80 protein-coding genes, 4 tRNA genes, 2 other RNA genes, 2 pseudogenes and 2 riboswitches (2 of these 90 running past the window's edge) are annotated in these 115,343 nt (G+C 40.1%); of the genes and pseudogenes, 56 read left to right on the plus strand and 32 right to left on the minus strand.

Going from position 1 to position 115,343, the window contains the following annotated elements; translation table 11 throughout:
- Nucleotides 1–637 carry the 5' end (the start) of a DUF4037 domain-containing protein gene (locus ABVC65_RS03955; RefSeq protein WP_020761178.1) on the minus strand. It extends 1,424 nt beyond the left edge of the window, so 637 of the gene's 2,061 nt are visible here — the first part of the coding sequence; the start codon lies at nt 635–637; its stop codon lies beyond the left edge, outside the window.
- A 257-nt stretch (nt 638–894) separates the two neighbouring features.
- Between ABVC65_RS03955 and ABVC65_RS03960 the strand changes: the two genes are divergently transcribed.
- Entirely contained in the window at nt 895–3,363 is a 2,469-nt protein-coding gene (locus ABVC65_RS03960; RefSeq protein WP_020761728.1) for a BspA family leucine-rich repeat surface protein, read from the plus strand.
- A gap of 202 nt (nt 3,364–3,565) precedes the next feature.
- Here ABVC65_RS03960 and ABVC65_RS03965 read toward each other — a convergent pair.
- Nucleotides 3,566–3,639 (minus strand) — tRNA-Pro (locus ABVC65_RS03965).
- A gap of 448 nt (nt 3,640–4,087) precedes the next feature.
- On the opposite strand from ABVC65_RS03965, the gene lysS reads away from it, so the two are divergent.
- On the plus strand, nt 4,088–5,761 hold the full coding sequence (gene lysS, locus ABVC65_RS03970; protein WP_004112457.1) for a lysine--tRNA ligase: 1,674 nt from the start codon (nt 4,088–4,090) through the stop codon (nt 5,759–5,761).
- 128 nt (nt 5,762–5,889) lie between these two features.
- On the plus strand, nt 5,890–6,630 hold the full coding sequence (locus tag ABVC65_RS03975; protein ID WP_004112459.1) for a phosphoglyceromutase: 741 nt from the start codon (nt 5,890–5,892) through the stop codon (nt 6,628–6,630).
- Between the two features lie 109 nt (nt 6,631–6,739).
- Here the strand turns inward: ABVC65_RS03975 and phoU are convergent, their stop codons facing one another.
- Complete coding sequence (gene phoU, locus ABVC65_RS03980) at nt 6,740–7,420, minus strand: phosphate signaling complex protein PhoU (protein ID WP_004112469.1); 681 nt, start codon at nt 7,418–7,420, stop codon at nt 6,740–6,742.
- A 219-nt stretch (nt 7,421–7,639) separates the two neighbouring features.
- On the opposite strand from phoU, the gene ABVC65_RS03985 reads away from it, so the two are divergent.
- Nucleotides 7,640–9,079: a sensor histidine kinase gene (locus tag ABVC65_RS03985; RefSeq protein WP_020761679.1), complete on the plus strand. Its 1,440-nt coding sequence runs from the start codon at nt 7,640–7,642 to the stop codon at nt 9,077–9,079.
- 23 nt (nt 9,080–9,102) lie between these two features.
- On the opposite strand, the gene ABVC65_RS03990 is transcribed toward ABVC65_RS03985, so the two are convergent.
- Nucleotides 9,103–9,369 carry a hypothetical protein gene (locus ABVC65_RS03990; protein WP_016815457.1) on the minus strand — a complete coding sequence of 89 codons (267 nt, stop codon included), beginning with the start codon at nt 9,367–9,369 and terminating at the stop codon, nt 9,103–9,105.
- Nucleotides 9,370–9,558: 189 nt separating this feature from the next.
- Here ABVC65_RS03990 and ABVC65_RS03995 point away from each other — a divergent pair, with 189 nt between their 5' ends.
- From ABVC65_RS03995 to ABVC65_RS04005, 3 genes are all read left to right on the plus strand, one after another.
- On the plus strand, nt 9,559–10,563 hold the full coding sequence (locus ABVC65_RS03995) for a CHAP domain-containing protein (RefSeq protein ID WP_004112474.1): 1,005 nt from the start codon (nt 9,559–9,561) through the stop codon (nt 10,561–10,563).
- A gap of 168 nt (nt 10,564–10,731) precedes the next feature.
- A complete protein-coding gene (locus ABVC65_RS04000; protein ID WP_353582645.1) occupies nt 10,732–11,490 on the plus strand; it encodes a C40 family peptidase in 759 nt (252 codons plus the stop codon).
- A 213-nt stretch (nt 11,491–11,703) separates the two neighbouring features.
- A complete protein-coding gene (locus ABVC65_RS04005) occupies nt 11,704–12,747 on the plus strand; it encodes a universal stress protein (RefSeq protein ID WP_004112477.1) in 1,044 nt (347 codons plus the stop codon).
- Nucleotides 12,748–12,833: 86 nt separating this feature from the next.
- Here ABVC65_RS04005 and ABVC65_RS04010 read toward each other — a convergent pair whose 3' ends face one another.
- Together ABVC65_RS04010 and ABVC65_RS04015 are read right to left on the minus strand one after the other, a co-directional pair.
- Complete coding sequence (locus ABVC65_RS04010) at nt 12,834–14,072, minus strand: glycosyltransferase (RefSeq protein ID WP_353582646.1); 1,239 nt, start codon at nt 14,070–14,072, stop codon at nt 12,834–12,836.
- A gap of 91 nt (nt 14,073–14,163) precedes the next feature.
- Nucleotides 14,164–14,583: an OsmC family protein gene (locus ABVC65_RS04015; protein WP_004121933.1), complete on the minus strand. Its 420-nt coding sequence runs from the start codon at nt 14,581–14,583 to the stop codon at nt 14,164–14,166.
- A gap of 194 nt (nt 14,584–14,777) precedes the next feature.
- Between ABVC65_RS04015 and ABVC65_RS04020 the strand changes: the two genes are divergently transcribed.
- Genes ABVC65_RS04020 through ABVC65_RS04030 form a run of 3 tightly spaced genes read left to right on the plus strand, consistent with a single transcriptional unit; the run spans nt 14,778 to nt 16,886 of the window.
- The gene (locus ABVC65_RS04020; RefSeq protein ID WP_020761682.1) at nt 14,778–15,650 is read left to right on the plus strand and encodes a thymidylate synthase; all 873 of its coding nucleotides are present in this window, start codon (nt 14,778–14,780) and stop codon (nt 15,648–15,650) included.
- A gap of 48 nt (nt 15,651–15,698) precedes the next feature.
- Nucleotides 15,699–16,322: a dihydrofolate reductase gene (locus tag ABVC65_RS04025; RefSeq protein WP_020761683.1), complete on the plus strand. Its 624-nt coding sequence runs from the start codon at nt 15,699–15,701 to the stop codon at nt 16,320–16,322.
- Between the two features lie 18 nt (nt 16,323–16,340).
- On the plus strand, nt 16,341–16,886 hold the full coding sequence (locus ABVC65_RS04030; RefSeq protein ID WP_004124893.1) for a low molecular weight protein-tyrosine-phosphatase: 546 nt from the start codon (nt 16,341–16,343) through the stop codon (nt 16,884–16,886).
- A gap of 113 nt (nt 16,887–16,999) precedes the next feature.
- Here the strand turns inward: ABVC65_RS04030 and ABVC65_RS04035 are convergent, their stop codons facing one another.
- Together ABVC65_RS04035 and ABVC65_RS04040 are read right to left on the minus strand one after the other, a co-directional pair.
- Nucleotides 17,000–17,785 carry a DUF4191 domain-containing protein gene (locus ABVC65_RS04035; protein WP_020761684.1) on the minus strand — a complete coding sequence of 262 codons (786 nt, stop codon included), beginning with the start codon at nt 17,783–17,785 and terminating at the stop codon, nt 17,000–17,002.
- A 127-nt stretch (nt 17,786–17,912) separates the two neighbouring features.
- Nucleotides 17,913–18,569 (minus strand): DUF3043 domain-containing protein, encoded by a 657-nt coding sequence (locus ABVC65_RS04040; RefSeq protein ID WP_004124898.1) that lies wholly within the window; start codon nt 18,567–18,569, stop codon nt 17,913–17,915.
- A gap of 117 nt (nt 18,570–18,686) precedes the next feature.
- Between ABVC65_RS04040 and ABVC65_RS04045 the strand changes: the two genes are divergently transcribed.
- Complete coding sequence (locus ABVC65_RS04045) at nt 18,687–20,054, plus strand: dipeptidase (RefSeq protein ID WP_004124908.1); 1,368 nt, start codon at nt 18,687–18,689, stop codon at nt 20,052–20,054.
- A 462-nt stretch (nt 20,055–20,516) separates the two neighbouring features.
- Nucleotides 20,517–23,129 carry an ATP-binding cassette domain-containing protein gene (locus ABVC65_RS04050; RefSeq protein WP_020761686.1) on the plus strand — a complete coding sequence of 871 codons (2,613 nt, stop codon included), beginning with the start codon at nt 20,517–20,519 and terminating at the stop codon, nt 23,127–23,129.
- A 22-nt stretch (nt 23,130–23,151) separates the two neighbouring features.
- Here ABVC65_RS04050 and ABVC65_RS04055 read toward each other — a convergent pair.
- Nucleotides 23,152–23,224: transfer RNA gene (locus tag ABVC65_RS04055), tRNA-Arg, on the minus strand.
- Nucleotides 23,225–23,303: 79 nt separating this feature from the next.
- Nucleotides 23,304–24,833 carry a hydroxyethylthiazole kinase gene (thiM, locus tag ABVC65_RS04060; protein ID WP_353582647.1) on the minus strand — a complete coding sequence of 510 codons (1,530 nt, stop codon included), beginning with the start codon at nt 24,831–24,833 and terminating at the stop codon, nt 23,304–23,306.
- Nucleotides 24,821–24,913, minus strand: a riboswitch (TPP riboswitch). Its footprint overlaps the gene before it by 13 nt.
- A 580-nt stretch (nt 24,914–25,493) precedes the next feature.
- Between thiM and ABVC65_RS04065 the strand changes: the two genes are divergently transcribed.
- The 8 genes from ABVC65_RS04065 to ABVC65_RS04100 all read left to right on the plus strand — a co-directional run bounded on the left by ABVC65_RS04065 (nt 25,494) and on the right by ABVC65_RS04100 (nt 35,867).
- Nucleotides 25,494–26,120: a hypothetical protein gene (locus tag ABVC65_RS04065; RefSeq protein ID WP_004124918.1), complete on the plus strand. Its 627-nt coding sequence runs from the start codon at nt 25,494–25,496 to the stop codon at nt 26,118–26,120.
- Between the two features lie 121 nt (nt 26,121–26,241).
- Entirely contained in the window at nt 26,242–26,823 is a 582-nt protein-coding gene (locus ABVC65_RS04070; RefSeq protein ID WP_353582648.1) for a tryptophan transporter, read from the plus strand.
- A 122-nt stretch (nt 26,824–26,945) separates the two neighbouring features.
- On the plus strand, nt 26,946–28,763 hold the full coding sequence (locus ABVC65_RS04075; protein WP_353582649.1) for an ABC transporter ATP-binding protein: 1,818 nt from the start codon (nt 26,946–26,948) through the stop codon (nt 28,761–28,763).
- A gap of 18 nt (nt 28,764–28,781) precedes the next feature.
- Nucleotides 28,782–29,555, plus strand: coding sequence for an energy-coupling factor transporter transmembrane component T family protein (locus ABVC65_RS04080; protein WP_353582650.1), 774 nt, complete (start codon nt 28,782–28,784; stop codon nt 29,553–29,555).
- A gap of 57 nt (nt 29,556–29,612) precedes the next feature.
- A complete protein-coding gene (gene menA / locus ABVC65_RS04085; RefSeq protein ID WP_353582651.1) occupies nt 29,613–30,701 on the plus strand; it encodes a 1,4-dihydroxy-2-naphthoate octaprenyltransferase in 1,089 nt (362 codons plus the stop codon).
- 226 nt (nt 30,702–30,927) lie between these two features.
- The gene (locus ABVC65_RS04090; RefSeq protein WP_004121892.1) at nt 30,928–31,716 is read left to right on the plus strand and encodes an ANTAR domain-containing response regulator; all 789 of its coding nucleotides are present in this window, start codon (nt 30,928–30,930) and stop codon (nt 31,714–31,716) included.
- A gap of 122 nt (nt 31,717–31,838) precedes the next feature.
- Entirely contained in the window at nt 31,839–34,940 is a 3,102-nt protein-coding gene (gene polA / locus ABVC65_RS04095) for a DNA polymerase I (protein ID WP_353582652.1), read from the plus strand.
- 69 nt (nt 34,941–35,009) lie between these two features.
- Nucleotides 35,010–35,867 carry a Nif3-like dinuclear metal center hexameric protein gene (locus ABVC65_RS04100; protein WP_353582653.1) on the plus strand — a complete coding sequence of 286 codons (858 nt, stop codon included), beginning with the start codon at nt 35,010–35,012 and terminating at the stop codon, nt 35,865–35,867.
- Nucleotides 35,868–35,971: 104 nt separating this feature from the next.
- Here the strand turns inward: ABVC65_RS04100 and ABVC65_RS04105 are convergent.
- The 6 genes and pseudogenes from ABVC65_RS04105 to ABVC65_RS04125 all read right to left on the minus strand — a co-directional run bounded on the left by ABVC65_RS04105 (nt 35,972) and on the right by ABVC65_RS04125 (nt 41,803).
- Nucleotides 35,972–36,058: transfer RNA gene (locus tag ABVC65_RS04105), tRNA-Leu, on the minus strand.
- Nucleotides 36,059–36,124: 66 nt separating this feature from the next.
- Nucleotides 36,125–38,116 (minus strand): FAD-binding protein, encoded by a 1,992-nt coding sequence (locus ABVC65_RS04110; RefSeq protein WP_353582654.1) that lies wholly within the window; start codon nt 38,114–38,116, stop codon nt 36,125–36,127.
- Nucleotides 38,117–38,145: 29 nt separating this feature from the next.
- On the minus strand, nt 38,146–39,660 hold the full coding sequence (gene dprA / locus ABVC65_RS04115) for a DNA-processing protein DprA (RefSeq protein ID WP_353582655.1): 1,515 nt from the start codon (nt 39,658–39,660) through the stop codon (nt 38,146–38,148).
- Nucleotides 39,657–40,637: pseudogene (locus ABVC65_RS06560) on the minus strand (YifB family Mg chelatase-like AAA ATPase); the annotation flags it as partial. The pseudogene ABVC65_RS06560 and the gene dprA, both read right to left, overlap by 4 nt.
- 188 nt (nt 40,638–40,825) lie before the next feature.
- A pseudogene (locus ABVC65_RS06565) lies at nt 40,826–41,342 on the minus strand (magnesium chelatase domain-containing protein); the annotation flags it as partial.
- Entirely contained in the window at nt 41,342–41,803 is a 462-nt protein-coding gene (locus ABVC65_RS04125; protein ID WP_353582656.1) for a YraN family protein, read from the minus strand. The gene ABVC65_RS04125 and the pseudogene ABVC65_RS06565, both read right to left, overlap by 1 nt.
- A gap of 231 nt (nt 41,804–42,034) precedes the next feature.
- Here ABVC65_RS04125 and glgX point away from each other — a divergent pair, with 231 nt between their 5' ends.
- Nucleotides 42,035–44,173, plus strand: a complete 2,139-nt coding sequence (gene glgX / locus ABVC65_RS04130; protein WP_016815423.1) for a glycogen debranching protein GlgX — start codon at nt 42,035–42,037, stop codon at nt 44,171–44,173.
- A gap of 73 nt (nt 44,174–44,246) precedes the next feature.
- On the opposite strand, the gene ABVC65_RS04135 is transcribed toward glgX, so the two are convergent.
- The gene (locus ABVC65_RS04135; RefSeq protein ID WP_353582657.1) at nt 44,247–45,344 is read right to left on the minus strand and encodes a DUF998 domain-containing protein; all 1,098 of its coding nucleotides are present in this window, start codon (nt 45,342–45,344) and stop codon (nt 44,247–44,249) included.
- Nucleotides 45,345–45,478: 134 nt separating this feature from the next.
- Between ABVC65_RS04135 and ABVC65_RS04140 the strand changes: the two genes are divergently transcribed.
- The 5 genes from ABVC65_RS04140 (at nt 45,479) to aroA (ending at nt 50,618) form a co-directional block, all read left to right on the plus strand.
- Nucleotides 45,479–45,552: transfer RNA gene (locus tag ABVC65_RS04140), tRNA-Pro, on the plus strand.
- A 348-nt stretch (nt 45,553–45,900) separates the two neighbouring features.
- Nucleotides 45,901–46,503 carry an ECF transporter S component gene (locus ABVC65_RS04145; RefSeq protein ID WP_004112516.1) on the plus strand — a complete coding sequence of 201 codons (603 nt, stop codon included), beginning with the start codon at nt 45,901–45,903 and terminating at the stop codon, nt 46,501–46,503.
- Between the two features lie 199 nt (nt 46,504–46,702).
- The gene (locus tag ABVC65_RS04150) at nt 46,703–48,292 is read left to right on the plus strand and encodes an ABC transporter ATP-binding protein (RefSeq protein ID WP_353582658.1); all 1,590 of its coding nucleotides are present in this window, start codon (nt 46,703–46,705) and stop codon (nt 48,290–48,292) included.
- A gap of 2 nt (nt 48,293–48,294) precedes the next feature.
- Complete coding sequence (locus ABVC65_RS04155) at nt 48,295–49,188, plus strand: energy-coupling factor transporter transmembrane component T family protein (protein WP_353582659.1); 894 nt, start codon at nt 48,295–48,297, stop codon at nt 49,186–49,188.
- 50 nt (nt 49,189–49,238) lie between these two features.
- Nucleotides 49,239–50,618: a 3-phosphoshikimate 1-carboxyvinyltransferase gene (gene aroA / locus ABVC65_RS04160; protein WP_353582660.1), complete on the plus strand. Its 1,380-nt coding sequence runs from the start codon at nt 49,239–49,241 to the stop codon at nt 50,616–50,618.
- 106 nt (nt 50,619–50,724) lie between these two features.
- On the opposite strand, the gene ABVC65_RS04165 is transcribed toward aroA, so the two are convergent.
- From ABVC65_RS04165 to ABVC65_RS04175, 3 genes are all read right to left on the minus strand, one after another.
- Nucleotides 50,725–51,954 carry an acetate/propionate family kinase gene (locus ABVC65_RS04165; protein ID WP_004124973.1) on the minus strand — a complete coding sequence of 410 codons (1,230 nt, stop codon included), beginning with the start codon at nt 51,952–51,954 and terminating at the stop codon, nt 50,725–50,727.
- A 139-nt stretch (nt 51,955–52,093) separates the two neighbouring features.
- On the minus strand, nt 52,094–53,752 hold the full coding sequence (gene pta, locus ABVC65_RS04170; protein ID WP_353582661.1) for a phosphate acetyltransferase: 1,659 nt from the start codon (nt 53,750–53,752) through the stop codon (nt 52,094–52,096).
- Nucleotides 53,753–54,035: 283 nt separating this feature from the next.
- Nucleotides 54,036–56,513, minus strand: a complete 2,478-nt coding sequence (locus tag ABVC65_RS04175) for a phosphoketolase (RefSeq protein WP_004124987.1) — start codon at nt 56,511–56,513, stop codon at nt 54,036–54,038.
- A gap of 415 nt (nt 56,514–56,928) precedes the next feature.
- Here ABVC65_RS04175 and guaA point away from each other — a divergent pair, with 415 nt between their 5' ends.
- The 3 genes from guaA to ssrA all read left to right on the plus strand — a co-directional run bounded on the left by guaA (nt 56,929) and on the right by ssrA (nt 60,801).
- Nucleotides 56,929–58,491: a glutamine-hydrolyzing GMP synthase gene (gene guaA / locus ABVC65_RS04180; protein ID WP_353582662.1), complete on the plus strand. Its 1,563-nt coding sequence runs from the start codon at nt 56,929–56,931 to the stop codon at nt 58,489–58,491.
- A gap of 96 nt (nt 58,492–58,587) precedes the next feature.
- Nucleotides 58,588–60,270 carry an alpha-amylase gene (locus tag ABVC65_RS04185; RefSeq protein ID WP_353582922.1) on the plus strand — a complete coding sequence of 561 codons (1,683 nt, stop codon included), beginning with the start codon at nt 58,588–58,590 and terminating at the stop codon, nt 60,268–60,270.
- Nucleotides 60,271–60,404: 134 nt separating this feature from the next.
- Nucleotides 60,405–60,801, plus strand: a transfer-messenger RNA (tmRNA) gene (ssrA, locus tag ABVC65_RS04190).
- Between the two features lie 237 nt (nt 60,802–61,038).
- Here the strand turns inward: ssrA and ABVC65_RS04195 are convergent.
- The gene (locus tag ABVC65_RS04195) at nt 61,039–61,785 is read right to left on the minus strand and encodes a Panacea domain-containing protein (protein ID WP_004121835.1); all 747 of its coding nucleotides are present in this window, start codon (nt 61,783–61,785) and stop codon (nt 61,039–61,041) included.
- Between the two features lie 371 nt (nt 61,786–62,156).
- Here ABVC65_RS04195 and miaA point away from each other — a divergent pair, with 371 nt between their 5' ends.
- The 15 genes from miaA to ABVC65_RS04270 all read left to right on the plus strand — a co-directional run bounded on the left by miaA (nt 62,157) and on the right by ABVC65_RS04270 (nt 81,624).
- Nucleotides 62,157–63,146 carry a tRNA (adenosine(37)-N6)-dimethylallyltransferase MiaA gene (miaA, locus tag ABVC65_RS04200; protein ID WP_019261998.1) on the plus strand — a complete coding sequence of 330 codons (990 nt, stop codon included), beginning with the start codon at nt 62,157–62,159 and terminating at the stop codon, nt 63,144–63,146.
- Nucleotides 63,147–63,297: 151 nt separating this feature from the next.
- Entirely contained in the window at nt 63,298–64,299 is a 1,002-nt protein-coding gene (locus tag ABVC65_RS04205) for a cation diffusion facilitator family transporter (protein ID WP_353582663.1), read from the plus strand.
- A gap of 68 nt (nt 64,300–64,367) precedes the next feature.
- On the plus strand, nt 64,368–65,333 hold the full coding sequence (locus tag ABVC65_RS04210; protein ID WP_353582664.1) for a TrmH family RNA methyltransferase: 966 nt from the start codon (nt 64,368–64,370) through the stop codon (nt 65,331–65,333).
- 60 nt (nt 65,334–65,393) lie between these two features.
- Complete coding sequence (pheS, locus tag ABVC65_RS04215) at nt 65,394–66,461, plus strand: phenylalanine--tRNA ligase subunit alpha (RefSeq protein WP_004121821.1); 1,068 nt, start codon at nt 65,394–65,396, stop codon at nt 66,459–66,461.
- 5 nt (nt 66,462–66,466) lie between these two features.
- Entirely contained in the window at nt 66,467–69,091 is a 2,625-nt protein-coding gene (gene pheT, locus ABVC65_RS04220; RefSeq protein ID WP_353582665.1) for a phenylalanine--tRNA ligase subunit beta, read from the plus strand.
- A 194-nt stretch (nt 69,092–69,285) separates the two neighbouring features.
- Nucleotides 69,286–69,909, plus strand: a complete 624-nt coding sequence (locus ABVC65_RS04225) for an arginine repressor (RefSeq protein WP_004121816.1) — start codon at nt 69,286–69,288, stop codon at nt 69,907–69,909.
- Nucleotides 69,910–70,196: 287 nt separating this feature from the next.
- A complete protein-coding gene (locus tag ABVC65_RS04230; RefSeq protein ID WP_004115510.1) occupies nt 70,197–71,411 on the plus strand; it encodes an argininosuccinate synthase in 1,215 nt (404 codons plus the stop codon).
- 30 nt (nt 71,412–71,441) lie between these two features.
- A complete protein-coding gene (gene argH, locus ABVC65_RS04235; protein ID WP_353582666.1) occupies nt 71,442–72,947 on the plus strand; it encodes an argininosuccinate lyase in 1,506 nt (501 codons plus the stop codon).
- A 66-nt stretch (nt 72,948–73,013) separates the two neighbouring features.
- Nucleotides 73,014–74,333, plus strand: coding sequence for a tyrosine--tRNA ligase (tyrS, locus tag ABVC65_RS04240; protein WP_004121809.1), 1,320 nt, complete (start codon nt 73,014–73,016; stop codon nt 74,331–74,333).
- An 83-nt stretch (nt 74,334–74,416) separates the two neighbouring features.
- Nucleotides 74,417–75,976, plus strand: coding sequence for a hypothetical protein (locus tag ABVC65_RS04245; protein WP_353582923.1), 1,560 nt, complete (start codon nt 74,417–74,419; stop codon nt 75,974–75,976).
- A gap of 98 nt (nt 75,977–76,074) precedes the next feature.
- Nucleotides 76,075–77,172: an HAD-IIA family hydrolase gene (locus tag ABVC65_RS04250; protein ID WP_353582667.1), complete on the plus strand. Its 1,098-nt coding sequence runs from the start codon at nt 76,075–76,077 to the stop codon at nt 77,170–77,172.
- A gap of 38 nt (nt 77,173–77,210) precedes the next feature.
- Nucleotides 77,211–77,990 carry a TlyA family RNA methyltransferase gene (locus ABVC65_RS04255; protein ID WP_353582668.1) on the plus strand — a complete coding sequence of 260 codons (780 nt, stop codon included), beginning with the start codon at nt 77,211–77,213 and terminating at the stop codon, nt 77,988–77,990.
- Between the two features lie 108 nt (nt 77,991–78,098).
- On the plus strand, nt 78,099–79,127 hold the full coding sequence (locus tag ABVC65_RS04260; RefSeq protein WP_353582669.1) for an NAD kinase: 1,029 nt from the start codon (nt 78,099–78,101) through the stop codon (nt 79,125–79,127).
- 9 nt (nt 79,128–79,136) lie between these two features.
- Nucleotides 79,137–80,915: a DNA repair protein RecN gene (recN, locus tag ABVC65_RS04265; RefSeq protein WP_353582670.1), complete on the plus strand. Its 1,779-nt coding sequence runs from the start codon at nt 79,137–79,139 to the stop codon at nt 80,913–80,915.
- Nucleotides 80,916–80,979: 64 nt separating this feature from the next.
- Nucleotides 80,980–81,624 (plus strand): HAD family hydrolase, encoded by a 645-nt coding sequence (locus ABVC65_RS04270; RefSeq protein ID WP_353582671.1) that lies wholly within the window; start codon nt 80,980–80,982, stop codon nt 81,622–81,624.
- 3 nt (nt 81,625–81,627) lie between these two features.
- Here ABVC65_RS04270 and rnpB read toward each other — a convergent pair.
- Nucleotides 81,628–82,000, minus strand: an RNA gene (rnpB, locus tag ABVC65_RS04275) — RNase P RNA component class A.
- Between the two features lie 161 nt (nt 82,001–82,161).
- Between rnpB and hpf the strand changes: the two genes are divergently transcribed.
- A complete protein-coding gene (hpf, locus tag ABVC65_RS04280) occupies nt 82,162–82,836 on the plus strand; it encodes a ribosome hibernation-promoting factor, HPF/YfiA family (protein ID WP_004121791.1) in 675 nt (224 codons plus the stop codon).
- 212 nt (nt 82,837–83,048) lie between these two features.
- Nucleotides 83,049–85,847: a preprotein translocase subunit SecA gene (secA, locus tag ABVC65_RS04285; protein WP_353582672.1), complete on the plus strand. Its 2,799-nt coding sequence runs from the start codon at nt 83,049–83,051 to the stop codon at nt 85,845–85,847.
- A gap of 77 nt (nt 85,848–85,924) precedes the next feature.
- Here secA and ABVC65_RS04290 read toward each other — a convergent pair whose 3' ends face one another.
- Nucleotides 85,925–86,467 (minus strand): hypothetical protein, encoded by a 543-nt coding sequence (locus tag ABVC65_RS04290; RefSeq protein WP_353582673.1) that lies wholly within the window; start codon nt 86,465–86,467, stop codon nt 85,925–85,927.
- A gap of 76 nt (nt 86,468–86,543) precedes the next feature.
- Between ABVC65_RS04290 and ABVC65_RS04295 the strand changes: the two genes are divergently transcribed.
- On the plus strand, nt 86,544–87,233 hold the full coding sequence (locus ABVC65_RS04295) for a lysophospholipid acyltransferase family protein (RefSeq protein WP_004121784.1): 690 nt from the start codon (nt 86,544–86,546) through the stop codon (nt 87,231–87,233).
- Between the two features lie 137 nt (nt 87,234–87,370).
- Here the strand turns inward: ABVC65_RS04295 and ABVC65_RS04300 are convergent, their stop codons facing one another.
- Nucleotides 87,371–89,692, minus strand: coding sequence for a Stk1 family PASTA domain-containing Ser/Thr kinase (locus ABVC65_RS04300; RefSeq protein ID WP_353582674.1), 2,322 nt, complete (start codon nt 89,690–89,692; stop codon nt 87,371–87,373).
- 90 nt (nt 89,693–89,782) lie between these two features.
- Nucleotides 89,783–90,865, minus strand: coding sequence for a polyprenyl synthetase family protein (locus tag ABVC65_RS04305; RefSeq protein ID WP_353582924.1), 1,083 nt, complete (start codon nt 90,863–90,865; stop codon nt 89,783–89,785).
- Nucleotides 90,866–91,043: 178 nt separating this feature from the next.
- On the opposite strand from ABVC65_RS04305, the gene ABVC65_RS04310 reads away from it, so the two are divergent.
- The 4 genes from ABVC65_RS04310 to ABVC65_RS04325 all read left to right on the plus strand — a co-directional run bounded on the left by ABVC65_RS04310 (nt 91,044) and on the right by ABVC65_RS04325 (nt 98,320).
- A complete protein-coding gene (locus ABVC65_RS04310; RefSeq protein WP_353582675.1) occupies nt 91,044–91,982 on the plus strand; it encodes a hypothetical protein in 939 nt (312 codons plus the stop codon).
- 142 nt (nt 91,983–92,124) lie between these two features.
- Nucleotides 92,125–93,429 (plus strand): RNA polymerase sigma factor, encoded by a 1,305-nt coding sequence (locus ABVC65_RS04315; RefSeq protein ID WP_004125029.1) that lies wholly within the window; start codon nt 92,125–92,127, stop codon nt 93,427–93,429.
- A gap of 108 nt (nt 93,430–93,537) precedes the next feature.
- The gene (locus ABVC65_RS04320) at nt 93,538–95,907 is read left to right on the plus strand and encodes a DNA gyrase/topoisomerase IV subunit B (protein ID WP_353582676.1); all 2,370 of its coding nucleotides are present in this window, start codon (nt 93,538–93,540) and stop codon (nt 95,905–95,907) included.
- A gap of 220 nt (nt 95,908–96,127) precedes the next feature.
- Nucleotides 96,128–98,320: an InlB B-repeat-containing protein gene (locus tag ABVC65_RS04325; RefSeq protein ID WP_353582677.1), complete on the plus strand. Its 2,193-nt coding sequence runs from the start codon at nt 96,128–96,130 to the stop codon at nt 98,318–98,320.
- A gap of 265 nt (nt 98,321–98,585) precedes the next feature.
- Here the strand turns inward: ABVC65_RS04325 and ABVC65_RS04330 are convergent, their stop codons facing one another.
- Entirely contained in the window at nt 98,586–101,255 is a 2,670-nt protein-coding gene (locus ABVC65_RS04330) for a DNA gyrase/topoisomerase IV subunit A (RefSeq protein ID WP_353582678.1), read from the minus strand.
- A 156-nt stretch (nt 101,256–101,411) separates the two neighbouring features.
- Here ABVC65_RS04330 and ABVC65_RS04335 point away from each other — a divergent pair, with 156 nt between their 5' ends.
- On the plus strand, nt 101,412–102,605 hold the full coding sequence (locus ABVC65_RS04335) for an alkaline phosphatase family protein (protein WP_353582679.1): 1,194 nt from the start codon (nt 101,412–101,414) through the stop codon (nt 102,603–102,605).
- An 11-nt stretch (nt 102,606–102,616) separates the two neighbouring features.
- On the opposite strand, the gene sepH is transcribed toward ABVC65_RS04335, so the two are convergent.
- On the minus strand, nt 102,617–103,951 hold the full coding sequence (gene sepH / locus ABVC65_RS04340; protein WP_353582680.1) for a septation protein SepH: 1,335 nt from the start codon (nt 103,949–103,951) through the stop codon (nt 102,617–102,619).
- Between the two features lie 205 nt (nt 103,952–104,156).
- Between sepH and ABVC65_RS04345 the strand changes: the two genes are divergently transcribed.
- From ABVC65_RS04345 to ABVC65_RS04355, 3 genes are all read left to right on the plus strand, one after another.
- On the plus strand, nt 104,157–104,450 hold the full coding sequence (locus ABVC65_RS04345) for a DUF4193 domain-containing protein (protein WP_004112589.1): 294 nt from the start codon (nt 104,157–104,159) through the stop codon (nt 104,448–104,450).
- Nucleotides 104,450–104,947, plus strand: coding sequence for a dUTP diphosphatase (gene dut, locus ABVC65_RS04350; RefSeq protein WP_020761335.1), 498 nt, complete (start codon nt 104,450–104,452; stop codon nt 104,945–104,947). The genes ABVC65_RS04345 and dut overlap by 1 nt, the downstream gene beginning before the upstream one ends.
- 139 nt (nt 104,948–105,086) lie before the next feature.
- Complete coding sequence (locus tag ABVC65_RS04355; protein ID WP_116438015.1) at nt 105,087–107,426, plus strand: RelA/SpoT family protein; 2,340 nt, start codon at nt 105,087–105,089, stop codon at nt 107,424–107,426.
- Between the two features lie 104 nt (nt 107,427–107,530).
- Here the strand turns inward: ABVC65_RS04355 and ABVC65_RS04360 are convergent, their stop codons facing one another.
- The 5 genes from ABVC65_RS04360 to ABVC65_RS04380 form a co-directional block, all read right to left on the minus strand.
- Nucleotides 107,531–108,070, minus strand: a complete 540-nt coding sequence (locus ABVC65_RS04360) for a peptidylprolyl isomerase (protein WP_004112594.1) — start codon at nt 108,068–108,070, stop codon at nt 107,531–107,533.
- Nucleotides 108,071–108,217: 147 nt separating this feature from the next.
- Nucleotides 108,218–110,863: a phosphomethylpyrimidine synthase ThiC gene (gene thiC / locus ABVC65_RS04365; protein WP_004125096.1), complete on the minus strand. Its 2,646-nt coding sequence runs from the start codon at nt 110,861–110,863 to the stop codon at nt 108,218–108,220.
- A riboswitch (TPP riboswitch) is annotated at nt 110,860–110,967 on the minus strand. It overlaps the preceding gene by 4 nt.
- Nucleotides 110,968–111,127: 160 nt before the next feature.
- Nucleotides 111,128–111,811 (minus strand): methionine ABC transporter permease, encoded by a 684-nt coding sequence (locus ABVC65_RS04370; RefSeq protein ID WP_004121720.1) that lies wholly within the window; start codon nt 111,809–111,811, stop codon nt 111,128–111,130.
- A 2-nt stretch (nt 111,812–111,813) separates the two neighbouring features.
- Nucleotides 111,814–112,638: a methionine ABC transporter ATP-binding protein gene (locus tag ABVC65_RS04375; RefSeq protein WP_004125098.1), complete on the minus strand. Its 825-nt coding sequence runs from the start codon at nt 112,636–112,638 to the stop codon at nt 111,814–111,816.
- Between the two features lie 104 nt (nt 112,639–112,742).
- Complete coding sequence (locus ABVC65_RS04380; protein ID WP_004125099.1) at nt 112,743–113,591, minus strand: MetQ/NlpA family ABC transporter substrate-binding protein; 849 nt, start codon at nt 113,589–113,591, stop codon at nt 112,743–112,745.
- A 300-nt stretch (nt 113,592–113,891) separates the two neighbouring features.
- Here ABVC65_RS04380 and ABVC65_RS04385 point away from each other — a divergent pair, with 300 nt between their 5' ends.
- On the plus strand, nt 113,892–115,343 hold the 5' portion of the coding sequence (locus tag ABVC65_RS04385; protein ID WP_032812300.1) for an NAD+ synthase. 246 nt of this gene lie beyond the right edge of the window; the window shows 1,452 of its 1,698 coding nt (coding positions 1–1,452); it begins with the start codon at nt 113,892–113,894; its stop codon lies off the right edge, out of view.

Below are 115,343 nucleotides of genomic sequence, written 5' to 3' on the forward strand. Positions count from 1 at the left end.
GCGAGCACTCTTGCAAAATAGCAAGCGCAATATTGGTGTGAGTTGCTGCTATATCTATGTCTGTTGAAGGATTGACACTCGATTTTTGCAATATGTCCAATGCTTTTTCAAGCTGATCTATTGCTTCTTTAATTTTGCCTGTTTCGCTGTAAAGCATTGAAAGATTGTTGTGAAGGGCAGCGAGTTTTCTATCGTTTGGTTTTAGTGTTTTCGATGATTCTTTAAGAGCTTGAGAATATATTTCTGCTGCACGATCGTAATCGCCAGCCGCGCGAAGGCTAGTAGCAGCGTTTATAAGTGTTGTTGTGCCAGCTTCGGTGCCAGATAGTTGCATTTCGTTTGCAATATTTAGAGCGCGATTGATAATTGGTTGATTTTTCGCATGCTCTCCTCGAGAGCGATAAAATCCCATCAACTCGTTTAACACAGATAGCTGCAATGCTTGAGCGTTTGCTTCTTGTGATTTATCGTATGCGCAATTTGCTTTTTCTTTAGATTCTTTATTTTGTGTTTCTTTAAGTGCTTCTTCTTGCGATTGGTTTAGCGCATTTAGCAGGTATTTTTCAATTTCTTGCGCGTTTGCGTGGCTTGCAAACATATTGTCAAGCTCTTTATATAATTGATCTGCTTTTATCATTTAAGCCACCTTGCTTTTTGCGATTAAATTCCGTTTTGCTCACTACTCAATCATACAGAATTATGCGTTTATAAGAGTGTTGTAATGCATGCGAATCCTGTTTTATTTTTTAATGATTTGTGATAAAGAAGATATTTTCTAACTTATTTTCTGATTTTTCTTTCATTTTTTTTTTTAAGAGCTATACTTTCGTGCGTTGTATTGCGATTAGCCCGTATACGGGCTAACGATGGGATTGTGTAACTCGGAGGACTTCAATGAGGGGTAGTCTGCATAATAACGTTATTGGTTTGGTTGCTGTTTTTGCGACTATTGCAATGACAATGGAGTTTACTGGCAATGTAGCTAATGCTGAAACTGCTAGCGGTGTATCTAAAAGTATATCTAGAACTACTTCTAATACTAAGGTTAGTGAGAGTCCTGAAACAGATGTTACAAAAACTGCAGAAAGGTCTTCCGCTGAATCTGAACCATCAGCGAGTAACATCTATAATGAATGGGGAACAGCTTCCTCTGGCATTAATTTGAATATTAAACTAGAAAAAAATAATGATAAGAATGAAGAAGGAACTCTAACTCTTCATATTAAGCCTGTTGATGATAAGCAAATAGCTCGTATAACTACACAGTTGAAAAACAGTACAGTACATGTAAACAACTCAAAGTTCGAATTATCAACTGTTGCTAGCAAAATTACTAAAGTTGTATTTGATAAACAAATTACGATGAGTGTATCTGAGAACATGTTTAAGGACATGAACAATTTGGAGAGTGTTGAAAATATAAATAACATTAAGTTTAAAGAAGATAAAAGCAAAGATAAAAACCAAGCCGACATTGTTACAACGGCATATATGTTTGAGGATTGCACAAAACTTAAACATATTGGTGGTATTGAAAACTGGGATTTAACTAATGTTGTTAATGCTGATGGCATGTTCGACGGATGCTCTTCTATTGCAACTTTAGACCTAGAAAGCTGGAAAGTTCCTAATTTGGAATTAGCTCAAGGCATGTTTATGAATATGAAAGCTCTGACGACTTTGACGTTGTTTAAACAAAAAGAAGCCAGTTTAACTCGTATTAATAACATGTTTACGGGTGATCAAAAATTAAACGAACTCAATAATATTGCTGATTTAAAAACATCAAAGGTAGTTGAATTCTATCAAACATTTGCTAAGACTGGTTTAACTACTTTAGACTTATCTAAATGGGATACTTCCGCAGCAGGAACAGATAAAACCGAAACGTTAGGCGGAATGTATGCGATGTTTGCATTAATGCCAAATCTTAAATCGATAAAATTTGGTAAAAAATGGAATACAAGCAATGTAACAAATATGTCTTCAATGTTTTATAACGATTCCAACTTGAAGTCTATTGATGTGTCTAACTGGAATACTAAAAAAGTCACAGACATGCATTATATGTTTGAAGGATCTGGTATTCAATCTTTAAATATTAGCGGATGGACGGTTCCTCAAGGAACTGTAGATATTCCTGATGGTAATGGTAAGACCTATAAAGTAAGTACTTCTTCAAATATGTTATATACCAATAATTTGCGTGACGTAACATTTCCTCGCGTCAATATTTATTCCTCTATTCCAGTAGGCGTTTGGCGTGATTCCTCTGGAATATCAGGTGTAAATCCAGGTGAGAATATTGATCTTATTACTAATACAAAATCCTCTAAAAAGTCAAACGAGCCTGCTAAAAGGCCTGTTACTAGTACGAAAACAATTATTCGTAAAGTACGAGACTACATTAAAGTAACTTTCAAGACAAGCGGTAAGAATAGTAAAACTGTTAATTGCGTAGCGGATGTATTGCAAGGCAAAGATCCTGCAACCAAGAAAGCCAATACTTACTCAATTAATGGAATTCAAAACTTTATTAGTTGCAAGCAAGAAGATGCAAATAAAGCTAGTAGGTCTGCTAGTGGTTCGTTTACTATGACTCTTGCTCAAGTAAAAAGTGCGTTAGGAATTAAATCAGGCGATACTGTTAAGTGGGATATTGATGAAACTCCAGTAGCAAAAAGCATTAAAGAGATAGTTCGTGGGCAAGGTGTAAATGCTGTTCACACAGGCATCTTCCATCCTGCAAGAGATAAAGATGCTAAAGATGTAATTGCTAACAATAAAAAAGAGCAGTCCGATTCTGTTTTTGGTGCCTATATTCTTTTGCCTTGGAAAGATGTTACGTTCACTGCGCATGTGACGCACAATCCATCGAATCCAGGTGGTGGTTCTAATCCAAGTGGTTCTGATCCGATTAAGGATACGAATCCGATTAAGGATGTGAATCCTGGTTCTAGCCCAGACGGTTCTAATCCAAGTGGTTCTGATCCGATTAAGGATATGGATTTAGGTAAGGATGTGAATCCTGATTCTTATTCAGACGAAAGCCTATCTGACGCTAATCCTAATCATCAAAATATTTCTATTGACTCTACGATTTTGCATAATGGTGGTAATTCTGTAAAAACAAAAGGTATTCGCAATAACACGTATGAAAAGAATATTAAGAAATCTAATAATGATGGAGAGAAAAATATTGCTGGTCAGGGTCACGAATCTGTGCCTATGCTGGCTCGCACTGGTAGTGTAATTGCTGAATTAAGCATGTATGCGTATGCGGTGATGTGCGCTGGAATTGCTGTGTTCGCATGGAAGTGGAATCGTTTTGCTACTTCGCGTGGAAGCCACTTGCGTAAATAAGTTTGTTTTTGCAAAACCATTATTTGCAAGCATCAAAATCGAACGTCGTTATCGTTATGTCTCAGTGGAATATGTGGACATATTCGCTGAGGCATAACATTTGAAATGAACACGAAAGCGGACATATGTGCTGAGACATGTGATAGAAAATAAAAAAATCTCAGCGGAATATGAGGACATATACGCTGAGACATCATAAAAGTCGGGCTGGTGGGATTTGAACCCGCGGCCTCTTCGTCCCGAACGAAGCGCGCTACCAAACTGCGCTACAGCCCGATGTCGATTGTGCGAACTCAATAGAGATTACTCATCGTGAATTCATCTTACGAATACATGATGCAACTACATGTCGTAATCGCTCATGCAACACTCCGACAACGTGGTTATATTAGCGTGAACTTGCTACAAATTAACAGTGTGTGTCGTTGTCAAATAAATTCTTTTGAAATTTTATTAAAAATTCGCTTGTATTCTTTTTCGGCTGCATGGTCTCCGCAATATTTGCAAAATGATGTAACTTTTCGTAAATAATTTTGTATATCTTAATAAAATAATAAAAAGTTTTACTGTAAATGTATTTTTCTTTCGAAAACAGAAAAATATAAATATTTCTATAAAAATGTATATTTGTTGCAAAAATGATTAGCGTAATCAATCTATTAGCACAATAAAGTGCATTTGCGACTCGCTTATCTGTATTCCCTAGTAGCTACAATTGGCGTTTATGACTGACACGAATACTGCAATGTCTGCCGCACAAAACGCCGCAGAAAATGACGTAACAGATAACGCCAATGAAATTGACACCGTTGAGCATGCTGAGATGCTTCTCGCTCAAGATGAGGCTATTGCTAAGCGAGTAAATGATGGTGCTACTCTTGACGAAGCAATTGATCCAAGCAATAAAGAGTTTGGTCCGCTTGCGCATCCAGAGCAGGTGCAGATGCGCGTTGCTAAGCGCGCGATGATGCTTAAGGAGGGTGTGCAGCCATATCCAGTGCATCTTAACGTTACGGATACTATAGAAAAGGTTCGTGCTGATTTTGACGGCAAGCTTGAAGCTGGCGAAGAAACCGATACTGAGGTTGGTATTGCAGGTCGCGTGCTTTTCTTGCGTAATGCTGGTGGCTTGTGCTTCGTTAAGCTTTCTGCTGGTGACGGCACTACGATTCAGGCGATGGTTTCCAAGAAGGAAATTGGCGAAGAATCCATTAAAAGCTTCAAGCAGATGGTGGATTTGGGTGACCACTTGTATGTTCGCGGTCGCGTGATTTCTTCTAAGACTGGCGAGCTTTCCGTATTTGCAACTGAGTGGGCGATTGCAGCTAAGGCTTTGCAGCCACTTCCAGCTTTGCACAAGGAATTAAGCGACGATACTCGTACGCGCAAGCCGTATATTGGCATGATTGCAGACGAGAAGATTCGCGATATGGTTCGCAGGCGTTCGCATGCAGTGGCTTCTCTTCGTCGCACTTTCGACAGCCACGACTTCTTGGAAGTTGAAACACCAATGTTGCAAACGGTTCACGGCGGTGCTGCTGCTCGTCCGTTCACAACTCACATGAATGCTTTCGACATTGATCTTTATTTGCGTATTGCGCCAGAGCTTTTCTTGAAGCGCTGCTTGGTTGGTGGCATTGACCGCGTATTTGAAATCAACCGCGATTTTAGAAACGAAGGCGTGGACGCAACTCACGCTCCAGAGTTTACAATGCTCGAGGCATATCAAGCTTACGGTACTTACGATACGATTGGTGCTCTTACTAAAGAGCTGATCCAAAAGGCTGCTGTAGACGCATTCGGCTCCACTAAGGTGACTTTGCTTAATGGCGAAGAGTACGATTTTGGCGGCGAATGGAAGCAGATCACCATGTACGGTTCGCTTTCAGAAGCTTTGGGCGAGGAGATTACGCCAGAAACTTCTGTTGAGCATTTGGGCGCAATAGCAGACAAGCTTGGAGTTGAGCGCGACGAAGTTGAGAATCACGGCAAGTTGGTTGAGCACTTGTGGGAGCACTTCTACGAGGATAAGCTTTATGAGCCAACGTTTGTGCGTGACTTCCCAGTGGAGACCAGCCCGCTTGTTAAGGGTCATCGTACGAAGCCTGGAATGGTTGAAAAGTGGGATTTGTATGTGCGCGGATTTGAGCTTGCAACTGGCTACTCCGAGCTTAACGATCCTGTTGTGCAGCGTGAGCGCTTTGTGGCTCAAGCTAAGGATGCTTTGGCTGGAGACGTTGAGGCAATGGATATTGACGAGGACTTCATTGAGGCTCTCGGCGTTGGTATGCCTCCTGCTGGTGGTATGGGAATGGGTATTGATCGTTTGCTGATTGCTCTTACGGGCGCAACCATTCGCGAGACGATTACGTTCCCACTCGTTAAGCCTCTTCGCTAATTGATAGATTTTAGTAGATTGTAAAGCCGTTGGATGTTGTTTAAACATTCATCGGCTTTTCTATTAAATTTTTCGTGTTTGCTTACTTTTATGTAAGTAGTCTTACGAAACGAATAGACTGGGTAACTATGACATATAAATTAGTATTGCTCCGACATGGTCAGAGCGCATGGAATAAGACCAATCAGTTCACTGGTTGGGTTGATGTACCGCTGACTGAGCAGGGTGTCGAGGAAGCTAAGCATGGTGGCGAGCTTCTTAAAGAGAAGAATGTTCTTCCAGACATCGTGTTCACTTCTTTGCTTCGTCGCGCTATCAACACCGCGAATTACGCGCTTGATGCAGCCGACCGCTTGTGGATTCCAGTTCGTCGTAGCTGGCGTTTGAACGAGCGTCATTACGGTGCTTTGCAAGGTAAGAACAAGTCTGAGATTCGTCAGGAATATGGCGATGAGAAGTTCATGATTTGGCGTCGTTCTTACGCAACTCCACCTCCTGAGATTGATCCAAACGATGAGTATTCTCAGACGAATGATCCTCGTTACGCAGGCGATCCAGTTCCAGAAACTGAAGCTTTGGCGAACGTTGTGACTCGCGTAACTCCTTACTGGGAGTCGGATATTATTCCAGAGCTTAAGTCTGGCAAGACTGTGATGATTGCTGCTCACGGCAACAGCTTGCGCGCAATCGTTAAGATGCTCGATAACTTGAGCGAGGAAGAGATTTCCAAGGTGAATATTCCAACCGCTATTCCTCTGCTTTACGAGTTGGATGAGAACTTCAAGCCAATCAAGCCTCGTGGTGAGTATTTGGATCCAGAAGCTGCTGCTGCTGGTGCTGCCGCCGTGGCTGCTCAGGGTCAGAAGTGAGATTCTGATTAGTTTAAATTAAAAAAGTAGGTCTGCAATCAAATCTGCAGACCTACTTTTGTTTTACAAGCATACTTTTGTTTTGAATTTCTATTCAAAAACTGTATTTTTATGCCACAACTGTGTCTTTATCTGGTTCTGGTTTTTTAGTTGGGTCAAATCCTGAAACAATAAATACTACTTGTCTTGCTGCAGCAACTGAATGATCGCCTATGCGTTCCATGAATCTGCTTAGAAGCACTAAGTCAATCAACTGTTTTCTAGTGCCGTTCCAATTTTCGCCTTCTACAAGAGCAAAAATGTCTTCATGTAGCTTATCCATCTTATCGTCGCCGTGAATAATTGCATCGGCTACTTGAACATCTCGCTTTGAAAGCATGTCAGTTAGTTGCACAGAAAGAACACGAAGGAAGCTAACCATCGCCTCAACTGTTTCTTTTGCTTGGCTTGGTATTGCGGAATCAGGCCATGTGCGTCTTGTGATTTGTGCAACGTGACTTGTTAAATCGCCCATGCGTTCAAAAGTCGCAGCCAAACGCATGGTTGCCACTACTTCTCGCAAGTCTGTTGCTACAGGATTTTGTCTAGCTAGCAATGTTAAGCATTGATCTATAACGCTAGCTTCTAGTGAATCTAGTTGAGCATCATTGTCTATAACTGTTTGTGCAGATTCTAAATCAGCATTTAATAAAGCATTTCCAGCATCGTTCATTGCTTTTGCAACAAGCTCAGCCATGCGTTCGATGTTTGATGCAACTGCTTTCATTTCTTCGTTGAAAATCACTCGCATGGTGTGTCCTTTCTTTTTTGGTGCCTGTGTTGACTTATATTGCAGTCGTATATTGCCAACGTGTATTGACGTTTTTTGTTTTAAAATTATTTTGTTTTAAACTAAACCCTAATCAAGTATAGACTATTCAAAGCACGTATAAGCGTGTGCTTAGTTGTGTTTTTGTAGAATGTTAGTCGAATATTAAAATGTGAGAGCATTGTAGTATTCTTTAAGAGTATGTTTCAGGATTCTACATCTTCGCCATTGGTTGTATTTGTAGTGTTTGCTTTGATTGCTATTTGTGTTGCAATCGTAATTGTTATGTTTGTTGTTGATTCGCTTTTTCCAATATTTCGTAGTATTTTTAGACCGTTTTTTAGTTCTGTTGTAAGTCGTATAGCAGGTGGTTTGCGTAGGATTTTTCGTAGTAGGTTTAAGAGGATTTTAAAAATTTTAGGTAAACGTAGTTTTAGTGATGATGAAGATGATGAATATTCAGTTGATAATAATTCAGATGATATAAGTTCAGATGCGTGTGCGATTTTATCTATGCTGTCTGCTGCGACTATTGTTATCGATGCTGATAATGATGTTTTACGAGCTAGTTCTGATAGTTATACGCTTGGTGTTGTTGTTGATGATTCTATTGTTCAACCGAGAGTTTTGGATTCTGTAAATAGGGTGCGCGAGTCTGGCGGTTTTGAGAGTTTTGATTTAGTTACTTTTACTCCTGAGCGGTATATAACTATTGGTGAAGGCTCTGATTTTAATGGTAATTTTGCTGGTGACAGTGCTGTGTTATTAAAATCAGCTACGGTTGCTGGCGACTTTTCCTCGAATAAAACTGATAAATCGTCTGATGCTTCCACAGTTTCTAGACCTAATTGGCTTAATGTTACTGTTGGAAGTGTTGGAGCAGGCAAGGTTGTTGTTATTTTAAATGACACTAGTGCTACGCATCGTTTTGAGCAGACTAGAGATGATTTTATAAGTAATGTTTCTCAACAACTTATTAGCTCTACTCGAATGATTTCTAGTCTTACAGAACTTTTGCAGGATAATAATGTTACTCTTAATCGTGTTAAGGAAGTGTCTTTAAAAGCTCAGAGGTCTTCTAAACGCCTGGAACATATGCTGGAAGATCTTCTGCTTCTTATGAGTGCTCAGAAGCCTATAGATGTGTCTAAGGCGAGTGCTGTGAACGTCTTGAGCGTGTTAAAAGATGTTCACAATCAAGTTTCAGATCTTGCTTTGAGTCGAAATGTGCGTCTTTGTGTTAAGTCTGATTCTTCGCTTAGTGTTCTAGGAAGTTTTTCACAAATCAGCGCTGCTGTGCGTAAACTTGTTGAGAATGCCATTATCTATTCTTCAGCAAATAGCAGTGTGGCGATTTCAGCGTTAAAGTCTGATGACTCTCAGTTTGCAGTGATTCGTGTTGTTGATTGTGGCTCTGGTATTGCGTTGCGTGATCAGCCTCGTATTTTCGAGCGTTTTTATCGTTCGGATAACCAGAACGACGGCAGTCAGGATGGTGTTGGTTTGGGTCTTGCTATTGCTAAGCACGTGGCTCTTACTCATCACGGTAGCATTACATTGTGGAGTAGACCAGGGCAGGGTACTACGGTTAATTTTGCGATTCCGCTTGCAAAATCGGATGCAAAATCGGATGCAAAATAGTTCGCTTAATCGTGTTAAGCGTTTTACTTTCCTAGTCTTCTATAATCCCAACGGTCAAAGTGTTCCCAAATTAGGAGCAAAATACCTATTACAAATCCGCTAAGGCACACTACTGCAAAAAACCATAGTAGAAAGTGTAAGATTGCGAGCACAACAGTGATTATTGATGCTATAAGCCATAGAACTGTTCCAGCCATAAATGCTTTGCACAAGTCTACGCGCAATGGCTTTGGTGCCTCTTTGCGTGCATCTGGGTTAATAATCGGTGCGAGCTTCATATGATTAACCATACATCTAGTAATGTCTAATATCAATTTTTGGTTATATTTTTTTGATGATATACGTTTATGATATACGTTTAAATTTTGCTATTTTCTTTTTCGACACTATTTTTATCACATCCGTACCACGTTGTAATCTTGAGCTTTGTAGGTGCCGTTTTGACGTGACGCTTTAAACAATTTCGGGAGTGGTTTTTTATGAGACATGGTGCACATGGTGCTAAGAAAGCAAAGGGGCGTTTTGTTTCGCCTTTTATGCTTTTTTCGTCTTCTCATACTTCCAGTGTTACTTCTGAGCGTTCTGCCGAAGCGGTTTGTGCGAATAATGGTGCAGTTGTGGGTTTGAGTGAATCTGTGGCTCAGAGTTTGCAAATGTCTTCTGCTCCTCGTACTCGTCGTGAGATTCGTTTAGCTCGTGAATCTAGAGAACGTAAGAATTGTATTATTGTTTCTACGTCTTTAGTAGCTATAGTTGGTGCTGCATTGACGTCTATGGCTTTGAGCAAGACTAATGGTTTTGGTTCTTTTGCTTCAAAGCAATATGCTTCTGAGATTAATTTTTCCAATGATTCTAATGATCAAGCTGCTTCTCGTTCTAGTCAGCGTGAAAAGTTAGATCGTGCTGATAAATATTTGAAGTTCAGCAGTGCTGTTGCTGGTCTCGAAGCTGATTTAAACGCTTTCTCTACTAGATCGTCTCATGAGTCTAAGTGGGATTTAGGTTCTAATTCAGATTTTAAAGTTTCTGAAATGTCTAAGTCTTCTGCGAACAATCCGCAGGTTGCTATTTTAATGGATTCAGACGTTAATTCTTTACCTGCTGGATTTAATCCAAATCATAGTTCTGGCGATTCTGGGAATGCGTATGAGTTTAGCCAGTGCACTTGGTGGGTTTATGTTCGTAGGCATCAGCTTGGTCTTCCTGTTGGTTCTAATATGGGAGACGGCTGGATGTGGGCTTTGACTGCTCGAAAGCTTGGATATTGGGTAGATCGTACGCCTCGTCACGTTGGCGATATTATGGTGTTTGGTCGCGGTCAGGCTGGCGTTAATCGTACTTATGGTCATGTTGCTGTTGTTGAAAAAATTAATCCTGATGGTTCTATTGAAACATCTGAGTCTAGTGCGGAGCTTCATGGTAGGACTTTCTCTAGGGTTGTAAATCCGAATGAAACTTCAGCTTTTGAATTTATCCATTACTAGACTATTTGGTATTTTAATATTTTGACATTTTAATATCATCTTAATATCTGTTGCTACGTTTTGCGATTTTCTAGTTTATTTTGGCTTTTATGCGTGTATCTGTGCGTGCTTTTGCGCTGTAAATAGTGCGTGCGAATTTTGTTTGTGGTATTAGTTTGTAGTATTACCATGCTAACATCGCTAATGATGATTAAGCGAGATAAGATTTTTTCTTCTGTATTTGCAGGATTTGTATCTGCAGCGCTTGTTGCTGCTATGATTCCGCTTGCTTGTGCTTCCGCTTCTGCTGAAGAATCAGCAGTTACATCTACACGTTCTTTCCCTAAGATTACTGATGTTAAGCGTGATTTGTTTACAGAATCCACTTCTACCGATGTTGATGCTAATTCTCATTGGGGTGGTATTGAGTCTTTGGATGTTCCGCAGACTAAGAGTGCTTCTGAACTTGCGCTTGAACAGTCTCGCCTGCAACATCAACAGGCGCAGAATAATTCTGCTGATGGCTTCGACGCTGCTGCAAGCCGTTCTGGAGCACGTAATGGCGTTGGGCCTATGACGTACTTTGTTGCTCCTCCAGATAATCAGTCTGTTTCTGCGATGCTTAATTTTGCTGCTCAGTTTTTAGGTAAAGTGCCTTATCGTTCTGGTGGAACAACTCCTGCTGGTTGGGATTGCTCTGGTTTTGTGCAGTACGTTTTTGCCAATATGGGTATTTCTTTGCCGCGAACTTCTGGAGCTCAGGCTACTGTAGGTACGGCTGTTCCGAGTTTAGCTCAGGCTCAGCCTGGTGACATAATTGCCAATGGTACTCATGCATCTATTTATGTTGGCAATGGAATGGTTATTAATTCTCAGTATGCTGGAACTCAGTATGATCCTATTAGATATGTTTTTTCAGGATCTTATTCTATTCGTAGAATCTTCTGACAATTTGATTTTTGAGTGGTATTCATGATTTTATGGATACCACTTTTAGTTTTTGTTAGTAGTTTTGATGCGTTTTTAGGTTATTTTTAATTAATTTTGCCGTTAATCCTTAGGTTTGTTGTGTCGCGATAGACGCGACTACCTTAAACGCGCTATTCTAGTATTTAAAGTATTTAAGAAAATAAAAAATCGCGCGATGCTAGGAGGATCTAGATGGCACAAGATGTTATTACACAAGAAAAAGCTGTTCTTGTAGGTGTTGATGGTTCTCATGCGAGCTATAAGGCTGTATGGTGGGCATCTAATTATGCTAAGCATGCTGGATTACAGCTTCAAATAGTTTGTGCATATTCTTTACCTAGTTATGCAGCTGTATCTTTTGATGCGACTTATACTGCGATTGGTGATGATAATGTTGCTCATCAAGATGCACAGGAGATTCTTTCTAAAGCAAAAGCTGTAGCTTTAGAACAGGGCGTGGATGCAACAACGTTAATTGTTACTGGCGATCCTTCTTCTGTGTTTGTAGAGCTTTCTAGGAACTATCAGCTTATTGTTATTGGTAACCGAGGTAAAGGCGGATTGGCTGAGCGCTTGCTCGGCACAACAAGTTCTTCGCTTCCAGCCTACGCTTATTGCCCAATTGTTGTTGTTCCATATACGGATGATGATGGTCAGCGAATTCACTTGAACAATAAGATTTCTAAGATTGCTGTTGGTTCTGACGAGTCTAAGTGGGGATTAAAAGCTCTTGAGATTGCTGCAGATTTGGCTGATAGTTGGAATGCGCAATTAGATGTGATTTCTGCTGTTCCTAGCGTTCAGGGTGCGGAAGGTGACACTGCTGTTATGGGATCTTATATGGAAGATCTTGATGAGAGAGTAAAGCCTATTTTGCAGCGTTTGCCAAATCTAAAGATTCATCGTTCTGTAGTTCCAGGCTCTGCTGTAAACGCTTTGACTCAAGCGAGCTTAAACAATGATTTGGTTGTTGTTGGCTCTAGGGGCAGGGGTGGTTTTACAGGATTGCTTCTTGGTTCTATTAGTCAGGGTCTGTTACAGCATTCCTCTAGACCAGTGTATGTGGTTCCACGTAAGTATGTGGAGTTAAGCGCTGCTCAAGTAGCACAGCAGTCTAAGATAAGTAACGATACTAGTGCTATTGATTCTATAAGTGGCGTTCATACAGTTGATGTTCCAAAAGCTGGTGTTGAAGCTGCTAAAGAAATCGAGCAAACTATTGATCCGCTTCACTAGTAGCTTGTAGTAGAAAATAGCGTCCAGAGCACTAAAACAGTGTTTTGGACGCTATTTTGTTTCAAAGCTAGCAACTATTTTGATTTTTACTTGTTTTTAAGTAAAAAGCGCGCGCGTCTTGCTTCGCGAGCAGCACGTTTTTTAGCGAGTTCGTTATTGTTCATTTCAATAGCAAGTTTATAAATTTTAATTAACTCTTGAGCTTGCTTTTTGAAGTCATTGTTCTTTGAGTATTCAAGAACATTTGCTTTTAGTTGTGCTTGCTCTTCTTCGCTCATGTTAAGAACGCGACTAAACACTTGTTTAAAGTCTTCTCTAGAATCCCACTGATAACCATTTTTGCCACTAATAATCTGATTTTCATTAGGGATATCGTGCTTTACGAGAGCAAATAATCCAGATGCCATGGCTTCAAGCATAGAAAGTGAATGCATCTCCGATAGGGAAGCGGTAGTGTAGTAGTCCATAGCGTGCAAATACTTAGGAATTTGCGTGTGTTCAATAGGACCTAGTAGGTAGACTCTATCTTCAAATCCTTTGCTAGCTACTTTCTTACGCAAGTCTTCTAAATCAGGTCCTCCGCCAATAACAACGAGTCTAGCTAATTCGCGCGGAAAATCACAATACATAAAGTTATCAATCAGCTCAGAGATATTCTTTTCTGCTCCGATTCTTCCAACAAAAACGAAGAGTTTCGTAGAATCAGCAATACCGTATTTTTTACGGAATTCTTTCCTAAAAGCAATTCGCTCTGGTGTAGGCAAGAACTTTTTATATTCAACTGCATTGCTAAGAACAACAACTTTTTTATCGACTTTTTGACGATCAATATAAGCTTGAGCCTTAGCAGACATACTAGTAATAATTGTTGCGTTTTTAGAAAATCGCGTAAAATATTTTGCTGAAATATTCCTAGAAAACTCTGTAAAATGCTTTAGACCAATATAAAACAGGAACTTATCGTACTCTGTATGAAGAGTATAAATAACAGGAACATGCTCTTTTTTAGCAACTTCTAGACCTATTTCACCAATGCCAAACTCGTTTTGTATATGAATAACATCTGGTTTAAAGTTGATAGGGAATTTTTTGCGCATGTTTCCAATCGGAATTGCAACCCTATACTTGTATAACTTTTTAAGAAGTATTCCTGGAACGTATACAACTCCGTCTACAAGCTTAGTTTTTCGCTGTCTTTCGGATCCGACTGTAACAACAAGAACCTCGTGTCCAAGTTCCTCGTACATTTTTTTAAGCATGTAGGATTGCGTTGCTACGCCATTTATGTATGGTGGATATGTTTCTGTAAAAATCGCGATTTTCAAAGTTTCCTCCAGTTACATAAATAGCTCTAACAACCTTAAAAGTGTAGCATTGTGTAAGTTATTGCGCCACAAATTGTGATTTTTAGCGTTTTTAGTGTCTCACATTTACTGTTACACGCACTTGCGCGCCTCGTTCAAGAGTGTGCTTAACTGTGCAACCCTTGTTGATATGTCTTTCCATGCGTTCTTTTAGTTCTTTTGCATTCTCATCGTTTAAAGCAGGTTTTGCGTTTGTAGCATCAACTGTTACATCTTCTTGGAATCTTAAGTAAGTTCCTTCTTCTGGATCATAAGTTCCATTTACAAGAACTCGAGCACCTTTTCCTTCTCCGAGCGCATGCTCAACAGCGTACTGGCTGCTTAAAGCTGTACATCCAGCTAATGCTATTTGCATTAATTCTACCGGTGAAAATTGCCCTTCTCCTTTACCAAATTTGAGTGTTGCGCCATCATCACTTTGTGCTTGCCAAGATCCGTCTTCTAAACGTTCAACCCATATTCTTCTAGTCATTTTTGCTCCTTTGCATTTTTATACATTCACACATTGTGATTATGTTTGTGCTTATGTCTATTTGTTTTTAACTTTTATTTTTTAAGACAAACCTATTATAACTAGCATGCTTTGATTTCAGTTTGATTCTTGTTCTTATATTTCTTATATTTACTTTTGGTGGTGTTGAATTTAGCTAATGATAAAATAATCTCATGACTTTAACTCAAGAAGAACTTGCGGATATCCGCTCTCGCGTACCACAGAAACCTACTTCCGATATTCCTACACCTTATGAGGATTTGGTTAGAAAAATACTTATGGAAGGTACTTTAAAATCGGATCGCACTGGTACTGGAACAATATCTCTTTTTGGTCAACAAATTCGATTTGACTTAAGCAAGAGTTTTCCGCTTATAACCACAAAAACAGTGTTCTTTAAGGGACTGGCATACGAGCTTCTTTGGTTCCTTAAAGGTTCTAGTAATGTGCGTTGGTTGCAGGAAAATGGCGTGCATATTTGGGATGAGTGGGCAGATGAAAATGGCGATTTAGGTCCTGTTTATGGCGTTCAGTGGCGTAGTTGGCCAGCGCCTACGCAAGAAAATCCTAATCGCACAATCGACCAGATTGCTAATGTTCTTAATCTTATGAAAAATCATCCTGATTCTAGAAGGATGATTGTCAGTGCTTGGAATCCTGCAGAAGTTGAAAACATGGCTTTGCCTCCTTGTCACTCGCTTTTCCAGTTCTACGTTGCTGACGGCAAGCTTTCTTGCCAGCTTTACCAGCGTTCTTGCGACATGTTCCTTGGCGTGCCATTCAACATTGCTTCTTACTCGCTTTTAACAATGATGATGGCTCAGCAAGCAGGATTAGAGCCAGGAGAGTTTGTTTGGACTGGTGGCGATTGCCATATTTACGATAATCACGTAGAGCAAGTCTTAGAACAGCTTTCTAGACAGCCATATCCTTACCCTAAGATTGAAATTCATAAAGCTGATTCAATTTTTGACTATGAGTACAGTGATTTTAAGGTTGTTGATTATAAGCATCATCCTACGATTAAAGCTCCTGTAGCTGTGTGATCTTATTTATTAGTTGCTTATTAGTTTGAGTTTTTGAGTAGGAGTTTTATGGCAAACGATATTCCTGTGCGTTTAATTTGGGGACAGGCATACGATCTTGAAGGACGCGTAGGGGCAATGGGTGTAAATGGTGGTATGCCATGGAGACTTTCTCCAGATTTGCGCTATTTTAAAGCCATGACAATTTCTTGCCCAGTAATAATGGGTAGGGGAACTTGGGATTCTATGCCAGAAAAGTTCCGTCCTCTTCCTGGGCGAGAAAATATTGTTGTTTCTAGGAATCCAGATTTTAATCCAGATGGTGCAAAAAGTTTTACAAGCATTGAAGAAGCAATATGCTACGCAAGAAAATGGATTGAAGATAATCCTATTGAGCATGTAGATTCTTTGGATTTACCTAAAGATGGTAGCGCAATTTGGATTACTGGAGGCGGAGCAATTTTTAAAGAAGTGATTGAGTCAAAAATTGTTGACGCTGCATACGTAACTCAAATTGACACCAGAGTAGAAGCGGATACGTTTGCTCCTAACATTCAGAGACTTGTAGATGATGGATTGTGGAAAGTTGCACGTGATGGCGATTGGCAAGAATCAGCTATAAAAGTTGGTGCAAAACAATTCGACGTAAAATACAAGTTTATGGTATATAAGCCAATTAAAGCTAAAAAATAAACTAGATTAAGGATATGTATGGAATCTTTAAACAAAATTCACGTAGATGCTAAGCATCCGTATGTTGTTATGACGGTTTGTACAGGGAATATTTGCAGATCTCCAATGGCAGAAATAGTTTTGCGTAACGAGTTTAAGCTTAGAGGATTAAGCGATGTTGTTGCTGTAAAATCATGCGGCGTAAGCGACGAAGAATACGGGAATCCGATTGATAGGCGTGCGCAAAGAGAGCTTAAAAGTAGGGGTTATTCTTTGCCGTTAAGCCATTTTGCGCATAGGATTGAGCGAGACGAAATAGAGGAAACAAATCTTTTTCTTCCAATGACTGCTTCGCATATGCAATCTTTGCTCAGGATTATTCCAGCGCAAAAACGTGGTCTTGTTCACATGTATAGATCGTTTGATCCGTCTTTAGAAAAACCACAAGCTGGTCGCGAAGCTGTTTTAGATTTGGCTGACCCATGGTACGGAGGTCCTAAAGAGTTTGAGATTGCAATGGACCAAGTGGAGGAGTGCGCTCCTTACATTGTGGATTGGGTAGAGTCGCAGATAACGCGCGAATAATAATTGCGTAAAGTCATATAAAGTTATATAAAGTCGCTTAAAATATATTAAAACCAGACGAACCGATTGGAACGTCTGGTTTATTTTTATGCTTTTTATTTAAAACCTATGATTTATTTTCCTCTTAAAGCTCTGCGACTTACTCGAGGAGTATGAGTTGGGTCAATTCCTTTTGGAATACCGAACCCAGATTTGCCCTGTAGTGTACGCAAACGATCATTCAAAATTGCAAGCTCAGTTTTAGTGAGGAAGAAGCGACGATTAGGGTGAATCATCTTAAGCAAAGCAAACTTGTGATTTGTAGGCATTAAAGTTTTAGCTTTTAAAACCTTACTTCTTAAATCCCTAAGTCTAACTTGATTTTCACCATTACCAACGCAAATGCGGTAAACAGGAATATTAGATCCTGCTGTAACACTTTTAATTGCGTGCTCTTGGCGATTCATAGCTTGGCTTAAACGCTCATAGTTACCTTCGCCAACAAGGAAGATTCCGTTAAAGCCAGTTCCTCGCCAAATAGCATCTTTTGTGCGAGGATCAACCCACACAGGTTGTTGAGGGAAAGTAAATCCGCCTTTGTTGATAGCAGAGACAATGCCAGCTGCAGCTCCAGGCTTTCCTTCTAGTCTTGCATAGCCAACCTTATCTGCGCGTTTAGTGAGAACAACAGTAAACAGTAAAAGACCCAGCATAAGCGCTGTTATTACCATCATAATCCAAGTCAAAATGGACCATCTAATAATAACACCAGCTACAATGCACAGCACAACAGGAGCTACAAAAGCTAAGCCAAGCCAAAGTGGAAGCTGCTTATCGTCTGTATGCGTGTACTTGTAAATACGCACAATCTGTGAAATCATGCCTGGCTTCTTAATGCCTTTTGCTTTATCGTTTGCCATTTGCGTTTATCCCCTAATACATAATATTAGCGTTTTATTGCTTTGTATTTTGTTGCTTTATTGCTTAGTAATCATACCCTAAACACGCTTATGCTATAAATCATAGCTTTGTTAGTATACTAGCGATTTATTTAGGCCAATTACCGCGCTTTGGTGTACTCGGCTTTGGAAGTCTCCATCTGCGCATTTGTATTGCTCGACTGCAAGCATACATAGCGGATCTAGAACTTTTGCCAACAGAAACTTCGCCATATCGTTTAACAAGCTCTTTACGAAGCTTACGCCACATTATTATAACGTCAATAATTGCAGCAAAAAGATATGCGTAAAGAACAATCGCAAGAGCAAAATATAGAGCAATATACTTAGTGGATAAGAAGTTTTGAGTTAAGAATATGCAGAGCATAATCACGATTGCAAACGGAACAAAAAATTCGCCAATGTTGAAACGCGCATCTACATAATCTCGAATATAAACTCTCCATGGAAGCTGCTCCGACTTTGGCATATGAGCTAAGTCTCCATTTTTCATCGCATCGTATTGAGCATTTTCTTTTTCGCGCAATCTAGCTCGCGCAGCCTTTGCGCTTGCTTTTCTATCCGTTGGAACTAACGGTCTAAGATTCTGCGCTGTAGCTTCGCTTTGCTTCGGCGTTGGAGCGTTTTTTGTGCGAGTCTTTGCCTTATTTTCTATTTTATTTTCACTATTTTCATTAGTCGCTGATTGATCGCCATTTTGTGCACCATTATCAGCAGATTTTTTTACGAATGGATTCCATGTCATGTTTGCAGATTACCCAACAGACTAGACGCGTTATGAGCAATTTCGTTGGTTATGAATAGTCTGATAATAGTAATTCAACTAATGTTTTTACTAATCTACTGTTTTTTTGGAGGACTTATGGCTGGTTTAGAGGTTGATGATGTGCGTTCGCGCGTGCAAAACGCTTGGGAAGATGTTATTAGCGTATTAAATAAGAAGATCTCTTTAGGAGCTGTTTCTGCTAAGGGTATTACTGGAGATCATATGCGCGCTTCGGCTGAGTATGTGGCCGAAGTTTTGCGCGAAGTTGGTGTAGATGCTCGAGTTGAACAGTCCCAGAACCCAGATGGTACTCCTGGAGCTTTTGAAGTAGTTGGATCTCGTATTGTGGATCCTAATGCTCTAACTGTTTTGCTTTACGCTCATCACGATGTTCAGCCTGTTCCAGATGCAAGCGAGTGGAATACTGATCCTTTCAAAGGAACCGAGATAGATGGACGCTTGTATGGTCGCGGTAGCGCTGACGATGGCGGCGGAATTGCTATTCACTATGGTGCTTTGCGCGCTTTAAGTGAAGATTTAGGCGTAAATATTAAGGTGTTTATTGAAGGTGAAGAGGAAATGGGCTCTCCAAGTTTCATTCCATTCATCGAAGCTCATAAAAATGAGTTTGAATCAGACGTTATTATTGTTGCCGACTCTGGAAATTGGTCTGCAGATGTTCCAAGTCTTACTACTAGCTTGCGCGGAAACACTACAGTAGACGTCAAAGTGAAGGTTCTTGGTCATCAGGTTCATTCTGGACAGTTTGGCGGACCAATTTTAGATGCTTATACTATTGCTTCAATGCTTGTTGCTTCTCTTTATAACAAGGAAGGCGATTTGGATGTTCCTGGAATTAAATCTCAGGAACCTGTTGGCGGTTTGCAACGTGATTTGGATGAGGCTCAAGTTCGCGCGGATTCTTCAGTAGTGGATTCTTATAAGCTTGCTGGTACTGGTTCTCTTGCTGCTCGTATGTGGACTAAGCCTAGCTTGACTGTTATTGGTATGGATGCTCATCCTGTAGAAGAAAGCTTTAATGTGATTGCTCACGAAACGCGCTTGCGACTTTCACTTCGTACAGCTCCAAGCCAGCGTCCAGAAGAAGCACAAAAAGCTTTGAGTGATTTTTTGGTTGCAAACGCACCATTTGGGGCTGAGGTTACTGTAGAGCCAGTTGACAATGGTATGGGATGGGCTATGGATCCGAATGCCGTAGCAACTCAAGACGCTTTAGCTTCTATGAAGGATGCTTTTGGCGTGGATCCTATTAATAAGGGTGAAGGTGGATCTATTCCATTTATTCCAGAATTGCAACGAATTTTCCCTAAAGCTCAGGTTTTGGTTACTGGTCCTGAAGATCCAAAGTCTAATGCGCATAGTCCAAACGAGTCGATTTCTCTTTCTGGTTTGAAATCGAATATCGTAACTGAAGCTTTGCTTTTAGATCGTCTAACTAAGTAGACTTAACAACTCGTATACAATCGCTATATAGAATTTAAGCGTTTGTATACGAGTCTACGCAATGACGTAAAATCTTCACACGACACGGGTGCTTTGCATTAATTTGTAAAGCTGAGAGAAACCGCTTGAACGTGAATCCAGGTAATGCTGGCGCACGGAGATCTGTTTTTCCCGTGCCTTAATGGTGATCTACGATTTAAGCCAACGCATAAGTCGTAGTGAAAGAACAGTAAGGCACATATCTATGTCGAAAGAAAATGTCTTATTGCAATGCAATCAGCGATGTAAATCACTGATATGACGTTTTGTTTATTAGGATAAGTCAAAAACGTGTTTGCAATAAAGACATTTTAGGATTTTTAGGTCGTTAAAAAGTCCGTAGCAGATCTAAATGATTCTAAAAGAAAAAATTAAAAAATAGATAGAAAATAACTAAAAATCATTGCCATAAAGGATTTTGCTATGCCTGATGCATTTGAAACGCCAGTTTTTAACAAAACTAATACGCAGGATGCCGAAACATTCCTTCCATCGGCTAGCTGCAATGCTCAGCTACGTTTTGATAATTGGGGTTATCGTCATGCTTCTCGCAAACATTTTGCTGTACGCGGGTTGAACCTAACAATTGAAGCAGGGCAAAGAGTTTTGTTGCTTGGTGCATCGGGCATAGGCAAATCCACAATTCTTGAAGGTGCTGCTGGGCTGATTGGTAGTGATATTGTTAAATCTAGCCCAAATAATTCAAAGCCTGATTCGAAGAAGAATGTTCTAGTTGAAGACGAAGATGGCGGTGTGAGCGAAGGCTCAGTATTCGTAGATGATTTACCAGTTCATAAAGCGCGTGGGCGAGTGGGATTAGTGTTACAAGACCCAGAGGCTCAAGCTATTTTTCAGCGTTTAGGAGATAACGTCGCCTTTGGTCCTGAAAATATGAATGTTCCTCGTAAAGAAATATGGGATCTTGTTAATAAAAGTCTTGAAGAAGTAGGTTTAGAAGGCTTACAGTTACACCGTTCTACAGCCCATTTAAGTGGTGGACAAATGCAGCGTCTGGCATTGGCTGGAGCATTGGCTATGAAGCCAAGCGTGCTTCTTTTAGATGAGCCTACGGCAAATCTAGATCCAGATGGTGTTAATCAGATTGTAAAAGCTGTTGGTAAAGTTTTAGACGATACCAATGCAACAATGGTTCTTGTAGAACATCATGCGCAGCCTTGGATTGATTTGATTGATAGAGTAGTGGTTCTTGGTCTTGATAATTCTGTGAACAATACAGAAGAGAATAACTATGTTCACGATGATGATATTGCGCGAGACGAGTTTGCGCAAACAGTTATTGTTGCAGATGGAACTCCAGACGAAGTGTTCAGCAGAAGAGATCTTGATTTTGAAAACCTTGGGATTTGGCTTCCTGACAAGTATAAAGATCCACAAGATCGCAAAATTGGTAGGATTTATGTTGAAGGCGAACCAGATTGCGATCCAGCAAAAGGTGATGGAAGAGTAGTTCTATCAACAGAAAACCTTGCGATTAGTCATACGAGTACTCCAATAGCAAAAAATATCAATTTGAAATTTAATTCTGGACAAATCACAGCATTAGTTGGAGCAAATGGTGCTGGAAAGTCAACTTTATCTCTAACTTTGGCAGGATTAATTCCAGCTTTAGAAGGTCAGGTTGTAGCTAGTGAGGATCTTTGCGAAGGTGCAGGTGGCACTGATCCTATGAAGTGGAAGTCTACTGATCTTGCTAAAAGAATTTCATACGTTTTCCAGAATCCAGAACATCAGTTTGCGTGTGGAACCGTGCTTGAAGAAGTTATGCTAGGTCCTATTAGAACTGGAATGAGTGAAGAAGACGCTAAAACTAAAGCAGAGTCTTTGTTAGATAGATTCCGCTTATCTAGATATGCTAATGCAAACCCATACACTTTATCTGGAGGTGAAAAGCGTAGACTTACTGTTGCTGCATCTTTGGCTGCAGCTCCAAGAGTTTTAATTTTAGATGAACCAACTTTTGGACAGGATCGTAAAACTTGGTTACAAATTATAAAACTCATTGCAAGCCTTCGCGCGGACGGCGTTAGTGTTATTGTTGTTACTCACGATAGAGAGTTAGTAGATGCGCTTGGAGCGCGTTTAGTGGAACTTAAAACTAATGTGGATTCCACTAATAACGAATTTTATGAGTCTGAAAATATAGATAATTCACAAGAATCTTTAGCATTATCTTCGTCAACAAATGCAACGAATATATCTCGAATAGAAGTTAGCGATGTGAATCATCGCGATGAGGCAGCTCGTGCATCAAGTTATTCTCCATTCTTGGCATCTTTGAATCCTGTGTATAGGATGCTTGGAGCCTTCCTGCTTTCGGTTCCGCTTTTGTTTACTCTCGATTGGCTTTCTGCAACAATAGCTTTGGTTTTGGAGTTTGTGATTCTTTGGGTTGTTAAAATGAACCCTTGGCGAGTTATTAAACTTTCTTGGCCTGTATGGGTTGGTGCGCCTGGATCTGCCTTAGCTGTGTGGTTGTATGGTAAATCAGGTGGAGCAACATGGTTTGATTGGGGAATTATTCACGTGAGTGATCATTCCACAACTCTTGCAATTGCAACATTTATCAGAATTTTAGCTATCGGTGTTCCAGCTATTGTTACTGTTATTGGCATTGATGCAACTGATTTAGCTGATGCTTTTAGTCAAGTTATGAAATTGCCAGATAGGTTTGTTTACGGTGGATTAGCTGGTATGCGATTGTTTAGTGTTCTTCAAGACGATTGGGCTGCTCTTAGTGCATCTAGGCGTTCTCGCGGACTTGGTGATGATAGTAAGATTAAGGCTTTTATGCCTCAAGCTTTTGCTCTTTTGGTGCTTTCTATTAGAAGATCTACAACTTTGGCTACGGCTATGGAAGCGCGTGGATTTGGTGGAGAAAACCCAAGATCTCATGCACGTATAAGTCATGTGAATAAACGCGATTATGTGTTTATGATTGGGTGCTTAATTATCCCTGCTATAGCTTTAATCGCTGCTGTATACTACGGTACTTTTGCTCTTCTTGGAGGCAATTAACACTTAATACTAACACAAAATGTGGGCTTGATGGGATTCGAACCCACGGCCTTCTGCTCCGGAGGCAGACGCTCTATCCACTGAGCTACAAGCCCGCAACTCGTGAAAGTATACACGTTGCTAGGGATTGAAAGTATATGCTATTAGTCAATTTTTGTGACTTTGATGCATACTTTAGCGAGTTATTACGCTTTTAAGATCGCTTGCTACTTTTTTAGGATCTTCAGCGCACATGAGTGCAGACACAGTGCATACTCCATCAATGCTTAGGTCTTTGATTGGGAAAACGGTGTTTTCGTGGATTCCACCAATCGCTAGAGTTTTTACGCCCATACTGTGTGCTACTTTTGCTACCTCATTTACGCCTTCAATTCCAAGAGGCGGAACATCATGCGCCTTAGTGTTTGTGGCAAATGCAGCTCCGATTCCTATAACATCAGGAAGTGGAGTATCGTTCTCTTTGCACTCTTTATATGCTTTTTCCATTAGGTCTACTCTTGCGCAAGAAAGTCCAATCATCCATTCGGCTGGCATTGATTTACGTGCTGTAACAAAAGGCGTGTCTTTTTGACCAATATGCAGGTTGAATCCCAGTTTTGCTGCGCAATCAACGTGATCGTCTATGAAAATCGGTATATCTCCATGTTTTGCTTTTATAAGTGTTTTGCGTAACTTTATGGCTTTTTCTGATATTTCAGTATCGTTGGAGTATTTATCTCGCAATTGAACTACTGTCACTCCGCCATCTATGGATTCTACTGCAACTTGCTCTTCGCTACGGTTTCCCATACGTGGATCTGTTACTAGGTAAAGTGTCCAATCTGTTGGTTCTATGCTGAACTCAATGTTTGTTAGTTCAAACATGTTGTTTACGCTTAATGTTTGCAGCGCATCGATCCACAGTGTTCTGAATGTTCCTGGTGCGGTTGTTTGTCTCGCTGCAAACGTTCCAGCTGCTGCAGCGTGCACGTGTGCAGCTACTGTTGCTGCTACTGGGCGCTCTGGGTTTGCACCCACATATGCCGCCACTAATGCTCCAAGAGCGCACCCAGTTCCTACAACTTTTGTCATAGCCTTGTGTCCGCCAGTTATTCGCACTAGGCATCCGTGACCGTATACCGCGTCTTTTTCTCCAGATATAGATACTACAGATCCGTATTCTTTTGCCAGTTTTTTGGCGGCTTCTAGCGCGGAGTTTACTGGGTCTTGCGCATCTACGCCTTTCATCTGACTGCTTTGGCCAGCTAAAGCTAATATTTCGCTTGCGTTTGCTCGTATTACTGTTGGGTTTTGTTTTACGATTTCTCTTACAAATTTTGTTCTAGTGGTTAATGCGTCTACTCCAACTCCAACTGGGTCCAGTACCCACGGAGTTTGCGTTTCTTCGCATGTTTCTATGGCTTTGCGTATGGCTTTGCCTTTTATCTCTTCGAATGTTCCAACGTTTACTAGAACGCCTGACGCTATTTTTGCGATGCACGCGGCTTCATCTGGGTCGCATACCATTATTGGTGTAGCTCCTGCGGAAAGTAGCGCATTTGCTGTTATGTCTTGAACAATATTGTTTGTTATGCAATGAGTTAGTGGCTTCTTTGCTCTGACTCTTTCTATGCATGATCTAACGTCATTTAGAAACATTCGTCTTCTTGCGCGAACGCTAAAACTTGTATCTATATTTGTATTTGATTCGTTTAATTCTTCCATGATTTTCCCTTCGCTAGCACTACCTAGATCAGGTTTAACGGGTGTAATCTCAGCGTTTTTACGCACCCCGAACCGACTTTGACTATATCGTTTGTGTATGACGTTTGGCTGTGTAATATTTTACTTCGCGCGTTTTGCGTTGTTTTGCTTGAAATTTCGGGGATGATTAAAGACTATTGTTTCAGATTTTATAAAATTTTTCCATTAATTTTTTATTTTTGTTTGCATTTGTACTTTTATAGTGTTAGCATCAAACACAACACAAACAGATATCGTAAATTTTACGATTTACGATTTTGGATTTGTGACTGACCACATTAGCGTTTAGCTTTGCAGCTAAGTATTAGGGAGGCGGCTATCATGCGTAACATGAATGCTCAAGCTCGCGATACTTTTGATGCTGCTCGTATGTGGTGGTGGCAGACTTCTCTTTGGCGTAGTTTACTCTAAAGTTTTAGAAGCTGCATGTTTTAGGCTTGTAAAAGACCTCTAGGGTAAACCTGGAGGTCTTTTTTATATCTCCGGAAAGCCAAATCTATTTGGATTAATCTTACGTCTAAAACAAATCTAGAAAATCTAAAACAAATCTATAAACATAAAAAACAATTAAAAAATTGTTTAAAACAAGCAATATAAGAATCTAAATAAAAGGAGAAAATCATGGCTCAGGAAATTAATGAAACTAAGCAGGAAACCTCGTTTACTTCTGCTGAATCTAGTGTTAATCAGGCTGCGGATTTACTTAAAGGTGTAAATGTTAAAAAGCATGCTTTAGATATTACGTCTTTGGTGTTGGTGGCTGTTCTTTTTGCGGCAGGATGTATTCTTGATTTTACTGTTGCAAAAGCGCTTTCGATCGGAAATATTCAGCCAGAGTTTGTAATTGCATCGTTCTGCTTGTCTATTTTGCTTGTTCGTCCAAACGTTATTCAGGGCGCGATTATTGGTGCTTTGGCTGCGACTTTAATTCAATTTAACACTTCAATTCCTGGTCTTGAGTACGCTTGCGATATTCCAGCAGCAATTATTATGACTTTGATGTTGATGGGTTATTTAAAGGCTTTTCCTAAGGATGCCGCTAGAAAGTTCAGTGTTTTCCCATTCATTTCTGCCTTTATTGCAACTGTTATTTCTGGAATGATTTTTGCAACAATCGCATCTTTCTTTATTCTTCACTCTCCAAACACTGTTCTTGTTATGCTTCCAATCATTTTGGGTACTGCTGTGTTTAATGCTGTTGTTGTTGAAGTTCTTTACACTCCAATTCGACTCGTTTTACACAAGTAAATCAGAATTGAAAAATAATTAAACAAATTAATTTAAATCAATGTAAATAAATATCAAAACATAAATAAATATCAAAAGTTGATAATTGAAATTTGGTTATCAAAACATAAAGGAGAAGATTATGAATCAGGAAATTAACGAACATGCAGGTAATATGCTTAATTCTGTAAGTATTAAAAAGCATGCTTTAGATATTACGTCTTTGGTGTTGGTGGCTGTTCTTTTTGCGGCAGGATGTATTCTTGATTTTACTGTTGCAAAAGCGCTTTCAATTGGAAATATTAAACCAAACTTTTTAATCGCATCGTTCTGTCTTGCTATTTTGCTTGTTCGTCCAAATGTTATTCAGGGTGCGATTATTGGTGCTTTGGCTGCGACTTTGATGCAATTTAATGCATCGATTCCTGGTCTTAATTATGTTTGCGATATTCCAGCAGCAATTGTTATGACTTTGATGATTATGGCTTATGTTCGCGTTTTTCCTAAGGATGCTGCTAGAAAGTTCAGTATTTTCCCACTTGTAGCCACTTTTATAACTACAGTTGTTTCTGGTTTAATATTTGCCTCTACTGCATCTTTCTTTGTTCTTCATTCTCCTAAGACGATTCTTGTTATGCTTCCAATCATTTTGGGTACTGCTGTGTTTAATGCTGTTGTTGTTGAGGTTCTTTACACTCCAATTCGACTCGTTCTACACAAGTAAGTATTTGAATTTGTGTTGGATAATATTCAGTAAGTCATATAATCGTCAGAGAATATAATCCAGAGAATAATCAATAAGTAATGTTCATAGTATTGTTGGGTTTTTAAGAGTTAGGAATTATTGTGTCTTTGCTTGAGCTTAGGGAAGTATCTTTTAAATATTTGAATCATAATAAGGATGATTCTTTAGACTCTGCAAAGGCACAAGATTCCACTTTTGCCTTGAACAATATAAGTCTTAGTATTGAATCTGGCGAATTTGTTGGAATTATTGGACCATCTGGATCTGGTAAAACAACTCTTGCCTCTATTTTCTCTGGTGCTATTCCTCATCATTATTCTGGAGAACTTTCTGGAATCGTTAAGATTGCAGGTCAAGAAACTAAAAATCTTGCTTTAACTAATATAGCCTGCTTAATTGGATCAGTTATTCAAGATATTGATGCGCAAATGGTGGCTGCAAACGTAGAAGATGAGATTCTTTTTGGTCTAGAAAACTTTGGTGTTGCGCACAATGAAATACCGAATCGAATCGATGAAGCTTTACAAATTGTTGGCATTAGTGATTTGCGCAACCGCGATTTAGACACTCTTTCTGGAGGCCAAAAGCAGAAAGTTGCGATTGCTGCTATTCTTGCGCTAAAACCTAAAGTTATGGTGTTAGATGAGCCTACGTGCGCTTTGGACCCTGTATCTTCTAAAATGATTTTTTCGATTCTTAAAGATTTGAATAAGAATTTTGGAATAACGGTTGTTGTAATTGAGCAGAAAGTGGCGCTTTTAAGCGAATATTGCAAGCGTTTAGTTGTATTGTCTAATGGCACTTTGTCGCTTGATTTGCCTGTTGGGCAAGCGCTAAAAAATATGGATTTGCTTTATTCTATTGGAATAAATTATCCTCGTACAACTCATCTTATTAACGATTTACAAAGTGAGAATATTTGCGCTAAAAGCGATTTGCCTGTATCGGTAGAAGATACAGTAGATACTATTGTTAATACGATTAATAGTGGAAATTCTTTAGTTTCACATGATGATTCATATAGTGAATGTGATGAAGATAAATGTGCGGTTGCTTTCGACTTTTCCAATGAATCGCAAAACTTAGCACAAAATGCTTCACCATGTCTTTCTTTGCAAAATGTTAGTTTTTCGTATCCAAGTGGCGTTAGTGCTTTAAAAAACGTGTCTTTTGAAGCTTACGCTGGGGAGCTTGTAACTCTTGTTGGAAGAAATGGAGCTGGAAAAACAACTGTTACTAAGCTAATAAACGGTTTGCTTAAGCCGAGTAGTGGAAGTATTTTTATTGATGGCAAAAATACTAGCAACATGAAAATAAGCCAAATTGCTCACTATGTTTCGACTCTTTTCCAGAATCCAGATCGTCAGCTTTGTAAAGATACTATTTTAGAAGAAGTTGCGTTTAGTTGCATTCTTTTAGGTGAGTCTGTTAAAGAAGCTAATAATCATGCTATGCAAGTGATTGAAAAGCTTAATTTAGATCCTAATGCTAGCCCTTTTATGCTTTCTAGAGGTCAGCGTCAGATGGTGGCATTGGCTGCAACTGTTGTAACTAAACCTAAGATTCTTGTGCTAGATGAGCCTACTTGCGGACTAGATTACATGGAATGCTTGAGAATTATGCAAGTTGTAGAAGACCTTAGAGACCATGGTTGTTGCGTGATAATGGTTTGTCATGATATGGAAGTTGTTCTTGATTTTGCAACGCGCTTAATCGTAGTAAACGATGGACATATTCTTGAAGACGGAAGCATAAGCCATGTGTTTGAGAATAAGAGTATTTGCGATGAAGCTGCTTTATGCGCTCCTCTTTTGTGCGCTGTATCTCAAGGCTTAGTTAAAAATGGTTTTACTAAGTGTAAAGGATTGTACAAGAGGGATATGTTGGTTAATGCTCTTAAAAAGAGCTGCAATTTGTAAAACAAATGGGTGATTTTTATGCAAACTAAGATTCTTACTTATAATGCTGGTTCAACTTTCTTGCACAAGGCAAATCCTATTGCAAAACTTATATTAGCTATAAGTGTTGTTGTGTCTGCTTTTATAGCTCAACAATTTAGCGTTCTTGTAACTATTGCAGTATTGATTCTTGTTGCTATGGCTATGGCCGGGATTCTTAAAACTCTGTTTCCTCTTGTGCGTGCAATGCTTATTCTCGGCGTTGTAATGTTCTTTTTGCAAACGATTATTGCTCAGGGTGGAAATTATATGTTCTTGTGGTTTACATCAAGAGGAATTTCTGTTGCTGCAAGAGCATCTTTGAGACTATTCTGTTTTGCTTTGCCTCTTGTTAGTGTTCTTAGCATTACAAAATTGAACGATTTAGCTAATGCTGTTGTTCAATATCTACATGTTCCTTACTGCTATGTTTTTACGATTACTACAGCTGTGCGTTTTGTTCCTATTTTTGCGTACGAAATGTCTCAGATTACGGAGGCTCAAATGGCAAGAGGAGTTGAGTTCGATACTAAGAATCCTTTTAAAAAGATTAAGCTTATGATGCCTTTGATTGTGCCTCTTTTGGTTTTGTCTGTTCGTAAAGCCGATAGTTGTGCTTTGGCTGCAGAAGAACGTGGATTCTATTTGCGCACTAGTAAGTCATCTTATAAAAAGTACACTTTTGGATGGCGTGGGCTTGTTCTTATTGTAATATCTGCGATTATGATTGCTTTGCCTATAGTTGTGTCTATATTAGCTCCACAAATTATTTGAAATAGTCTAAACTAATCTAGAATAAGTTAAAAAATTCTAGAATCTAGGCGATTTTTGATGAATAAATTAAAGGTTTGGCTTAAAGGTGCAAGACTTTATACTCTTCCAATCGGAATAGTGCCAGTTATTATGGCGATTTCGATTTTTGCAAGATATTTATTCAGTGGTCAAATACTTGTAAAACCTTATAATATTGAAAATTTTGTTATTCAATCACTATTGTGTATAGGTGTTGCTGCTTTTATGCAGATTTCAGTGAACTATGCGAATGATTATTGTGATGGTTTGCGCGGATTAGATGATCAAAGATCTAAGCGAGATGTAAGCGCAAAAATCAAAGCACTATGTGATGTGTCTTGGAGACTTGCTGATGCTGGTATTAAGCCAAAATCAGTTTTGTATGCTGTTTGCATATCTGCCTTAATATCATGTATTTTTGGGTTAATCATTACTATTAGAAGCGGAATTTGGATATTTATTCTTCTTGGACTAGTTTGCCTTATGGGAGCGTGGTTTTATGCAGGAGGATCGCATCCATATGGATATAGAGGGTGGGGAGAATTTAGCGCATTTCTATTCTTTGGACCTGTTGCATTTTTAGGGACATTGTGTGCTCTTAGTTTTGGAAGTGGTTTTCTTAAAGAATCAATAACAACAGCGAGCATTCCGCAAATTGTATTTTGCGTGTTATTGTCCATTATTCCAGGCGGATTCTCTGCTTGTCTTATGATGATTAACAATTTAAGAGATATAGAAAGCGATACAAAACACGCAAAATTTACAGCAATGTCAATTGTTGGGGAGAATATAGGGCGGATTATATTCGTTTCTGTTGTAATTATGTTTACGCTTCTTCAATGCGTTTATGTTTTTCTTAATATATTTTTTGTTAAGTTTATGGCAATAATTTGGAATGTAGCCAGATTGAATAAAAATGCTTTTAGAATAAATTGCTTCTTGTTTAATCAGGGCGTGTTTATTGTTTGCTGCGTTTTGTTACTATTGATTACCTGCATGTTTATTAAAAAAGCGTATTCGCTAACATATGCGATTATGCGTGGGAATTATGCTAATGCTTTTCCGATATGCGTATCTTTAGCAATGCTTGGTGCTTTGACTTTTGTATTGTCAATATTTGCATGCTAGATTTACCGCATTAAAAAGCGGTTTATAATGTATTTTATACATGCGTACTAGTAAAATTGTATGGCAACGCGCACGGTGTGCTTTTAGTGTTTGTGCAATAAATGTGCATGATGCTGGTTCACGCAATGACCGCAAAGCTGGCGTGTATTAGAGTGTGCAAAATGTGTGTTAGTGGAATACATAGCGCTGTTGCCTTGTGTTTTAGGGTAAGAAATGAGGTTGTAAAATGTCTGCTGTAACCAGCGATGAAGAGATGGGGAAGTCGCCAGTTGTGCTTACCGATGATGAGTTGCGAGATGCGGCTGAGTTGTCTAGTTCTAAAAAAGACGATGATAATAGTGAAAACAAAAAAGAAAATGGTGCAAAAACTGTTGTAGTTGCAGAAGACGAGGCAGTGAACCGTATGGATCTTGTAGCAATGTTGGAAGATAATGGCTACAAGGTTGTAGGGCAAGCAGCTAATGGAGAAGAAGCGGTTAATCTTACTCGTCAATTCCATCCAGATGTTGTTTGCATGGACGTTAAGATGCCAGTAGTAGATGGCATTCAAGCGGCTGCCACTATTTGTGACGAGAATATTGCTCCAGTTGTTATGCTCACTGCTTTTTCTCAATCTGATTTAGTTAAAAGAGCTACTGGCGCTGGTGCTATGGCTTATGTTACAAAGCCGTATGAGGAGTCAAAACTTTTGCCTGCTCTAGAAGTAGCTATGGGTAGGTTTAGTGAAATTAACGATTTATTAGATAGTGTTGAGCGTACTGAAAATAAGCTACAGGATGCGCAAGATCAGCTTCGTAAAGCAGAAGAGAAGCTTAAGAAGGCTGAAGATACTCTTGAAGAGCGTAAGCTTGTAGACAGGGCAAAAGGTTTGCTTATGGACAAGGCTGGATTCTCGGAGCAGGGTGCTTTCCGTTGGATTCAAAAAACTTCTATGGATCAGCGTATTCCAAAGAAGCGTCTTGCTTTGGCTATTATTGCTAAGTATGGTGAAGAAAAACCATCTGCAGAAGCATAAACGGTATTTCAAAGCAGTATTTAAAAACAATATTTTGTAGTTGCCATAATTGATAGTTGTGTCAGTTATGGCAAATAATTTCATAAAAAATTTATTTTACGAGAACGCAGGTGGGTAGTTAAGTGAATGCCAGCATCGTTGCAAACGAGGATTCTTTGAATAATGAGGATGAAAAAGGAACGTTGTTGGTGGTAGATGGCCACTCACTTGCGTTTCGTGCTTTTTACGCAATATCTGCGGATAATTTTTCAACAAAATCTGGTTTTGCAACCAATGCAATATGGGGTTTTTCAACAATGCTTTCTCAGGTTATTGAAAAAGAAAAACCAGATAAGCTTGCTGTTGCTTTTGACGTTAAAGGCGGAACTTTTAGGAATAAACTTTTGCCGCAATATAAAGGAACTCGAGAAGCTGCACCAGAAGAGCTTCTAGCTCAACTCCCTGTTATACAAGAAATGCTCAATGCGTTAGGTGTTAAATATATTACAAAACAGGGTTATGAAGGCGACGATATTATTGCAACCTTAGCCACAATGGGCGCTAAAGCTAAATATAAGACTCTTGTTCTTTCTGGAGATCGTGATGCATTCCAGCTTATTGATGAATATATAAATGTTTTGTATCCAGGTAGGCATTTCAAAGATTTAAAGCAAATGGATACTGACGCGATTATTGAAAAATATAATGTTACGCCTAAACAATATTCAGATTTAGCAGCGCTTAGAGGAGAAACTTCCGATAATATTCCAGGTGTTCCTGGAGTAGGCGATGGTTATGCAGCAAAGTGGATTAATCAATTCGGTGGATTAGAAGGCATTATAGAACACGCGGATCAGGTGACTGGCAAAAAAGGTGAGTCTTTGCGAGAAAGCATAGATCAGATTCGTCTAAATAAGAAGGTAAATACTCTTGTTAAAGATTTAGATCTTGGTGTTAGTATTAATGATCTTGAATTTGGCAATGTTGATGCCGTGTCAGTTGGCGAATTGTTTGAAAGACTTGAATTTGGGGCTCGCAGTAGAAGGAAGATTTTAAAAGAATTTACGCGTGGAAGCAAAGAGCTTTTAGAAGAGAACATCAAGATGATGATTTCTGCTGGAAGTGTTCATGCTGGTAATGATGTTAGTTCTACAGAGTCTGATAATTCGGATGATTTAGAGGATTTCAAGACTATAGTAGATAAAATAAATATTCATAAAATTTATTCAGAATCTGATTTAGATAATTGGATTAATCTCGTTTCACCATGTATTGAGAAAAGTGAGTCAAACGGATCATCAGAATTAGTTAAAGAGAATACGGAATATAAATCTAAAGCAACCGTAGATTTGTTTGAATTACTTGAGTCTCAAGAAAAACCTTCTTTAAATCTTATAAGAAATGATTTAGAGTGTGCAAAAACTATTAAAGATCACAAAGAACTAGTTATATATGCATTGCAAAAACCAAACAATAGCAGCAAATTCGGTATTTATGCAGATGCGCTAGTAATGCTATCGCAAAATAATGCTGCAATAGTATATTCAGATGTGCTTAATGGGGATTCTAGCGAAGATTGTAATAAAATCTGCAACAAGCTAAAAGATTTCATAAAAATGCATGAATCTTCAATTGTTTTGCACGACTACAAAAAACATATAGCTCTTCTTAAATCGCTGAAAATTATAGATAATAATTACTCTTTTAATCCATTACTTGACACTCGTTTAGCATCTTACTTGATAGAACCAGATTTTCGCAATGAAAATATTGAAGATATGGCGGAACATGTTCTAAATATTCATGTAGAAAGTGAAAAGTCTAATGAAGATCCTGCGCAAGGGGAGCTTGATTTTGTTTTAGAAGATAGTGATAATCCTGAAGATTTAAATCAAGAAGAGGATAAGCGTAAAAAGCAAGAAAAGCATATTTTGGAAACGGCTGTAACAATAAGATTGTTGGCAAAACAATATGCTATAAAATTAGATGAGCGTAAACAAACAGGATTAATGGTCGATGTTGAAATGCCTGTTTCCAGGGTGCTAAGAGGCATGGAAGATGCAGGTGCTGCCGTAGATATGAGCAGGCTTGTATCTATGAGAGATAATTTTGCGGCAGAAGCTCAATTTGCCCAAAAAATGGCTTTGGATGTGGCGAACAAGCCGATAAATTTGCAAAGCCCTAAGCAGCTTCAACAATTGCTGTTCGAGGATATGGGTTTAAAGCCTACAAGAAGAACGAAAAGTGGATCTTATACTACTAATGCAGAAGCATTGCAAGAATTATATGCAAAAATTGATCCGGATGAAAAAGCTAGTCAATTCTTGGGGGCTTTGCTAAAACATCGTGAGACAAACAAGTTAAAGCAGATTGTACAGAGTCTTATTGATTCTGCAAGATATGAAGATGGCAGGATTCATACCACTTTTGAACAAACTATTGCAGCTACTGGGCGTTTAAGTTCTTCGGACCCAAATTTGCAAAATATACCGAATAGGAATGTGGTTGGTAGGGAAATTAGAGCTGCTTTTATTCCAGGAAATCAATACGATCAGCTTATGAGTTGTGATTATTCTCAAGTGGAGCTTAGAATTATGGCTCATGCTTCTGCAGATGAAACACTTATTAAAGCTTTTAAGTCTGGTGTTGATTTTCATAAGTTTGTAGCAAGCTTGGTTTATAAGATTCCAGTTGAACAAGTTAGCTCAGATCAGAGATCGCATGTTAAAGCAATGAGTTACGGATTGGCATATGGGCTGAGTACTTATGGTTTAGCAAAACAGCTTTCTATTAGTCCTGCTGCTGCAGAAGTCCTTAAAGAAAAGTATTTCAATACTTTTGGTGGCGTGCATGACTATTTAGAGTCTTTAGTAGATAAAGCTAGAAAGCTTGGATATACTCAAACGATGTTTGGTCGTAGAAGGTATTTCCCTAAGCTAAATTCCACGAATAGGGCATCTCGTGAGGCTGCAGAGCGAGCAGCTTTAAATGCTCCTATACAAGGAAGTGCTGCAGATATTATGAAGCTTGCAATGATTCAAGTAGATAAGGATTTGCGCGAAGCTAAAGTAAAAAGTCGTGTGATTTTGCAAATTCACGATGAACTTGTTCTCGAAATAGCACATGGTGAAGCAGATATTGTAGAAAATATCGTCAAAAATGCTATGGAGCATACTGTTGAGCTAGACGTTCCGCTTAATGTGTCTACTGGATTGGGAGCTGACTGGCAGCTTGCTGCTCACTGATTTTATTTGTGAGAGTTATTGTAAAGACAACTATAGGTTTATTGTAGGTTTATTGTAAAGGTGTAGAATATGGCAACTTTAGTTGATGTTGTTAGGGTTTTAGAAGACTTGTATCCTCTAAATCTTGCTGAATCTTGGGATAATCCTGGACTAATTGTTGGAAACCCTACGGATAAGGTAAATAAGATAGTTTGTTTATCTGATCCAACTTTAGAAGCTGTTGAAGAATCGTGCAAAATGGGTGCTGATTTGATTGTTTCTCACCATCCTTTATTCTTTAGGTCAGTTCATGAGGTTTCTGGTCTTTCTGTTCGCGGAAAAATAGTTCAGACACTTATTGAAAATCATTGTGGCTTGTGGGTTGGTCACACTAATGCTGATGCTGCTTTTAGAGGAGTTGCAGCTGCTGCTGCTAGCGCTTTTGGTCTTAAGGATTTACACCCTCTTGTTCCAGCAAGCAATAACGACACTTCTCTTGGCCTTGGCAGAGTTGGAGTGCTTGAACAAAAAATCACACTTAAAGAGTTTGCTATGCGCGTTTTTAACGCTTTGCCTACTACTAAGCTAGGTGTTCAAGTGTGTGGAGATATTAATGCTATAGTTAGCAAAATAGCTGTTCTTCCAGGTTCAGGTGATTCTTTATTTGATGAAGTTCGCGCTCGCGGAGCAGATGTGTATGTAACAAGTGATTTAAGGCATCATCCTGCAACGGACGCGTACGAGCAAGCTATTTATGAATCGCAATTAGCAAACTCTAATATTATTAAGCCCATGCTTATAAACACTCCACATAGTGCCATTGAGTCGTTGTGGTTTAAGTATGCTGTGCAAGATATTCACGATTCTATATACAAGAATTTTGGTGAATCGTTGGATGTTTCTTGGATTGGTAGAGCTTTCGACCCTTGGAATTATGTGATTAGATAGTTTGCTGCAATAGTTTAATATGGTTTTTCTAGTTGATACTAGAGGACATGTAGTGGTGAATAAACAGAGAAGTCTTGCTGATTTCTCAGCAAGACTTCATTCCGTGTCCGGAGCGGGACTTGAACCCGCACGCCTGTACAAATAGGCACTAGCACCTCAAGCTAGCGCGTCTACCATTCCGCCACCCGGACGGGTGTTTTAGACAACAGATAGAACTATAACATTTTTTTTGACTCTTTGCTTCGGCGTGTTGAAAATTAATCTATTTTTGTCATAATTTTGTTAATTTCGTCCCTATTTTGATTATTAATAGGCTTGTTTGGGTCAAAATCGACAATTATTACTGGAATATTTTGCACTTCTCCGCTTGAATCCACTATAGAATGTTGCGGATTTTGATTGTTATTATGTTCTGGATAGTCCAATCTTGTGAATGCTCCACGAGATTCATGTCTTGCAAGTGATGCTTTCAGAACCGATTTTGCAAGCGTAATCATGTTTTGTAATTCCCAAATAGCGATTAGCTCTTGATTAAAAACAAGATTTTGTGAATGTAAAACAAGAATTTTAGCTTGAGGAATAATAATCGTATCGATTTTTTGCAAAGCATCTTTAAGGGTATTTTTACTGCATCTAACTGCTGCAGCATTTTCCATAATATTTTCTAGTTTTTCTAGCAGATTATATGGGTTTGTTGTGTTGCTAGATGTGCTTGTATTTTGAATAAGATTGATTATCTTTTGTACACGATTTTCTGATAATTTGTCTAGATTTTCAAAAGTATTAGGAGTGTTATCGTATACATTTTTTGATGTATCTAATGTATGCTCCTCGTGTTTTTCTTGACTTTTTTCCTGAGTTTGTTCTTGTAATTCTTTTGCAATAGACTTACCAGCTAGTTTTCCGAACAAGCATGCATCAAGAAGAGAGTTTCCGCCAAGGCGATTAGCTCCATGTACTCCCGAGCATGCGCATTCTCCTGCAGCATATAATCCAATTATTCTCTGTTTTTTATTATTAATCAGTTTATAAACCTGCCCGTTAAGTGATATGGGTATTCCACCCATTGTGTAATGCGCTGTAGGCCTAATAGGTATAAGATCTTTTGATGGATCAAGATGAGCGTATTTTTCAATAGTTTCTACAACCTGTGGAAGAGCTTCTAGCATATGTTGCTTTTCTATATGAGTCATATCTAGCCATACGCAATCTTTTCTATCAATGTTGCTAGTAGTATCTTCAACACCTCTTAAAGCATCTATTTCTGATACAATCGACCTGCTTACTACATCTCTTGGAGCTAAATCCGCATGCGTATCATCGTAGTTTTTCATAAATGCTTCATTCTTGCAATTCCTAAGAACTCCGCCTTCTCCTCGAGCTGCTTCAGAAAGCAATATTCCAGTATGAGCCAGACCAGTCGGATGGAATTGTATGAACTCTATGTCTTCTAGTTGCAATCCTGCGTTTAGTGCTAAAGACATTCCGTCCCCAGTTAAATCCCAGGAATTAGATGTTGTTGAAAATAGTCTTCCAGCTCCGCCAGTTGCTATAAGAACATTTCTTGCACATATTTTTTCTACTTTTCCACTTTTTTCGTTTAGCGCGATTATGCCCTCTGCGCTATTGGATTTGTGGTTTATAGCAATATCTGTTACATAAACATCTTCTTCGATTTTAATATTTTCTTCTATGCATTTTTGCCATAGACTGTATAGAATTTGGTGTCCAATCCTGTCTGCAGCGTACGCAGCTCGTCTAATTGGCTGCTGGCCGAAGTTGGCAGTATGCCCACCAAAAAATCTTTGATTAATATGACCATCTTCTGTTCTAGAAAAGGCAACTCCAAAGTGTTCTAGTTCAATAACTGTATCTCTAGCTTCTTTTGCTAGCATTTTTGCTGCATCTTGATCGCTTAACCAGTCTCCACCGTGTACGGTGTCGTAATAGTGCCATTGCCAGCAATCTTTTTCTATGTTTCCTAATGATGCTGCTATTCCGCCTTCTGCAGAACCTGTATGAGACCTTAACGCTTGAAGCTTGCAAATCACTAATATTTTAGGCTGTTTTCCTTGAGATTTTAGCGTTTTATATTCTTCAGATTTCACTAATCCCAGTGCTGCAGAAAGTCCTGCTGCTCCTGCGCCGATAATCACAGCATCGTATGATGATTGCTCTACTTGTATTTGCACAGTTTTTTCTTTAACTGTAGTAGTATTTTCTTTTTGCTGACTCAAGTTTGACTGCATAACATTTATTTTCTCATATTTTCTGCTTTTTATTTAAGATTTTTCCTATTTAAACTAAAAACACCATTTTGGTTTTTGACTATTTCATTTAATTCAAGAATTGCTATTTCTCCAGAAATCTTAGATATTGAAAAATCATTATTTGAGTTTGTATGAAGCATGATTGCGTGTATATTGTCAATGTTTGCGCATATTTTTTTGCTCTTACACTCTTGAATTGCTTTCAATATAATTCTTTGAAAATCATTACACGTATTTGGAATAATATTGTTATTGCTTAAAGAGTGTGGCAAATAATGGTGTGAATTAGGGTAGATACTATCTATATCATTTTGTGAACATATCATCATAGCTTTCCCATCGTGAATAAGCATATTGCATCCAGCATTACTCGGTGATGTTACATCTCCTGGAACAGAATAAATCTCGCGATTTAAGCTATTCGCCCAGTTTGCTGTGTTTAAAGCTCCAGATCGTAATCGTGCTTGAGATACTATTACCTTGCTGGCAATAGCCGCAATAAGGCGATTTCTTAGTAAGAATCTACGTGCAACAGGAGTAGTGTCTGGGCATAATTCGCTAATACATGCTCCGCCGCTAGAAAGAATCGCATCAAAAAGTTGAGCGTTGCTTGAAGGTCCCATTTTGTTCAAACCTCCAGCAAAAACAACAATTGTTTTGCCAACAGGATTAACATTTGCTGCATGAGAGTCTAAAGCATCCAAGGTTCCCCAATGAGCTGCAGCGTCAATACCATAAGCTCCGCCAGAAATAACTGTGTGACCCTTTTTAGCGCACGATTTAGCGAATGTAAAGCTAAGCTCGTATCCGTAGTCATTGCAACCTCTAGAGCCAACAATTGCAAGTGGTTGCTTACATTGAATAAGTGCGTTTGGATCTCCAATTCCCCACAAACACAATGGGGGAGCTACTTGGCATTGGGTTGCTAAATCTTGTAGCTGTTTTGGCCAATATTTACTGTTTGGTGAAATAATCCATTGCGTTCCGTTAGAACTAAACCATCTTTTAAGTTGATTTGAATCCCAAGAAGGCAATTGTTTTAGTCTTAAACACCATTTTTTAATGGATTTGTGTAATATATCAAAATTGTTAATAGCAATTTTATTGTCATCATTATTGCTTCCCCATATTTTAAGACCTTTTAGAAAATATTCTTCTAAAACAGAAACCTTCGAGTGATTTTTTATAATATTAAGAATTTTTCCATCATTTTCTAAATCATTTAAATTCGATTTAGTCTGATTTTCTAAAGATCCGTCTATGTAAAAATCATCTTGACAGCAGCTATTTTGCAGATCTAACTCTAGTTGCTTGTTTTTTGTTTTACCAATAGATTCACTTATAGATTCGCAAATAAGGTGAAGTACTTCCACAATACTGCCAGCGTTTACTGACCCTATTACAAGCGTGTACATTATTGCGTCTGCGCCATCAATACAAAATGTGAGTATTGCGCGCGATAAAGTATCGTTATCTATTCTGTAAGTATTGTTATTGCCATTTATGCTACTAATACTGTTCATATTCTGGTCCTTAAACTAATTGCCTGAGCCATGTCAGTTAAATCTGGAGAAGTGTGCCCATAAAGATCAGCCAAAGTCCATGCAAGCCTTAAAGCTCGATCTGCTCCGCGTAAACTCAACTTGTGGTTTTCAAGTGATTTATTAATCAACTCAATAGCGTATTTAGATGTGTATTTTCTAAGCCACGTTCCAGACGCTTGAGCGTTACAACTCCAGCCGAGTTTTCTAAAACGATTTTGAGCAACCAGCCTTGCGTTTTTTACGTTTTCTCGCATCATTGCACTAGTTAGAATTTTTTCTGACATTTGACTAGATCCATGTTCTAATTGCGCTTTTGAAGTAATAATTTTTTCTACAGGTGGAACATCCATTTGAATATCAATCCTGTCTAGAATTGGTCCAGAAAGTCTAGAAAAATAACGTATTCGTTCCTTCTCTTTGCATGTACATCGTTCGCCATTGCCATATGCGTATCCACATGGGCATGGATTTGCTGCGATAACAAGTTGGAATTTAGCAGGATATAATGTTGTTCCTTTAGATCTAGAAACAGCTATATGACCAGATTCCAATGGTTCTCTAAGCGTTTGCAAAACTCTTGGTGAGAATTCTGGAGCTTCATCCATAAACAAGACTCCACAATGCGCACGAGTTATTATTCCAGGCTTGGCTAGACCTGCGCCTCCTCCTATAAGTGATGCTGCAGAAGATGTATGATGAGGTGCTTCAAAAGGCGGAACATCTGTTATTCCATAGTATGGTAGTGTTCCGCAAAGTGACCTAATAGATGCCACTTCAAGCTGTTCTTGCTCGTTTAGTGGACACATTATGCTTGGCATTCTAGATGCCAACATAGTTTTACCAGATCCTGGAGGTCCAATCATCATAACGTGGTGTCCGCCAGCTGCAGCAACTTGCAATGCCCACTTTGTGTGTTCTTGCCCTAATACTTCCGACATATCACCGATTTCTCCTAGCGGATTGGCGCTTTTTATTGGATCAACATTATCCGTATTGTTCATGTTTGAAGTCGTATTATCGTTAAGCGCTGATTTGGAATAGCGTCTTGTATTATCGATTTCTTTAATATGAAGATGATCATAAGGGTTAATTGCTTTTAATGCGCGTTCTCTGTTCTTTTCAGCAATCGGTCTAGCTTTGTTTTCCAATTTCCCGTTTAGCTCGTCTACTAAATCTAAAATATGTCTAATCCCAATTACTTCAATTCCATTTATCAGTTTGGCTTCTGAAAGATTTTCGTAGGGAATAATCATTTTTGTAATATTTTTTTGCTTGGCATATAAACAAATTGGCAGCATACCTTGAATTGGTAAAACTGACCCATCTAAATTAAGTTCTCCTAAAATAATCGTATTTTCTAGCTCGTTAAGTGGGATAATTCCTCTAGCACTAAGTATGCTTGCTGCAATTGCAAGATCGTAAGATGCTCCACTTTTTGGCATAGATGCAGGTGAAAGATTCACTGTTAACCTTGTTTCTGGCCATTCGCAGCGTAAAGACGTATATGCTGATTTAACTCGTTCTCTCGCTTCGCTTAAAGAGGTGTCAGGAAGACCAATAATAGAGAATCCTGGCAATCCGCTAGATATGAATGCCTGCAATTGTATTGTAAAGGCTTTCAAACCCAGTAATCCTACAGATAATGCGTTTCCAATAACCATTAGAATGCTCCTAAAATGTGATGTAATTGAATATTTTTATCTTTTGAAATTAGGATTGATACAGCGTCGAATCGTATTTTTCTGTGTTTAAAAAAGTTATGCTCGTCTAACCACTTAAATCCAGCTTTATGTGTTTTTAAGCATTTTTCGTTTGTTACTGCTTCTAGTGGAGTTCCAAATCTTACGCTTCGTCTTGTTTTTACTTCTATGAATACAATTCTTCCAAACGGATCCATCATCACAACATCAAGCTCTCCAAAACGACTATGCCAATTTCTGTCCAATAGAATCCAATTTTTAAGAATTAGTTTTAGAGATGCGTATTCTTCTCCAAGATTTCCTATTGTTTTATTAGGGATTGAAAAATCGCATAGTTCTACTTCAATTTCTGATATGCGATTTAAAATTTCTTCTTTTAATCCCACGTCATCCGTGTAATATTCGTTTTGCTTATATGTCATGTTGCTATTTCATCAACACTAAAAACGAATTACCAGATTTTTTAATCAATGTGGTTAAAGGATGCTTTTGGCGTGTTGCGTTGGTTTTAAAGGGGAATTGGCACATAAATATAATTCATATTTTTTTTTATTATGCGTTAATTGTGATTATTTTTGAATCTTTTTCATCTTTTATAAAGAATCGCCTACAGTATTAATGAAAACTATATAAATATATGCAATACTTGAATTATGCAAATTAGACCAGGTTCTATGTATCCGCTTGGAGCTACCTACGACGGTGCAGGAGTGAACTTCGCATTGTTCTCTGAGGTGGCAAAGCATGTTGAGCTATGCTTGTTCGACGAGCAGGACAATGAGACTCGCATCGATATGACCGAGCAGAATTCTTACGTTTGGCATACCTACATATCTGGAATACAGCCAGGGCAGAGATACGGTTATCGTGTGCATGGACCGTATGATCCAAATCATGGATTGTGGTGTAATCCAAACAAACTTCTTTTAGACCCTTATGCAAAGGCAATAGAGGGCAATATTGACGGTGATGAAAGCCTATTTTCGTATTGGTTTGCTAATCCAGATGATTTAGCTGCAATGAACACTTTGGATTCTGCAGATCACACTATGAAAGCAGCTGTTATTAACCCATATTTTGATTGGGGTAACGACCAGCATCCAATGATTCCGTACCACGATAGCGTGATCTACGAAGCTCATGTTAGAGGAATGACGAATTTGAATCGTAATGTTCCTCCAGAAATCCGTGGAACGTATGCTGGATTAGCTCATCCAAGTGTGATATCTTACTTAAAAAAGCTTGGTATTACTGCTATTGAGCTTATGCCTATTCACCAGTTTGTAAATGATTCTTTCTTGCAAAATAAAGGCTTGAGCAACTATTGGGGATATAACACCATTGGATTCTTTGCTCCTCAGAATTCGTATTCGAGTTCTGGACAACGCGGCGAGCAAGTTAACGAATTCAAGGCAATGGTTAAGGCGTACCATGCTGCAGGAATGGAAGTTATTCTAGACGTTGTTTACAACCATACCGCTGAAGGAAACGATAGAGGTCCAACCTTAAGCTTCCGCGGAATCGACAATCGCGCATACTATCGCTTAGTAGACAACGATCAGCGTCATTATTTTGACACTACTGGTACAGGAAACTCGCTTCTTATGCGTTCTCCTAAAGCGTTGCGACTAATCACAGATAGCTTGCGCTATTGGGTAACTGAAATGCATGTAGACGGATTCCGATTCGACTTGGCAGCAACGCTTGCTCGTCAATTCCAAGAAGTAGATAAGCTTTCTGCATTCTTCGACATTATTGAGCAGGATCCTATTATTTCTAGCGTAAAGCTTATTGCAGAGCCTTGGGATATTGGTGTTGGAGGATACCAAGTAGGTGGATTCCCTCCAAGCTGGTCCGAGTGGAATGGTCGTTACCGCGATTGTGTACGCGATTTTTGGCGCTCGCAACCATCGACTTTGCCTGAATTTGCAAGCCGTCTTATGGGAAGCTCGGATTTGTATGAGCAAAATGGACGTAAGCCTGTAGCTTCTGTGAACTTTATTACTGCTCACGATGGTTTTACTATGAACGATTTGGTGAGCTATAACGAAAAGCATAATGAAGCAAATAAGGAAGGCAATAACGACGGCGCTAACGATAATCGTTCGTGGAATTGTGGAGTAGAAGGTCCTACTAATATTCACGATGTTAATGAGCTTCGTCATCGTCAAATGCGAAACTTGTTCTCAACTTTGTTGATGAGCCAGGGCATTCCTATGATTTGCGCTGGTGACGAGATTATGCGTACTCAAAATGGAAACAACAACGCATATTGCCAAGATAATGCTATTTCTTGGATTAATTGGGATTTTAATTCCACACAAAAAGATATGTTTGATTTTGTTTCTAAGCTTATTCATTTAAGACTAGATCATCCTGTTCTTCACAGGCGTAGATTCTTTACTGGTCGAGAACCAGGGGATGATGTTTCAGAGATTCCACAGGTAGAATGGTTTGATCATACTGGTTCTGTTATGGATATGGAAGCATGGAGTAATACGCATGCTCTTTCGGTAATGATTTATTTGAATGGTTCAGATATTCCAGAAACCGATTGGTATGGAAGTAGGATGGTAGATAATGACTTCCTTCTTATTTTCAATGCGCATTATGAGCCTATAACATTCACTTTGCCAGATAAGAATTATGGTGAAAAGTGGACTCTTGTTGTGGACACTCATAATCCAAAAGGACCGCAATTGCATTATGAATCAGGATTCAATATTGTTGCTCAATCGCGAAGTTTTCTTCTGCTTATGAGTGAAAATCAAGAAGAAAATAATCTAGCATAAAAATATTCATATATAAAACTAATTGAGGCTTAGATTCTAAAAACTAGATTCTAAGCCTCAACTTTTTTATTGATTAATCTATATCACATTGAATATTGTTTTTAGAATGTTCATTTATTTTAATTTGTAAACGGTCGCTTTGCATTGCTGCGACTTGTCTTGAAAATACTATTATCCATCCTAAAAAGAGTAAACAAGATAATGCTTCTACATTAGTTAAGGTGTTATGACCCTGCACCCATTGATTTCCAACCCATGCGGTAAGGACTACTGCTAAATCTGAAGCTACGTAGAATGTTTTAGAAAGTCTAGGAGCAAGCCAAGGAAGGCAAATAAGCATAGTGCAAATAAGACCAGTAACACCTCTTGCGCATAAATCATGTATAACTGGGTGAGGAGTGTATCTAAATGTTCCTATACCAATAAATGCAATTCCTCCCAAAATTAGTAATGCAGCCATAATGGTGGTTCTAGTTTTAAAGTGTTTCGTAACATTAGAGTCTTTATGTTGCAAAATTTCTTTCTGAGTGGCAACGAACTCTGTTATAGCAAAGTAGCTTGTAATAATAATGCATATTCCAGCTAAAATCAGCGTAGCATTAAACATGCTTGCAGCAAATGTTGTTTTATCTCCTAGTTGAGAAAAGTTATTGTTGTACCAATACGGGTCGTCGGATGTCAATCCGGCTGTTGCTGCACCAGAAATCACAAATAGCGGTAGCAGTGATGCAACGGTTTTCGCCTCTAAGAGTTCCGCTTGAACCAGAGTTGCGTATCCAACAATTCCACTTAAAGCACAACAAAGTACAGGAAGATAACTGTTTACTGCGCTTCTTCCAATAATGCTATTGATTATAGAAAGCAGAGCAAAAGACATAAGAAGCATTGTTGCGCCATAAATCGTAGATAATGCGATTATTTCAAAAGCATGTTTTGCAATTTGCAGACAATTCTTTTTAAGTATTTCTTTGTGCGTTCTTAAATATCCGACTACAAAAGTACACATGCTGCAAATAGCCACTATTCCAGACGCTACTGTAAATAATCGTTGCGTAACTTGCCAAATCGCTGGCATAGTTTTCATGTATACAGACATTACGATTATGCTGAATATTGCACAAGCTAAAAAAGCTATTAATCCAGCCGCCTCTGCACGTTGAAAACGCCCCATGCTAACCTCTAAAATCTGTCGCCTATTTTCATTGCTGGTTATATTCTATCGCGCGTGTTGCAAATTTGCGTTTGTCTCCGATGTGCGCTATTGTAGTTGATTGTGCTTGGAGCTGGTAGTCAGCTTGGAAGCCTCGGGGTGTAGCGCAGTTTGGTAGCGCGCCTGCTTTGGGAGCAGGATGTCGCAGGTTCGAATCCTGTCACCCCGACTTTTTTGTATGTGCTTGTATTTGCTTGTTTTTGTGCAATTTTTAATCAAACTGTGTACGTAGTTGTGTACTCATATAAATGTGTTTATACAAAATTGCGTATTTGCATTTTCAACACTTACTATACAAAAAAGTACTCTATGTGTATTCTTGTAAAGGTGAGTTTTTGATGCATTATTTGCGTTGGATTCTTACATCGTGATTATAAATATTTGACTCGGGAGCCGTTTCTGGCTGAGAGGAAGCGAAAGCTTCGACCGATTGAACGTGTGCTAAGTAATGTTAGCAACGGATGTCGCTCTTTCCCCGTGCCCAAATCTTTCAATATTGAAGAAAGGCACTTATATTATGACTAATGTTTCAATGGAACATTCTAATCGCTGGCGTATTCTTGATATCGTCATAGCTGCTATTATCGCTGTTGCATCTGGCGTATTATTCTGGGCTTGGGATATTGTGTGCGCAGCTCCTACTAATCTTTTTGCAAGCCTGTTGCCTGGTGCTGAAGGTTTATCTAATGGTTTTTGGCTTTTTGCTGGACCTTTAGCTGCAATAATCGTGCGTAAGCCTGGTGCTGCATTGTTTGCTGAAACTCTTGCTGCTTTTGTGGAACTTATGTTAGGAAATCAATGGGGTGTTGGCGGATCGTTAATCGTCGGTATTATTCAAGGTGTTGGCGCTGAACTTGCATTCATTTTCTTTATGTACAAAACATGGAATTTGCTTTCCACTGCAATATCTGGATCGTTAGCAGGCGTAGCTTGCTTTATTTATAATTGGGTTAGCGGCGGTCAAGGCTGGAGTACTCAGTATATTGTTGCAAATCTAATTACTTCTATTATTTCTGGTTTTATTGTTGCAGGCGTTGTAGTGTGGTTTGTTCAAAAGGCATTAGCTGCAACGGGCGTGCTTGATCGTTTTGAATCAGGCCGTCCTCAAGCATTAGTGTGAGTTATATCTAAATACTCATTGCAGCTTGTAAACTATCGTGTTTAATGCGCAAAATGCAAAAACACGGTAGTTTACTCGTATGATGTTTATATTTCGTACTTGTTCTATGTTTTATATTTTTTGAAATTGTGTTATGCAATTTTTATATTTTTAGATTTTTATATTTTTAGATTTTGCTATGCAATGAAAGTTTGTTTGTATGCAATTTGTTGATAAAAATGAATGGACTCCAGCGAGCGTAGTTGCTAAAGACTGGGGTTGGAGACACGCCACGCGCAAAGATTTTGTGTTAAGGAATGTAAATATTGATATTACGCCTGGCGAGCATGTGTTGCTTTTAGGTGCTTCTGGCGCTGGGAAAAGTACGTTTATGGCTGGTTTAGCAGGTGTTTTAGGTGATGAAACAGAAGGCATGGAAGAAGGTAGCCTTCTAATCGGTGGCGTTCATGCTAGAGATGCTCGCGGAAAAGTTGGACTTGTTATGCAAGATCCTGATTCTCAAATCATTCTTGAAAGAGTAGGAGACGATGTAGCTTTTGGAAGTGAGAATCTTGGAGTTAATAGCGAAGAGACTTGGAATCGCGTAAAGCTTTCGCTAAAAGCTGTTGGATTAGACAATATTACTCAAGGAAGTCAGGGTCTTAGACGCTCAACACAATCTTTATCGGGAGGTCAAAGGCAACGTCTTGCTTTAGCAGGAGTGCTTGCAATGCATCCTGGATTGCTGCTTTTAGATGAGCCTACAGCCAATCTAGATCCTGAAGGTGTTCAGCAAGTGCATGATGCTGTAGCAAATATTCTTAAAAAAACAGGTTCTACAATGATTGTAGTTGAACATCATATTGATGTGTGGCTGGATTTGATTGATAGAGTTATTGTTATTGGAAAAAACGAAAATAATAATGATGCAAATATAGGATGCGTTATTGCAGACGGTAAGCCTGAGGATGTTTTTGAAAAATATGGCGATATGCTTGCAAAAGGTGGTGCTTGGGTTCCAGGAAGAACAGTTAAATCTTTTGCTCCTAAACATTGCGATGGCGAAATCAATGGCGAAATCAATGGCGAAATCAAAGATACGGAAGAATCTGTTGCGCTCTATACTAATGATTGCTCTTTTGGAAGAACTCTGCCACTAGCGGAACATGTTAATGTAGCTTTTCGTTTTGGCGAAGTAACGGCTTTAATGGGGCCTAATGGTGCTGGTAAAACCACGCTAGCGTTAACGCTTGCAGGATTATTAAAACCAATTGCTGGCAGTGTGTGCATGATGGAAAAGTATGTTCCAAAACGACGTAAAAATAATCTTTTTACTTGGAAAAGTCAAGAATTGCTAGGGCGAGTTGGCATGGTGTTTCAGGAGCCAGAACATCAATTTATAACATCGTCTGTAAGAGACGAAGTTGCTGTAGGTCCTAAAAAGCAAGGAAAAAGCGAAAAGGAATCTTACGATATTTCCGATAGCATGCTTGAACGTATGGATTTAAAGCGTTTTGCTCTTGCTAATCCTTATACATTATCTGGAGGAGAAAAACGTAGACTTTCTGTAGCTACGCTTTTAGCTGCCGCTCCGCGTGTTGTTATTATGGATGAGCCTACTTTTGGGCAAGATTTTAAAACTTGGACAGCAATGGTAAAACTTATTGCGCAAATACGTGATAGTGGCTCAGCGGTGATTGTGGTTACTCACGATGATGAGCTTGTAAAGTCTTTAGATGCCAGAGTAATAAGAGTTGAGTACGAAAAAATCGTAGAGTCCGCTCATAACTATAGCGAAGGGAATGAGTAGAAGTGAATAAAACTAGTAGTGCAGAAGAATCGTCTAGTATTCAAGTTAAAGATTTTGAAAGTTTATTAAAAGTTTCGCATATTGATGTAACAGCGTCTTCTAAACGTTTAGAAAGTGAACGACTAGTTTCGCCTTCTTGGTTTATTCGTAAGCTCAATCCAATAAGTCGTTTTATTGGAGCATTATTACTTTGCTTGCCTATGTTTGTAACATTAGATATTGTTTCTGCTTCTATTGCATTCGGTTTAGATATACTGTTATTTGCAATTGCTGGAGTAACTCCTTGGTATGTTTTACGCCATACTTGGCCAGTTTGGATTGCTGCTTCGGGTAGCTTTATATCGGTGCTTTTATATGGCCAAAGTTCTGGAGATGATATATTTAAGTTTGGTTGGATGCATATAAGTCAAGGATCATTGTATTTGGCAATTTGTACCTTTGTTCGTGTTGCATCTGTAGCAGTTCCAGGCGTTATATTAGCCATTGGATTAGATCCAACTGATTTAGCAGATGGATTAGTGCAGATTTTGCATTTTTCTCCACGATTTGTGTACGGAGCATTAGCTGGATTGAGAATGTTTAGTCTATTACAAAATGATTGGCGTGCTTTTGGTTTAGCTCGAAGGTCTCGTGGTATATCGGATGGTAAAGCGTTGCAGCGCATGCTTTCGCAATCTTTTGGTTTGCTCGTGTTATCTATTCGAAGAGGCACGAAACTTGCTACAGCAATGGAAGCTAGGGCTTTTGGCAGTAGTATTAAACGCGTTCCGGCACGAAAATCGAAGTTAACAGCATACGATTGGATATTTTATGTAATTTGCATTGCTGTTCCTACTATTGCTTTATATGCTTCAATACAAACAGGATATTGGCATAATGCGTTTATTCATATGTAAAGCATTGTGAAAATTACAATGCGTACATATTTATAGATAGTATTCATAATATGAGCGGAATAATGAATTCTTATAATCATGATGATGTTTGGCAAGCTCCATCATGCAATACTCCTTTGAACGCAACAGTGAATATTCCTGGAAGCAAGTCTTTATCTAATCGATATTTGATTTTAGCTGCTCTTGGAAGTAAACCTGTTGTTTTAAAGGGGCTTTTGCGTTCTAGAGATACAGAACTTATGATGTCTGCTCTTAAGATTTTTGGCGTGCGATTTGAGGAAATGGAATCATATACATCTGTGCTTGTTATTCCACCTCATGGCAATATTTTTGACATTGCTGATGGATCTGTTGTTAATTGCGGCTTAGCTGGTACGGTAATGCGTTTTGTAACAGCTTTGTCTTTATTTGCAAATAAACCTGTGCGATTTGATGGAGATAAGCAAGCTTATGCGCGTCCTATGAAACCAGTTCTTGACGGGTTAGAGCAGCTTGGAGCTCACGTGAAATATCACGGAGAAGTTGGTTTCTTGCCATTTAGTATTATTCCACCTAAAAATTTTGGAAGTTATGAGATAAATGACCAGCAAACCACTCATCAAAATCATGTGGTTCGTATTGACTCATCTTCGTCATCTCAATTTATATCTGCTCTGCTCTTGATTGCATCGCGTATTCCAGGAGGACTATGCATTGAGCATATTGGAAGTAAACTGCCTAGTATGCCTCATATTCGTATGACAATGGAAGATATTCGCAAAGCTGGCGGAGTGGTAGATATGCCAGAAAGCGGAGTATGGCATGTTGAAGAACGTGATTTGACTTTGCCAGATGAAGTTGTTGTAGAACCAGATCTTTCTAATGCAGCGCCTTTTATTGGAGCCGCGTTGATTGCTGGAGGATGCGTTAAAATACCTAATTGGCCATTTGAAACTACTCAGCCTGGGGGATTGTTGCCTAGAATTCTTGAACAAATGGGGGCAGAAGTTTTTCTTGAGCATGAAAGCTTAAATTCTGGCGTTCTGTGTGTTAAGTCAAATGGGAGCATAAAAGCTATTAGTAACTTGGATTTAAGCGCAGCTGGAGAGATTACGCCTAGTATTGCGGCAATGTTGGCGTTTGCAGATGGTGTAAGCGAGCTACATGGTATTGCGCATTTAAGAGGCCACGAGACAAATCGTTTGGATGCAATAGTTACGGAACTAAAACGCGTCGGTATAGGAGCAGAAGAGCTAGACGATGGAATTCGTATTATTCCTAGCAGAAATATGCATGGGGAAGTGATGGAAACTTATGCTGATCATCGTATGGCAACTTTTGCGTCAATGTTAGGGCTTCGTATACCTAATATAACCGTAAAAAATATTGCAACAACGCGTAAAACAATTCCTGATTTTCCGGGTATGTGGTGCAAAATGATTTCTAAATAATTGCGATTTAATATAGCAAGTCCCGAATATAAAAGTCCCGACTAGATGAATCTAATCGGGACTTAAGTATAGCCAAATAATAAGCTAATAAATATTAATAAAATATTTAGCGCTCAAACTTGTTGCCGTAAGAATCAACTCCAGCTTCTGCGATTTGTGCAGACTTTCTAGCGATTGCCAACTCTTCGTTGGTTGGGATTACAGCAATAATCACAGAGCTATCTGGAGTGGAAATAACGCGTGGCTCCTTAGAGCGAACCAAGTTCTTCTCTTTATCGAGCTTAACGCCGAATGGAGCAAGCTTTTCGCACACAAGAGCGCGAACAATCTCGTCGTTTTCGCCAACGCCAGCGGTGAATGTGATTACGTCCACGCCGCCCATTTGAGCTGTGTAGTTGCCAATGTAGCCAACAATGCGGTGAACGTACACGCCGAGAGCAAGCTTAGCGTCTTCGTCGCCTTCTTCAATGAGCTTGTGAATATCGCGCAAATCGCCGTGGCCAGTCATGCCCATCATGCCAGAACGCTTGTTGAAGAGCGTATCAAGCTCGTCCACGTTCATGTGCGCATTGCGAATAAGGTGGAATACCACTGCTGGATCAATATCGCCAGTGCGGCCGCCCATCATTAAGCCTTCGAGTGGGGTTAAGCCCATAGAAGTTTCAACTGGCTTACCAGAAATCTGAGCGGAAGCAGAAGCACCGTTACCAATGTGCAAAACAATCTGCTTTAAGCCTTCTGCAGGCTTTCCAACAACGCTTGGAACTACAGAGCCAATGTATTCGTGGGAAGTGCCGTGAGCGCCATAGCGACGAATGTGGTATTGCTTTGCAATATCTTTGTTCAAAGCATAAGTTGCAGCAACCTGTGGCAAATCGTGGAAGAACGAAGAGTCAAACACCATAATTTGTGGAACATCTGGCAAAAGTTCAGTCATAACTTCAGCGCCAACAGCCTCAGGGCCGTTGTGAAGTGGAGCCAAAACAGCCAAATCCTTCACCTTATTAATGGTCTTTTTGTTTACTAATGCAGGCTTAGGGAATGTTAAGCCACCCTGAACAACGCGGTGTCCAACAGCTACGATTCCAGACTTGGAAAGATTTGGACCATATTCTTCGAAGAATCCAAGTACGCGCTTTAAGCCTTGCTCGTGATCGTGCACTGGCTCGTCAAACTCATGCTTTTCGCCATTGAATACGTGCTTGTAGTGTCCGTCAACTGGTTCGCCAATTTTTTCTACGATACCAGACGCAATACCTTCGCCGCTTTCCAAATCGACGAGCTGGTACTTAATAGAACTAGAACCAGAATTGATAACAAGAACGGTTTTTGCCATGAGGGCATCCTCCATAAAGTGTTGATAAGGCTAGTAAATTGCCACGTTTAAGTGTACAGGTAAGTTCCTACAATGAGTGGGTTTTATTAGTCAGAATATCTGCAGGAACTTACCTATTTATTAAATTTGTTATTTATTGTTAGAATTGCGCTTCCAATGCTGTAAGAGCAACAGTGTTGATAATATCTTGAACCAATGCTCCTCTAGACAAGTCATTAACAGGCTTATTCAATCCTTGTAGGATTGGTCCAACAGCTAAAGCGCCGCTAGAACGCTGAACAGCCTTATATCCAATGTTTCCAGCGCATAAATCTGGGAACACAAACACATTTACGTGACCTGCTACATCATTGCCTTTAGCCTTTGATGCCGCAACAGTAGGAGACCATGCAGCGTCAAATTGAATAGATCCAACAACTTTCAAATCTGGGTCTTTTTCTTTTACCAGCCTTGTAGCTTCCTCAACTAAATCAACATCTGCGCCCTTGCCAGATCCGAGCGTTGAATAAGATAGCATTCCAACTTTAGGATCTAATCCGAAAGCTTTAGCGGTTTGTGCAGATTGAAGAGCGATATCAGCCAATTGTTCAGCGTCTGGGTTCAGATTAATAGCACAATCAGCAAATACTGCTACATGATCCTTAAAGCACATAATGAATGCGCCAGAAACAAGCTTAGATCCAGGCTTAGTTTTAATAACTTGAAGAGCAGGGCGTACGGTATTTGCCGTTGAATTAACAGAGCCAGAAACAAGTCCGTCTGCTAATCCAAGTACCACTAGCATTGTGCCAAAGTAGCTTGCGTCTTTAAGTTGTTCGCGAGCTTGCTCTTCGGTCATGCCTTTCTTTGCGCGCAATTCGCAAAGCTTGCTAATCATTTTGCTGAGTACTACTTCGTCTTGCATAGATTGGAAGCTTGCTTTGCTAAGAGACTTTAATCCAAGCTCTTGTCCTCTTGCAAGAATAGATTCGCGTTCTCCAACAATAATAAGATTTACAATGTCTCGCTCTAACAAATAGTCAGCTGCTTTTAGAATGCGGTCTTCTTCGCCTTCTGGAAGCACTATTGTTTTCTTATTTTCTTTAGCTTTTCCAAGTAAGCTGTATTGGAAGGCATATGGGGTAGTAGGTGCATTAAAAGGCTGTTTCAAAGCGTTGATGATTTCTTCATCTGCAACATAATCGTTGAATTTATCTGATTCTGATTCGCTTATAGAAGGCAAAGTCCAAAGTGGAGTGCCATTATTGTTTTGAGCGTAGTTTTCTTTTACTTCTTTTGCTAAGTCTTCTTTGCAATCAGTTACAAATATGCCGAATACTTTTGTGTATTCTTTGCTGACGCTTGCGCATTGTGCTTCGATTGTTTGCAAGATTTGCTCGCTATCTCTGCCTTCTGCGCAAATGCTTAGGAACACTGGAGAAGCTAAGTCGGCTGCCACACTTGCATCAAATCGGAATAAATCTGGATCAAATACAGAAGTGGAATCGCTTGCTACAATAACGCATCCTTGAGCGTTCGTTACGCTAATCAGCTCGTTGAAGTGAGCTACAATATCTCCTCTTAGTGTGTCTTTGTTTTTACGAACTGCGCATGGGCATGCTGCGATTACTTGTTCTAGAGTAGCTTTTGTGTTGCTTGATGCTATTAATTCGCCTGTAAACGCGTCATCATGTTTTGCGGATGGCCTAAAAACAGTTGTTTGATAATGACTTGAAAGAGCTTTTGTAACTCCTAGTGCTACGACATTGCGACTTTGTGCGCAATCTGCGCTGATAATAGTTACGTTAACTAACGACACGACTTTTCTCCTTTGATGCGTCTGCGTTTATTCTATTTGTTTATTCTATTTTGCGTTGCATTTTTATTTTGTTTCGCATTTTCGTTTTTGCTATTCTTCGTATTTCAACGTTGAAAAATTTGCATATCAAACGAAGAATCCTCTAGTTATTTTAGAGCTATTTGTGGGACAACAAGCTGATTTTTTAATTTTTTGCGTATTTTTTATTAATTTTTTAGGGAGCCAACCTTTCGATTGACTCCCTAAAAATCAGCTAAGCAATTTTAGCATTGATAGCTTAAAACTACTCGTTATCGCCAGCGGTTGCAGCGGTAGCGGTGACAGCGCCTGGCTTGTCGGTCTTAACGCCTGGCCATACCCAATCGGTGTAGTCTGGGTGATCAAGACCCTTGTCGACTGCATACTGGAAGGCTTCGAGGCGGAAGTCCTCGAGCTTCTTGATTTCGTCGGCATACTTAGCGGCATCAACCATGCGCAATGCTTCAGCGGTAAGCTCGTAACGATCCATGTCGTTCACGCGAACCATATCGTATGGCGTGGTGGTGGAGCCCTGCTCCTTGTAGCCATGAACGTTGAAGTTGTCGTGGTTTGGACGATCGTAAATCAAGCCGCGAATGTCATGTGCGTAGGAGTGATAAGCGAAGAGGACTGGCTTGTCAGCAGTGAAGAGATCAGTGAACTCTTCGTCAGTCAAAGCTTCGTTGTTTTCCTTAGCGGACTGCAACTTGAGCAAGTCAACAACGTTAACAACCTTGAACTTAACGCCAAGCTTGTTCAACTTGTCGGCAGCGGCCATCAATTCCTGCTGTGGAACATCGCCAACACCAGCGAGAACAACCTGAACTTCGTCATTGTTCTTAGCGTTGGAAGCCCACTTCCACTCAGCAGCACCCTTCTCGAGCTCTTCACGGGCTTCGTCGAGAGTCAACCAAGTAGCAGCTGGCTGCTTACCAGCGAAGATAGCGTTAATCATGTTGGTGGACTTGTAAGCCTTTTCAGCAACAGCAAGCAACATGTTGGAATCTACTGGGAAGTAGATGCCGATTACGTGATCGTTGTTGAAGGTCTTGTTCAAGAGCACGGAGGTTACGCCTGGATCCTGGTGCGAGAAGCCGTTGTGATCCTGACGCCATACGTGAGAGGATACCAACAAGTTCACAGAGGAGATTGGCTTACGCCATGGGATCTCGCGAACGGTAGCCTCAAGCCACTTTGCGTGCTGGTTCAACATGGAGTCAATAACGTGTACGAAGGACTCGTAAGAGCTCCAGATGCCGTGACGACCAGTGAGCAAGTAACCCTCGAGGAAGCCTTCCATCTGGTGCTCGGAAAGCTGCTCGGTGACCTGACCGGTAACAGCCATGTGCTCATCAACTAAGCCAGAAAGGTAGCCAGCATCCCACTGCTTGTTGGTTACCTCGTAAGCAGCCTGCAAACGGTTGGAAGCAGTCTCATCTGGTCCGAAGATACGGAAGGAATCTGGGTTGTTCTTGATGATGTCACGAGTGTAGACACCAAGACGACGGGTAGCTTCGAGCTGGCCCCAGCCGTGACCGAATTCCTTAACTTCCTTAACTTCGTAATCCTCAAGCTTTGGAAGCTTCAAATCTTCACGAATACGACCGCCGTTAGCGTTTGGATTTTCACCAATACGGAGTTCGCCCTTTGGCATGAAGGAAAGAACGTCTTCCTTAACAGCACCCTTTTCATCGAAGAGCTCTTCAGGCTTGTAGGACTTCATCCAGTTCTTCAAAACCTCGAAGTGAGCTTCGGTATCGCGAGCAGATGCCAGTGGCACCTGGTGTGCACGCCAAGAACCTTCGGTCTTCTTGCCATCGATGAACTTCGGGCAGGTCCAACCCTTTGGAGTGCGGAAGATAATCATCGGATAGTAAGGACGAGTTACATCGTTAGTCTGAGCTTCAGCCTTAATATCGCAAATCTCATCGAAGATGGTTTCGAACATATCAGCGAAGCGACGGTGGATGGACATATGATCCTCATCGTCGAAGCCAGCAACGAACTCGTATGGTTCATAACCCATGCCGTGGAAGAACTCATGAAGCTCTTCGTCAGAAATACGGGAAAGAATAGTTGGGTTAGCAATCTTATAACCGTTCAAGTGCAAGATTGGAAGCACGATACCATCGGTACGTGGGTTCACAAGCTTGTTGGACTGCCAACCGGTGGCCAAAGGACCAGTTTCAGCTTCGCCATCGCCGACGATTGCTGGAACAAACAAGCTTGGGTTGTTCATTACAGCGCCGTAAGCGTGGGAGAGCGCGTAACCAAGCTCGCCACCTTCGTGGATGGAACCTGGGGTTTCAGGAGCGAAGTGGGAAGGAATACCGCCTGGGTAAGAGAACTGACGGAAGAACTTCTGTAAGCCAGCTTCGTCCTTAGTAATCTTTGGATAATATTCGGTGTATGTGCCGTCGAGGTAGGACTGAGCAGTACCAGCTGGTCCGCCGTGACCTGGACCCATGATGATTACAGTATTCTGCTGGTGATCAGCGATAAAGCGGTTGATGTGTCCAATAAGGAAGTTAAGGCCTGGAGTAGTGCCCCAGTGACCTACCAGACGATGCTTAACATCTTCGCGAGTAAATGGCTCCTTCATTAGAGGGTTGCTGCGAAGATAAATCTGACCGATTGCGAGATAGTTTGCTACGCGCCAATACTTGTCTACGCCTTCGATGGCCGCCTCAGAAACTGGAGCATTTAGCTTCTTCCAAGGGGTGCCAATAACAGGACTCGTCATGTGTACTCCTGTACTCAAGCACTTTTCAGTGCAATTTTAATCATTACCATTTGGTTATAGAGGCTGAAAAACGAATGTATTAGCCTCTTTTTCCATCGTTCTCAGTATAGTAACAGCTTTTGACTTTTGTGCGTTTGATTACTCACTACGTGCGATTTTGTTGAAAAAATGTGTTAAAGTGTTCGCAAAAATCTTCTTAAAATTATCATTTATGTTATGTTTTATGTTCACTTTATTGCTATATAAAGCTTGATTGGTTTTAAAACTAGATAAGTCACGGCGTTTCGAAGCGCTGCAACGTCGCAAAGCGCCATTAGTATAAATTGAATCAGCCTTAAATATCACCTTTAAAATATTTGCAAAAAATAAAGTGATAAATAAGGAATATATAAGAAGCGTGTAAATAAGGAGAATCATGGCAAAAGGTCCGGTACTTGTAGTTGACTTCGGTGCCCAATATGCCCAGCTAATCGCTAGAAGAGTGAGGGAAGCAAACGTTTATTCGGAGCTTGTTCCACACTCTATGCCAGTAGAAGAGATGCTGGCAAAAGATCCAAAAGCCATAATTCTCTCTGGCGGACCTGCCTCCGTTTATGAGCCAGGAGCGCCAAAAATTGACACAAAGATTTTTGAAGCAGGCGTTCCAGTGCTTGGAATTTGCTACGGATTCCAAGTTATGGCTCACGAGCTTGGCGGAGTTGTAGACAAAGCGGCATTGGGCGAGTACGGAAAAACGCATGCAACTATTGATGAAGCAGAAGGATTGCTTGCAAATTCTCCATTAGATCAAAATACTTGGATGAGCCACGGAGTGGCAGTTAAGAGTGCGCCAGAAGGATTTGAGGTGCTTGCTCACACTCAAGGTGCTCCAGTTGCAGCTATGCAAGATAAAAATCGCAAGCTTTATGGAGTGCAATGGCATCCAGAAGTCAAGCATACGCCTTTAGGTCAAAAGCTTATTTCTACATTTTTGCACGAATGCGCAGGTCTGGAAAATGATTGGAATCCTTCGAATATTATAGAAGATCAGGTTGCAAAGATTCGCGCCGAAGTTGGAGATGCACAAGTTATCTGTGGACTTTCTGGAGGAGTCGATTCCGCTGTTGCAGCAGCCTTAGTGCATAAAGCAATTGGAGATCAGCTTACTTGCGTTTTCGTAGATCATGGTCTTCTTCGTAAAGGTGAAGTTGAGCAAGTTAAGCATGATTTCGTTGAAGCAACTGGAATAAAGCTTATTGCAGTAGATGCAGAAGATGACTTTTTAGATGCGCTTAAAGGCGTAAGTGAGCCAGAGCGCAAGCGCAAGATTATCGGAGAAAAGTTTATTCGCACATTTGAAAAAGCGCAGCGCCAAGTTATTGAAGAAGCTGGTAAAACTGGAGCAGAAGTTAAATTCCTCGTACAGGGCACGCTTTACCCAGATGTTGTTGAATCTGGTGGCGGAGACGGTGCTGCAAACATTAAGTCGCATCACAATGTTGGTGGCTTGCCAAAGGACTTAAAGTTTAAGCTTATTGAACCTTTGCGTACTCTGTTTAAGGATGAGGTTCGCGCAATTGGTACGGAGCTTGGGCTTCCAGATGCTATTGTTTGGCGTCAGCCGTTCCCTGGCCCTGGTTTGGGAATTCGCATTGTTGGCGAGATTACTCGAGAGCGTTTAGCTGTGCTTCGAGAAGCAGATGCTATTGCGCGCGAAGAGCTTTCGGCAGCTGGATTAGATCGTGATATTTGGCAATGCCCAGTAGTCCTTTTGGCAGATGTTCACTCTGTTGGAGTTCAGGGAGACGAGCGCACATACGGTTCTCCGATTGTGCTTCGACCAGTAAGCTCTGAGGATGCTATGACCGCTGATTGGTCGCGAGTTCCTTACGATGTGTTGGCAAAGATTTCTACTCGAATCACAAACGAATGCCGTCAGATTAATCGCGTTGTGCTTGACGTAACATCTAAGCCGCCTGCCACGATTGAGTGGGAATAGATGGTTCTAATATAGTGAGGTAGAATCTGGCTCTAAAAAGAATAAAGTAAGAGTAAGAACAAAGCAAAGCCGCGATTCTTGCAGAAAGGAACAATGATGATCCACAGCATAAAGATATTTACGAGCTTCAATAAAAAGATGTTTGTAAAGCTAAAGTTTGTGTTGGCAAGAGTTGCGGCTATAACATCTTGTGTTGCTACGATTTTGGCGGGAGCAGTAGTCGTAAGCGGCCCAGCGATTGCATATGCTGGCGCAAAATCATCTCAAAAAACTATACAAAAAGGCGTAATAGTCACAGCGTTCCAACAAAATTGGAAAAGTATAGCTAAGGAATGCAAAAAGACGTACGGTCCAGAAGGCGTAAAGTACGTGCAGGTTTCGCCTCCGCAAGATCACATTAAAGGTGACCAATGGTGGACAAGCTATCAACCTGTAAGCTATAAGCTAAATTCAAAACTTGGCACCGAAGACGAGTTTAAAAAGATGATTACAACGTGCAAAGCTTCGGGTGTTGGAATTATTGCAGATGCGGTAATAAACCACACAACTGGTTTTGCAAACAAAGACACTGTTGGCGTTGGTGGAAGCAAGTATGATGCTGCAAATCAATCGTTCCCAGATGCAGGATATACAAAAGACGATTTTCATAAGTCAACAGAAAATATCAACACGTATCGAAAAGCAGAAATCGTTTGGACACATCGACTTGTTGGACTGTTAGATTTGGACACTTCTAATCCTCATGTGCAAAAAACTTTGGGAGAATACTTTGCGCATATGTTAAAGTTTGGAGTGGCTGGGTTTAGAGTTGATGCAGCAAAACACATGTCTCCGCAAGATGTAAAGGCTATAAAAGCTGCAGCTGCAGATGCTGCTGGAACAACGCCAGATAAGATTTGGTGGATGCAAGAAACAATAGGGTTTTCTGAGCAAGACCCTAGAATTCAGCCGGACCAATATTTGCAAACTGGTGAAGTGAACGAATTTGAGTATTCTTATAGGCTTAGAAACTATTTTTATGGGTCTATTGAGAATCTTAAACATATAACAGATAAGTTGATTCCAAGCAAAAAGGCTGCGATTTTCGTTACAAATTGGGATACTGAGCGAGACAATGCAAGCAGAGTTTTGACGTATAAAGATGGCAAAAAATACGAGCTTGCAAACGCGTTTATGCTGGCGTATCCGTATGGAACTCCAAATGTGTTTTCGGGATATGAGTTTACAAAACGAGATGAGGGAGCGCCTGGAGCTACGCAAACTTCGATTCCTGATGTGAGTTGTGCAAAGGATTCCAAGTGGCAATGCACGCAAAGGCTAACTTCAATTCGCGGCATGATTGGGTTCTACAACGCTGTTAGAGGCACTAAGGTTACTAATTGGCAAGATGATGACGATAATAACGTTGCGTTTAGCCGAGGAAACAAGGGTTTTCTTGCGATTAACAACACGGAAAATCCGCAAAAAGTGAGTTATAAAACCGACTTGCCTGACGGTGAATATTGCAATGTTTATGAGTCTAAAGATTGCACTAAAACTGTGAGCGTTAGCGGCGGAAAAGTAGAGACCACTATTGACGCGGAATCTGCTGTTGCTCTTCATGTTAATGCTGTAAAAAGTCTTGGAAATGCTAGAGCTAGAAACGTTACAATATTTATTTGCGTGTGTGTTGCGCTAATTTGTGCGTTTGTTGTTAATAGAAGATTTGTTGAAAAATCGAAGAAGCTTGCTAAAGGCAATAGTGGTGATGTTAAAACAGGTGAAACTAAAGGTAAGTGATTTATTAGATGATTCTTTAGATGATTCTGAAATAAATCAATAGTCTAAAACAGGTTGACTCTGTTAAAACGTTTATTTATAATAAATAATCTGGCTTTATGCCAGTATTTAACTGATAGTTTGATAAATCAAAAGGGGTCGATCGGTTTCGACGGTGATCTGTTCGCCGCGGGGAAGCGTGCCGAGAATGCGAAAGTCCACTCGTAAACGTCCTTTCGCAAAAGAATAAGTGCTAAATCTAATCGCACTGAGTTCGCTCTCGCTGCCTGAGCTTCGCGCCAGGATTAACCAGTGAGCAGCTGCTCCGTTTACCCACTCACGTCTTCGGGGTGGTGCTGAACGTCATTAGAAGACTTGCTTGAATTGCTGGGCTGCAGGGCAATTCAGGGACTTTTACTGTAGATATGCTCGCCATGAATTGTCTGCGATAACATGGGGGCAGAAAAATTGCCAAATGGCCAGCAGACTACGCACGTAGAAGACCGAGGGTACGGTTTCCGGACCGGGGTTCAATTCCCCGCGACTCCACAAACGCAAAAACGCCACTGCTCAAACAGTGGCGTTATTTGTAGCAAAACCCAATGTTTTCAATGTCTTAAGCATAAAACAGTGGCGGTTTCTATCGCTTGTACACAAGTATGTACGATATGTGATATAGTATATGCAATAAACGGAAATAATCGGAGCAAAAGCTCTAGGTATAAGACCTAGAGCTTTTTGATTTTCCTGTGCATACTTGCTTGCGTCGTATGTTTTGACCTATACCACTTATTTATTTTTATTTTTATCATTAACATCATTGTTTATGTAGTCAACAAAATGTCGTGCTGCAATACGAACAATGTTTTCATCAAAATAAATTTTATTATTTTTAAGCCCATTCAATATGCTTAATTTTTCTCTTAAAATTTTTTCAGCCTTTCTTATTCTTCTAACTTTTTCATCTTGATTATATTGATTAAATTTTTCAATTTGTTCAGAAATTATATCTTGTATGTCTTTTTGTAGTTCTTTATCGGCTTCTTTAAATTCTTTGCTTCGTGTTGTTCGTGAATTTGTATTAATTACTGGATGTTTTACGTAATAATCATGAATAATTTTCTTAGATATTTCTACTTCATTAGCCTTATCTGGTAATATTCCTCTGCGTGCATCAATCCATGGCATCTCACTGCGGGCGCGATTTTCTAGTTCTTCAATACTAAAATCAATTAAAGCGTCGCAAACGTTATAGATAGTGAGTAAATTAGAATAAGTAAGATGATTTTTAAGCTCATAAGGTCCTAGAACAATATCTTTACATTCTATAAAAACATCATTAATTCTGTGCATTTTGAATAAATCTAGGCATACTGGACCGTTGCACCAAGCCTGAAAATTGTTGTAGAACAAAGGAGAATTAGTGGATGCTAGGTTATAAGCTTGGCAGTAGTAAGAAAGTAATTGTAAGCGATTAATATTCATTTTCCCATAACGTTTTAAAATCGCATATGCTACATGAGAAATAGTAATCATATCTATTCTCCATCGGTGCAGAAAAGACAACAAAATGATTAACGTAAAACCAAATAGAATTCTTTTATAGATCACGTTGAACGAATAATTTTAGTTGTAAAATGCTACGAACACGTGTAAACAATAAAAATCATTCGGTTTTAAGTTAGCGAAAACGGTACCATATAAAATAAAACTCATCAACAATAGCGCGTGTCGTGCTCAATGGGGATAGTAATACAGTGTGGTAATTAACTATTGCTTTGGTGTTGAAGCAAAATCTCTTACTACTTTTATTGACTTTTATGTATGTTTGATTGTGTAAATTTGTAGAAAAGATTCTTTTTTAAGGTTGATTTTAGTTCGTTTAATATGATTATTAGGAGCGCATTGTGTGCAAACCGCCGAAAGTGATTTCGATTGTAGGGCCAACAGCATCTGGCAAAACAAGTCTTGGTATTGCAATTGCAAAGAAATTTGCTGAACGTGGTGTAAAAGCGGAGATTATAAACGCAGACGCATATCAAATGTACCGTTATATGGATATTGGTACCGCAAAAGCCACTAGAGAAGAGCAAAGCGAGATTAAGCATCATTTAATAGACATTATTGATCCAGAAGAATCTATGAGCGTTGCAAAATTTCAAACGCTTGCTAGAGAGTGCATACGCGATTTGCAAGAAAAAGGTATTCGCCCAATTCTTGTTGGGGGCTCTGGATTATATGCTCGTGCGGCTGTAGATGATATAACTTTTCCAGGTACAGATCCTAATATTCGCAAAGCTTTGGAAGATCGTGAAAAGTCGCAAGGAGCAATGGCTCTTTTTGAAGAGTTGCAAAAACTAGACCCTGTGGCGGCTAAAAATATGGATCCAAGAAATTCGCGCAGAACAATTCGCGCTCTAGAGGTTATTGAGTTAACAGGCAAGCCGTATTCTGCTACTCTGCCAAAATACAAGTATTTGATTGATTGTGTGCAAATCGGATTGGACTTAAACAGAGAAGATTTGGATGCGCGAGTGGAGCTTCGCACAAAAATGATGCGGGACCAAGGTTTTGTGAATGAGGTCGAAGCAATTCGTTCTAGGCTTGGTGTTACAGCGAGTAGAGCTTTGGGATACAAGCAAATAATGGACTATTTAGACGGCTTGTGTAGCGAAGATGATGCTTTTGCTGATATTGCTCAGAAAACTAAACGTCTTGCTAGAAAACAAATGGGTTGGTTTGGAAGAGATTCGCGTATTCATTGGGTTAATGCTTTGCAGCCAGATGTGGTTGACGCCTCAATGAAGATAATTGATGCTGCTGATAATGGTGATTTTAAAGATGATTTGATTGCTGAATCAACTTCCCATCATCTCGGCGCGTTAATTGACGAATAGTAATAATAGAATAAGTTTTTAGATAATTAGTCTTTAGATGTTTATGTGTGAACCCTAGCTTAGGCTGGGGTTCATTGCGTATAAGGCATATTGGGAATGATATTGAGAAACGATATCGAGATACATATTTGTATGAGCATAGGAGATTTTTGTGCATAATCATCATTTGTCAAACTCTTCCAGTGAAATCTTAGAGAAGAATGATTTAAGTACTTCTGGAACTAATGCCGCTTCTGTGCAAGATGCTATTAAAGCAAGTCATGCGCATCAGCATAAGCTAACTATCACTTTGGCTTTAACGTCTATTGTATTCTTGGCAGAAGTAATTGGATCTGTTTTAACAAATTCGCTTTCTTTGTTAATTGACGCAGGACATATGTTAACAGATATTTCTGTTTTAGCTGCATCTACGGTTACTGCGATTTTGATGCGCAAAAGACCTAATGCAAAACGCACTTGGGGTTGGGCTAGGCTAGAGGTAATTACTGCTGCTGCTGGTGCTCTTGTTCTACTTTTTGTTGGCATTTATGCGATTGTGGAATCTTGTATGCGTCTTTTTGGTGTAAATCATAATGGAATACATGATGTAAATCAGCTTCTTTTCTTTGGTATTCTTGGTTTGCTTGCAAATCTCGCTTCTCTTGTGATTTTGGTTTCACAATCTAAAGACAATATGAATATGCGAGCAGCCTTTTTAGAAGTAATGAACGATGCTTTGGGATCTGTTGCTGTTGTAGTGTCTGCTGTAGTAATGATGAGCACTAGTTGGAATGGATTTGATGCTTTAGCTGGCGGTATTATTGCAATTTTGATGATTCCTAGAGCGTTACATTTGCTTAAAAATGCTGTAAAAGTTTTGCTTGAGCAAACTCCAGAAGGATTGGATATAGAAAAAGTTCGCGATCATCTTGAACACGTTCCGCACGTTCTTGCTGTTCATGATTTGCATGCAAGTACTGTTTCTACAGGAATGCCTATTTTTATGGCACATGTTGTTGTAGAGCGCGATTTAACAATGGATCAGTGTTCTGATATTTTAAGCCAGCTTCAGGATTGTTTGCGTGAGCATTTTCCAGTTTCGGTTTCTCACACTACCTTCCAACTAGAACCTGAAGGATATACTACACAAAGTTCGTCGGAACATCATGAGTAGTTTCGTTGAGTAGTTTCGTATTGCAACAGTTACGCGTGTTGTAATTATATGTAAAGTAGAGTGATATTATGCCGTTAAAAGAGTTAATAGACAACGCGCATAGCGATCGCGTTAAGCGTATTTGCGCAATAAGTCGCGCAAAATCGCGAGTTGATGGGCGATTTTTAGTAGAAGGTCCGCAAAGCGTTAGGGAAGCGGTAAGGTACGCGCATAAGTCGATTTTAGACATTTACGTTTTGCAAGATGCTGTTAATAGTGACTACCTTAATGTCAATTCTTTTAAAAATGGTAAAAATGGCATTTTGCAAAATGGATCTTTAGAAACGATAAGCAAAATTGTTGACGAATCCTTAAAAAATCAGTGCTATGTGCATCCTGCAACATCAGAAGTTATGCATAAGATCAGTACGGATTGTCAGGGGATTGTTGCCGTTTGTGATTCTGCTATTTTAGATAAAGAATTTATAAAAGAATTTAATAGTATTGGGGTAGAAAGCGAATATAAGTCTGGTTTTGCTCATGATCCTGTATTGATTGCAGCCTGCTGGCAGGTAAGAGACCCCGGCAACGCTGGTGCGATTATTCGCGTTGCAGATGTAGCTGGTTGTAATGCCGTTGTTTTTGTTGACGATTGCGTGAATCGTTTTAACTCAAAGCTAGTTCGTTCTACTGCAGGCTCATTATTCCATTTGCCAGTAGTGACAATGAGTGAGGATGATTGGTTTGATTGGACAAAGTCATTAAAAATAAGGGTTATTGCAGCTGATATTTATGGAACTGAAAATAAAAAACCAAAGTCTTTTGCAAATCTTCTAAAACCACTAAGTGATGATTTAAATAAAGGATATAACGAAGGATCTAATGCAATATTATTTGGAAACGAAGCCAGAGGATTGCCAGAAGAAATATTGAATAAAGTAGACGAAATATCGGTAATACCTATTTACGGAAAAGCAGAATCAATGAACTTGGCAACCAGTGCTGCAGTAATGCTAATGGGCTTGGCTATGTCTAGTCATGAGCGAAAAATGTAGATTTGAGACGTTTTTTGAATGCTTCACAAAAGTACACATAACACGGATAGGAAGGGTGCTGTGGCAAGTAGTAAGCCGTTCGACGCGAAGGCAATTACAAAGGTAGTAAAAGAGGGTATAGCTTGTGTTCAAGCCGCTAAAACAATGGAAGAGTTGAAAGCGGCAAAAACTAAGTATGCAGGAGCTCAGTCTGCAATGACCCTTGCCAGCAAGTCTATTGGAAGTCTTCAAGTAGAAGAAAAGAAGGAAGCTGGCAAGATAATGTCGGCTTTACGCGCTGATTTTGGTCGTGAATTTGCAGCAGCCCAAGAGCGTATTAAGGCTATTGAAGAAGCTAATATGCTTCAAAAAGAAACAGTCGATATGACTTTGCCAATAAATCGTAAGCCTCTTGGCGCTCGCCATCCGATTGCGCGTATTATTGAAGACTTTGAAGACTTCTTTGTGTCTATGGGTTGGCAGATTTCTGCAGGACCAGAGGTTGAAACAGAGTGGTTCGATTTTGACGCTTTGAACTTTGGTCCAGATCATCCTGCTCGCCAAATGCAAGATACTTTTTATGTGCAAGGTAATCAGGCAAAGGATGCTGCTGGATTCGTTGGATCTAACATGGTTTTGCGTACGCAAACTTCTTCCGATCAGGTTCGTGCGTTAATTGAGCGAGGAGTACCTCTGTATATTGCGTCTCCTGGTCGAGTATTCCGCACGGATGAGCTTGATGCAACGCATACGCCAGTGTTCCACCAGTGCGAAGCTTTGGCAGTAGATAAGCATTTGAGCATGGCTGATTTAAAGGGTGTTCTTGATCGTTTAGCTGTTGCAATGTTTGGTCCAGATGCAAAAAGCCGTTTGCGTCCAAGCTACTTCCCATTCACGGAGCCTAGTGCGGAGTTGGATCTTTGGTTCCCAGATAAAAAGGGTGGCCCAGGTTGGATTGAATGGGGCGGATGCGGAATGGTGAATCCGAACGTTCTTAAGTCTGCAGGCTTAGACCCAGATGTTTATACGGGATTTGCTTTCGGTGTTGGCTTGGAGCGCACTTTGCTGCTTCGTCACGATATTAACGATATGCACGATTTGGTTGAAGGCGATAAGCGCTTCAGTGAACAGTTTGTGATGGGAGAGTAGTACTCATGCCAATGGTAGATATTGACTGGCTTAAAGATCATGTTGAAGTGCCAGAAGGTTTGACTTACGAGCAGCTTGCTAAAGATTTGGTGCGAGTTGGCTTGGAAGAGGAAGAGATTCACGACTCTCAAGTTACAGGTCCTATTGTTGTAGGTTATGTTGTTGATGCTACTCCAGAGCCACAAAAGAATGGCAAGGTTATTAATTGGTGCCATGTTGATGTTGGAGATAAATACAACGAGGTAGACGAAAATGGTAATAAGGTTCCTCGTGGTATTATCTGCGGTGCTCCAAACATGGCTGCAGGAGAAAAGGTTGTTGTAACTCTTCCTGGGGCAGTTTTGCCTGGCGATTTTAAGATTGAGCCTCGCAAAACTTACGGCCACATTTCTAACGGAATGTGCGCATCCGAGCGCGAGCTTGGGTTGGGAGATAGCCACGATGGCATTATTTTGCTTCGCGAATACGGTTTCTCTAAAGCTGAATATGATGCTTTGAAACCTGGAGACGACGCAATGTCGCTTCTTCACTTAAACAAGCCTTTGCTGGAAATTAACATCACTCCTGATCGTGGATACGCGTTCTCGTACAGGGGTGTTGCGCGCGAATATCACCATTCAACTGGTGCAACTTACACTGATCCAGTAATTGAACTTAATAATAAAGCTGATCAAGTGGTTTCTATGTCTGATGGAGCTTCTAAAGATATAGAAGTCAGTATTGAAGATAATAATCCTATTCATGGTGTTGTTGGATGCGACCGTTACTACGCTCGTGTTGTTAGAAACTTTAATCCAGATTCTTCTAGCCCTAATTGGATGCGTAGGCGTTTAACTCGCGCTGGAATGCGTGGAATATCTCTTGCGGTAGATGTTACAAATTACGTAATGCTCGACTTGGGTCAGCCGCTTCACGCTTATGATTTAGATAAGATTGAAGGCCCTATTGTTGTTCGTCGTGCTAAGGCTGGAGAGCATTTAACAACTTTAGACGGCAAGGACAGAGAGCTTAATGTTGAAGATTTGCTTATTTGCGATTCTCCAAAGGGAAATCATGGTTCGCGCGTTCTTGGTCTTGCTGGCGTTATGGGTGGAATGTATGGAGAAGTGACGAGCGAAACGAAGAATATTCTTGTTGAGGCTGCGCACTTTGATCCTGTTTCTATTGCACGTACAGCTCGTAGGCATAAGCTTCCAACGGAGGCTTCTCGCAGGTTTGAGCGTGGTGTTGATACTGCTTTGCAGCCAGCAGCTGCGCAAATGGCTGTTACAATGCTCAGTGATTTTGGTTCTGGAGAGCCTTCTAATACACCTACAGACGTTAATAACACTGTTGATAGAAGTGTTATTGTTTTCAAAGCTAGCGAAGTAGAGCGAGTTTCTGGCTTAAGCATTGATTTGAATCGTATTAGCGATATTCTTACGGATATTGGCTGCTCGGTTGCTGGCGGCGGTAACGGTTCGTTCTCCGTTTTGCCTCCAACTTGGCGACCTGATTTGAATGCTCCATGCGATTTGGTCGAAGAAATCGCTCGCTTGGTTGGTTACGATGAGATTCCTGTTAAGGTTCCAGCTGTTCCTGTTACTGGTAAAACTGGTTTAACTCAAGATCAGGCAACTCGCAGAGCTATTGCATATGAGCTTGCTGAAATGGGTTTGGTCGAGTCTTTGAGCTACCCGTTTGTAGGTGAGGAAGATTTTAAAGCCTTCCGTGAGGATGTTGATTCGGTTGCTGAAGTTAGCGTAAAAATTGCAAATCCTTTGGCTGGTGATCGTCCTTGGCTTAGAAGGAATGTTCTTACAACTTTGGCTGGAACTGTTCGTAGAAATATTCGTCGTGGCTTAAGTGATGTTTCGCTTTATGAGCTTGGTCACGTGTATTTTGCGGATCCTAATGCTCCTGCAATTCCTGCTTTGCCTGGTTCGGTTCGTCCTACGGATGCTCAGCTTGCTGCGTTGGATGCAGGTTTGCCTGAGCAGCCTTTGCATGTTGCAGCTCTTTTAACTGGTAATGCTGAAGAAACAGGTTGGCTTGGAACTCATAGGGAAGTTGATTGGAGTGATGCTGTAGAAGCTGTTAATCGTTTAGGAAAGCGAATCGGCGTTGCCTTTGACGTTCGTCAGATTAGTTCTGATGATGTTCCTGCTTCTTGGCATCCAGGTCGTACTGCCAGAGTGTATGTTCCTGTTGATGGTGCCGACAATGTTGAAATTGGTATTGTTGGAGAGCTTCATCCTCAGGTTGATGAGAATTTGGGTTTGCCAAAGCACTCTGCTGCTTTCGAGCTTGATTTGAGTGCATTATTTGATGCTATGCAAGTTAAGCCTGTTCAGGCAAAACCTGTTTCTACATTCCCTCCTGTTAAGCAGGACTTTGCGTTTGTTGCTCCTTCTTCTTTGACTGCTCACGATTTAAAGGAAGCTATTGTTAAAGCTTCTGGTGATTTGCTTGAGTCTGTAGAGTTGTTCGATGTTTATGAAGGCGAACAACTTGGAGAAGGACTAAGATCTCTTGCTTATTCTGTAACATTTAGGGCTGCTGATAGAACGCTTTCTAGCGATGATATGGAAGCGGTCCGAGAGGCTATTACAAAGTCTGCTCAAAAATTGCATGCAACATTGCGAGTATAAGTTCGAATATAAGTTACAGAGTCGCGTTTTTTAAATTGATACGGCTGAATGATTAGTATTATCTGGTTGTTCAGCCGTATTTTTTAGTAAATAAAATAGTATTTATGGCTTTGTTAAAATGTATATATTCATGAATATATTTATGTATTCATGTATATTAGATTGGAGTGCTCTTTAGAAAGGTATTGCCAATTATGGTTGAGTCTAATAGGAAGTCAAATAATTTTAGTGGCGATGATGCGCTTAATCATAGTTATGTGAATGAAGATAATAATTTTGACGATGCTTTTGATGTTAATGACGATTTTGGTTCTATTGAATCCGCTGGAAAGCAGCGTCCTACGACTAAAGCTGCACGTTTAAATGCGATTGAACAGGCGCTTTTAAGTGAGGTTATTACTTCACAGTCTCAGCTTGCTAAAGTTTTGGCTCGTCATGGTTTTGAGGTTACTCAAGCAACTTTGAGTAGAGATTTGGATGAAATAAATGCGGTTAAAATTCGTCTTACAGACGGCAGAATTGCTTATGTTCTAGGAGATGGAACTGGTAATCGTCACGCAATGGATACCGTTAGGATCGATCAGCAAGTTGCAAGAACTCTTTCTGGGCTTATTACAGAAGTTGGATTTGCTAATAATATAGTTGTAATTCACACTCCTTCGGGCGCTGCTCAATATGTTGCAAGTGTTATTGATAGGCAGCCTTTAAAAGGTATTTTAGGTTCGGTTGCTGGCGATGATACAGTGCTTATGGTTTGTGTTTCTAACGAAGAAGCAGAAGATAGAGCTAATTGGATGCTTTCAGTTGCATCTAGGTGATTTTGTATATAGTTTATTCATTTTATAGTTATATTTGTGTCTAATATGCATCGATGGATGTTGAATTTATAATACTTGCTGCAAAGACCACAGCGTTGTGGTTTTTGCACTTTGTTATAGTACAATCAATTGCATAAGTATTATTCCTATTGTCTTATTTTTTTAAATATTATTTTTCAAAATATGATAAAAGCGTTGTATTTCTAAGCGTGTTGAGATTTTATCTATGGTTGTATAATATACTATATATTGTTTATTTATTCAATATATGACCTTGGGAGGTCACTATGACTAGTAAGAAACGTATTGTATTGGCGTATTCGGGTGGCCTCGATACATCTGTAGCTATTCCGTACCTTAAAGAACAAACAGGTCAAGACGTTGTAGCTGTGTCACTAAACGTTGGTCAAGGTGGAGAAGCGCTCGAAGTCATTAAAAATCGCGCTTTGGCTTGTGGTGCTGTTGAATCGTATGTAGTTGATGCTCGTGAAGAATTTGCGGATAACTATTGCATGCTCGCATTAAAAGCAAATGCAATGTACGAAGACGTGTATCCTTTAGTTTCTGCGCTTTCTAGGCCGCTTATTACTCGTCACTTGGTTCACGCAGCGCACGAATTCGACGCAGATACGATCGCACATGGTTGCACTGGCAAAGGAAACGATCAGGTTCGTTTTGAAGTTGCAATTCAGTCTTTGGATCCAGATTTAAAGGCAATTAGCCCAATTCGCGATTTGTCGCTTACTCGAGATGTGGAAATCGCTTTTGCAAACGAGCACAAGCTTCCGATTACTCAAAGCAAGAAAAGCCCATATTCTATAGACCAAAATGTTTGGGGAAGGGCTATTGAAACAGGCTTCTTGGAAGATCCGTGGAATGCTCCAACCGAAGAATGCTACTCTTACACAAAGAATCCTTTGGAAGCTACAACTCCAGACGAAGTTACAATCACGTTTGAAAAAGGTATTCCAGTTGCAATTGACGGTCATAGCGTAACTCCATTGCAAGCAATCGAAGAAATGAACAAGAGAGCTGGGGCACAAGGAATCGGCAGAATCGACATTATTGAAGATCGTTTAGTTGGCATTAAGTCTCGCGAATTGTACGAAGTTCCAGGCGCGCAAGCTTTGATTACGGCTCATCAAGAGCTTGAGAATTGCTGCTTAGAGCGTGAACAGCATAGGCTTAAGCGTGCTCTTGATAAAAAGTGGGCGGAATTTGTGTATGACGGCCAGTGGTTCTCGCCAGTTGTGCGTTCTTTGAACGCGTTCATAAACGAAACGCAAGAGCATGTTTCTGGCGATATTCGCATGACTTTATACGCTGGAAAGGCTGTTGTAACAGGCAGAAAGTCGGATGAGTCTTTGTATGACTTTAACTTGGCTACTTACGATTCTTCCGATACTTTCGACCAGCGCGCTTCCAACGGATTTATTGAAATCTACGGATTGTCTAGCAAGGTTGCAGCGGCTCGAGATATGCGCGTTGCGAAGAACAACTAACAAGAGGAAAGCAGAAAGAAGAATATAACTATGCACGATGCAAATGCCAATGCAAATACCAATACTAATCATCCAATAGCCTTGTGGGGCGGACGTTTTAGCTCAGGACCTTCCGCAGAGCTTGCAAAGCTTAGCAAATCAACTCAATTTGATTGGCGATTAGCGGATGATGATATTGCAGGATCTCGCGCTCATGCGCATGCGTTGCATCGTGCAGGTTTATTGACAAATCAAGAATACGAGGATCTTCAAAAAGCTCTAGACGAGTTGCAAAATCGCGTGGATAATGGCACTTTTACGCCAATTGAAGAAGACGAGGATGAGGCAACTGCATTAGAGCGCGGTTTGCTTGATATTGCAGGAAGCGAACTTGGCGGAAAACTTAGAGCTGGACGCTCTAGAAACGACCAAATCGCAGCTTTAATACGCATGTTTTTGCGCAGACACTCGCGCGTTTTGGCTACTCTCGTGTTAGATGTTTGTAATGCTTTAGTTGCTCAATCTTTAGCTGCAAAAGATTCTGTAATGCCTGGTCGTACTCACATGCAGCATGCTCAACCTATTTTGCTTGCACACCAGCTAATGGCTCATGTTTGGCCGCTTTTGCGAGATGTAAATCGCCTTGCGGACTGGGATTCGCGCGCAAACGAAAGCCCGTATGGGGCAGGGGCATTGGCTGGCAACACTCTTGGACTAGATCCCGAAGAAGTTTCTAAAGAACTTGGTTTTTCTGCTGTTTGCGCGAATTCTATTGATGCTACAGCAAGTAGAGATATTGTTGCGGAGTTTTCATTTATTGCAGCCATGATTGGCGTTGATATTTCTCGCTTAAGCGAAGAGATTATTATATGGAATACTCAAGAATTTGCGTTCGTAACTTTAGACGATGCTTATTCTACTGGATCTTCTATTATGCCTCAAAAGAAGAATCCAGATATCGCGGAGCTTGCTAGAGGAAAAGCAGGACGATTAATCGGAGATTTAACTGGATTAATGGCCACTCTTAAAGGTCTTCCAACCGCATATGCAAGAGATTTGCAAGAAGATAAAGAGGCAGTTTTTGACCAAATTGACACTCTAGAAGTTCTGCTTCCAGCATTCGCAGGAATGGTTAGAACAATGCGATTTAATATTGATAGGTTGCGTGAACAGTCGGCTACTGGTTTTGCCTTAGCTACAGATATTGCTGAATGGCTTGTAAAACAAGGTGTTCCATTTAGAAATGCGCATAAGTTATCAGGATTATGCGTAAAACGTGCTGAAGAACTTGGTGGTGATTTAGACGTTTTAAGTGATGATGATTTTGCTAATATTCTGAATGATTTTGTAGATCGCGCAGATATTGAGAATCTTAAACTTGTTCTTTCTAGTGATGGATCAGTAGCTTCTAGATGTGGAAAAGGTGGAACGGCTTTTGTTCGCGTAAAAGAACAAATTACTCAAGCTCAGCTTGCGATTGATGAGTATAAGAAATTTGCTGAATCTGTAAGTGATGGAACTGCTTATAAGAGTGTCGCCCTGTGCTGCCAAAATTGAAAGGCTTGGATTGCGCGTTTAGCGCCCGATGCCTATGTAAGTTTTGGCAATAATAAGGAGATACGAATGGCTCAGGTCAGGAATTACAAGGAAGCTGGATTTGCTTCTTTGTTTGAAGAGCTAAAGTGGCGTGGATTAATTTCACAATCTACTGATGAGCAGCAGCTTGCTCAAGCACTTGACGGAGAACCATTAACGTATTATTGCGGTTACGATCCTACTGCTGCTTCATTGCATATTGGTAATCTTGTTCAGCTTATTAATATGCGCCACTTGCAAGCTGCAGGTCATCATCCTATTGCTTTAGTTGGTGGTGCTACTGGCTTGATTGGTGACCCTCGTCAAAGTGGAGAACGCACGCTTAATTCTAAAGACATTGTGGCTGGCTGGGCTGAACGTTTGCGCAAGCAGATTGGCAGAATTTTGCCTCTTGAAGGTGAAAATCCTGTTCGTTTTGTTAGCAATTACGACTGGGTTTCTAAGATGTCTGCTATCGACTTCTTGCGCGATGTTGGTAAAAATTTCCGTGTTGGCACAATGCTTTCTAAGGATATTGTGGCTCGCCGCTTAAACTCCGACGAAGGTATTTCTTTTGCTGAGTTCAGCTATCAGGTTTTGCAAGGTAACGACTTCTTGTACTTATTTGATAATTACAACGTAACATTGCAACTTGGTGGATCTGATCAGTGGGGTAACTTGACTTCTGGCATGGATTTGATTCGTAAGGTTCGCGGAGCTTCTGTGCACGTGTTTACAAGCCCTATTATTACGGATAATCAAGGTCGTAAGTTTGGAAAATCTGAGGGTAACGCAATGTGGCTTGATCCTACGATGCTTAGCCCTTATCGCTTCTACCAATTCTGGTTTAATCAGCCAGATGATGAAGTTGTTAAGCTTCTTAAGGCTTTTACGTTCTTGCCTAAGAGTGAGATTGAGCGTTTGGAAAAGCAAATTCAAGAAGACCCAGGAAGTCGTGAAGCTCAGCGTGTTCTCGCTTGGGAAGTTACGAGCTTTGTTCATGGTGAAGATGTTACGAATCAGGCTATTGCTGCTTCTTCGGCATTGTTTGGTAAGGGTGATCTAGACGCTATTGATGAGCAAACTCTTGAAGCTGCCTTGGATGGTGTTAAGGTTAAGGCGCAGGATGGTAGTTTAGAATTTGCTAAAGCAAATAGTGGTGATCGCGTTGTTGAGGCTGCTGTTGCTGCTGGATTGTTGCGCACAATTTCTGAAGCTCGTCGTGCTATTGAAGCCGGTGGTTTGTACGTTAACAATAATCGCGTAGACAGTGTTGATGACGTTTTGAATGATAATTCATTCTTACATGGTCGTTTTGCTTTGATTCGTAGAGGCAAGAAGGCTATTGGCGCTGTTGAGCGTGCTTAGTTTTTTAAGCGCGTTTGGTTTGTTTTTAATATTAGATTTTTAGTATAATTTTATATTTTTAGAATTTGAAAGGTATGCCAATAATGGGCGAAGAACGCGGATCGCGTAGTGGTAAATCGTTTGGTAATCGTGGCAGTTTTGGTCGCCGTAATGGTGGTAAGAATGGTGACCATCGCGGTGGATTCCACAATGGTGGCTCATCAAAAGGTGGATTCCACAAGGATGGTGGCAGAAAGTTTAATCACCGTGATGGCGAACGTAGATTTGAGCACAATGATCGCAGATATGATGATCATAAGAACGGTCGTCGTGACGATTTTGAGCGTGATTCTGGTAGTTCAGAAGGTTTAAGACGCAATGGATTCCACAAAGGTGGATTCAATAAGAGCGGTTTTAAGAAGGATAACGATCGTAGGTTTAACCATCGTGATAATGATCATAGGTTCAACCGTGATGATCGTGATAACCGCAGTGATCGCAGATTCGATAGAAAAGATAATCACGAAACTCGCAGAAATCGTGGTTTTGATGTCAAGTCGGAAGAAAATGGCAATCCAAGGTACAAGAAGTTTGATCGTGATAATCGTGGCGAGCGCAATGATCGCCGCTTTGAAGATAATCGCGGTGGCTTCCACAAGGGTGATTTTAAGAAGAATGATTCTAGAAAGCGCGATTCAAAGTCGTCTTTCCGCTTTGAAAATGGTCCTCGTAGAAACTCGGATGGAACTGTTTCTTACCCATCTCAAAACCCTTATACTGATAGGCGTCCAGGCGAACCTAAGATGCCTAAGGGCTTAGAGTATTCCATGCTTTCTAAAGAATCTCGTGAGCGTTTGCGCGGTCTTTCTAAGGAACATTCTGAGAATATTGGTTTGCATATTCTCGCAGCTTATGCTTTGCAAGAAGAAGATCCAGAGCTTGCATTGGAACATGCAAAGTGGGCTGCAAAGCAGGCATCGCGTATTGATTTTTCGCGCGAAACATTAGGATTTATTGCATACCGTCAGGGTGATTACAAGCTTGCTGCGCGCGAGTTTAGAACAGCTATGCGAATGAATGGCTACATGGATTATCTTCCATTTATTGCCGATTGCGAGCGCGGTATGGGCAACCTTGATAAGGCTTTGGAAATCTGCATGTCGGATGAAGCTAGAAGGGTTACTGGCGAAGTCAAGGCAGAAATGTTCCTTGTGTACGCAGGTGTTTTGGCAGATACAAACCATTCGGATAAGGCTATTGAGCTTGTTCACGCAATGGGTAGGTCTAAGGGTTTGCCTGGCGAGTATAGAATGCGTGCAGTTCAGGCGGAACAGTACTTCCTAGAGGAGGCTGGGCGAAGTGATGAGGCTATTGAGCTTGACTCTTTGCTTGATCGCTTAGAAGAGCAATACGCAGATATTGAAGACGAAGAAAATCCAGAAGATGTTGTGATTGACTACGATTTGGAACATCTTAATGACGCGATTATGGACGAAGTTGGCATTAGTGAAGATGATGCGCAATTTGCTCCAGATGATGATTTGGAAGATGATTCAGATGATTCAGATGATTCGGATGATTCAGACGATTCAGACGATGATTCACAAATCGCAGACAATACTGAAACTATAGAGATGAGTGCAGTTAAGTCTGAAGAAGAATAGTACAACCATATCTTCTAAGCCCGGCTTCTGTATTATGAGAGTATAGTAAGCCGGGCGTTTGCTACTTTGATATTTTTAAAATCATGCGGGGATATTCTATGCAACTTGATGAACGAACGAATTTTTCAAATAGTAAATCTGCGTTAAGCAAGAATTTTCGCTTAGCTTTGCTTGACTTAGACGGCGTAGTGTATAGAGGCGGAAAATCCGTTGAATATGCTGCTGAATCAATTGAAAATGCTCAAAAAAATGGCATGTTTATTGAATATACGACTAATAATTCTTCTCGTTTTCAAGAAGTTGTAGCGAGTCAACTAGAAAGTTTCGGCTTAAAAGTAGAGCCGTGGCAGATCATAACTTCTTCTGTTGTTGCAGCAAGAATGGTTGCTCGCTACGTTCCGAGAAATTCTAATGTTTTAGTGCTTGGAGCCGATCATCTCGTACAAGAGGTTCGTAGTGCTGGTCTTAATCCAGTAAAGTCTTGTAAAGACAATCCAAAAGCTGTTATCCAAGGCTGGTATCCGCAAATGACTTGGCAAGAAATGGCACAAGTCGCTTTCGCAGTAGAGCATGGAGCTAAGTATTTTGTTACTAATCGCGATTTAACAATTCCACGTGAATTTGGTATAGCTCCTGGATGCGGTTCTATGATTCAAGCTGTAGTAAATGCAACTGGAGTTGAGCCTATTGCTTCTGCTGGAAAACCCGAGTGCGCAATGTATGACGAAGCGAGATTGTTGGTTGCTGCAAATGCAAATCACAATGATGAAGATGTTAAAGAATATGCAGAAAAAGATGAGTTTGGGAATCCTGTAATAAGTATTTCGCGCTCGCTAGCCGTAGGAGACCGATTGGATACAGACATCGAAGCTGGTACCAGAGGGGGATATGAGTCTCTTCTAGTGCTTACTGGTGTCACCAATCCGCGCATGTTGCTTGAGGCTCCAAAACACTTGCGACCAAGCTTTGTTTCTAAGGATTTAAGAGGACTAAACGAGGCTCATGAGTCTCCAAAGCGTGTTGACGACGTTACATTTGTATGTGGAACTTCTAGAGCACAAATTGTTTGTAATTCTATTGAAGTAAACAATCCTAATGATTGCAACGCTTTGCGTGCTGCTTGTGTGCTCACTTGGAGCTTAATAGATAGTGGAAAATCACTTGAAGACTACATTCTTCCAGAGTTTTCTTTATGAATATATGAGTTTGCATATGTGTGTATGAGGATTTTTCAATGTCTGACGGAGATGATTTAGTTCAGCGATTAGATTGTGAACTTGTAAATCGCGGATTAGTGAAAAGTAGAACTACAGCTCAGCGCTTAATTAAGTCTGGGTTAGTAAAAGTAGATAATCGAATTGTTTATAAATCATCATTTTTAGTGGAAAAAGCGCAAGAAATAAGTTTTGATGAATCAAAAAAAGAAAATTCTTGTCTTAAATATGTTTCTAGAGGAGCACTCAAATTAGAAGGTGCGTTCTCTTTATTTGAAGATTTAGGATTAAAAGTTTATTCAAATACTAAAGCGCTAGATATTGGTGCTTCAACTGGCGGTTTTTGCGATTATTTGTTGCAAAATGGCGTTAATCGCGTTATTGCTTTAGACGTCGGACACGGTCAATTGCACCCAAAGATCGCAAGCGATTCGCGCGTTATCGAAATGAGTGGAGTCAATATTCGCGATGTTTATTTAGAGGATTTGCCTTACAAGCCTAATCTTATAGTCTCAGATGTTTCTTTTATATCTCTTACTTTTGTTATTCCAGTAATCGCGCGTATTGCGCAAAACAACGCGAATATTGTTCTTCTTGTAAAGCCACAATTTGAAGTTGGTAAAGGAAATCTTGGAAAAGGCGGAATTGTAACAGATAAAGACCTAAGACTTAAAGCATTAGAAAATATTAAAGAATGCGCTAAAAATAGTGGTTTAAAAGTTGTTGCAACTCATGAATCTCCTATAGAAGGAACTCATGGAAATATTGAATATCTTCTTTACGCGCGATTTAATAGTTAAAAATAATTATTTGATAAATATTTTTTACATAAGCAGTACAATGCGCAATATGTAGTGCAACAATTACAATATTTATTGTTATTTGCAAAACCACAAAGGGGCTGTGTTATGCCAGAACTTTTAGTAGATGATGATGCTTCTTATGCTCGTCGCGCTCTGGTAGTTACGCATGCGCGTCTTGATAGTCACAGTGCCGTTGTAGATCAAGTTACCACGCAGCTTAGTAGTGCTGGTTTTCATGTAGATGTGTTTCATAGTGCTGCCGTATCTGATTTTGCGCAAAAAACAGCACATGTTATTGATAAAAACACAGAGATTGTTGTTGTGCTTGGTGGAGATGGCACAATGCTTCAAGCTGCAGAATTGGTGCATTGCACTCCTGTTCCAATCATAGGTATAAATCTTGGTCATGTTGGATTTTTGGCGGAATTTGAAAGCTTCCAAATAGATGAGGCTATTAGAAGAATTGCTCAAAAAGATTATTTTTTAGAGCATAGAATGGAAGCTCATGTAGACGTTTGGCTTCCTGGAGCGAGTGAGCCTTTAAGTGATTGGGCGCTTAACGATATTACTTTAGATAGGGCAGATCGCGGTAGAATGGTGGAGCTTTCGATTCGCGTTGATAATGTTGAAATGTCGTCTTTTGGCTGCGATGGTGTTATTGTTTCTACTCCTACTGGATCCACAGCTTACGCATTTTCGGCAGGAGGTCCAATCATGTGGCCAAACGTTGAGGCTTTGCAACTGGTTCCTTTGGCTGCACACGCGCTTTTTTCTAGACCATTGATTATCGGAGCAGGTTCAACTTTTACTATTGATATTTTGGAAGATTCAGCTTCTGGTGGTTGGATTTGTTGTGATGGTAGGCGTCAAAGGGCTTTACCGCAAGGCTCTAGGATTCAAATTCGTCAGTCCAAGGATGAGCTGTTTTTAGCGCGTCTTTCTGGTGTTCCATTTACGCAAAGATTAGTTACTAAGTTTGATTTGCCTGTAGTTGGTTGGCGCGAAAATCGTCGTAAAAAGTCTTCCAAACCTAAGGAATATGAGGCTAATCTGCATAATGAAACCGATAGGAATTATGAAGATGTTCCAAATGTCTCAAATAACTACCATAACCCTAATAGCTTAAACTCGTAGGGGGCATCCTTGCTTGAAGAATTAGAAATTCGTAATTTAGGACCAATCTCTCACGCGGTTATTACTCCATCATATGGAATGACTGCTATTACTGGAGAAACAGGGGCTGGAAAATCTATGCTTCTAAGCGCTATAAGACTTATATCTGGAGGAAAAGCTGATTCTTCTAGAATTGTATCTTTTGCGTCAGAATCATGGGCGCAAGGCGTTTTTTCTGTTTCAAAGTCAGGAATTGTTTCTAATCTTTTGCAAGAATCTGGGATAGATGTTGAAGAATCTGAAGGCGATGATTCTAAAATAGATGTTTATGTATCTCGTACTGTTCCAAAATCTGGTAGGTCTAGGGCGGTAGTATCTGGTTGTTCTGTTCCTAAGACTTTGCTGGATAAAATTTGTTCGCAAACAATAACAATTCATGGGCAAAGTGATCAGTTGCGTATAGCAACAAGTGCAAAACAGCGTGAGTTCTTGGACTCAATTTCTTGTGATTCAAAAGAATTACAAGAATATTCTGTGGCATTTAAAGAATGGCAGGATGCTGTTGAATCTTATAACAGGCTTATAAATCAAGAATCTTCTTCTAGGCAGCGTGCAGATTATTTGCGAGAATCGCTAGAAAAAATTCGCCAAATCGATCCAAAACGGAATGAAGATGAAGAGCTTAAAGCTAAAAGAGACCGCATAGAAAACGCTGCTCAAATCGTTGGAGCTATTAGCGAAGCAATTTCTTCGTTAGACGCAAGTCAAATTGACTACGGCGCAATAGATTCCGTTGACGCATTACATTTGGTTGACAACGCATCTAAGGCAATTCGCTCGATTCGAGTTGATGGAGATTATAGCGCGATTGCAAATCAACTTGACGATATTTCTTCCCAAATTTCCGACATTGTTATGCAGCTCGCTCAGCAATTAGATGTTGATGAGAGTCAGGAAGATTTAGACGCTATTAACAATCGTATTCACGATTTAAGCGATTTAACACGCAGATGGGGTCCACAGATCGACGATGTTTTAGAGTGGGCTAAAAAGGCGCAATTTGAGCTTGAAGATTTGGATGATTCACCTGAGGCTATTGATCGCGCTAAAAAAGCTTGTGATAAGTATTATTCTAATGCCAAAAATTTAGCAGATAAACTTTATGATTTGCGCAAAAGTGCAGCAGAAAAGTTTAGTTTTGAAGTTAGTAAAGAGCTTGAATCTTTGGCTATGCAAGATGCTCAGCTTTTAATCAAAGTTAATAGGCGTAAAGTAGATGAAACTGGAGTAGTTGACTTAGATTCTCATGGTTTAGACAATGTTGAGTTTCTTTTTAAGCCTTTCCCGTCGTCTGATTATTTGCCAATGGGTAGCAGTGCTTCAGGTGGAGAGTTAAGTAGACTTATGTTAGCTATGGAGTTGGTTGCGGCAAAATTCAATAACAGCGACTCTCATTCTATGACTTTTATTTTCGACGAGGTTGATGCGGGAGTTGGAGGAGTTGCAGCAGTGGAATTAGGCAAACGCTTAGCTCAACTTGCTAAAAGTTCTCAGGTGATTGTTGTAACACATTTGGCTCAAGTTGCTTCTTTTGCTGATGTTCAATTTGTGGTTAGAAAAAGTTTTAGTGATTCATCGGTTTCTGGCGATTCTTCTAATGATTTTGACTCTTCATTAGTCGTAGATACTACTGTTACTAAGTTGGATGATTCACAGCGTGAGCAGGAAATAGCTAGAATGCTTTCTGGAAGTCAGTCGCAAGCTTCTTTAGAGCATGCTAGAGAATTGTTAAAAACAAGCAAAATCTAATCTAAAATCTGAATCTAATTCAAAGTAATTTTTATAAAACAGGATTAATATCAGGATTAATAATATGAGCGAAAATGTGTTAGTTGATAATTCAAATTGTGCAGCAATTTTTGATTTTGATGGTACTTTGCTTGACTCTTTACATGTTTGGGATGATATAGACGAAAAGAGTTTTGCTAAACGCGGTATTAAAGTGCCTGCTGATTTTGCTGATTCCACTGCAACAATGACTCCTCGAGAAGTGGCTGATTATGTTATTGCACGTTTTGGTTTTACGGATTCTCCAGAAGATTTAATGAAAGAGTGGCAAGATATGGCTTTTGACGCATACGCGAAGCATTTGCCGCTTAGAAAAGGTGCTAAAAATTACGTTGATTATTTGCATAAAACGGGTGCAAAAACAGTTCTTATAACTACTCTTTCTAAATCTTTATGCGTTGCTGCCTTAAAACGTACTGATTTGTATGATTACTTTGATTTGATGATTTTTGGAGAAGATTTAGAGAGCAATGCAAAAAATAGTCCTAAAACTTATGTTGACTTAGCAAAGCGAATTGGCGTAAAACCAAGCGATTGCACTGTTTTTGAGGATTCTGATGCAGCGCTAAAATCGGCTCGTTTATCTGGAATGAAAATTTGTGAGGTAGTGGATTTAATGAATGGCGATTTTGACTTTGCGCCAAAAGTCTTAAATAAGGGTCTTAAGTAAATTAGGGTGAGGTTTCACATACCCCGGGTTTTGTCGCGTGCAAATATGCACACGGATGACCATCCATCTCGATTTGACGTTACCGCCAAACTCTAGCAGTCTACCCGAAGACTTAGGCGAGCAGCCCTTAAACACCTTCTGCTTGACCTTGCTCCCAATGAGGCTTGCCATGCGGCTAACTGTTACCAGAAGCCCGGTGGTCTCTTACACCGCCGTTTCACCCTTACCTAAACAAAAGTTTAGGCGGTCTATTCTCTGTTGCGCTATCTCTCAGGTTGCCCTGGGCGGACGTTATCCGCCATTGTGCTCTGTGGAGCCCGGAAGTTCCTCAGCTACTCCGAATGAACATTGCAGCCGCGGTCATCGTGAAACCTCAACCTTCCCAATTATAGCAGACGTCTTAATTTTCGCGCATATTTTGCGACTCGCTAGAAAATGGCGGTTTTTAGCAGATATAATAGGTGTATCAGCGGCGCTGGTGCCGTTGACGTGTATACAAGTCGAGTTTTATCTCGGATTACTCATAAGGAGGTTCGCATGGAAATCGTCATCACCGGACGTCATACGCAGATTAAGCAAAGATTCCGTGACGTTGTGGAAAGCAAGATGAATCGTGTGACCGCCATTGCTCCAGATGCGCAGCGCATTCAGATTGTGCTTAACACTGAGGGCAATCCAAGGCAGGCAGATACTGCAAAGAGAGTTGAAATTACTGTCGTAGCAGGAAGTACGGTTATTCGCGCAGAGGCATCTAGTACTGACCAATACAGTGCATTGGATATGGCTCTTGATAAGTTGACGCTTCGTTTGCGTCGCACTCGCGATCGTCGTAAGGATCATCGTCGTGGATATGAGCAAATGGTTCCAGTTGATTTGGGTGTTGCAGAGCCAGAGGTTGAAACAACTGTTGAAGAAGTCGCACAAGAAGATGGAACGAATAGTGCAGATGCTGCGGTTGCTTCCGACTTGGGTCCTGGCGAATCAGTAGAGGTGAGTGTTGGAGATACTCCTATTGTGATTCGTCGCAAGCTTCATATTGCTGAGCCAATGAGCATTGACGAAGCGTTGTATGAAATGGAACTTATTGGTCATGATTTCTTCCTGTTCGTAAATAAGGAAACAATGAGGCCTTCGGTTGTGTATCGTAGGCATGGCTGGAGTTATGGTGTGTTTGAAATTGATACTCCAGAAAACGTTTCTAAAAAGAAGTAACAAAGAAGTAATAAAGCAAATAAGGGTAGAACATTATTAAATAGAAATTAACTCATATGAGTCAATGCCCGTCTAGTAAAAGTCTAGACGGGCATTTTATGCGTAGCATCAGACTCGCTATCTTATAAAAATCGCAGCCGTCGCGTAATATAGGCACAGTTTACGTCTATATTGGCTAGCCGAATAATAGACACGACCTAAGGGAGCTAAACGTGGTAGATATCGTCGATAAAGCCTTGCGCATGGGTGAAGGCCGTCAATTGAAGCGCCTTGAGAATGTTGCAAAGGCTGTGAATGCGCTAGAAGATGAGATTTCTGCGCTTTCCGATGAAGAGCTTAAAGGGCAAACGGCAAAATTCAAGCAGAAGTTAGACAATGGTGCGAAACTTGATGATTTAATGCCAGAAGCATTTGCTACAGTAAGAGAGGTTTCAAAGCGTACTCTTGGTCAGCGTCACTTTGACGTTCAGCTCATGGGCGGTGCAGCATTGCATTGGGGCAATATTGCAGAAATGAAGACTGGTGAAGGTAAAACACTTGTTGCCACATTGCCTAGCTATTTGAATGCTTTGGAAGGCAAAGGCGTTCATGTTGTTACCGTTAACGACTATCTTGCTAGCTATCAGAGCGAGCTTATGGGTCGTATTTATCGATTCCTCGGTATGAGTGTTGGCTGCATTATTACGGATCAACAACCTCCAGAGCGTAGAAAGCAATACAACGCAGACATTACTTATGGAACTAACAATGAGTTTGGCTTCGACTATTTGCGCGACAATATGGCTTGGGAAAAGGGTGATCTTGTTCAGCGTGGTCACCATTACGCAATAGTCGATGAGGTTGATTCCATTCTTATTGATGAGGCTCGTACGCCACTTATTATTTCTGGACCAGCCGAAGGCGATGTTACGCGTTGGTATCGCGAGTTTGCAAAGCTTGTTTTAAAGCTTGATCGCGATGTTGATTACAAGATTGATGAAAAGCGTAAGACTGCTGGTATTTTAGATTCAGGTATTGCAAAGATTGAAGATTACTTAGGTATAGAGAATCTTTATGAGCCAAGCAACACTGCTTTAATCGGATACTTGAATAATGCTTTGAAAGCTAAGGAATTATTCCTTCTTGATCGCGATTATGTTGTTACTAATGGCGAAGTTCTTATTGTTGATGAGCATACTGGTCGAGTTCTTCCAGGTCGTCGTTACAGCGATGGTTTGCATCAAGCGATTGAGGCCAAGGAGAATGTTGAAGTAAAGGCGGAAAATCAGACTTTCGCAACTATTACTTTGCAAAACTACTTCCGTATGTACGACAAGCTTTCTGGTATGACTGGTACTGCAGAAACAGAAGCCGCAGAGTTTATGGGAACATACAAGCTTGGTGTTCTTCCAATTCCTTCTAATCGTCCAGTTATTCGTATGGATAAGGATGATTTAATCTTCCGTACTAAGAAGGAAAAGCTTGCCGCTATTGTTCGAGATGTTGCTCAGCGTCATGCAAAGGGTCAGCCTGTTTTGCTTGGTACGGCATCGGTTGAATCTTCCGAAATCGTTTCTTCGCTTTTGGATGTTGCTCGTATACCTCATCAGGTGTTGAATGCTAAGCAGAATGCTAAGGAAGCAGCTGTTGTTGCTGTTGCTGGTCGTAAGGGTGCTGTGACTGTTGCTACAAACATGGCAGGTCGTGGTACAGATATTATGCTTGGCGGTAACGTTGAGTTCCTTGCAGATGCAAAGCTTAAGGCAGAAGGTTATTCTCCAGACGATACTCCAGAAGAGTATGAGAAGCGTTGGCCAGGAGTTTTGGCGGAAGTCAAAGAGCAAGTTAAAGACGAACATGAAGAGGTTAAGAAGCTTGGTGGCTTGTATGTTCTTGGCACTGAGCGTCACGAATCTCGTCGTATTGACAATCAGCTTAGAGGTCGTTCTGGCCGTCAGGGAGATCCTGGTGAGTCTCGTTTCTACTTGAGCTTGGAAGACGATTTAATGCGTTTGTTCAACACTCAGCTTGTTGCGCGCGTTATGGCTAAAGGTTTGCCAGAAGGTGAGCCGATTGAATCCAAGTATGTTTCTAATGGTGTTCGTACGGCTCAAAAGACTGTTGAGGCTCGTAACTTTGAAATGCGTAAGAACGTTTTGAAGTACGATGACGTTATGAATAAGCAGCGTACTGTTATTTATTCAGAACGTCAGATTGTTCTTAAAGGTCAGGATATTCATGAGGATATTTTGAAGTTTATTAAGGACACTGCCGATAGTTATGTTCGCGGAGCTATGAACGGTTCAGATAAGCCAAAGAACTGGGATTGGGAAGGTCTTAAAGACGCTGTTAATGCTGTTATGCCAATTATTTTGGATTGGGATCAGCTGCGCTTGCAAATCGAGTCTCTTAAGGGAGAAAAAGCTGTTGAAGCTTTGCGAGACACTATAGTAGATGGCGTTATTACTATTTACGCTGTGTTTGAAGAAAGAATGGGTTCTGATAACTTGCGCCAATTTGAGCGTAGAGTTGTCCTTGCTGTTCTTGATCGCAAGTGGCGCGAACATCTTTATGAGATGGATTATTTGAAGGATGGTATTGGCTTGCGTGGTATGGGTCAGCGTGACCCTCTGGTTGAATACCAGCGCGAAGGCTTCCAGATGTATAACTCAATGATTGAGGCAATTAAGGAAGAGTCTATTCAGCTTCTGTTCCGTATGAATCTCGAGCAGATTGTTGCGGAAACTGAAAACCAAGATGATTCTTATGTTGATGCAAACATTGAGCAAGCAGAACAAGAAGAAGATGAGCATTCTGGAATCGTTGGTCCTGCTCCTATGAGCCATGCTGATGGTGAAGTGCCATTGAGCAAGCGTCCAAAGATTGAAGAATGGAAGACTCCTTGGGCTGATGGTCGTACGTTCCCAGGAACGAACAAGAATGATGAGTGCCCATGTGGCTCTGGCAGAAAGTACAAGTTATGCCATGGTCAGAACGAGGATCAGAATAATTTTGGTTCGAACGAAGATTAAGTTTTAAGCTATAATCTTTAAAAAATGAGGCTGGAGCGTTTAATTAACGTCAGCCTCATTCTTTTGTATAAATGCACTTAAACTCGTGCGCCTTTGCCGTAGTCGTTGTAATCTTCACTAGAAGTATAATTTTTCTTTCTGCTCATAAGTAAGCCTGCAGATCCAATAAGAAACAGAAAAGCGCTTATGGTACCCGAGTATGCTGCGAAATAGGGCACTAACACGCTCAAAATTACGCCCAGAATGCCCAGAACAAGAATAGACCATAAAACTATGAGGGTAATAGAAATATTCTTAAAATGTGGGTTTGGTGGAACAAAATCATCTCCGTAAGAATCCATTGTTTCATCAACATCTAACCAACTGGTCTTAACGTTATCTCTTGGACCAGCATTATTGTATGACGATATTTTAGTAAGCGGTTTTGTTGCCTGGCTAATACGTTTTTTAAAGATTTTTGCACTTTTGGATTTCTCTATTTCTTTAAAATCTTCTGCATGATCTCTAATAAAATCAGACCAATTCTCATTAAAAGAATTATCGCCAAAAGAATCGTCATTATTGTTATTTGAGTTTTTGTCCTCAGGGTGAGGGGAGTTGGTATTCTTAGAAGGAGTCATAAATTATACTGTAGCAAGTCTGCTTGATTGCGTAATGATTCGCTTTTAGTAACTCTTGCTAGAAGGGGTTTTTAGAATGTTGTATTGGTTCTTCGTAAAGGGGTTTGGATTTATTGCGCGTTTACGTATTAATCCTACTGCTCAAGGCGTTAACAACATTCCTAAAAAAGGTGGGGCTATTATTGCCGCAAATCATCTTGCCGTGATTGACGATGCACTTTTACCTCTTACATGCCCTAGGATGATTCATTTTATGGGTAAAGCTGAGTATTTTGAAGGCAAAGGATTAAAGGGTCGCTTTAAAAAATGGTGGTTTACGTCCGTTGGTGTATTCCCAGTGGATCGTTCTGGAGGCTCTAAATCTCTTGGGGCATTGAATCATGCTCGTGAGATATTAGAAAATGGACAGCTTTTTGGAATTCATATTGAAGGAACTAGAAGTCCTGATGGAAGATTATATAAGGGACATACTGGTGCAGCTCGCTTAGCTTTAGAAACAGGATGCCCGATTGTTCCAGTTGCAATTATTGGTACTAGGGAATTGCAAAGGCATGGTCAGGTTATGCCTGCAAAAGGCTATACAAAGGCTATTTATGGTGAGCCTATTGAAGTTGAAAAAATGAATCCAGAAGATATTACGCATGATATTCTTCGTGAGCTTACCGATAGAGTAACCAAGACAATTCAAAAAATGAGCGGTCAAGAATATGTTGACGAATATGCTCAAACCGTTAAAAAGCGTATTATGGCAGAATCGGCGAAATAAGCTGATAAATTGTTTGTTGTAGGTTATTTGAGTAAAACATTTTCATTCAAACAACCTACAACATAACTCACAACATTTCATACAACATTTTTTACAATGTGTATTGTTTATTAGCATTACCTATTTATTTGTATAAATCAAATAACGGTTAATGTAACAACTGTTGGGTTTCCGCTTTCATCAAGAACACGAACTTGTGCACCAGGAGCTACAGACTGGAATCTTACCGTGTGCATAAAGTCTCCAAGCGGAGCAGAAACATTTACTTTTAGTCCGAGGGCTTCAAGAGTTTTTCGAGCGTCGTTAGCATTTTTATTGCGAACATCTGGCATAGTAACAGTTCTTGGACCTTTAGAAACAACGACATTGAGTTTATCTCCCCAATGAAGTTGCGCTCCTTTTTCTACAGATGTGCTAATAATTTTGCCTTTTTCAACGGTATCATTGAACTCTTCGCTGTATGTTGGAACAAGTTTTGCATCGTTAAATGCTTTATCTGCATCTTCTTTTGTTCGGTTAACAACATCTGGCATAGAAACAGGCATAGGGCCTTTAGACAATACAACAGTAATGTTCTTATTGTGATTCATTTGCATTCCTGGTGTTGGAGAAATTTCTACAACACAGCCTTTAGGAACATCTAATGAATAAACGTCGTTGCTTTCTTTGTGATTAATAGAAGTAAAACCAGCTTTGCGTAAGGCTTTTATAGGATTCTTACCAGTTGTTGATGTTGGATCGATAATATCTTCAGGAATTGTAGATTGTCGTATTCCTTTTGACACAATAACATGAACTTTATTATTTCCGTGTTTAGATACATGACCGCCACTGAAATCAGGATTAGTGGAAATAATGTTTCCAGAAGGTATATTATCGCTAAATTCTTTTTGAACAGAATAAGGAATATTGGATATTTTAAGAGTTTGCTCGTAATCAAACCATGGAATATTTGTGATTTTGCAAGCTTCTTGTGTTTTGCATGACTGCGTATTTGGTTTCGGCAAAGACCAGTAGCTTCCAGGTCCTAGATAATACCAGTAAGAACCAAATGCGATTGCTGCTGCAATAACTGCCGCGCTGCTAACAGCTATAATAACAACTTTATTGTGTAATTTTTTATGATTAAAGTTTTGACTTTTACCGTCAGTGCTTAAATCATTCTTATTAAATTGAGGCGCACGCATAGCAATAGTTAGCATATTGCTATCATTAAAATCTTCAAGTTGATTCACACTGTTTGAAGAATTTTGACTATTGGAATAGTTAAAATCACTGTTACTGTTTTTTTGAACTATTGTCATAGTTGCATCAATATCAGCTGTTTTGTCAATATCAGTTGTTTTATCAATGTCTTTAGTTTTAGACAATACCTCATTTCCAATATTGTTAGAATTAGAACTACTCTGATTTACATTCTCTTTATTAACTTTATCAGCATTATTCGCATCGTTCGCATTAGGAGGAAGAGGTATGCTAGAGTAATTTCTTTTATCGAATTTATCTGAATCAGACATTCTATTTTCAGTTTTGATTGCGTCTAAAGTCGTATTTAAAAGTTGATCTTCATTATCGTAATTTGGATTAAACTTATATTGCCAATCTTCTTTAGGCATATTAGCGCAAATTTGTCTAAGCATACTAAGTGCTTTAGAAGCGTCACTCGGTCTTTTTTCCATTTCTCGAGCAGTAATAGATGCAAGAAAATCAGCTATAGAAGAGTTGATATCGCTACAAATTGTTTTTATAGATGGAGTGTCTTCATGAACATGCTTAAAAACAAGCGTAACAGGATTATCTGCGCTAAAGGGAACACGCCCAGCAAGCATTTCCCAAGCCATCATTCCAGCAGAGTATAAGTCTCCTTGAGGAGTGGCAAGATTCTTTTCAATCATTTCTGGAGCTAGATATGCGGCGGTTCCAAGAAGAAGACCAGTAGAAGAAAGTGTAGCTTGCGATATAGCACGAGCAAGACCAAAATCAGTTATTTGCACGTGACCGCGGTCGTTAATAAGAATATTTTCTGGTTTAATATCTCTGTGTACAACACCAGCAAGGTGTGCGGATGCAAGACCATCTAAAGTTTCCGCGAGAACTCGAAGAGTGTCTTTTAGGCTAAATGTGCCATATTTGTTCATTTCGTATCTAAGATTTACTCCATGAACATATTCCATCACCAAGTAGTCAAGTCCTTCAAATTCGCCAGTATCGTAAACCTGAACAATATGAGGATTCGCTATTGCAGCGGCAGATGTAGCTTCACGCCTAAATCTTGCAATAAATTGCTCTCTATGTATTCCTTGAGCTAGTTGAGTATGCATGATTTTAAGCGCAACTGGGCGATTAAGACGCTCATCTTGCGCTTGATAAACGGTAGCCATGCCGCCTTCTGCTATCTTCCGCATTATGCGATAGCGATTCTCAATACACATTCCTGGTTGCGCTTGAACTTCACTCATGTAGTAAATCCCTTATACGCGTATTAAACCAACTACCTAAAAGTGTACAGGCAATACAGTATCCACTAAATATTTAGTATATCAGTGATTTTACTGCCATTCTCTAGGAATGAATTTGCTAGAAACCTCGTTCAATATGGATTTTCCAAATTCAGATAATGTACTGTTATCTATTTTTTCTTGCGATTCAACCCAAAGATTGTGAATGCGCTTTTTAGACTTACTTATAGCACCACTCTGATTGAAAATGTTAATAATCCTATTAACATCATCTTCATTGCGATTATTAGAGTTATAAGCATCTATCAAAAATAGACGATCTTCGCTTGAAGAAAGATCTAGAGCATCAGCCAAAAGGACAGTGCGTTTACCTTCTCGAATATCGCCTCCAATAGGCTTTCCAGTGTGAGCAGAATCTGAAACAATATCAATAAGATCATCTGCGATCTGAAAAGCAATTCCCAATGGTTCACCAATATCATTCGCCAACTTAATAGCATAATTTTTATTAAGTCCAGCAGATAAAAATCCGAGCGCAAGTGGAGCTATAGTTGTGTAACTTGCAGTTTTCCAACGAAAAACATTTATTGAGGATTCTGCTAGTTTCTTTGGATTTTTAAGGCTCATCATTTCTATGGAAAGATCTAAAACTTGACCAATACCAACATTTCTTTGCATATTTGCAAACTCGCCTAAAACTTCTTGAGGATTATGCAAATTAGTACATGCTTTTCTAGTTATGTCAAAGCTTTGAGTTGCTAAAATATCTCCAAGCATTAATCCAAGTCCAATGCCGATATGCTTGCTATTGCACGCTTTGCTCAATGCACAATATGCGCTTGGTTTTCCTCGTCTTAAAGCAGATTCGTCGATTATATCGTCATGTACAAGTGCTGCAGTTTGAAAGACTTCTAAAGCACATGCAACATCTAGCATTGCGCAATATGCAGTGTCTTTAGAGCAGTTACCGCGTACTGCATCGAAAGCTTCTAAAGCTAAGTAAGCTCTGAGTCTTTTGCCGCCTTCGCTAGAAGAAATTGCTTGTTTCACTACATCTTTAAGTGTTTTATCACAACTAGAAATGAGGTTTTTACAAGCTAAAGAATTAAATTGGTCATAAATTAATTCGCTTATACGCGTCTCTATACATGACTTTTGCGAATCTAAACTCATATTAAGAGTTATCCACATGCCTTAGACATTACAAAATGAGTATTTTTCTAGTATTTTCTAGGATTTTATAGCCTTTAACCACATTGCGTTATTTTTATTGCACTAATTTATTTCTGCTGCAAAACTCTTATTACCAAGTCAAAAACAGTATAAAACACAACAAAAATAAGGAGGAATTATGCAAATAAAAAGTGAATTGGAAAACAAGCAAGTTTTTGAAGATAATGATCATGAATATTCAACTTTGAAAGAATTAACAAATTTATATGCTGCAGGTATGTTTTGCGGAATGTCTGAAGAGTACTTTGCTATGACTTGTGTTGCTGGAAATAGTATAGAAAAAGTGAATATCAGTAATGTTCCAAAAGAATGTATGACAGTTTTAGATATTCCTAAAGATTATGTTAACAAACATCATAATTATGAAGATTATTGGATTAAATGTCTTAGAGATTTAATGCCAGATCTTTTTGAAAAATACATAGGCATAGATTATATGAGCAAAAATTTGAATGTTAAAAAAGAGGAAGCCGTATTTTCAAGTTATGATATTTTTGTTACACAATCTATACGAAACTGGCATAACATGGTTTCTAAAAAAGACGGCAATATTGTGGGTTATGACTTAATAATGTTGCCGATTGCAATGTTAAATAACATTAATGTTCGAGATACTCTGCTTGTGTCTTTACTAGACAGTAAAGGCGAGTATTACAATATAAATGATCTGCTCGTGCTAGCTTTAGCTCCACGAGAAAAAGAAAGATCTAAGGAATTAAGAGATTTTCTAGAAGAAAAATTTAACGAAGAATATGAGCTGCCTGATATTCGTAAAGCGCTAAACGTTGTTAACTTGCTAAAAGCTATGATTTATGTTGTAGATAATAATCCTAAATTAAAAGTACAAGTTTACGCATTAATGTCTTATATAAGCTGGTGGTTTAAGCTAGGGGATGTTGAAAAATACGTTTCAATGGCGCTAGAAATCGATCCTGATTGTTCTATGGCTATGATTGTGGATAATGCATACAAAAGTCATGTCGAGCCAGCATGGTGTAGAAAATTCGCCACGCCGCAAGTAGGGAAGCAGAAAAAATCGTCCTTAGAAGATGATTAACTTCTTAAGTAAAAGTTGCCCTTGCCATAACTATGCCTTTGTGGTATAGTAAGATGCCTTTAAAGGGCATAGCAAGGTATGGTGAATGCCTTAATATGGCGGATTACTTTGCGCATAGCAGGGAATCTACAGGAGGAAAAGTTTGGCGAGCGAAGATACATCTATTGTCGATTCCAAGATGGGCAAGGAAGAAAATCAGGAATTTAAAATGTCAGAAGATGTTGATGATCAAGATGTAGATGTTGACGTTGATGCAGACATGGATCCAGATGAAGAACATATGGATTTAGAAGATTTTGATGAAATCCATGATGATCTTGATGTAGACGATGTTGACAATTTAGATGACGTTGACGATATAAATAATCTGGATGACATTCCAGATGATGAAGATTCCGAAGATTCTGAAGATAATAAAGAAGAGGCGCCACAAGTTCCACAAGCAAAAGGTGCTTTTATTGTTCGAGATGATGATGACGACGATAACCTTACGCCTTCTGGAAATCCTAAGCGTCGAGTAATCGCCACTGGTGCTACAGCGGATCCTGTTAAGGATTATTTAAAGCAGATTGGTCGCGTGAGCTTGCTTAATGCTGAGCAAGAAGTTGATTTGTCAGAGCGTATTGAAGCTGGTTTGTATGCTCAGCATTTGCTTGATACGCAAATTGACCAAATGGAGTTTAAGCGTAAGCGCGAGCTTAAGTGGGCTGCAGCAGATGGTAAGAAAGCTAAAGATCATCTTCTTGAAGCAAACTTGCGTCTTGTGGTTTCTCTTGCAAAGCGTTATACCGGTCGAGGCATGCTTTTCCTTGATTTGATTCAGGAAGGTAATCTCGGTTTAATTCGTGCAGTAGAAAAGTTCGATTGGAAGAAGGGCTTTAAGTTCTCAACCTATGCTACTTGGTGGATTCGCCAGGCTATTACTCGTGCTATGGCAGATCAGGCTCGTACTATTCGAGTTCCAGTGCATATGGTGGAAGTTATTAATAAGCTTTCTAGAGTTCAGCGCCAGATGCTTCAAGATTTGGGTCGCGAACCTACGCCAGATGAGCTTGCACGCGAGCTTGATATGCCTGTTGAAAAGGTGCAAGAAGTACAGAAGTATGGTCGTGAGCCAATTTCTTTGCACACTCCTTTGGGCGAAGATGGCGATTCTGAGTTTGGCGATTTGATTGAAGATACTGACGCAATCGCTCCATCGGACGCTGTAGCCTTCTCGCTTCTTCAGGAACAATTTAGACAAGTTCTTGAAACTTTGTCTCCTAGGGAAGCTGGCGTTATTAAGATGCGTTACGGTTTGGAAGATGGCCAGCCAAAGACTTTAGACGATATTGGTCGCGTGTACGGTGTTACTCGTGAGCGTATTCGTCAGATTGAATCTAAGACAATGTCTAAGTTGCGTCATCCTTCTAGATCGCAAACTTTGCGTGACTTCTTAGATCAGTGATTTTAGAATAATTAACAAGTAAAGTGTCGTATTGTTGCTTTGTTTAGCAGGGATGCGACACTTATTGCTTAGTGGTTGCTTAATATTCGTGTTGTACAAGGGGTAGAAGTGGTCTCTAATAAAGATAGAGAACAGTATGATGCCGATAGTTTGACTGTGCTTGAAGGCTTGGATGCTGTACGAAAGCGCCCAGGCATGTATATTGGCACCACTGATAGTCAAGGTTTAATGCATTGCCTTTGGGAAATCATTGATAATGCTGTTGATGAGGCGTTGGCTGGGGCTTGTGACCATATTATTGTCACTCTTCACGACGATGGTTCTATTGAAGTTGCTGATAACGGACGTGGCATTCCAGTAGATGTAGAGCCTAAAACAAAACTTACAGGTGTTGAAGTTGTTTTAACTAAGCTTCACGCTGGAGCTAAGTTTGGTAATGCTTCGTACAATGCTGCAGGTGGTTTGCATGGTGTTGGATCTTCTGTTGTAAACGCTTTAAGCTTGCGACTGGATGTTGAAGTTGATAGAGATGGTAAAACGCATCACATGGCTTTCCATCAGGGGCATCCTGGTGTTTATAGTGACGCAGATCCAGCAAATCCGTCTCCAGCTTCTCCGTTTAAGCGCACGCGCAAGAACAAGCCTACTGAGCTTGAAATTATTGGCACTGTTTCTCCAAAAACTACAGGTACTCGAGTTCGCTATTGGGCTGATCCTGAGATTTTTAATTCAACAGCTCGCTTTAGTTATGAACAGTTGATTGATCGAGTTCGTCAAACTAGTTTTTTGGTTCCAGGCTTGCGCATTACTGTTATTGACGAGCATGTGCCAGAAGGCGAATTTAGTGATATTCAAGAGATTGACAATAACGATAGTGACGATGCGAATGTTAATGCTAGCGATTTAACAGATGAGTTGGTGTTTAAGGATGAATCGCAAGCAACCGTAGATGATGGATCTAATAATTTAAATCAATCTGAATCTGAAATTGAGTCTGAGGCAGAATCTGAATCTGACAGCGAAATTGGCGAATCCTCCGAGCAATCTGTTGCAAATAGTGAGTCTTCTAGAGAATTGCAAAATAATCATCATCCTCGAGTAGTTGAATTTTTGCATAATGGTGGCGTCAAAGATTTCGTTGATTTTCTTTCAAAGGGTCAAGCAGTCTCAGATATTTGGCGTATTTCTGGCGAAGATACGTATGTAGAAGAAACGCAAGCTGTTGATTCTGCTGGAGATTTGCATGCTCAGCAAGTGACGCGTAAGTGCGGTGTTGACATTGCAATGCGATGGGTGAATGGCTACGATTCAACGATTATTAGTTTCGTGAACGTTGTTGAAACTCCTGGCGGAGGCATGCACGTAGACGGATTCTTGCAAGGATTGACTAAGCAAATTCGTAAAGCTGTTGAAGACAACGCGCGCAAGCTAAAAGTCAATCTTAAAGATTCAAACACTAAGATTGAGCGAGACGATATTCTAGCTGGAATGGTTGCTGTTGTAACAGTTCGTATAGCAGAGCCTCAATTCCAAGGTCAAACTAAGGATGTTCTTGGAACTGCTCAAGTTAAGCCAATTGTTACAAAAATGACGGATGCTCAATTTGGGGAAATGATTAGCGGATCCAAGCGAGGATTCAAAGAGCAGTCTGCCAGAGTTTTGGAGAAAATTGTTTCCGAAATGCATGCGCGTATTCAAGCGCGTAAAACTAAGGAAGTTACTCGTAGAAAGAATGCACTTGAGTCTGCTTCAATGCCACCAAAACTTTCTGATTGCCAGCCTGGAAACGATGATGTTGCAGAACTTTTCATCGTAGAGGGCGATTCTGCACTTGGTACTGCAAAAGCTGCTCGAAATTCTGCTTTCCAAGCGCTTTTGCCAATTCGCGGTAAAATTTTGAACGTTCAAAAAGCAAGTCTTGCACAAATGCTTTCAAACAAAGAGTGCGCTGCAATTATTCAGGTTGTTGGAGCAGGATCGGGCGCAAGTTTTGATATTTCGCAAGCGCGTTATAACAAGATTGTTATGATGACAGATGCTGATGTTGACGGTGCGCATATTCGTATTTTGCTTCTTACGCTGTTTTATCGCTATATGCGTCCGCTTATTGAGAACGGGCATGTTTATGCTGCTGTGCCGCCGCTTCACAGAATTGCGCTCGCTGGAAAACACAAAGGCGAGTACATTTATACGTATTCCGATGACGAATTAGCTGGAAAGCTTGATGATTTGCAAGCTAAGGGCATTGATTTTAACAGCGATATTCAGCGCTATAAGGGCTTGGGTGAGATGGATGCGGATCAGCTTGCAGACACCACTATGGACCCTAGAACTCGTATGCTTAGAAGGATTCGTATGGAAGATGCTCAGCAGGCGAGTGAAGTATTCGATTTGCTGATGGGCGATGACGTTCCTCCGCGCAAGCAGTTTATTGTTGATAACGCGGACGACTTTGATCGTTCCAAAATCGATACCTGATTTTGTTTTACTTGTGTTTTAAGTTGTGTAATGTTTGTAATTTTCTTCGCATTATGTAATGTGTATTACAAATTTTGAATTGTAATTACATTATGACATTTAGTTAAGTTATAATGATTTTATGATATAATTGCGAATGCAGGTTTACTTCAATAGTGGAAGTGAGTCTGGGATTTTGCATTTATTGATTTTCTTAGAATTTGTTTTATAAGAGGGAAAAATGAACAAGAAAACTGTGATTTTATTATCGACGACGATGATGAGTATTGCTACAGCCGCTTGCGCTTTTTGCATTGCTCAAACTGCGAATGCTGCTGATACTTACGTGGATTCTGGCACTTCCACTGCAAAAGTTACTACCCCCCCCCCAATTGAAAATACTTCTTCTCAAGAAACCAATTCTTCTGAGACAAATGGCATAAAGTCTTCTGATCCTTCTGATTCTTCTGATAAAGATAATATAAAACCTGAAACGAATTCGAAACCAAATTCTAATACAAAAACTGAATCCAAGCTTGAAACTAAGAGTAGCGTAAAGTCTGATGCAAAGTCTGATGTCAAGCTTGATACAAAGACTAATGTAAACACTGTCGTTAAGACTACCGCTAAATCTAATGTAGATTCTGTTGAAAATACTGATACAAAAGCTGAATCAAACATTGATTCAAAGTCTAAAGTTAATGAAAACTCAGTTTCTCCAACAATTTTTAATCAAGCGCTTTTTGCTAGTGGTAAGCCAGATCCTAATCAAACTCCTAAACCTAAAACACAAACAACTGAGCTTAAAGTTAGTCTTGTATGGGAAACCATGAACAAGGATAATAAAAATGCATTTATTAAGGGCGATAGTGATTTTGGTCAATTGAATTTTGAGAATTGGGACTTTGGATCCACACTAGATTCTTCTAGAAAAGACGTAAAGGATGCATTTAAGAAGATTCAGTTTCAAATAAAAGATACAACTGATAACAAGGTAGTAGCAACAACTACTGGCACTTATGATCCTGATACTGCTACTAGTGCAACCAAAAGCTTGGGCAGCTATGATTCAAGCCATACGTACGAAGTGTCAGTGGTAAACAGCACAGTTCCAAGCCCGTATTATGTGACTTATAATAGTGTTTCTGCAAATGAAGGAAAAGAATTTAAAGGCGATGTAAGTCATTTTAAATGGACTCCAAATAATGGATCTAACAAGAGTTCTCAAAATAAGTATTTTCGTTTGAACGTCTTGGAAATTGTTTATGCCAAGGATGAGTCTGTGGCAGACAAGTGCTTCTCGTATGAGCAGCCAAAAAAGGGTGATGGAAGCTATCGATCAGATGGTAACTGGAATTTCACGTATAATGATGACAATATTTTTGAGCGTATTCGTGTAAAAGATAATGCTATTCAGTTCCCAAAAGATAAAAGTGGTAAGCTTAAGCATCCAGTTAAAGCTGGTTACGAATTTGTTGGTTGGCAGTTCTATGTTGCTGTTAAAAAAACAGATAATCTTCCATACACATCGTCTGACCGTATGGGTGATGACAATAAAACGATCATTAATAATACAACTGTTGCATACGTACCATTTAATGCTCAGACTACTGCACATCCATATCTATTTGCTGTACTTAGAGACAACAAGGGCGTTAATACGTTTGGTAGTATGCTCGGTACGCAGTATTGCTCTACAAATCACACCTTTGTTGTGTTCCCTCTATGGAAAGTGTCTGGTCATACAGTTACTTTTATGAATGGAGAGACTCAGTATGCACAAGTAAAAGTGCAGGAAGGTAAATCTATTAATAGTGATGAGTGGACTGATCAGTCTATGCCTGATAATCCTACTAAAGCTGGTTTTACTTTTAATGGTTGGCATCAGGATAAAAATGGAACTGGGGATGCGTTTACTGGTGATACTGTTGTAGCTAATAGTGATATGACTGTATATGCGTCGTATGTAAAAGAAACATCTCCTACACCATCTCCAACTCCAACACCTGAACCAACTCCGACTCCTACACCTACACCGACTCCTGAGCCGAAGCCTGTTCCAGAGCCAGAATCGAAACCGACGCCTGAGAAGACTCCTGATCCGGATGTGACTCCTGAGCCTGAGCCAATACCAGTTCCTGATGTGCCTGATGATTCGTGGATTCCTCTTCCTGAGATTGTTCCTGAGAATCCAGAGTATTCTGTTGTTGAGCAGCCTGTGTTGAATCCTGTTCGTACTTCGGATAAGTCGGTTGAGTATTCTGTTGAGCAGCGTTTTAAGGCTGTTGATGCTGGTGAGGCTTATAGTGCTAAGGCTCCTGCTAAGCATTTGCCTGATACTGGTGTTTCACTGGTTATGTCTATAAGTACTTTGTTTGTGTCTTTGTTTGCTGGTTTTGGTTTGTCTATGTTCAAGTCTCGCCGCAAGCATTAAATATGTGTGTAGTAGGTTGATTTTATGTAAGAATCTAGTTATGTTGTGTTGATATTGTGATTCAAGAATTCCCCCTGTTGTGTAACTCGTATGGTTGTTTGCAGGGGGAATTTGATTTTATTGTGTTTTTGTTGATTATTTTATTTGATGAATCATTAGTTTTTAGATTTCCGCGAGTAAGTATCCAAGGCTCCTCATGATGTGTAAATCGTTCAAGTTCTTTACCGCTGTAGCAACAAAATCGCAACTATAGCAGTAAAGATGATTACCCAATATGCGCAATTGGGGAAACTAACTCGGTTCCTGAAGCGTCTCTTCGCATATCTGGCTTAGGTAGCTCTACGTTCGCTCCACGTTGTGTAGTCGCGTAAAGCGGATAATTCCCAACGTATGCTGCCAAAATCGTGTTTTGCCCCTTAAGGAATCGCTGTGATCGCACGCCTCCTGTGCCGCGACCCTTTGTAGGATACATTTCTAGCGGCGTAATCTTTGCAGCTCCGTTTTCTGTTCCAGCAAGCGCGTCGCTATCTCCAGCAAGAGTGAATACTACGCTTCCAGAAGCAGAAAATAGACCATTTTCGCCCTCTTCGTAATTCCATTCAACATCATTTTTAGCAACTACAGCAAAAGCAGAAACAGTGCATCCTTCGTTAAGCCTAATTCCTGCCATTCCTGCAGAGCTTCGCCCCTGCGCACGCACTTGCTTTGCGTCGAATGTAAGAAGTGAAGAATCGCTGCTTATAAACACAAGCCTATCTTCATCATTAGCAAGTGCTGCATTAATTACTGAATCGTTGTCTTTTAAGTCAATAATGCTCCAAGAATCCATTGTTGTTGGTGATTCAAAATTCCATCGTTTTACAACGCCATTCTTTGTTCCGATTGCAAGAGGAGTTTTAGAATCAGATTCGCTCAACGCAATAGCAGCTACGACTTTTTCTCCTCTAATTGGGTCTGTGCTTTGAGTAGAAGTTAATAGTTCGCTTGCTTTAACGCCATTAGAAAGCGATTCTAGAACGTCTTCGTTTCCTTGATTTAAGTGTGGCAAATCTGCAACATGCGCTATTACTAATCGCCCTGCGGATGTTATTAAAGCGTATGTTGCTCGCGTAGTAGTAGTAAACATGCTTAAGCATGGAGTGTCAAAAATATTTGAAGAATGTGCCTGCCATCTATTAAATGTTTCAACACTAGTTCTTGCTATAAGCCCAGATGTGCTTAAAGCTACGGCACACGGTTCGTCGCTTAATTGCAAAGCTGCTGAGGTTGCGTCAGTATCTCCAGACTTACGAGCGGCGCTTGCGGCTGCTGCAACATCCGCCTGGGCATTTGTCAATTGATTTGCTGCAATAACTGCGTCCATGGCTGAATCAGAATTAACTTCTTTACTGTTTTTAGTGCAAACAGGCGTAAAGCTGCCATCTTCTTGCTCGTCTAAAAGAATAGTTCTGCGAGGAGTATCCCACTGCTTTACAGCGTAATCCATTTCTGCAATCACAACTTTGTCTAGCTGATTCGCTGAGCTTAAAATCTCGTTAAGTTCATCTATTTTTTGCAATAAATCGTTTTTTTCGCCTTCTAGCTCGATTCGACTCATTTTTGTAAGTCTTCTAAGCCTTAAGTCAAGAATGTATTGCGCTTGAATTTCGTCTAAATCAAATACGCTAATAAGCTTTGATTTTGCGGTTTCTGCATCTTCGGAAGACCTAATTACTTGAATTACTTCGTCAATGTCCAGCATTGCAAGAAGCAATCCTTCTACAAGGTGCAGTCTCTCTTTGGCTTTGTTTAGTCTAAATTCGCTGCGCCTTCTAATAACGGTTCTTCTGTGCAAAATCCACACGTCTAGAAGCTCTCGAAGACCCATTGTGTGAGGTCTTCCATCAACTAGTGCAACGTTGTTAATCGTAAAGCTTTCTTGCAGCGGAGTGTGCTTAAAAAGCTGTGCAAGAACAGCGTTTGGGTCGAATCCTGTTTTTATTTCTATTACGATTCGCGTTCCGTTATGTCTATCTGTTAAGTCGATTGCTCCAGATATTCCATCTAGTTTGCGTGCTTTTATACCTTGAGATATGCGCTCGAGCACACGCTCTGGTCCAACCATAAATGGTAATTCGGTAACAATAATCGCCTTTTTGCGTGCTGTAACGTTTTCAATATGCGTTTTAGATCTAGTTGTAAAAGCGCCTCTTCCAGTTTCGTACGCTTCGCGAATCCCATTGCGACCGATAATTATGCCTCCGCCAGGCCAGTCTGGTCCTGGAACTATTTGCATTAAATCATCTAGGGTAGCATTTGGATGCTTCATAACGTATTTTGCTGCAGCTACAACTTCTCCAAGATTGTGAGTGGCCATGTTTGTAGCCATTCCAACTGCGATTCCAGAAGCTCCGTTTACGAGCAAGTTTGGTATAGCAGAAGGCAGAACAGTTGGCTCTTTTAGCTTATTATCGTAGTTTGGAGCAAAGTCAACAGTATCTTCATTTATGTCTGCATTCATTCCAAGCGCTGCTGGAGCTAGTCGCGCTTCCGTGTATCTGGATGCTGCAGGACCGTCATCTAAGGAACCAAAGTTTCCATGACCGTCAACCAAGGGGAGTCTAAGTGAGAACGGCTGAGCCAAACGCACCATTGCTTCGTAAATCGCGGAATCTCCATGCGGATGCAGCTTTCCCATAACTTCGCCTACAACGCGAGCAGACTTCATGTACGCGTGCTCTGGGGTAAGGTTCATGTTTCCCATTTGATACACGATTCGGCGCTGTACAGGCTTCATTCCGTCTCTTGCATCTGGCAATGCGCGTGCATAAATCACCGAGTATGCGTATTCCAGGAAAGATTTGCTCATCTCTTCGTTAAGCGGCGTTTCAACAATGTTTTCCTTAACCTTTCTAGGGTTGAAGGTTTGTTTTGCTGATTTGCTGCGTGAAGGCATGACTTTGAACTCCTTGAAGTGATTTACAAGCCTTTATAATACCAATTTATGTGCACAAAAGTTTGGTAAATGCTTATTTTATGACTATTTTACTTATAGCCTGTTATGCATTATTCATGATTTCGTATAGTTTGTGTTTTGACTACAATGTTGTTTATGAGTATTGAGATTCCGCCTGTGGATGATTTGCTGAATTTTGTTGATGATTCTTGTAACTCCGATCTTCGTTTGTCTGCGATTCTTCCAGCAGTCAGCTCTTCGATTGATGCTTCGATTAGTACAGCTGTTTACAATGATCCTGATACTGCGCGCATTAGTTTTGGATTTCCGAAGTCACAGAGTGCTGTTGTTGTGCTTGTAGACGGACTTGGCTATTGGAATCTTGCCATCAGAAAAGGTCATGCTCCATATTTGCGCTATCTTCTTAACGATTGCGCAAATCAGCGTCCAATAAAGACTTGTATTCCGAGTACTACGGTTGCAGCAATGGCAACTTTTGGCACTGGAACATGCCCTGGTCTTACTGCAATGACGGGATACACTCAAAAAAATCCTAAAACGGGGGCATTATGTCAATTAATTCAATTTAGAGATGCTCCAGATCCATTAGATTTACAACGCCAGCCTACAATATTCGAGTCTCTTTCTAATTTAGGTGTTAGAGCGAATCACGTAAGTCTTTCAAAATTTGAAGATTCTCCTTTAACTCAAGCAGCTTTTAGAGGGGCTAAATTCATAAGCGGATCAACTCCTAGAGCAAGAATTATGAATGCTGCAAATAGTACTAAAACGCCTGGTTTAACATATTTGTACCTTAGAGATATTGATAAAGTTGGTCATAATTATGGATGGAAATCTGAGAATTGGGTTTCAGTTTTTGAGCAGATAGACGCGCAACTGAGTCTTTTAAAAAAGAATTGTCAAAAAGGCACTTTGATTGTTATTACTGCAGACCATGGAATGATTGAGTCAAATCCAGATTTGGCAATAGATATTGCAAAAGATAATCGTCTTACTAAAGGAGTTAGACTTGTTGGCGGTGAGCCTAGGTCTGTTATGCTTTACGCGGAAGATGGCGAAAATCCAGATGACATTGCGTTAAGATGGTCTAACGTTTTGCAAGATAAAGCGCGTGTTAGAACTAAGTCGCAAGCTGTTAAAGAAGGTGTATTTGGGAAAGTCAGCCCGTTGGCATTAAGCGTTATAGGAGATGTTCTTGTTCAAGCAAAGTCTTCCGTAACCATAGTGGATTCCAGGATAGAAACAGAAAAAGCCATGAGCTTACCAAGCGTTCATGGCTCTATGAGTCACATGGAAATGGATATTCCATGCTTAGTTGATATAGCTTGATTTACGATAAATTAAGCCTCTCCAAAAAGAATCTCATCCCAACTAGGAACAGCAGCTCTCGTGCTCTTCTTAGCCCTGGTATGCTCGTTTATATGCTGTTTTGGTTCTGTTTTTGGAGTTTCTATAGCAACTGTTTTATCTGCTTGAACATGTGCATCTTCAAAATCTGATCTAGAAGTGTTGGATTTAGAATTTGCATATTTGCTCTTTGTAGAGGCAGATTTGGAAGAATCGGCGACTGCATTTTCACTAGAATTATCTTGTGAAATGTTTGCGCTCGCATTTTCGCCACTATCTTCATTTTCTGAATTTTCTTTAGACTTATAGATTCCAGAATTAGAAGAAGAGTTTGCAATATTTGCAGCGGTTTCTGCGGCTTCTATGTTTTTTACGTTTGCAGAAGACTGTTCTGTGTTATTTGGATTGTTAGATGGAGTAGAGTTTGATACCAAATCGCTTAGAATTGGATTTTCTGTATAACCATCTAAAGAATTATTCGTATTGTTGTTGCTGTTTTGCTCTTTTTGTGCAGCCTCTGTTTGAATAGCAACATTTGCAAGATTAACGCTATTCCTTGATTCCCATTGTGACACGGCACGTTCTATTCTTGCAGAACGAATCGAATTTCCTGGAAGCTCATCATTTGCGAATGGGAAGTTTATGCTTACTGTGTCTCTATAAGCTCCTCCAAATTGTGATTTTTTAGAAGAAGAATCATTGTTCATGACTTCTTCGCCAAGCAACAATCTAGATGAAGGGTTTGCGCACGTAACAGAGTTGTCGTGCATATTCCAAGTCCACTCTGCTTTTATTGTTCGAGTTGCGGTGTTGAACTCTGCTGTTATAAGCCATGGTTCAAGTCCGCGTCTTGTGGCACGCCATTTTACAGTTTCCATTCCAATGTGTGCTTTTGCGAGAGTTCGTTCGATCAAATCTGAAATAGTTCTCATATTGCTTTGTTTTGGAGCTGGAACTGTTAAGAATTGCTCAATAGCATACTGTTTTTCTGTTTCAACGCCACTAGAGAATCTTTTAACTTGAGATTCGCTTACGTTATATCGCTTTGCAACATGCTCTGGATCGACACCAGCACGTATCAGCGCTTGGATCTGAGATATAGGTAGTGTTGCCGTGGTAGCAGCTGGCGAATCATCAGATTTACCAATAGAATTAACTGTGTTTTGACTATCGCCATCAACATTTGTTAGTTTTTTTGATTCGGCGATCGCGTGCTCCAGCGTGTCGTCAACATGAATTTTTAACGGCGTGTTTTCAAAAATAAAAATTAAATCGCCATTATTATCCACATGATCGAAACTCGCCTCTTTTGGCGGATTTTCAAGCATTGTGCACCACTTTCCTCGCTTTTAACGCTACTTATAACATACTTTAGTCCATAGTCTGCCTTCTTTGCCATTTTCTATGAATAAAAAAGCGAGTATTCTATGCGGGGTAGCTTTCATGTATGCTATGCGCGTAGGTAGCTTTTATTAGATAGCTAAAAGTATAAAAGTAGATTTAGTAAGTAGTTTTAAAAACGAAAGGACCATAATGGCACAGGATTATGATTCTCCTCGTAGTAAAGACGAAGACGAGGAGTCATTGGAAGCGTTGAGTAAGGGTTCACAAAGCTCTGCCAACGATATAGACGATGATGAGAATGCTATTGCAGAAGATTACGAGTTGCCAGGTGCAGATTTAAGTAATGAAGATGCGTCTGTTACAGTAATACCAATGCAGGGTGATGAATTTATTTGCTCAGAGTGTTTCCTCGTAAAGCATCGTAGTCAGCTTGCGCAAATGTCTCAAGACGGTCAGCCAGTTTGCAAGGAGTGCGCAGCCTAATGTCTTATGACGAGACCTACACTGGTCCAGAACAGGTAGAAGTTCTTATCAAGTATTTAGATAATTTAGACAATACTGATAGTAATCAGCCTGCTATGGAACATATTTCTTACGCTCATGCTGGAGATGCTGGGGCGGATTTGCGAACTACGCAAGATGTGACTTTGCGCCCGTTTGAACGTGCTCTGGTTCCAACTGGTGTTGCTATAGCTTTGCCAGCTGGATACGTTGCTCTAGTTCATCCGCGTTCTGGTCTCGCTGTAAAACAAGGTGTTACAGTTCTTAATGCGCCAGGAACCGTTGATGCTGGGTATCGCGGTGAAATTAAGGTTCCGTTGATAAATATGGATCCGAACAATACTGTGCAGTTCCATCGTGGAGATCGTATAGCTCAACTAGTTATTCAGCGTTATGTTGAAGCTAATTTTATTGAGGCAAATCAGCTTCCAGGATCAGATAGATCTACAAAAGGATTTGGATCTACTGGAGTGCAATAAATTACATAAATCCGGCCAGAGCTAAGTTTATTAGACTGAGTCGGATTTATTGTATTTAATATTAGACATGTAGATTATTGTATGATTTAGCTTGTTTTACAATGTAGGATAGTAACTATAAATCGGGAGGTGATATTCGATGGGTGAAAATCAAGACGACATTAAGGGAGCTAACATGCTCGGATGTGAAATTAGCGAAGATATGCGAGACCCATTGTGCCCAATATTGCGAATGTGTAGGTGGCATCATCCCGATGAGAATATGGAGATATTGCACAAAGCTTATGCTAGAGCCGTAAAACAGCATACTGGTCAAAGGCGTAAATCAGGCGAACCATATATTATTCATCCTCTTGCTGTTGCTCAGATTTTAGCTGACCTAGGAATGGGTCCTATAGTTGTTGCTGCAGGATTATTGCACGATACTGTTGAAGATACTGATTACACGCTAGAAGAGTGTAGGGCTGATTTTGGTGATACTGTTGCAGGATTAGTTGACGGTGTTACAAAAATATCAAAAATGGAATATGGAGAAAGCGCTCAGGCAGAAACAATCAGAAAAATGGTTGTTGCAATGAGCCGAGATGTGCGAGTGTTGGTAGTAAAACTTGCAGATCGTTTGCATAACGCTCGTACGTGGAGATACGTTAAGCCATCTAGCTCGCATAAAAAGGCTCGTGAAACTCTAGATGTTTACGCTCCTCTTGCAAATCGACTCGGTATGAACGCAATTAAAACAGAGCTTGAAGAGCTAAGCTTTAAAGTTTTATATCCAAAAATTTATAACGAAATAGTAGTTTTAGTTGCTCGAAGAGCTGGCCAGCGAGAAGTCTACTTGCGTCAAATTCTAGAAGAAATCAATGAAGATTTAAACCAGCAACATGTAAAAGCTTCTGTTAAGGGGCGTCCAAAAGATTATTTCTCAATCTATCAAAAGATGATTGTTCGAGGACATGATTTTGAAAATATTTACGATCTTGTAGGTGTGCGAATAATCGTTGATTCTATTCGAGACTGTTATGCGGCTCTTGGTGCTGTGCATGCGCGCTGGAGCCCTGTTCCAGGACGTTTTAAGGACTACATTGCTACTCCTAAGCTAAATATGTACCAAAGCTTGCACACTACTGTTGTAGGTCCTGGTGGAAAGCCTGTGGAGATTCAGATTCGCACATGGGACATGCATAGGCGTGCTGAATTTGGTATCGCTGCTCACTGGAAGTATAAGGCAAACGGACAAGCTGGTCGCGCTTTAAGTAAGCCAGATAAGGGTGATGTTAAGCGTGAGCAAGAAGAAAACAAAGAGCTTAGCGAATTAGATAACTTAAAGTGGATTCAGCAGCTTGCAGATTGGACTAGCGAAACGCCAGATTCCGACGAATTCTTGGGTTCCTTAAAGCAAGATCTTGGAGCCTCGGAAGTCTACGTGTTTACTCCAAAAGGAAGTATCGTTGCTCTTCCGCAAGATGCAACTCCAGTTGATTTTGCTTATTCTGTGCATACAGAAGTTGGTCACAGAATGATGGGTGCTCGCGTAAATGGAAAGCTTGTGCCGCTTGATACAAAGCTCAACAACGGAGACACTGTAGAAGTTCTTACATCGAAGTCTGATACTGCTGGACCTTCCAGAGATTGGCTCAGCTTTGTAAAAAGCCCTAGAGCTAGAAATAAGATTCGTCAATGGTTTAGCAAGGAACGCCGTTCGGAGGCGATTGAAGAGGGTAAAGACGAGCTTACGCGAGCTATGCGTAAACGTAACTTGCCTTTATCTACTTTACTTACTCCACAAGCGTTAATAGGTGTTGCAGAAGAGCTTAATATAACTGCTAACGTAGAAGCTGTTTACGCTGCAATTGGAGAAGGTCAAGTTTCCACTCAAAACGTTATTTCTCGTCTTGTTAAAGATGCTGGTAGTGAAGAAGTAGCTGAAGAAGCTCAGGAAGAAGCACTTCCGCTTAGGAGAGTTGAGCGTAATCGCAAATCTAATGGTGTTCTTGGTGTTTCCGTAAAGGGCGTTGGAGATGTGTGGGTTAAACTTGCTCGCTGTTGCATGCCTGTTCCTGGAGATGACATTGTTGGTTTTATAACTAGAAATCAGGGTGTTTCTGTTCATAGAACGGATTGCCAGAATATGATTGATCTGCAAAAGTCACAGTCAGAGCGTGTTATTCCTGTTCAATGGACTAGCGATAAAGGCTTGTTCCTTGTTAAAGTTCAAGTAGAAGCTTTGGATCGTCAGCATTTGCTTTCGGATGTTACGCGAGTTCTTTCGGATCATGGTGTAAACATTCTTTCGGGAACTATTGCTACTGGAGATGATCGCGTTGCTACAAGTCAATTTACGTTTGAAATGGCAGATCCTCAGCATTTGAATACTCTTCTTGCTGCGATTCGTAAGATTGATGGCGTTTTTGACGTTTATAGAATTACGGGCGCAAAAGATAGTGCGGAACCGCGACTCAGAAAAATGGAACGCGACTAAACAATAAAACCTAAACAATAAAACTTCCAGTCAAATAATGTTTTGGCTGGAAGTTTTATTATTGTAATTTTTATATTATTTATGCTTTATTTTAGTTAATGTTATTACTTAATAACCTCAATAGATATAATTCCAACTGGCTCTAGTGGGGCATCAGACCTATCTGTTGGAACAGATTCGAGCTTATCTACAACAGCCTTAGATTCATCATCCACGACTTCTCCAAAAATAGTGTGATGACCATCAAGCCAAGGAGTTGGCACAGTAGTTATAAAGAACTGAGATCCATTCGTGCCATGTAAACGTCCGTCTCGTCCGCGCTGTTTTCCAGCATTTGCCATTGCAAGAAGATACGGTTTATCAAACTTTAAAGATGGGTCAATCTCATCGTCAAATTCGTAGCCAGGACCACCCATTCCGTTTCCAAGAGGGCATCCGCCTTGAATCATAAAGTCTTTGATAATACGATGGAATGTCAAACCGTCATAGAATGGTTCGTTGGATTTTTCTCCCGTAAAAGGATTCATCCACTCTTTTGAACCAGTCGCCAAGTCAACGAAATTTTTTACTGTAATAGGCGCTTTATCGTCAAAAAGATTAATCTTTATATCGCCTTCGGACGTATGCATATTGATAAGTGTCATAATGCGATTTTCCCATATGTTAAAGACTGTTCAAAATTGTTGCAAATAAAACTGTTGCAAATAAAAATAAGGCGAGCTTGAGCAGGATTAATCTTGCACTAACTCGCCTTATTTTCGTAATATCAAAACTTTAGAAACATAGATACTCTACGCTTTGGCGCTTTGATATAACGTTGAACCAGCTTCCTGGAACTTTTTACTCATCTCTTTCATACCCTCGGCAATAGCCTGACTGCGGGCTTCTTCAACAAGTTGTTCTTGTTGAGCTGCGCCACCGAAACGCTTGCGAATATTCTGAGAAATAGCCATTGAGCAGAATTTTGGTCCACACATGGAACAGAAGTGAGCCATTTTTGCTGGCTCTGCTGGAAGCGTTTCGTCATGGAAAGCAATAGCGGTATCTGGATCGTAGCTTAAATTAAACTGATCCAGCCAGCGAAACTCGAAACGAGCCTTGCTTATAGCGTTATCTCGATCCATGGCATGCGGATGATGCTTAGCAAGATCCGCAGCGTGACAAGCAATTTTATAAGCAATAACACCTTGTTTAACGTCGTCCTTATTAGGAAGTCCTAAATGCTCTTTAGGAGTGACGTAGCAAAGCATTGCTGTGCCATAACGAGCGATTTCAACGCCGCCGATAGCGGAAGTAATGTGATCATATCCTGGTGCAGTATCGGTTGTTAAAGGACCAAGAGTATAGAATGGAGCATTCTGGCAAATCGCTTTCTCCATTTCAATATTCATACGGACAGTGTCGAATGGTACGTGTCCTGGGCCTTCAATCATAACCTGAACATCGTGTTGCCAAGCAATCTTAGTAAGCTCTCCAAGAGTCATAAGCTCGGAAAGCTGAGCAGCATCGTTAGCATCAGCTAAGCTTCCTGGACGCAAGCCGTCACCCAAAGAGAACGCAACATCGTACTTGGCGAAAATCTCGCATAATTCTTCGAAGTGAGTGTAAAGGAAGCTTTCTTGATGGTGTTGCAAGCACCATTCAGCCATAATGGAACCGCCTCTAGAAACAATACCGGTTACGCGGTTTGCAGTAAGAGGCACGTAGCGAAGAAGTACGCCTGCGTGAATAGTCATGTAGTCAACGCCTTGCTCGCACTGTTCAATAACAGTGTCGCGGAACAATTCCCAGCTGAGCTTAGAAGCGTCATCCTCAACCTTTTCCAAAGCCTGATACATTGGCACAGTGCCAATCGGAACAGGGGAGTTACGCAAAATCCATTCTCGAGTTGTGTGAATATCGTTACCTGTGGAAAGATCCATAACGGTATCCGCGCCCCATTTAGTAGCCCATGTAAGCTTTTCTACTTCTTCGTCAATAGAAGATGTGACAGCAGAATTACCCATGTTTGCGTTGAGCTTAGTTAAGAAGCGAGAACCAATAATCATAGGTTCTGCTTCAGGATGGTTGATATTGCAAGGAATAACAGCGCGACCAGCTGCAACTTCAGAACGAACAAGTTCCACATCGCAGTTTTCACGAGTTGCAACATATTGCATTTCTGGAGTTACAATATTATGCCTTGCATACCACATCTGTGTAATAGGATGATCTGCAGCCTTCATCGGCTTATGAGTGCGACCACGCCATTCTTTAGAAGCTTTTCCTCGCTTAATAGCTCGCTTACCGTCATCTTGAAGATTTCGACTACGACCTTCATATTCAACAACATCATTGCGATCTCTAATCCAATCAAGACGAAGAGGAGCCAAGCCCTCTTTAGGATCGCACTTAGGACCTTCTGTGTTGTAATCCTTAAATGGTGGGTTAGGACCAACGCCTGGAGTGTCAGAAAGCTTAATTTCTGTATATGGCACTTCCAAATCGTAAGAACCATATTCATATTCAAAGTGAACTGGAGTAGTTTTACGAATATGAGCTTTGTCTCTTTGAGTACATCCGCGAGAAGCGATATCAACGCGCTGCTGCTTTGCTAATTTTGCAGCGTCTTTTGCTTCTTTAGCATTAATGAATTTTGGAGTATCGCTAGCTTTCTCGTCAGCTTTTTCCTGCACTATAACGCGTTTTGCATAACCGTGCTTTTGATTGCCGCGAATGTGTGTAAAGCGTTCCACGAATTCACTCATTGTGGATTCTGGTGTTTCGCTTGCGTACAATGCTTCAGATACAAACAATCCTGCAGCCTTACTGCGAGCAATCATTTCAACGTCTTCTAGAGATGTTCTTCCTCCAACAAGTACTGGAAAATCGCTTGCTGAGCAAATAGTATTAATCTTTGCTTCATCTAAAATAGTGTGATTTGGTTCTAATTCGTAAGTTGGAGTAGTGTTTTCGCAACCATCTTCTGGATTATGCATTGCTGTTACACAAATATAATCAATGCAGCCATCAGGAAGTTCATTAATAACCTTAACAAGACTTTCTGTTTCAACAGATAAGCCGATTATTGCGTCTTCTCCTAAAAGTGCTCGTGCTTCTTTTGGTTCCATGTCGCTTTGTGCAAGATGAACTCCATCGACTTTAATTCCTTGATTTCTTGCCTGCCAGACAACGTCAACTCTTCCGTCTATTACGAAAGTTACTGAATCACATTTATCGTTATCTTCTATGATTTGTGCAATATCTCGTGCGATTGATGTGATTTCTTTTGCGCTTTCATCCGCACAATTAAGCCTTATAAATGTTGATCCTGCACGTAAAGAGTCGTCAACTACATCCGTGAGTGCGCGATTCTTGCATAGTTTAGGATCTGCAATAAAGCATGTGTTTAGGTTGAACTGGTCACGCATTGATGCGTATGGATAGTTTGAGGTCATACTTAATCGTTGCTCCCTACGTTGTATTAACTAACAGGTTCGAAGGGTCAGGTTTTTCGCCTATCTCAGCCTTCTTTAAAAAGAAAGCACCCCTGCAAAATGTTGTGACTCAGACATTTTACATTATTCGGTAGTTTTTTAGTAAATCGTAGGCATGTTGAGTGGTTGACCATTTGATAAATATAAAATCCTAGAAGCGATTAATAGTTTTTAATGCATGTTATTCGCTACTAGGATTTTATTTGTGACTTTTATTATCGAATATTATCGACGTTCATGATGGTTGATTTTATTGGATATTAAATCTCCAACAGTCTGTACTACTTGCACAAGCAGAATGCAGAAAATAACAGCAACACTCATAACATCATATTGGTAGCGCTGATATCCGTAGCGAATTGCAATATCTCCTAGACCGCCTGCGCCAACGGTTCCAGCCATTGCAGAGAATCCAAAAAGTGTAATGAAAGTCAATGCTGCTCCACGAATTAATGAAGGTAAGCTTTCAAAAAGCAATACTTTGAATACTATTTGCGTATTGCTTGCGCCAAAACTTTGTGCAGCTTCTATAAGACTTCCATCAACTTCTGCAAGAGATTGCTCAACAATTCGCGCTACGAATGGTGCAGCTGTTAGAACAAGAGGAACAATAGCACCAGAAACTCCCAAAGACGTTCCAACAATAAGCCTAGTGAGTGGAATTATTGCAACAAGTAGGATTATAAACGGTATTGAGCGAACAATATTTACAATCCAACCTAAAACCGCATTCAAACATGAATTAGGGCGTATTCCTTGTTTTGCACTTGTTATAAGAAGAACTCCTATTGGTAATCCTATTACGTATGCGAATAGCGTAGATATTGAAGTCATAGATATTGTATCTCTTGTGCCTTCAATAAGTAGTTCTCCATATTCGTCTATAAATTGTGAAATATTTTCTGGCATTTTTATTTCACCCCATTATTTGTTGCGCTATTAGTGGTTATTCCATTTTCGGAATTACTATTATTGGATTTAGTTCCCCTATGGTTTTCAACATGTTCGTCTGCAATAAGCGTTTTTAAAATATTGCTTTGAGGATTTTTGAAAAGTGTTGAAGTGTCACCGATTTCTACGATTTTTCCGCCGTCAATCATAGCCACCCTATCGCAAATATTTCTTGCTACTGCTAACGAGTGAGTAATAATAACCAGTGTTACGTTAAGATCTCGGTTGATTCTTCTAAGCAAGTCAAGTATTTGTGCTGTTGTTGTTGAATCCAAGGCGCTTGTTGCTTCGTCACAAAGCATTATAGATGGATTATTAGCAAGTGCTCTCGCTATTGCAACTCTTTGCTGTTGTCCGCCAGAAAGCTGAACGGGGTAGCGGTTTGCTAAATCTTTTAATCCAACTAAATCAAGTAAATACTTTGCTCGTTCTTCTCTTTTTTCTTTAGGAGTGTTGTTTATTTCCAAAGGAAAAGTCACATTTTGTAATACAGTTCTTTGTTGGAAAAGACTAAAGTTTTGGAAAATCATTCCAATATTCGATCTTATTTTAGACAAATCTCTATTTTTTGCGTCCGTAATATCTTTTCCGTCTATTATCACTCTTCCAGATGTTGGACGTTCTAACAAGTTCATGCATCTGACTAATGATGATTTTCCAGCTCCAGAAGATCCCAAAATACCAAACACTTCTCCTGATTCAATAGTTAAATTAATATCGTTAAGTGCTTCATGCGATTGCTTACCACTTGAGTAAGTTTTATAAAGATGCTCAATTTGAATCATATTATCTCTCACTGATTTTGAAAAACAAGCATGAGGCATGCGCCTCTATGCTTTTGTGAGGCACATGTCTCATACTTGTTTATGGTTAGAACACTGTAATCATCTTAGAAAACTGGCAAAACAGCGCCATTGTAGTTTTTCTTTATAAAATCACGAACCGTATCTGTTTTTAACGCTTTTACAAGAGCCTTGATTTTAGCAAGCTTTTCGGATCCCTTCTTAACAGCAATAATGTTTTCGTAGGTTTTAGCAGCAACGCCTCCAACTTTTTCGCTTGTAAGAGGATCTTTAGTTGGATTAAATCCAGCTTGAATAGCGTAGTTTCCGTTTAGAGCAGCTAAATCAACGTCTTTAACAACTGTTGGAACCAAAGCGGCGTCTATTTCCTTAAACTTTAGATTCTTTGGGTTGGAAACAATATCTTTCTTTGTTGCATTAACATCCTTTGGATTCTTTAGCTTAAGAAGACCTGCGTCTTGCAAAAGAAGAAGTGCGCGAGCTTCGTTGGTTGGGTCGCTAGGAACCGCAACTGTTGCGCCATCTTTTAAGTCCTTAATTGTTTTAGTCTTTCCTGGGTAAAGTCCAAATGGTTCAAAGTGGATTCCAGCAATAGAAATAATATGCGTTCCTCTTTCTTTATTAAAGTTATCTAAGTATGGCAAATGCTGATGGTAGTTTGCGTCTGCTTCGCCTTCTTCTACAGCAGTATTTGGTTGCACGTAGTCAGTAAATTCCTTAACAACCAACTTATAGCCTTGTTTTTGCAAAATCGGCTTAACTACTTTGTTCAAAATATCGCTGTGAGGAGTTGGGGAAGCTGCAACCTTAATCACCTTATCGTCTTTAGTTGCTCCATTTGCAGAAGATCCGCATGCGCTTAGTGAAAGCCCCAAAATCGCAGTTAGTGCTGTAAAAGCTGCAATAATCTTTGTGTTCTTCTTTGTGATTTTCATATTTTTCCCCTTGTCCTTTAATGTGTTAATAATTTTTCGTTTCTTAGCAACGGAATATCAATATATGCGATTTTGTAGCCTCTTCGCTACCTATTTTCTATTTGTATAATTTATGACGAGTTAGTAATACTAATGAAATCAGGCAGATAGGTAACAATTAATTTTTTATATTTGCTATTGATTTTTTGTTTTTCGTGATTTTTTATGATTGGCGTTTTGCGATTTCTCTGTTTAGTGGACGCTTTTATTGCAATATGACTTATGCAATGCGTCTTATGTAACATGGCTTATAATAAAAACATGACTTCTTTGCGTTTAGCTTTAGCTCAAATTGACACTTGCGTTGGAAACATAAGCAAAAATACGGATGAAATATTGCGATTTTGCAAAGATGCAAGTAGTGGTAACGCCGATATTGTTGTGTTTCCAGAAATGACACTAACAGGGTATCCAATCGAAGACCTTGCTTTGCGTGCGACATTTAGAAAAGCAGCTAACGAAGCTGCCTATAGTCTTGCTAAAAGCTTGAAAGATAGCAGATTAGGTGACTTATACGTTGTAGTTGGAACAGTCGGTGTAGACGATGAGTTAGGTAAGCCAAGAAATCGCTTGCTTGTTATTCATGAAGGAAAAGTGGAGCTTGTTTATGACAAGCATTTCTTGCCAAATTATGGCGTTTTTGACGAATTTAGAATTTTCTCGTCTGGAAATGATTGCGGAATTCTAAACGTTAAAGGCACAAAATTAGGATTTGCTATTTGCGAAGATATTTGGCAAGATGGCGGTCCGGTTGCGCGTCTTTCTAAAGAGGGGATTGATGTTTTAGTAACAATCAACGGTTCTCCGTACGAAGAAGGCAAAACGGATATTCGCTTAAAGCTTGCTCAAAAGCGTGCAAAAGAGGTTAATGCTCCGCTTGTTTACGTAAATCAAGTTGGTGCTCAAGACGATCTTGTTTTTGATGGCGGAAGCTTTGTAGTAAACGCAGATGGGTCTTTGATTGAGCGTTCTAAAATGTTTGATCAAGACTTAAGTTTTGTTGATTTTGATACAGATTTAGATGCACAAAAGTGCTCAACAATTGCTCAAAAATTAGACCCAGACGAAGAAGTTTATTGTGCATGTGTATTGGGACTTAGAGATTATATGCGTAAAAACGGCTTTAAGGGTGTTTGCTTAGGACTTTCTGGCGGAATCGACTCTGCGCTAGTTGCAACTATGGCGGCAGATGCTTGCGGTGGGCAAAACGTTTGGGGAATTTCAATGCCAAGCATGTATTCTTCGCTTGGTTCTAAAGACGATGCTTGCGATTTAGCGCAGCGACTTGGAGCGCATTACGATGTTCAGCCTATTGAGCCACTTTTTAAATCGTTCCAAAATCAGCTTGATTTGCAAGGCATTGCTGCAGAAAATTTGCAAGCACGAGTTAGAGGTGTGATTGTTATGGCGTACTCTAATTCAAAAGGTTTGCTGGCTTTAGCTACTGGCAATAAGTCGGAGCTTGCATGTGGTTATTCTACGATTTATGGAGATGCGGTAGGAGGGTATGCTCCTATTAAAGATTTGTTTAAGACTCGTGTTTGGGCGCTTTCTAAATGGCGAAATCGCGCTGCTAAAAATGGCGTAGGTCTTGGAATGTTGCCTATTGCAGGAAGTGAAGATTTTCCTAAAGAAAATGCTCCAAAAGATGGCATTCTTATACCTGTAAACTCGATTATTAAGCCTCCAAGCGCAGAGCTAAGACCAGGGCAA

Source organism: Gardnerella vaginalis (assembly GCF_040427915.1).
Taxonomy (GTDB): Bacteria; Actinomycetota; Actinomycetes; order Actinomycetales; family Bifidobacteriaceae; genus Bifidobacterium; species Bifidobacterium vaginale_C.

Excerpts from the sequence above, each read along its gene's own strand:
- ABVC65_RS04300 (WP_353582674.1), bottom strand. The coding sequence starts at position 89,692 with ATGAGTGAAGTTCAAGCGCAACCAGGAATGTGTATTGAGAATCGCTAT.
- thiM (WP_353582647.1), bottom strand. The coding sequence starts at position 24,833 with ATGGAAGAATTAAACGAATCAAATACAAATATAGATACAAGTTTTAGC.
- ABVC65_RS04145 (WP_004112516.1), top strand. The coding sequence starts at position 45,901 with ATGACTAATGTTTCAATGGAACATTCTAATCGCTGGCGTATTCTTGAT.
- ABVC65_RS04045 (WP_004124908.1), top strand. The coding sequence starts at position 18,687 with ATGGCTGGTTTAGAGGTTGATGATGTGCGTTCGCGCGTGCAAAACGCT.
- ABVC65_RS04005 (WP_004112477.1), top strand. The coding sequence starts at position 11,704 with ATGGCACAAGATGTTATTACACAAGAAAAAGCTGTTCTTGTAGGTGTT.
- ABVC65_RS04305 (WP_353582924.1), bottom strand. The coding sequence starts at position 90,865 with ATGAGTTTAGATTCGCAAAAGTCATGTATAGAGACGCGTATAAGCGAA.
- ABVC65_RS04375 (WP_004125098.1), bottom strand. The coding sequence starts at position 112,638 with ATGATTCAAATTGAGCATCTTTATAAAACTTACTCAAGTGGTAAGCAA.
- menA (WP_353582651.1), top strand. The coding sequence starts at position 29,613 with ATGAATAAATTAAAGGTTTGGCTTAAAGGTGCAAGACTTTATACTCTT.
- tyrS (WP_004121809.1), top strand. The coding sequence starts at position 73,014 with ATGGCTCAGGTCAGGAATTACAAGGAAGCTGGATTTGCTTCTTTGTTT.
- hpf (WP_004121791.1), top strand. The coding sequence starts at position 82,162 with ATGGAAATCGTCATCACCGGACGTCATACGCAGATTAAGCAAAGATTC.
- ABVC65_RS04065 (WP_004124918.1), top strand. The coding sequence starts at position 25,494 with ATGGCTCAGGAAATTAATGAAACTAAGCAGGAAACCTCGTTTACTTCT.
- ABVC65_RS04225 (WP_004121816.1), top strand. The coding sequence starts at position 69,286 with ATGGTTGAGTCTAATAGGAAGTCAAATAATTTTAGTGGCGATGATGCG.
- dprA (WP_353582655.1), bottom strand. The coding sequence starts at position 39,660 with ATGAACAGTATTAGTAGCATAAATGGCAATAACAATACTTACAGAATA.
- ABVC65_RS04250 (WP_353582667.1), top strand. The coding sequence starts at position 76,075 with ATGCAACTTGATGAACGAACGAATTTTTCAAATAGTAAATCTGCGTTA.
- argH (WP_353582666.1), top strand. The coding sequence starts at position 71,442 with ATGCACGATGCAAATGCCAATGCAAATACCAATACTAATCATCCAATA.
- ABVC65_RS04080 (WP_353582650.1), top strand. The coding sequence starts at position 28,782 with ATGCAAACTAAGATTCTTACTTATAATGCTGGTTCAACTTTCTTGCAC.
- guaA (WP_353582662.1), top strand. The coding sequence starts at position 56,929 with ATGGCAAAAGGTCCGGTACTTGTAGTTGACTTCGGTGCCCAATATGCC.
- ABVC65_RS04310 (WP_353582675.1), top strand. The coding sequence starts at position 91,044 with ATGCAAATAAAAAGTGAATTGGAAAACAAGCAAGTTTTTGAAGATAAT.
- ABVC65_RS04245 (WP_353582923.1), top strand. The coding sequence starts at position 74,417 with ATGGGCGAAGAACGCGGATCGCGTAGTGGTAAATCGTTTGGTAATCGT.
- ABVC65_RS04135 (WP_353582657.1), bottom strand. The coding sequence starts at position 45,344 with ATGGGGCGTTTTCAACGTGCAGAGGCGGCTGGATTAATAGCTTTTTTA.
- ABVC65_RS04380 (WP_004125099.1), bottom strand. The coding sequence starts at position 113,591 with ATGAAAATCACAAAGAAGAACACAAAGATTATTGCAGCTTTTACAGCA.
- ABVC65_RS04260 (WP_353582669.1), top strand. The coding sequence starts at position 78,099 with ATGCCAGAACTTTTAGTAGATGATGATGCTTCTTATGCTCGTCGCGCT.
- ABVC65_RS03960 (WP_020761728.1), top strand. The coding sequence starts at position 895 with ATGAGGGGTAGTCTGCATAATAACGTTATTGGTTTGGTTGCTGTTTTT.
- ABVC65_RS04015 (WP_004121933.1), bottom strand. The coding sequence starts at position 14,583 with ATGACTAGAAGAATATGGGTTGAACGTTTAGAAGACGGATCTTGGCAA.
- ABVC65_RS04295 (WP_004121784.1), top strand. The coding sequence starts at position 86,544 with ATGTTGTATTGGTTCTTCGTAAAGGGGTTTGGATTTATTGCGCGTTTA.
- ABVC65_RS04255 (WP_353582668.1), top strand. The coding sequence starts at position 77,211 with ATGTCTGACGGAGATGATTTAGTTCAGCGATTAGATTGTGAACTTGTA.
- ABVC65_RS04345 (WP_004112589.1), top strand. The coding sequence starts at position 104,157 with ATGGCACAGGATTATGATTCTCCTCGTAGTAAAGACGAAGACGAGGAG.
- ABVC65_RS04325 (WP_353582677.1), top strand. The coding sequence starts at position 96,128 with ATGAACAAGAAAACTGTGATTTTATTATCGACGACGATGATGAGTATT.
- ABVC65_RS04090 (WP_004121892.1), top strand. The coding sequence starts at position 30,928 with ATGTCTGCTGTAACCAGCGATGAAGAGATGGGGAAGTCGCCAGTTGTG.
- ABVC65_RS04150 (WP_353582658.1), top strand. The coding sequence starts at position 46,703 with ATGCAATTTGTTGATAAAAATGAATGGACTCCAGCGAGCGTAGTTGCT.
- lysS (WP_004112457.1), top strand. The coding sequence starts at position 4,088 with ATGACTGACACGAATACTGCAATGTCTGCCGCACAAAACGCCGCAGAA.
- ABVC65_RS04025 (WP_020761683.1), top strand. The coding sequence starts at position 15,699 with ATGGCAAACGATATTCCTGTGCGTTTAATTTGGGGACAGGCATACGAT.
- ABVC65_RS04040 (WP_004124898.1), bottom strand. The coding sequence starts at position 18,569 with ATGACATGGAATCCATTCGTAAAAAAATCTGCTGATAATGGTGCACAA.
- dut (WP_020761335.1), top strand. The coding sequence starts at position 104,450 with ATGTCTTATGACGAGACCTACACTGGTCCAGAACAGGTAGAAGTTCTT.
- ABVC65_RS04290 (WP_353582673.1), bottom strand. The coding sequence starts at position 86,467 with ATGACTCCTTCTAAGAATACCAACTCCCCTCACCCTGAGGACAAAAAC.
- ABVC65_RS04185 (WP_353582922.1), top strand. The coding sequence starts at position 58,588 with ATGATCCACAGCATAAAGATATTTACGAGCTTCAATAAAAAGATGTTT.
- ABVC65_RS04175 (WP_004124987.1), bottom strand. The coding sequence starts at position 56,513 with ATGACGAGTCCTGTTATTGGCACCCCTTGGAAGAAGCTAAATGCTCCA.
- ABVC65_RS04165 (WP_004124973.1), bottom strand. The coding sequence starts at position 51,954 with ATGGCAAAAACCGTTCTTGTTATCAATTCTGGTTCTAGTTCTATTAAG.
- ABVC65_RS04070 (WP_353582648.1), top strand. The coding sequence starts at position 26,242 with ATGAATCAGGAAATTAACGAACATGCAGGTAATATGCTTAATTCTGTA.
- ABVC65_RS04110 (WP_353582654.1), bottom strand. The coding sequence starts at position 38,116 with ATGCAGTCAAACTTGAGTCAGCAAAAAGAAAATACTACTACAGTTAAA.
- ABVC65_RS04335 (WP_353582679.1), top strand. The coding sequence starts at position 101,412 with ATGAGTATTGAGATTCCGCCTGTGGATGATTTGCTGAATTTTGTTGAT.
- ABVC65_RS04100 (WP_353582653.1), top strand. The coding sequence starts at position 35,010 with ATGGCAACTTTAGTTGATGTTGTTAGGGTTTTAGAAGACTTGTATCCT.
- ABVC65_RS04210 (WP_353582664.1), top strand. The coding sequence starts at position 64,368 with ATGCCGTTAAAAGAGTTAATAGACAACGCGCATAGCGATCGCGTTAAG.
- ABVC65_RS03995 (WP_004112474.1), top strand. The coding sequence starts at position 9,559 with ATGAGACATGGTGCACATGGTGCTAAGAAAGCAAAGGGGCGTTTTGTT.
- ABVC65_RS03990 (WP_016815457.1), bottom strand. The coding sequence starts at position 9,369 with ATGGTTAATCATATGAAGCTCGCACCGATTATTAACCCAGATGCACGC.
- ABVC65_RS04000 (WP_353582645.1), top strand. The coding sequence starts at position 10,732 with ATGCTAACATCGCTAATGATGATTAAGCGAGATAAGATTTTTTCTTCT.
- ABVC65_RS04360 (WP_004112594.1), bottom strand. The coding sequence starts at position 108,070 with ATGACACTTATCAATATGCATACGTCCGAAGGCGATATAAAGATTAAT.
- ABVC65_RS04230 (WP_004115510.1), top strand. The coding sequence starts at position 70,197 with ATGACTAGTAAGAAACGTATTGTATTGGCGTATTCGGGTGGCCTCGAT.
- ABVC65_RS04270 (WP_353582671.1), top strand. The coding sequence starts at position 80,980 with ATGAGCGAAAATGTGTTAGTTGATAATTCAAATTGTGCAGCAATTTTT.
- aroA (WP_353582660.1), top strand. The coding sequence starts at position 49,239 with ATGAGCGGAATAATGAATTCTTATAATCATGATGATGTTTGGCAAGCT.
- ABVC65_RS04370 (WP_004121720.1), bottom strand. The coding sequence starts at position 111,811 with ATGCCAGAAAATATTTCACAATTTATAGACGAATATGGAGAACTACTT.
- ABVC65_RS03985 (WP_020761679.1), top strand. The coding sequence starts at position 7,640 with ATGTTTCAGGATTCTACATCTTCGCCATTGGTTGTATTTGTAGTGTTT.
- sepH (WP_353582680.1), bottom strand. The coding sequence starts at position 103,951 with ATGCTTGAAAATCCGCCAAAAGAGGCGAGTTTCGATCATGTGGATAAT.
- ABVC65_RS03975 (WP_004112459.1), top strand. The coding sequence starts at position 5,890 with ATGACATATAAATTAGTATTGCTCCGACATGGTCAGAGCGCATGGAAT.
- ABVC65_RS04035 (WP_020761684.1), bottom strand. The coding sequence starts at position 17,785 with ATGGCAAACGATAAAGCAAAAGGCATTAAGAAGCCAGGCATGATTTCA.
- phoU (WP_004112469.1), bottom strand. The coding sequence starts at position 7,420 with ATGCGAGTGATTTTCAACGAAGAAATGAAAGCAGTTGCATCAAACATC.
- ABVC65_RS04355 (WP_116438015.1), top strand. The coding sequence starts at position 105,087 with ATGGGTGAAAATCAAGACGACATTAAGGGAGCTAACATGCTCGGATGT.
- ABVC65_RS04050 (WP_020761686.1), top strand. The coding sequence starts at position 20,517 with ATGCCTGATGCATTTGAAACGCCAGTTTTTAACAAAACTAATACGCAG.
- thiC (WP_004125096.1), bottom strand. The coding sequence starts at position 110,863 with ATGACCTCAAACTATCCATACGCATCAATGCGTGACCAGTTCAACCTA.
- ABVC65_RS04195 (WP_004121835.1), bottom strand. The coding sequence starts at position 61,785 with ATGATTACTATTTCTCATGTAGCATATGCGATTTTAAAACGTTATGGG.
- glgX (WP_016815423.1), top strand. The coding sequence starts at position 42,035 with ATGCAAATTAGACCAGGTTCTATGTATCCGCTTGGAGCTACCTACGAC.
- pheT (WP_353582665.1), top strand. The coding sequence starts at position 66,467 with ATGCCAATGGTAGATATTGACTGGCTTAAAGATCATGTTGAAGTGCCA.
- ABVC65_RS04030 (WP_004124893.1), top strand. The coding sequence starts at position 16,341 with ATGGAATCTTTAAACAAAATTCACGTAGATGCTAAGCATCCGTATGTT.
- ABVC65_RS04125 (WP_353582656.1), bottom strand. The coding sequence starts at position 41,803 with ATGACATATAAGCAAAACGAATATTACACGGATGACGTGGGATTAAAA.
- ABVC65_RS04330 (WP_353582678.1), bottom strand. The coding sequence starts at position 101,255 with ATGCCTTCACGCAGCAAATCAGCAAAACAAACCTTCAACCCTAGAAAG.
- ABVC65_RS04020 (WP_020761682.1), top strand. The coding sequence starts at position 14,778 with ATGACTTTAACTCAAGAAGAACTTGCGGATATCCGCTCTCGCGTACCA.